The following is a 112,030-nucleotide window of genomic DNA, read 5'->3' as shown; positions in this document are numbered from 1 at the left end:
AAATGCTCCGCGCCCGTCCGCAGATCAATCTCAACCTGCAACATGCGTTGCTCACCGGGTTGAGTTGCGTGCACTACGGCGCGTTCGCCGACCTGCCGGAAGCGGCGGCGGTGCGGGCGCACATTCTGCGCGAAACACCGCACCTGGATGAAAACGGCATCCACCTGCTGATCAGCCCGACGCCTCACGACGAATTGATCATCGGTGACTCCCACCACTACGGCAGCGACCCTTCGCCGTTCAACGCCGAGCAGGTGGACACCTGGATGCTTGAACTGGCCGAGCAGACGCTGGGCTGCAAGGTGCAAGTGGTCGAACGCTGGCAGGGCGTCTATGGTTCCCGTGGGCCGGGACCGTTTTCGTTCCTGCGACCGATGCCGGGCGTGAGCGTGGCGCTGATGCACACCGGCGTCGGCATGAGCGTCGGGCCGGCGATGGCCGAACGCAACGTCGCCACTGTGTTGGGAGAAATCTGATGGACCGTAATGCGCAAGTGATCGACAAGGTGTTCGGTTTGTACGAACGCTTTGGCGACAGCGACTACATCGGCGAGCCGGTGTCGCAGATCGAGCACATGTCCCAGGCTGCCGAACTGGCCATGGCGGAAGGCTTCGATGACGAAGTGGTGTTGGCCGCGTTTTTTCACGACATCGGGCATATCTGCGCCGAGAGCGCCGAGAACATGGGCGGTTTCGGAGTGGTCAGCCACGAGCGGCTGGGTGCCGATTACTTGCGTCGTGCAGGGTTCAGCGAACGCCTGGCGCGGCTGGTGGAATACCACGTGCAAGCCAAGCGTTATCTGACACTCAAAGAGCCGGGGTACTACGAGCGCTTGAGCGAAGCCAGCCGCCGGACCCTGGACTATCAGGGCGGCGTGATGACCGCTGAAGAAGCCCGGGCCTTCGAGCAGGATCCGTTGTGCGCCGTCAGTTTGCGCATGCGCCAGTGGGATGAACTGGCCAAGGAAATGTCGGTGCCGGTGATTGACCTCGAGGTGTTGAAGCGCAAGGCGGCGAAGGTCTTGTCCGGCGTGGTGCGTTGAGTTGTCTCACAGGCAATAGGGAATCGGTGCATGGATGACCTCGCGGCGTTCCGCCAGGCTGCGCTTTTCCCGAGGAAGCGCACGGATGCGTTATTTGAAAGTGATTGCACAGGATCGAAGTGATCGGGGAGCGGCGGATACCGTTCATTTCGAGTTTTACCAGGATCACCAGTTGCAACGCAAAGCGACCGCTGCGGATAGACGGCGGCTCAACTCGTTCAGCAAAACCTATCTGAAATGCGCATGGTTCAACAGTGGGGAAGATGAAGAGCGGCACTTGCGCATCTTCTCGCTGAATCCCTCTGCTGACGGCACGCCTGAATCGGTGCGGCTGCATTTTCATGACGGGCAGGTGATCAGCTACAAAGCCGCCGTTCACGATCTTGATAATGATGGCGGGCTGGACGTGGTATTGAGCTCGGATGTGGACAACGACGGGCGGGCGGATCGGACGGACCGGAGTCGCATCACAGCATTGGTGAAGCATTTTTTGAAAGTTCGTTGGTAGCGATCTTGCTCGAGACCGAGTTGCGGCCTTCGTCGGAACGCCGCCCGGAGCAGGCTCGCTCCCACAGGGGAATGTGTACTCCTTGTGGGAGCGAGCCTGCTCGCGAAGGGGTCGGTGCAGACACCCCAAAAATCACAGCTGCTTCGCCAACACCTCAACCTGCTCCTGCCGCTCCGGCTGATTCAACTTCGGATGCGGATTCAGCGACGACCATTGCGGATGCGCCCGAGCCTTGTTCAACGCTTCGGGCAACTTGCCTTCGCGCCAGGTCTTGTCCTGAGGGGTGGAGACTTTGATGCTGTCCATCGCCGCGTGCCCCCGCGCATTCAGTGCCTGTAGCAACTGCCGCTGGCGCAACGCCAAAAGGCGCAACACGCTGTCATCCACCGTCAACTCTCGCTGACCCTTGATCTTGCCCAGTAACCGGCTGCCATAACTGCGGGCAGTTTGCAGGGCGCCGCCCGCAATGGCGCCGGCGAGTGCTGCCGCGCCGAGGGTCAGGCCGCCGACCAGCAAATCTACTCCGGCCCCGGCGGCCGCGCCGGCCGCGATACCGCCACCGACCCGCACGCCCAGTTGCTTGAGGGTTTCCGGGTTGAACAGGTCGTCGCCCCAACGGCCATCGAGCAGCGGCAGATCACTGGCCGCTGCATCTTGCGGGCGAAAGGCGTAAAGCGTGAGCAGGGCTTCGACGCAACGTTGCTCGCGTTGGCGGACCGCTTTGCGCAGTTCGCTGATGGCCTGCTGTTCTTGCTCGGCCTCGCTGACCACGCTACGCCGGCAAGCCGCGCAATCGATCAACAACTCGGCAATCAACCGCGCCGCACTTTGTTGGCGGGCCACACGCTGAGCCTGCTGATCAGCGATCAGGCGCTCCAGTTGCTCGCGGGCGTTTTCCAGTAGCAGCGCGAGGCTTTCGTACAGACGGCGCTCACCATCCTCGGGTGGTGCAACGCTGTCGAAACGCACCAGCGCATGCAGGCCCAGCCGCGCCAGCGCTTCACGCCAATCCGGTTCGCGGTGGTGGGCGCTGCTGACGAAATTCAGCACCGGCAGCAACGGTTTGCCGCAGCTGGCCAGCACTTCCAGTTCGTCGCGGTACTTGGCCAGCACCGGCTCGCGGGCGTCGATCACGTAGAGGCCGGCGTCGCAGGTGAGCAGTTGCCGCAGCACCTTGGCTTCCTGTTCGAAACGCTGCCGCGCCTCGCTGCCCTCAAGGAATCGCGCCAGTCGCGCCGGGCCGTCGAGGCGTTCGCCAGGGCGCTCCAGGCGTTCGAGATAGTCGAGCAGGGCGATGGCGTCTTCCAGCCCCGGCGTGTCGAACAGGTCGAGCAACGGCTCGCCGTCCACCGACAACCGCGCACCCTCGACGTGCCGGGTGGTGCTGGGGCGGTGGGAGACTTCACCGAACCCGACATCCCGCGTCAGTGTGCGCAGCAACGAGGTTTTGCCGACATTCGTGTGGCCGACCACGGCAAGCTTCAACGGCGGTTTCCACGGTTTAGTCATGGCCGGTCTCCAGCCAGTTCAGCGGCGCGCAATCAGCGAATGGCAGTTCAAGTTGTTGCAGCGCCACGTGCCAGTCGCCGAGGCGCTCGGCGTCCAGCGCTTCGCCGGGCGGCGCTTGCAGCAACCAGACGCGGGTGGCGCTGGCGTTGCGCGCCAGTTCGGCGATCAGCGCAAGGCTGCCGCGATCCGGCGAGCGTCGCGGATCGCAAGCGATGGCCAGACGCGCCGGGGGAAAACGGCTGAGCTGTTCGAGGAGTTTGTTGCGCGATTCGCGACTGTCGAGAATGCCGGCGTCGCTCACGGATGTCGGCAGTGGCGGCGGCCATGGGCGTTGATCGTCTAGCTCGATGGCCACCAGCAATGCGCCGTCGCTTTGCAGGTCACTGACGCTGCTTTCGACGCGATGCAGTTGCTCCGGCGCGGCATCGCTGATGCCCAGGCGTTCGCTGGTGGGCATCAGGCGTTCGCGCAGTTGCGCGTAGCCGGGCAGGTTCAGATCCAGACGCAGGGTGGCGCGGCCGCGGTTCCAGCGCCACAGGCAGAACAGCGCCAGGAGCAGGCGCGGCACAATCCCGTAAACCACCAGCACGCCGACCAGCCACGTCGCCCAGGCCTGACGGGCGCTTTCGATGTTCAGCGCGGCATCGCCACTGGCGCGGATCATCTCCACGGTGGGCACGTTGAATCCCAGCAAGGCGGGCAGGGCGCCCAGCGAGTGGGTCATGGCGACAAAGGTGTCGGCGCTGAGCAAGGTGGTTTCCCAGACGAAGCCGTAACGCCGGGTCGCCATCAGCATCAGCAGAATGACCAGCGCGCTGAGCATCGCCAGCAGCCACAAACCATTGACCAGCCCGCCGAGCGCCCAGCGATTGAGCTTCTTTCGTTGCAGCAACAACAGCAGGGCCGGCGCCAGTTGCGCGGCTTTGGCGTCGCGGGCGAGTTTTTCGCTGAGCCACAACCACAGGCGTCCCAATGTGGCGCCATGCTCGCCGGCAAACACCAGGCCCAGTGCCCAGCTCAGCAGCAGAATCAGGTTCAGCCCGAGCAGACTGCCCAGCGCCCAGAACACATTGACCGGGGTTTGTCCGTCGCCCATGGCGGCAAATGCCAGACCGGCGCCGCTGACCACGGCCAGCACTGCCATGACGAGCAGCGCCAGTCGCGCACCTTGCAGCCAATGCCCGAGGGCATCGCTCAAACCATCACGTTCGGCCAGCCACAAGGCGCGGCGTTGAATCCGTGTCGGCAGATCGCCGCCCGCCGTGCGGGCCAGTCGGTTGGCTTCCAGATCATCCAGAGGGCCGGCGTGTTCTTCACGCTGGCGAATGGTTTCCGTGAGCCAGAGGGTATTCAGTTCAGTCACGCGGCATCCCGTCGCTTAAATGAGCTGTGAGCATAACCGCTGTCGCGCTTGTCGGGGGGCTGCGTTGCGAGAAGCCGAGCCTCTGGTATCCTCGCCGGCATGACTAAATCACTCCCTCTCAGCCTGATCGCAGCCCTCGGTGAAAACCGTGTGATCGGCGTCGACAACAGCATGCCCTGGCACCTGCCGGGGGACTTCAAATACTTCAAGGCCACGACGCTCGGCAAGCCGATCATCATGGGGCGCAAGACCTGGGATTCTCTTGGTCGTCCGCTGCCGGGCCGGTTGAACATCGTGGTCAGCCGTCAGGCGGACCTGGTGCTCGAAGGTGCCGAGGTTTATTCATCGCTGGAGGCCGCCGTGGCTCGCGCCGAAGAATGGGCGAAGGCGCAGGGCGTCGATGAGCTGATGCTGATTGGCGGCGCGCAGTTGTATGCGCAAGGGTTGGCGCAGGCGGACCGGTTGTATTTGACCCGTGTGGCGTTGAGCCCGGAAGGGGATGCGTGGTTTCCGGCGTTTGATTTGGGGCAGTGGAAGTTGGTGTCTAACACCCCGAATCCGGCGGAAGGCGATAAACCGGCTTACAACTTTGAGGTTTGGGAGAAGGCTTAAAAGATCGCAGCCTGCGGCAGCTCCTACGGTCGGAGTACACCCTGTAGGAGCTGGCGAAGCCTGCGATCTTTTGATTTTCCGGGCCGCGAAAAGATCGCAGCCTGCGGCAGCTCCTACGCGTGAGCCAACGCCGAATGCTCATGCGCATCCAGCAAGTCTTTATCCGTCTGCTGCATGATCTGGCTGGTAATCGCGCCGGCCGTGATCGAACCGCTCACGTTCAACGCCGTGCGCCCCATATCAATCAGCGGTTCTACCGAAATCAGCAACGCCACCAGTGACACCGGCAACCCCATCGCCGGCAACACGATCAGCGCCGCGAACGTCGCGCCACCGCCAACGCCCGCCACACCGGCCGAGCTCAGGGTCACGATCGCCACCAGCGTCGCGATCCACAGCGGGTCCAGCGGGTTGATGCCCACGGTCGGCGCCACCATGACCGCCAACATCGCCGGGTACAAACCGGCACAGCCGTTCTGGCCAATGGTCGCGCCGAACGACGCGGCGAAGCTGGCGATGGATTGTGGAATACCCAGACGGCTGGTCTGCGCTTCGATGCTTAACGGAATCGTCGCTGCGCTGGAGCGGCTGGTGAACGCGAAGGTCAACACCGGCCAGATCTTGCGGAAGAAACGCAGCGGGTTGATCCCGGCGGCGGACACCAGCACGCCATGGACCACAAACATCAGCCCCAGGCCGATGTAGGAAACCACCACAAAACTACCGAGCTTGATGATGTCTTGCAGGTTGGAGCCGGCGACCACTTTGGTCATTAGCGCCAACACGCCGTAAGGGGTCAGCTTCATCACCAGACGCACCAGACGCATGACCCAGGCTTGCAGGGTGTCGATGGCGTTGATGACTTTCTGACCTTTTTCGACATCGTCTTTCAGCAGCTGCAACGCAGCGACGCCGAGAAACGCCGCGAAAATCACTACGCTGATGATCGACGTCGGCTTGGCCCGCGCAAGATCGGCGAACGGGTTCTGCGGGATGAACGACAGCAACAACTGCGGCACATTCAGGTCGGCGACCTTGCCCGCGTAGTCGTTCTGAATGGTTTGCAGGCGGGCCATTTCCTGCGTGCCGGCGACCAGGCCTTCAGCGGTCAGGCCGAACAGATTGGTCAAACCGATGCCGATCAACGCCGCGATGGCGGTGGTGAACAGCAGCGTGCCGATGGTCAGGAAGCTGATCTTGCCCAGCGACGAAGCGTTGTGCAGACGCGCCACGGCGCTGAGGATCGAGGCGAACACCAGCGGGATCACGATCATTTGCAGCAACTGCACGTAACCGTTGCCCACCAGATCGAACCAGCCGATCGAGGCTTTCAGCACCGGGTTGCCGGCGCCGTAAATCGTGTGCAACGCAACCCCGAACGCCACACCCAACGCCAACGCGAGCAGGACTTTTTTCGCCAGGCTCCACGTCGTGTGGCGGGTTTGCGCCAGACCGAAGAGCAGGGCGAGGAATACCAGCAAATTGAGAATCAGCGGTAGATTCATAGGAACTCCGAAAGTGACTTGTGCCAGCCACCTTCCGGGGCAGCTGCGAACCGGCAAGCCTAACAGCTTGATTTCCAATGAATTAATATCAAAAAAGTCTGATTACTGTCGTTTTTGGAATAAGAGGGTGTCGCTTACAGGGATGCAGCTGGCGCAATAGGTGCGTTGGCGGTCGCTGACAGACGATGACTGTCATACCGATTTGATAGCTTCGATATCTTTGATTCAGGGAGAAATATCAATGAAGCTCGCACCGAAATTTCTGATCGCCGCGCTCTGCCTGGGTCTGGCCGGCCAGGCCTTCGCTACGGATTTGAAGCACTGGCCAGCTGATCAGGCGAAGGCGCTGGACGCGATGATCGCGGCCAACGCCAATAAAGGTAACTACGCGGTGTTCGACATGGACAACACCAGTTACCGCTACGACCTTGAAGAGTCGTTGCTGCCCTTCATGGAAAACAAGGGCCTGATCACCCGCGAGAAACTCGACCCCTCCCTGAAACTGATTCCGTTCAAAGACACCGCCGATCACAAGGAAAGCCTGTTCAGCTACTACTACCGCCTTTGCGAACTCGACGACATGGTGTGCTACCCATGGGTCGCCCAGGTGTTTTCCGGCTTCACGCTCAAAGAACTCAAGGGTTACGTTGACGAGTTGATGACGTCGGGCAAACCGGTGCCGGCCACTTATTACGAAGGCGACGTGGTGAAGAACCTCGACGTCAACCCGCCGAAAATCTTTACCGGTCAGCAAGAGCTGTACAACAAACTGATGGAGAACGGCATCGAGGTCTACGTGATGACCGCCGCCTCTGAAGAACTGGTGCGCATGGTCGCTTCCGATCCGCAGTACGGCTACAACGTCAAACCGCAGAACGTCATCGGCGTGAGCCTGTTGCTCAAAGACACCACTACCGGCGAACTGACCACCGCGCGCAAGCAGATCACCGCCGGCAAGTATGACGAGAAGGCCAACCTCGACCTGCAGGTGACCCCGTACCTGTGGACCCCGGCAACCTGGATGGCCGGCAAGCAAGCGGCGATCCTGACTTACATCGATGAGTGGAAAAAACCGATTCTGGTCGCCGGCGATACACCGACCAGCGATGGTTTCATGCTGTTTCACGGCGTTGACGTGGCCAAGGGCGGCATTCACTTATGGGTCAACCGCAAAGACAAATACATGACCCAGATTAACGGCATGATGGCCAAGCATGCCGCAGCCCAGGCCAAGGAAGGGTTGCCGGTGACGGCGGACAAGAACTGGGTGGTCGTGACGCCGACAGAAATCCAGTAAGCCTGTAGGAGCTGCCGAAGGCTGCGATCTTTTGATCTGTCTTCGGCGCGACTGCTGAAGATCAAAAGATCGCAGCCTGCGGCAGCTCCTACAGGGACCGCCGCAAACAAAAATACCCCGCACATGGCGGGGTATTTTTTGTTCGACGCTTAAGCCTTACAGCCCGTCAAGCATCGCCTTGTTACGCACCGCACCCTTGTCGGCGCTGGTCGCCAGCAGGGCGTAAGCCTTCAGTGCGGTGGTGACCTTGCGTGGACGTTTTTCCACAGGCTTCCAGCCTTTCTGATCCTGCTCGGCACGCCGGCCGGCCATTTCTTCGTCGCTGATCAACAGGTTGATCGAGCGGTTTGGAATGTCGATCAGCACTTTGTCGCCGTCCTGCACCAGACCAATCGCGCCGCCCGCTGCCGCTTCCGGCGAAGCGTGACCGATCGACAGGCCCGACGTACCGCCGGAGAAACGGCCGTCGGTCAGCAGGGCGCAGTCTTTGCCCAGGCCTTTGGATTTCAGGTACGAGGTCGGGTACAGCATTTCCTGCATGCCCGGGCCGCCTTTCGGGCCTTCGTAACGGATGATCACGATGTCGCCGGCCTTCACTTCGTCGGCGAGGATGCCGCGCACGGCGCTGTCCTGGCTTTCGAAGATCTTCGCGTTGCCTTCGAACACGTGGATCGACTCGTCGACGCCGGCGGTTTTCACCACGCAGCCGTCGAGCGCGATGTTGCCGTACAGAACGGCGAGGCCACCTTCTTTCGAGTACGCATGTTCGACACTGCGGATGCAGCCGTTTTCACGGTCGTCGTCCAGGGTTTCCCAGCGGGTCGACTGGCTGAATGCGGTCTGCGTCGGGATGCCCGCAGGGCCGGCCTTGAAGAAGTGATGCACCGCTTCGTCGTCGGTCTGGGTGATGTCCCACTTGGCGATGCCTTCGGCCAGCGTCTTGCTGTGCACGGTCGGCAGGTCGGTGTGCAGCAGACCGCCACGGGCCAGCGAACCGAGGATGCTGAAGATCCCGCCGGCACGGTGCACGTCTTCCATGTGGTACTTCTGGATGTTCGGCGCGACTTTGCACAGTTGCGGCACGTGGCGCGAGAGACGGTCGATGTCGCGCAGGTCGAAATCGATCTCGGCTTCCTGGGCCGCGGCCAGCAAGTGCAGGATGGTGTTGGTGGAACCGCCCATGGCGATGTCCAGCGTCATGGCGTTTTCGAACGCCTTGAAGTTGGCAATGTTGCGCGGCAATACCGATTCGTCGTTGTCGGTGTAGTAACGCTTGCACAGCTCGACGATGGTGCGACCGGCCTGCAGGAACAGTTGCTCGCGGTCGCTGTGGGTCGCAAGGGTCGAACCGTTGCCCGGCAAGGCCAGGCCCAGGGCTTCAACCAGGCAGTTCATCGAGTTGGCGGTGAACATGCCGGAACACGAACCGCAGGTCGGGCAAGCGCTGCGCTCGTACTCGGCGACTTTCTCGTCAGAAGCGCTGGAGTCGGCGGCGATCACCATGGCGTCGACGAGGTCGAGACCGTGGCTGGCGAGTTTGGTCTTGCCGGCTTCCATCGGGCCACCGGACACGAAGATCACCGGGATGTTCAGGCGCAAAGACGCCATCAGCATGCCCGGGGTGATCTTGTCGCAGTTGGAGATGCAGACGATGGCATCGGCGCAGTGGGCGTTGACCATGTATTCGACGGAGTCGGCGATGATCTCGCGGCTCGGCAGCGAATACAGCATGCCGTCGTGGCCCATGGCGATGCCGTCATCGACGGCAATGGTGTTGAATTCTTTGGCAACGCCACCGGCGCGTTCGATTTCGCGAGCGACCAGTTGGCCCAGGTCCTTGAGGTGGACGTGGCCCGGGACGAACTGGGTGAACGAGTTGGCAATGGCGATGATCGGCTTTTTGAAGTCGTCATCTTTCATCCCCGTGGCGCGCCACAGTGCGCGGGCGCCGGCCATGTTGCGGCCGTGGGTGGATGTTTTCGAGCGGTAATCAGGCATGAAGCACTCCGGGCGGCTAATCAGGTATCAAAAGGGAAGTGAGCTTCTATTGACGTCTGGAACACTCAGAAATGGCCGTGTGTCCGGAAGTTGCTGATAACTTTGCGGGATCGCCGCGCGCTTCAGCTTGAGCTCATAAACCCGCCGGGGGATGACTGGCGATGAATGTCGCGATTCTACACGGCTGGCGGCGGGAGGGAATGCCTGTAGGAGCGAGCTTGCTCGCGAAAAACCCGAGAACGCCGCTGGGTGTCAGGCTTCCCGCGTTATCGTTGACGACCATCGCGAGCAAGCTCGCTCCTACAATGAATGGATTGTCACATCCAGATGGCATCCCACAGGGGGTAGTCAGCGATACGTGCGACTAACCCTGCTCGCAACGGGTTCGCAACGATATAGCGAGCCATTGCTTTTAAATCATCCTCGCGACGCAACGCCCTGTCGAAGTAGCCCTTTTGCCATACAGGCGCTGAAAAGCCTCGCTCCTGATTGATGAGTCGTGCACAGCGGGATTTGGTGACTTGCATCAGTTTCGGCAAATCACCGTTATGCAGCTCAACCAACCAGTGGAAGTGATCAGGCATTACAACCCAGGCCAAAGAAGTGGCATGACTATCTTCCTGCGCTTTTCTGAACTCGTTCACCACTAACCGACCCATGTGCCAATCCTTGAAGACCGGTTGTCGTTGATGAGTAACAGCGGTGAGTAGATAGATGCGGCCCGGTTCAGAGTGACGGCCTGTACGTAAGCGATGGGCATTCGGCGTTTTGGACATTCCGTTGTCTTCTTCTGATAGTTGAAGAGAAACGGTAGGTGCGGGACGGGCAGTTGTCGTTGCGACAGTAGTTCTGGAGATGTCATGGACATGTAGGAGCGAGCTCGCTCGCGAAAAACCTGAGAGCGACGCGGGGTGTCAGGCATCCAGCGTTATCGTTGGAGACCATCGCGAGCAAGCTCGCTCCTACAGTGTTGTGTTGTTAGCTGTTTGGCAGCAACCGGCAAGTAATGCTTTTGATGTAACGGGTTTCAGCAATCGCCGGGTGTACCGGGTGATCCGGGCCTTGACCGCCACGTTCCAGCAGCTGGATGTTGCGATCCAGGTGACGGGCACTGTTCAGCAGGATGTTCTGCAGATCGTCTTCCGGCAGGTGCATCGAGCACGAAGCGCTGACGAGGATGCCGTCCTTGCTGAGCAGGCGCATGGCTTGCTCGTTCAGGCGACGGTAGGCGCCTTCGCCGTTTTTCATGTCTTTCTTGCGTTTGATGAACGCCGGCGGGTCGGCCACGATCACGTCGAAGCGTTCTTCGCCGGCTTTCAACTCTTTCAGCGCTTCGAAGACGTCGCCTTCGAGGCAGGTTATTTTCTCGGCGACACCGTTCAGCGCGGCGTTGCGCTCGACGCCGTCGAGGGCGAAGGCCGAGGCATCGACGCAGAATACTTCACTGGCGCCGAAGGCGGCCGCTTGCACGCCCCAGCCGCCGATGTAGCTGTACAGGTCGAGTACGCGTTTGCCTTTGGCGTAAGGCGCCAGACGCGCACGGTTCATGCGGTGGTCGTAGAACCAGCCGGTTTTCTGGCCCTGAATAACCGGTGCTTCGAATTTCACGCCGTTCTCTTCCAGCGCTACCCACTCCGGCACGAGGCCGAACACGGTTTCGACGTAGCGGTTGAGGCCTTCGGCGTCACGGGCAGCGGAGTCGTTCTTGAACAGAATGCCGCTTGGCTTGAGTACTTGAGTCAGCGCCGCAATCACGTCTTCTTTATGGGCTTCCATGGTCGCCGAAGCGATCTGCACCACCAGAATGTCGCCGAAACGGTCGACCACCAGACCTGGCAGCAGGTCGGAATCGCCGTAGACCAGGCGATAGAACGGCTTGTCGAACAGGCGGTCACGCAGGGACAGGGCGACGTTCAAGCGGTGTACCAGCAGCGACTTGTCCAGCGGCAACTTGATGTCGCGCGACAGCAGGCGGGCGCAGATCAAGTTGTTGGGGCTCATGGCAACGATGCCTAGCAGCTTGCCACCGGCCGCTTCGAGGATCGCCTGATCGCCGGCCTTGAAGCCGTGCAACGGGGTGGCGGCCACGTCGATTTCGTTGCTGTAGACCCACAAGTGGCCGTTTCGCAGGCGACGGTCGGCGTTGGCTTTAAGGCGCAGGCTAGGCAGGGACATGACGTCGCTCCGGAAAAAAGAGCGGGAGTATAGCGTGTTGAGGGTGGTGGCGGGCCGGGTGGGCGATGAACGCAGGGGTTTTGTGGTGCAGCCGCAAAGATCGCAGCCTTCGGCAGCTCCTACGGGGTAACGCGGTCGGCGTAGGAGCTGCCGAAGGCTGCGATCTTTTCCAGGTTTGTGCAGACCGGTGTGTCGGATCCAACTTTATAAAGGTTAGAATCGCCGCCTGTCCCAGAGTGTGTACTTATGTCCCAAGAGCTGACCACCGAACAGATCCAACAGTCCCTGCAAGGCATCAGCGTACCGGCCCAGCCGCAGATCATGGTGGATCTGCAAATGGAACAGTACATGCCCGATCCGGATCTGGAGGTGATCGCCAGGCTCATTTCCCAGGACCCGGGCCTCTCGGGTTCCCTGCTGAAAATCGTCAATTCGCCGTATTACGGCTTGAGCAACAAAATTGCCTCGATCCAGCGCGCGGTGAACCTGTTGGGCAGCCGTTCGATCATCAACCTGATCAACGCGCAGTCGATCAAGGGCGAAATGAACGATGACACCATCGTCACCCTGAACCGTTTCTGGGACACCGCTCAAGACGTGGCGATGACCTGCCTGACCCTGGCCAAGCGCATCGGCGTCCAGCCGGGCGATGAAGCCTACGCGCTGGGCCTGTTTCACGATTGCGGCGTGCCACTGATGTTGCAACGCTTCCCCGACTACATGCAGACGCTCGAAAAAGCCTACGCAAACGCCAGTGCTGAATGCCGGGTGGTGGACACCGAGAATCAGGTGTTCAATACCAACCATGCGGTGGTCGGTTATTACACGGCCAAATCCTGGCGCCTGCCGGAGCATGTCAGCAACGCAATCGCCAATCACCACAACGCGCTGGCGATTTTCAGCGATGAGTCTTCGCGCAACAGCCAGCTGAAGAACCTGCTGGCGATCCTGAAAATGGCCGAGCACATTTGTGCGTCCTATCGGGTGCTGGGCAGCCAGAACGAAGACCACGAATGGAACAGCATTGCGCCGTTGGTGCTCGATTACGTCGGCCTGTCGGATTACGATTTCGAGACCCTCAAACAAACGATTCGCGACCTCGGCACGCACCGCTGAGTGTCGTGACAGCCTGATTCGAGAGCGCCATGCCTGAACTGCCGGAAGTCGAAACCACCCGCCGCGGGATCGCGCCTCACCTGGAAGGCCAGCGCGTCAGCCGGGTGATCGTGCGGGACCGGCGCCTGCGCTGGCCGATTCCCGAAGACCTCGATGTGCGCCTCTCCGGGCAGCGGATCGTGCTGGTTGAACGGCGCGCCAAGTACCTGTTGATTAATGCCGAAGTCGGCACCTTGATCAGCCATCTGGGCATGTCGGGCAATCTGCGTCTGGTGGAAATCGGCATGCCGGCTGCCAAGCATGAGCATGTGGATATTGAACTGGAGTCTGGCCTGGCCCTGCGCTATACGGATCCGCGACGGTTTGGCGCGATGCTCTGGAGCCTCGACCCGCTCAATCACGAACTGCTGATTCGCCTCGGGCCTGAACCCTTGACCGACCTGTTCGACGGCGACCGTTTGTTCCAGCAGTCCCGTGGGCGCTCGATGGCGGTCAAGCCGTTCATCATGGATAACGCAGTGGTGGTGGGCGTTGGCAATATCTACGCGACCGAAGCGCTGTTTGCGGCCGGTATCGACCCGCGCCGTGAGGCAAAAAGCATTTCCCGGGCGCGCTATCTGAAGCTGGCAATCGAGATCAAACGCATTCTGGCGGCGGCCATCGAGCGCGGTGGCACCACGTTGCGCGACTTTATCGGCGGTGACGGTCAGCCCGGCTATTTCCAGCAGGAATTGTTCGTGTATGGCCGCGGCTACGAGCCGTGCAAGGTTTGCGGGACGGAGCTGCGCGACGTCAAACTCGGGCAGCGCGCCAGTGTGTTTTGCCCGCGCTGTCAGAGCTGATGCACTGACGGTCTATAGTGTGTGTTCTGACTGCCTAGCCGAAGGACCGAGCCATGAACCTGTTCCGTACCCTTGCCGTCGCGTTGATGCTGAGCATCGGTACGCCTGCGCTGGCGGCCAGCACCGGTAGCGGCGACCCGCGTTACACCATCCAGAATCCGCCTGCCTACGCCATGATCGGCGACTTGCTGATCGCCCGCCCCTTGTTGATCGTGGCGACGGTGGTCGGTGCCGGTTTGTTTGTGGTGGCGTTGCCGTTTACCGCGTTCGGTGGCGGCATTGGCGATGTCGGCAAGGCGCTGGTGGTCGATCCGGGGAAAGCGGCGTTTGTGCGGTGTCTGGGGTGTATCGGGGAGGAGTTTGAGCAGCGGGAGTGAAGCGGGATCAAAGATCGCAGCCTTCGGCAGCTCCTACAGGTGCACGCCGAACAATGTAGGAGCTGCCGCAGGCTGCGATCTTTCAGGGGCTTCAAGCCTTACCGGTGATGATCCGATACTTCGCCATCAACTGCTCTTCAGTTTCCGGGTGTGCTTCATCCAGGGGAATGCAATCCACCGGGCAAACCTGTTGGCACTGAGGTTCGTCATAGTGGCCGACGCACTGCGTGCACAGGTTCGGGTCGATCACGTAGATCTCTTCGCCTTGGGAGATGGCGGCGTTCGGGCACTCGGGTTCGCAGACGTCGCAATTGATGCAATCGTCGGTGATGATCAGGGACATGCTAACTCCAGCCAGGGCGGAAGGCCCGGGCGCAATAAACCAATGCGCGTAATTGTGCCGCATTGGAGGGCGCAGTGCACGCGGGTGCGATCAAGGGCAGGTGGCTGCAAAAGATCGCAGCCTTCGCCAGCGCCTACTTTTTGAAGCGCTGGGTCAGGGCGTCCGCCACCGCAGGGTGAACGAACTTGGTGATATCGCCACCCAGCGCCGCGATTTCACGGACCAGCGTCGAGGAAATGAACGAATAGCGCTCGGACGGGGTAAGAAACAGGCTTTCTACGTCCGGCGCCAGCTGACGGTTCATGTTGGCCAGCTGAAATTCGTATTCGAAGTCCGACACCGCGCGCAAACCACGCAGGAATACGTTGGCGTTTTTCTCTTTGGCGAAGTGCGCCAACAGCGTCGAGAAACCGACGACTTCCACGTTCGGCAGATGTTTAGTGACCTCGCGGGCCAGCTCCACACGCTGTTCCAGGGGAAACAACGGGTTTTTCTTCGGGCTGGCAGCGACGGCGATGATCACGTGATCGAACAGGCGCGCGGCGCGTTCGACCAAGTCGCCATGGCCCTTGGTAATAGGGTCGAAGGTACCTGGGTACAACACTCGGTTCATCGCGTCGTCCTGGCGGGAGTCCGTTGGGGAGTCGGATGGTATCGCAGGCTTCCCGGTCGGCCAAGTCGCCTTTTACGTAACAAAGCACTATAGACGATGGGAATATTCGCTCTTTTCACGGGTTTTTCAAACGTTCGGCCAGCGCAGTCGCCAATTTCGCAGTCAGGCCGTAGACCGACAATTGCGGGTTTGCTCCAATGCTGGTGGGGAACAACGAGCCATCGTGGATCGACAGGTTGCCGATTTGATGATGGCGTCCGAGGCTGTCCGTCACGGCGTTTCTCGGGTCCTCGCCCATGGCGCAACCGCCCATCACATGCGCACTGCCCAGGCGTGTGCGGTACAGCTCAAGGCTCAGGCCGTCGATCAGCGTGCGCGCCTCGGCCAAGGTGTTCACATAACGCGCGTCGGCGTGCATCGGCATGACTGCGCGGGCGCCGCCGGCGAACTGGATCTCGGCCATGCTGTGAAACGCACGGCGCAAACCGTCCCAGGCGTACGGTGAAACCTGATAGTCGAGCACGGGCGTGTTATCGCCGCGCAATTCGACGCTGCCGCCGGGGCTGTCCGGGTGGAAACCGTCGCGCAGTAACGCCAGCATGGCGTGGGTGTGGGGCAGGTTTGCCATGTGTTGTGCGTTTTCCTTGCCGAAACCACCGAGCAAGGTGGCCGCCAGCGCCGGGTGCAGTGGCGGCACTTCAAGTTTGTAAGACATTTTGCCGGTGGTGCCGTCCAGCCACTGGAAATGGTCGGAATAAATCGATTGCGGCGCGCCGTAGAACGGGTTGATCACTTCGTCGAACAGTCCGGCGGACATGTTCACCACATGCAAGAAGGTCCGCTTGCCCAGTCGCTTGTGCGGATCAGGCGCGTCGGAGCGCAACAGCAGCGCGGGGCTGTTGATCCCGCCACCGGCCAGCACGTAATGCCGCGCCTTGATCGTGATTTTATGGCCCGTGGGGGCGACACAGCGCTCGTCCATCGCCACGCATTCCAGGCCCGTGACCTTGCCGTCCTTGATCATTAATCGTTCAGCGCGAGCCAGATAAAGCAGTTCGCCACCTTTTTCCAGGGTCGCCGGAATCGTCGTGACCATCATCGATTGCTTGGCGTTGGTCGGGCAGCCCATGCCGCAGTAACCGAGGTTCCAGCAGCCCCGCACGTTGCGCGGAATAACGTGCCAGGCGTAGCCGAGCTGATCGCAGCCTTTGCGGATCACGTCATTGTTGGCATTCGGCGGAACCAGCCAGGGGGCGACGCCAAGACGCTGTTCCATTTTCTCGAACCAAGGCGCCATGTCGGCCGGGCTGTGGCCTTGGACGGCGTGCTCCTTCGCCCAGTGTTCGAGTGTCGGGTTCGGGGTGCGAAAGCTTGAAGTCCAGTTGATCAACGTCGTGCCGCCCACCGCGCGTCCCTGCAGGATAGTGATCGCGCCGTCCTTGCTCATGCGGCCGATGCCTTCCTGATAGAGACTGGTGTAGGCCTGGTCTTCGAGCATCTTGAAGTCGCTGCTGGTCTTGAGCGGGCCTTCTTCGATCAGCAACACCTTGTAGCCGGCGGCGCTGAGGATTTCAGCGCTGGTGCCGCCGCCGGCACCGCTGCCGATGATCGCCACATCGGCTTCGAGGGTCAGGTCTTCGGTCAATTGCGCGCCGCTGCGGGTTTTCCAGCCACGGGCTATGCCTTCGCGGAACGGGTCGGGTACGGGCATATTCGGGGTCTCTTGTTTTTATAGTTGAGAGATATGTCGTTCTGCAGGCCGCCTTCGCGGGCAAGCCCGCTCCCACAGGGTTTTGAGCCGTACACAAAAGTGTGGTCAACCGCAAATCCTGTGGGAGCGAGCTTGGTCTGGGCGGCATTCCGACGATGGGGGCAACTCGGTTTCAAACCGAAGGCGGCCCCGGATACCCGCAATGCGCCCACGACTCCCGGCGGCTGTACCACGCCATCATCACCATCTGCTGCAACGAGCTATGCCCCATGCGCAACAGGCTCAGCGAACTGTTTTCCCAGCGATCGAGAAAACGGCGGATCTCATCACCACTGGCGTTTTCCCAACTGCCCCAAATTCCGGTCAGCGGCCCGCGAGTGACGGCCATTCCCAGCACATCGAACAATTGCCGGGTCAGCTTGAGCATTTCCGGCGACAGATGATCCAGCCCGTTATCCAGGGTTTTCAGCGTGTCATCGACGGCTGTCGGCATTTTTTCGACGGTCACGGCGCCTTCGAGCATCACCGGGAGCAGCGCGCGCAAAAACAGCAGATCGCCGCTGCGCAACATCGCGAAGCCGCTGGCGGAAGTGCTCGACGAACACCCGCTGAGGCTCGCGCCCAACCCGGCAGTGGCCAGGAACGCACTCGCACCGAGGCTGAATTTAAGCAAGCCGCGCCGTGACAGCGCGGGTGTATCGGACAGGTCTGGGCTCATTATTGTTATTACCCGACGGTAAAGATCGTTAGCGGATAAACAGCTTCTGGATCAGTTTCTGAATGGATTTGCCATACGGTGGGTAGATCAGTTTCGCCGCGTTGAAACGCTGTTTGATCAGCACCCCTTTGGCCTTGCTGAAGGTCAGAAAGCCTTCGTGGCCGTGGTAATGGCCCATGCCCGAGGCGCCGATGCCGCCGAAGGGCATGTCGTCCTGCGCGACGTGCAGCAAGGTGTCGTTCAGGCACGCGCCACCGGAATGGGTTTCGTGGAGGACGCGATTTTGCTCGCCCTTGTCGTAGCCGAAGTAGTACAGCGCCAGCGGACGAGGTCGTTGATTGATGTAGGCAAACGCGTCATTCAGATCCTTGTACGGCACGATCGGCAGCAGCGGCCCGAAGATCTCGTCCTGCATCACCATCATGTCGTCAGTGACGTTGAGCAGCAGGCTGTGGCTCATACGGCGCCCCTGGCCTTGATCGAACAGCGGAATGAGCAACGCGCCTTTACTGGTGGCATCGCTGAGGTAGCCGTTGAGCCGGGCCAGCTGTCGGTCATTGATGATTGCGGTGTAGTCCGGGTTGTCAGCGAGGGTCGGATAAAAACTGCGAACCGCCTGGCGATAGGCTTCGACAAAAGAGCCGACACGGTCTTCCGGCACCAGCACGTAATCCGGGGCAACACAGGTTTGCCCGGCGTTGAGCGTCTTGCCGAAAGCGATGCGTTCGGCGGCGTCCTTCAACGGCACATCCCGGGAAACAATGGCCGGGGACTTGCCGCCCAGTTCCAGTGTCACCGGTGTCAGGTTCTCGGCGGCAGCGCGCATCACGTGTTTACCGATGCTGGTGGCGCCGGTAAACAACAGGTGATCGAAACGCAGGCGGGAGAACGCCACGCCGATGTCGGCCTCGCCGAGCACCACGCACACCAGGTCTTCGGGAAAGATCCGGCCGAACAATTCCTTGAGCAGCAACCCGGTGGCCGGGGTCGATTCGCTGAGTTTGAGCATCACCCGATTGCCCGCCGACAGCGCACCTACCAGTGGCCCGACGGCCAGGTACAGCGGGTAGTTCCACGGCACGATCACCCCGACCACGCCCAGCGGTTGATACACGACTTTGGCGGACGCGGGTTGAAAGGCAACGCCGACCTTGCGCCGTGACGGCTTCATCCAGCCTTTGAGGTGCTGACTCGCATAGTGAATGCCGTGCAGGCTGGGCATCAATTCAGCGAGCAGGGTTTCATCGGCGCTGCGGTGGCTGAAGTCCTGGCTGATGGCGTCGATCAGCGCCTGGCGTTCATTGCTCAACAGATCGCGCAGGGCTTTCAACCATTGCTGGCGTTGCGCGGCGGGTGGCATCGGGTTGGCGGCATAGGCGGCGCGCTGCGCATCAAACAGGCTTTGGAGTTCCTCCAGCGGCTTCTGCAGGTCCTGCAGGTAGGCGATGTCAGCAGTCATTGTGGGCTCCGGATTTTATTGTAATGAGAGACTTTTTAGAGTCTATGCTCTATAAAGTCAAATCAGTTGATGGCGCAGCTTTGTTTTATCCACTGGCGGATAGGTCGTAAGATGCCCGTCATCGCACTCTGAATTAAAGCTCAAGCCATGGCCCCAAGAATAAAAACCAGCGAGCGCATCGTGCAGAACAGCCTTGAGCTGTTCAACCAGCAAGGTGAGCGCAGCATCAGCACCAACCACATTGCTGCCCACATGGAAATTTCCCCGGGCAACCTCTACTACCACTTCCCTAACAAGCAGGCGATCATCTCCGTGCTGTTCAGTGAGTACGAGAGCCTGGTGGACAGCTTCCTGCGCCCGCCGCAGGGCCGTGCCGCGACGGTGGAGGACAAGCGCTACTACCTCAAGGAGCTGCTGGCGGCGATGTGGCGCTACCGGTTTTTGCACCGTGACCTCGAACACCTGCTCGACAGTGATTCGGAACTGGCCGGCCGTTACCGGCGCTTTTCCCAGCGCTGCGTGATCCAGGGCGCGGCCATTTACGAAGGGTTCGTCGCGGCCGGCATCCTGAAGATGGACCGGGTGCAGATCGAATCCCTGACCCTCAACGCGTGGATCATCCTCACGTCCTGGGTGCGTTTTCTGTGCACCACGCGGGAAAATTCCAATCACCTGAGCGAACAGGCGATCAAGCGCGGCGTGTATCAAGTGCTGGTGCTTGAGGCCGGCTTCGTCACTGATGAGTCCCGCAGCGCGGTCAACGCGTTGTTCGAGGAGTTTTACGTGCCGTTGGCCCAGGCGTTGGAAGAAGTGCACTAGGATCCACCATCGCCTCATTACAGGAGTCTGTCATGCCCATTGCGCAACTGATCAGCCCGCAGGCCCTGGACCTGAAAAAGGACCAGCCGGGGCTGGTGATTCTCGATTGTCGGTTTGCCCTCGAAGACCCTGACTACGGCCAGCGCAGCTATGCCGAAGGGCACATTGCCGGGTCGAGCTTTGCCGATCTCGAACGTGACTTGAGCGGGACGGTGGTCAAGGGCGTGACCGGGCGTCATCCGTTGCCTGATCCTGAAGCCTTGATCGAACGCTTGCAGACCTGGGGCATCAACGCCGACAGCGAGGTGGTTTTGTACGACGACGGCCCCGGTGCCTACGCGGCGCGGGCCTGGTGGTTGCTGGCATGGCTGGGCAAGCGCGACGGCGTGTTCATCCTCGATGGCGGGCTCAAGGCCTGGCACGCAGCGGGTTTGCCGCTGAGCCTGGATGCGTGCGACATCGAGCCAGGCACCTTCAGCGGAACGCCAGACAACGCGCTGATCCTGAGTGCCGAACAGCTCCAGCAACGGCTCGGCCAGCCCGCGCTGACCTTGCTCGATGCCCGCGCTTTGCCGCGCTTCAAGGGCGAAGTGGAACCGATCGATCCGATTGCCGGGCACATCCCGGGTGCGCAATGCGCGGCGTTCACTGACAACCTGGGCAGCGACGGGCGTTTCCTGCCAGCTGATCAGCTCAAGCAACGCTTCGCGGCGAAACTGGGCGATCGCTCGCCGACCGAATTGGTAGCCTATTGCGGCTCCGGCGTGACGGCGTGCCACAACCTGTTTGCCTTGTGCCTCGCCGGTTATCCCTTGGGGTCGCTGTATGCGGGGTCGTGGAGCGAGTGGATCAATGATCCCGCGCACGGCATCGCTATCGGCGAGTGAAGATCAAAAGATCGCAGCCTTCGGCAGCTCCTACGGGTGTACACATTTCATCGTAGGCGCTGCGAAAGGCTGCGATCTTTTTGCTTCTCAAATAGCGCACTGCCTTTAATCGCGGCCTACAGCGGCGAGCCACTGCGGGATGCGCCGTTCCAGGTAGTAACCCGGCTGACGCAAGTACCCGCTGGGGTCGCTGTATGCGGGGTCGTGGAGCGAGTGGATCAATGATTCTGCGCACGGCATCGCTATCGGCGAGTGAAGATCAAAAGATCGCAGCCTTCGGCAGCTCCTACGGGTGTACACGATTTCATCGTAGGAGCTGCCGAAGGCTGCGATCTTTTTGCTTCTCAATAGCGCACTGCCTTTAATCGCGGCCTACAGCGGCGAGTCACTGCGGGATGCGCCGTTCCAGGTAGTAACCCGGCTGACGCAGGTACCCGCTGGGTTCGTTGTACGCCGGTTCGTGGAGCGAGTGGATCAATGATTCTGCGCACGGCATCGCTATCGGCGAGTGAAGATCAAAAGATCGCAGCCTTCGGCAGCTCCTACGGGTGTACACATTTCATCGTAGGAGCTGCCGAAGGCTGCGATCTTTTTGCTTCTCAATAGCGCACTGCCTTTAATGGCGGCCTACAGCGGCGAGCCACTGCGGGATGCGCCGTTCCAGGTAGTAACCCGGCTGACGCAGCGAGCCATCGACGAAGCCCACGTGCCCACCCTTGGCGTGCAACTCGATTTGTGTGCAAGCGGACAATTCCTGCGAGTGTGGCACGCTGTGAGGAAACACGAACGGGTCATCGGCCGCCTGAATGATCAGCGTCGGTGTACGGATCTCGCCAAGAAAATAGCGGCTCGACGCCCGGCGGTAGTAATCCTGGGCGTCGGTGTAGCCGTGCAGCGGTGCGGTGATCCGGCCGTCGAAATCCCAGAACGTGCGCATGTTTTCCAGCGAGCCCAGTGCCGCCAGCTGCGCTAGGCTGTCTTCGCGCCCGTCGTGCTGGAACTGCCGCTGCTTGTTCTTGATGTAGGCGACCATTTCGCGCATGAAATGCGCCTGATAAACCCTGGAAAACCCCTGGCCGATGCGGTCGGCGCACTGATCGAGCCGAAACGGCACCGACACTGCCACGGCGCCGAGCACGCCACTGTCGTCGCCGGTTTCGCCCAAATGCTTGAGCAAGACATTGCCACCCAGTGAGTAACCGACCGCGTACAACGGGGCCAGCGGCCGTTTTGCCCGCAGGTGCCTGATGGTTTCAGCGAGGTCTTCACTGGCGCCGGAATGGTAACTGCGCGGCAACAGGTTGGGCTCGCCCGAACAACCGCGCCAGTTCAGCGCGACGCTGGCCCAGCCTTGCGCGGCCAGCGCTTGTTGCACACCGGCCACGTAAGGCGAGTTGGAAGAGCCGGTCAGCCCGTGCAGCACCAGCACCAGAGGGGCATCGGCGCTGTGCGGGCCGTGCCAGTCCAGATCCAGAAAATCACCATCTTCAAGCCACAAACGCTCGCGCTCGCGCTCGATGTGCGTGGTCTTGCGCCATAGCGGGCCCCACAGGGTTTGCAGGTGGGGATTGCCGAGGCCGAAGGCTGGCGTGAACGGAAGGTGGGAGGCGAAGGGAGGCAAAAAGGCGCGCACGGCAAATCTCAGGAAAGTGATGCAGGAAGCGGCAGGCGCGAAGGTACGGCTGCCGCATTCCATGAAAACCTAACTTGCCACAAAGCTCGCGTCAGCGCGACACGTGTGCCGGGACGGATCGTCGGCGGGCGCATTGGCCGGATGCACCAGCGGCAGTTGCGCAGCCGTGGGCCCCACCGTGACCACTCGCCATTGATCGTCACTCAGGTGCTTGTTCAGTGCGGTCTTGATTTGCTCGAGCGTGAGTCGTTGCACCTGCTCTACGAAAAAGTCCAGATCGAGGGGTAAGTGATGGCGGTTGATTTCGACCAGCCGCTTGAGGATTTGCGCGTTACTGGCGCTGTCAAGAACGCTCCTGTTGGCCAACCGACGCTTGAGATGATCGAGCTCTGTCCGGGTAGGCCCGTCACGCAAGTAATTGCTGAACATCGACCTCACCAGCGCCACCGTGCCGTCAGAGAATTGCGGACTGATATCCAGAGAGATGGCCGTCAGTCCGCTCCCTGCCCAGTCTGTGGTCTGAATGCGCGCGTCGTACACCAAACCGCGCTTGTGCCGCAGTTCCGTCATCAGGTGAGAATTTCCCCCGCCGCCGAAGATCAACGTCGCTGCGTACAACGCCACGAAGTCTTCATGCTGGCGCGACAGGCTTGGCTGCCCGAGCAATACATGAACTTGCTCTTGAGGGCGCTCAACATGGCTGGTCATCTGCGCGCCAGCCGGTTTCAAAGGCTCGGCCGGGGACGTGCTGACAGTTGTGTCGGGCAGTGCGTTGGCGATTTGCAGGCTGATGGCCTGAGCCTGCTCCAATGACAAGTCGCCCACCACGGTGATTTGCGCCCGGCGTGCCGAGTAGGCCTGTCGGTGAAAATCCTGAACGGCTTGGCGGGTGATCGACGCCAGGCCGGCGTCAGTTCCATAGATCGAGCGCGCGTACACGGTTTCGGGGGCCAGAAGCTCATGAAGGCGCAACGAGGCAATCTCTGCCGGCTGTTGCTGCCGTGATTGAAGCAATCCGCCAAGCTCGCTTTTGACCCTGACCAACGCTTCATCGGACAGGGATGGCTGGCCAAGTATCTGTGCAAACAATTGCAGCGCCGGCGCGCTTTTCTCGGGGTCGCTGAGGCTGCGCAAGGAATAGGTGGCACGCTCTTGATCCAGCTTCATCTCCAGCTTTGCACCCAGGCCATCGAAGGTTTCGCTAATGGCGGCGTGGTCGGTTTTGCCGTCCACACCTTCATTCATCATGCCGAATGTCACGCCGGCGAGGCCGGGCTTATTGTTTTCAAGGGCGCTGCCAGCGGCGAAGCTGACATGAATATCGAATATCGGCAGTGCCGAGGAGCCGATGAACAGCGTTTTGGTGTCTGCTTTGGTTTTCCAGCCCTTGATGGTCAAAGGGCGTGGTTTTGATTGGGTAGTGTCGATTTCCAGCAGCGATTGCAGCACTGACGCAGGAAAACCGGCTGGCGCGGGTAGTGGGGCATCAGCAGCCATCAACCTGACAGGCAGGCAACCGGTCAGCACGAGGCAAAACAGGGCGGCCCGAGGGCCGCGGGCAGAATTATTCATGGGTTTTCTTCTCCACGAGGACATGGGCGGTGCTCAGGCGTTCACGGATCAAGTACGTCTCGGCGGCCCGGCGGATGTCATCGGGCGTCACTTTCTTTAAGTCGGCGACGTCCTGATCCATCAATTGCCAGGACAGTCCGGCGCTCTCCAGGGCGCCCAAGTGCTGCGCCGTGTTCTCGATGAAGTCCCGTGCATAAATTCGCCGGGCGATGAGTTGCGTGCGCGCGCGCTCCAGCTCATCGGTGGAGGGCGGTGTGGATCGCAGTTCGTCGAGTATTTGCCAAATGCGTGTCTGCGCCTCGTCGAGGCTGGCGGCATGCTTGCCGTTGAGCCGCGTCCGCAACACCAGAAGCGTGTCGCTGCGGTTGTAAAAGTCATAGGTGGAGCTGACATGAGAGAACAGCTGTTCCTGATGCGTCAGGCGCTTTTGCAGGCGTGCGCTTTGAGAGCCCGCCAGCAGCATCTCGATCAAGCGCAGGGCGTGTGCGGTCTGACGTACCTCTGCCGTCGCCAGGCCGGGCACATTGAACGCCATGATCAGCTCTGGCGTCGGAACCGCCTGATAAAGAGAGAGTTTGCGTTCGCCTGGTTCCGGCAGCTCCAGCAGCTTCAGAACAGGGGGAAAGGGGCGGCTGGCGAGAGCGCCGAAGTAGCGCTGTGCCAGAGGCTTGACCTGATCGAGCGTGACGTCACCGACGACCACCAGCGTGGCGTTGCCAGGTGCGTAACGTGACTCATACCAGGCGCGCAGATCGGCGGCGTTCAAGCGGTGCAGGTCGTTCATCCAGCCGATGACCGGAGTGCGGTAGCTGCTGGTGGGACTGGCCAGTGTCATGAGCCGTTCGAGCGCGGTCTCATCGGGGCTGTCGTCCACCAACTGGCGACGCTCTTCGCGAATCACCGCCAACTCCGGCGTCAGGTCTTCGGCCCGCAAGTGTGCGGTCGACATGAGATCGGCCATCAACTCGAACGCTACGCCGAGGTAGGGGGTGGCCAGCGTCTGGTAGTAAAAGGTCACATCTTTGCTGGTCACGGCGTTTTCCGCCGCGCCCAGTGATTCAAGAATTGCCGCCGCTTCTCCTGCGCACGTCTTGCTACTGCCTTTGTAGAGCATGTGTTCCAGAGCATGGGACAGGCCGGTCTGCCCCGGTGCCTCGTCGATGGACCCAACCTTGAACCAGAGCTGAGAGGTCACCACCGGGGCGCGGTGATCCTCTTGCACGATGACCTTCAGGCCATTGTCCAAAACGAATTCGTGTGTGGGTGACGGTGCGGCGAATGCCGCTAACGGGGCCAGGCATAGAACAAGCAGCATCCTGCTGCGGTAGGTGTCCATGGGGGAATTGTCCTCAGTGGTTTACGAAGATTACGTAAGCCACTGTGAGGATTTGTATGCGCCGTTGTGCGGTAGATAGTTAACGCACAGCGGGCATTCAGCTGGACAGATCGTACCGCGCGGCAGTTATTGGCTGCGTTGCCACAGCGCGTAGTAAACCCGCCCGGATTTCTGCTCGCGGTGCAGGCGCCAGTTAGCTGGCAATCCCAGCGTCGAGGGCGCATTTTCACTTTCGGTGTAGACCCAGGCGTCGTCCGCCAGCCATTGGCGCTCTTCGAGCAGGGTGCACACGGCGGGCAACAGGTTCTGGTTGAACGGCGGGTCGAGGAACACCAGGTCGTAAGCCACTGCGGGCTGGGTTTCCAGATAACGCAACGCGTCAGCGGTTTGCACCTGGCCGGTGGTGCAGCGCAGGGTGCCCAGGTGTTCCTTGATGCAGGACACCGCGATGTTGCTCGCGTCCAGCGCCTGGCCCATGGCCGCGCCACGGGACAAGGCTTCGAGAAACAGCGCGCCGCTGCCGGCGAACGGATCAAGCACCTTGGCGCCCGCAACATACGGTGCGAGCCAGTTGAACAGGGTCTCACGCACCCGGTCCGGGGTCGGACGCAGGCCCGGTGCATCAGGGAAGCTCAGCTTTCGGCTGCCCCATTCACCGCCAATGATGCGCAGTTGGTTCACGCCGTTGTGCACGTTGTGGACGGGTTTTTTTGGACGGGAAGTGGCCATTAATGCTCCGGAACCCCGAGCGGCTGCTCGGCAGGTTTATCAGATGGGGCCGGTAACGGCTTTTGCGGCACGGTAGGGCCAGCGGTGACGATGACCATTTTGTCCGTGCTCAAGTGTTTGTTCAGTGCGGCTTTGACTTGCTCGACGGTCAGGCTCTGGGACTGCTGCATGAAGTCTTCCAGGTAGCTCAACGGCAGGTTGTAGAAACCCATCGCGCCGAGTTGGCCGACGATGTCGGCGTTGCTGGCGGTGGACAGCGGGAAGCTGCCGGCCAGTTCACGCTTGGCGTCTTCGAGCTCTTTTTCGGTCGGGCCGGTTTTAAGGTAGTCGGCGAGCACATCCTGCACCAGTTTCAGCGTGCCTTCACTCATCTCGGCGCGGGTTTGCAGGTTGATCATGAACGGGCCGCGCGCCTGCATCGGGGTGAAGCCCGAATACACGCCGTAGGTCAGGCCGCGCTTCTCGCGCACTTCGCTCATCAGGCGGGTGCCGAAGCCACCGCCGCCGAGGATCTGGTTACCCATGGACAGGGCGGCGTAATCCGGATCGTCACGGTCGATGCCCAGTTGCGCGAGCATCAGGTTGGTCTGTTTCGAGGGAAACTCGATGTGGCCGATGCTGGCTTTCGGCTCGACCGGTTGCGCCAGTTTTGCCAGTGCAGGGCCCTTGGGCAGGGCGCTGGACACTTGCGCCGCAATCGCCTCGGCTTCAGCGCGAGACAGGTCGCCCACCAGCGCAATCACCACGTTGCCGGCGGCGTAGGCCTTCTCATGAAACGCTTTCAATTGCGCCAGCGTGATCGCCGGAACGGTTTTCGCCGTGCCATCGCTCGAATGCGCATACGGGTGATCGCCGTACAAGCGGTTCATCAGCTCCAGACTGGCCAGTTTGCCGGGGTTCTGTTTCTGGTATTCGAAGCCGGCGAGCATCTGGTTCTTGATGCGTGCAAACGAATCGGCCGGGAAGGTCGGCTTGCCGATGACTTCAGCGAACAACTGCAACGCAGGCTCGCGTTTGTCCGCGGCACTCAGGCTGCGCAACGAAGCCAGTGCCATGTCCTTGAACGCGCCGTTGCCGAAGTCGGCACCGAGGCCTTCGAAGCCCTGAGCGATGGCGCCGACATCTTTGCCGGCCACGCCTTCGTTGAGCATTGCGTTGGTCAGCACCGCCAGCCCCGGCGCGTCGCCGTCCTGGCTGCTGCCGGCGGCGAAGATCAGGCGCAGGTCGAACATCGGCAACTCGCGCGCTTCGACGAACAGCACCTTGGCGCCTTCGGCGGTGTTCCAGGTCTGCACGTCGAGGCTGCGGCGGCTCGGTGCCTTGCCGTCGAGTTCGGCCAGCGATTGCAGCTTCTGGCTGGATTTGGCCTTGTCGAGGGCTTCGCTGGCGTTGGACTCATCGGACTTCAGGAAATAGAAGGACGCAGAGCCGATCAGCGCAACGGCGATCAGGCCAATCAAGGCCAGGCGGGGTTTTTTACGCTCACTCATGAGTCGTCTCCAGTGGCAGGACATGGGCGACGCTGAGACGTTCGCGGGTGAAATACAGCTTGGCGGCGTTCTGGATGTCTTGCGGGGTGACGCTTTCCAGTTCGGCCAGTTCGGTGTCCATCAGTTTCCACGACAGGCCGACCGTTTCCAGTTGGCCGATGGCAGTTGCCTGACTGGTGATCGAATCACGCTCGTAGACCAGGCCGGCAATCACTTGAGCCCGCACGCGTTCCAGCTCTTCGGCGGACGGCGCGGTGCTTTTCAACTGATCGAGCAATTTCCACAGACCGGCTTCGGCCTGGGCCATGGTTTTGTTTTTCTGGGTGTTCGGCGTTGCCGACAGGGTAAACAGGCTATCGCCCCGGGTGTAGGCGTCGTAGCTCGACGAGCCGCCGGACACCAGCTCTTCGCCGCGCTCCAGTTGCGTCGGGATGCGCCCGCTGTAGCCGCCGTCAAGCAGGGCCGAAATCAGGCGCAAGGCGTTGACCGAGCGTTTGTCTTGGGCGGTGGCGACGCTCGGCACGTTAAAGCCCAGCATCAGGCTCGGCAATTGCGTCTGCACGTGCAAGGTGATCTGCCGTTCGCCGGGCTCGGCCAGTTCCAGCGGGATTTTCGCCGGCGGTACGTCGCGTTTCGGGATCGGACCGAAGTAGCGCTGGGCCAGGGTTTTGACCTCGTCCGGGGTCACGTCGCCGACCACCACCAGCGTGGCGTTGTTCGGTACGTACCAGGATTGGTACCAGTGGCGCAGCTCTTCAACCTTCATCCGGTCGAGGTCAGCCATCCAGCCGATGGTCGGCGTGTGGTAACCGCTGGCCGGGTACGCCATCGCCTTGTAGCGTTCGTAGGCCTTGGACATCGGCTTGTCGTCCGTGCGCAGGCGACGCTCTTCCTTGATGACTTCGATTTCGCGGGTGAACTCGTCGGCCGGCAGGCGCAGGTTGGCCATTCGGTCGGCTTCCAGCTCGAAGGCCACACCCAGACGGTCGCGGGCCAGCACCTGGTAATAAGCGGTGAAGTCGTCGCTGGTGAAAGCATTTTCTTCGGCGCCGAGGTCGCGCAAGATCAGCGACGCTTCACCGGGGCCGACTTTGTCGCTGCCCTTGAACATCATGTGTTCCAGGGCGTGGGACAGACCGGTCTGGCCCGGCGTCTCGTAGCTGGAGCCGACCTTGTACCAGACTTGGGAAACCACCACCGGCGCCCGATGGTCTTCGCGCACGACGACCTTCAGGCCGTTGTCGAGGGTAAATTCATGGGTAGGTTGCGGGTCGGCAGCGAAGGCTGAAAATGGCAGACAAACTGTGCTGAACAGCAGGCCTGCAGCGCGGCGGGCTAGAGCATTCATTCGTTTTTTAAACCTGTTGGGCTGCCCGCTTGGTCTTAGCGTCAGCGGGCGAGAGGGTGCTAGGATACTGATCCGTTTTACTGGCGGCCACGCCTATCAGGCCTTTGCGTCTGATCAGGTTGAATGGGTTTGCGGCAGAAGGCTGTGGTTTATCGACTAAACTCTGCTTTTTCGCCGATTTTGCCGCTTCAGTCCTTCGTGAAATCGTTTTTGTAAGGTGCCATTTGCACCTCCAGAAAATGTTGCGCGTGAACAAGCTGAGTCAATCGCAGTCTGTTCTGCATCGAATATTTATCCACCGAGGCGCCCTTTGGCGCGTCGCTACCGTGAGATAGCCGTCCTCCATGTTTGGTTCCAACGACGACAAGAAAGCCCCAGCTGCGGCTGGCGAGAAGAAAGGCCTGTTCGGATGGCTGCGCAAAAAGCCGCAGGAAACCGTCGTCGAACAGCCACAGCCACTCCCTGAGCCAGCACCGGCGCCGGTAATCGAAGAAGAGCCCGCGCCGATTGTCTTGCCGATTGCCGAGCCGGTGCTGCAACCGGTGGTTGAGGCGGAGCCTGAAGTTGTAGTTGAACAGCCGCTGACACCGGTCGCCGAGCCGTGGCTGACTTTGCCGGTGGCAGAAGAGCCGGTGGCCTTGGTTGAAGATGAACTGGCGCCACATGTAACGCCGCCGATTCCGGCGCCGAGTGCCTTCGCGCCTGAGCCTGTTCAAGCACCGGTAATTGAGCCGGTCGTTGCGCCGGTGGTCGTGGCCGAGCCTGAGCCGGTTGCTCCGGAACCAGTGATTCCTGCGCTCGTCGCTCCAGTGGTTGAAGCGTCTGTGCCGGCTCCCGCGGTTGCCCCGGTCGTCGCCGCGCCCGTTGTTCCCGTCGAAGTCCTGGCCGAGCCGCCGCGCACCGAGGAATCCAAAGCCGGTTTCTTCGCCCGCCTCAAGCAAGGCCTGTCCAAGACCAGCGCCAGCATTGGCGAAGGCATGGCCAGCCTGTTCCTCGGCAAGAAGATCATCGATGACGAGCTGCTCGAAGACATCGAAACCCGTCTGCTGACCGCAGACGTGGGCGTCGAGGCGACGTCGGTGATCATCCAGCACCTGACCCAGAAAGTCGCGCGCAAAGAGCTGGCGGACGCCGACGCACTGTACAAATCGCTGCAAGCTGAACTGGCGGCGATGCTCAAGCCGGTCGAACAGCCGCTGAAAATCACCTCGCAGAACAAGCCGTTTGTGATTCTGGTGGTGGGCGTCAACGGCGCCGGCAAGACCACCACCATCGGCAAACTGGCGAAGAAGCTGCAGCTGGAAGGCAAGAAAGTCATGCTCGCGGCCGGTGATACCTTCCGCGCGGCGGCCGTCGAGCAACTGCAAGTCTGGGGCGAGCGCAACAAGATTCCGGTCATCGCCCAGCACACCGGCGCCGACTCGGCTTCGGTTATCTTCGACGCCGTGCAAGCCGCCAAGGCTCGCGGCATCGACGTGTTGATCGCCGACACCGCCGGTCGTCTGCACACCAAAGACAATTTGATGGAAGAGTTGAAGAAGGTTCGCCGGGTGATCGGCAAGCTCGACGCCGACGCGCCGCACGAGGTGCTGCTGGTGCTCGACGCCGGCACCGGACAGAACGCCATCAACCAGGCCAAGCAATTCAACCAGACCGTCGAACTGACCGGCCTGGCGCTGACCAAGCTCGACGGCACTGCCAAGGGCGGGGTGATTTTCGCCCTGGCCAAGCAGTTTGGCCTGCCGATTCGCTACATCGGCGTCGGTGAAGGCATCGATGATTTGCGTACTTTTGAAGCAGAACCCTTTGTCCAGGCACTGTTTGCCGAGCGGGAGCGTTCATGATTCGTTTCGAGCAGGTCGGTAAACGCTACCCGAACGGTCACGTCGGCTTGCATGAGCTGAGCTTTCGGGTCCGTCGCGGCGAGTTCCTGTTTGTTACCGGCCACTCCGGCGCCGGTAAAAGCACCTTGCTGCGCCTGCTGCTGGCGATGGAGCGACCGACCACCGGCAAATTGCTGCTGGCCGGCCAGGACCTTGCCACCATCAGCAACGCGCAGATTCCTTACCTGCGGCGGCAGATCGGGGTGGTGTTCCAGAATCACCAGTTGCTGTTCGATCGCACCGTGTTCAACAACATTGCGCTGCCGTTGCAGATTCTCGGTTTGTCCAAAGCCGAAATCGTCAAACGCGTGGATTCGGCGCTGGAGCGCGTGGCGCTGTCGGACAAGACCGATCTGTACCCCGGCGACCTGTCCACCGGTCAGCAACAGCGCGTCGGCATCGCCCGCGCCATCGTTCACCGCCCGGCCTTGCTGCTGGCGGATGAACCGACCGGTAACCTGGACCCGCGTCTGGCCGCAGAAATCATGGGCGTGTTCGAAGACATCAACCGTCTGGGCACCAGCGTGCTGATTGCCAGTCACGACCTGGCGCTGATCGCCCGCATGCGTCACCGCATGCTGACCCTGCAACGCGGCCGATTGATCGGCGACGGGGAGGCGGGCGTATGAGTGCGACACGCAGCCCCAAGGTTTCCGAGCGCGTCGCGCCGAAAGCCGCCGACCCGCAGCAGCAGAAGAAAAAACGCGACGATGACGACGGCCCGGACTTCGCCACGCTGTTCCGCGCCTGGATCGAAAGCCATCGCGCCAGTTTGCTGGACAGTCTGCGTCGCCTGGGCAAGCAGCCCATCGGCAGTTTCTTCACCTGCATGGTGATGGCAGTTGCCCTGAGTTTGCCGATGGGGCTGTCACTTCTGCTAAGTAACGTCGAGCGCCTCGGCGGCTCCTGGCAGCGTGCGGCGCAGATTTCCCTGTACTTGCAACTTGATGCCAGCCCTGCGGAAGGCGAGTCGTTGCGCGAGCAGATCAAAGGCATTCCCGGTGTAGCCGATGCCGAATATGTCGGACGCGATCAGGCGCTGGAAGAGTTTCAGCAGCAGTCGGGCCTGGGTGAGGCGCTGAAGGAATTGCCGGAAAACCCGCTGCCGGGCGTAGTCCTGGTCACGCCGAACGAGGTCGACAAGCCCGCGCTTGAAGCATTACGACAAAAACTTTCCGAATTGCCCAAGGTACAACAGGCGCAACTTGATCTAGTCTGGGTCGAGCGTCTGGCAGCCATCCTCAAGCTGGGCGACCGATTTGTCTTCGGTCTGACCGTGCTTCTGGTTTCTGCATTACTTTTGGTGATAGGCAATACCATTCGTCTTCATATTGAAAACCGCCGCACAGAGATAGAAGTGATTAAACTCGTCGGCGGCACTGACAGCTATGTGCGCAGACCTTTTCTATATATGGGTGCGTTGTATGGCTTCGGTGCGGGGATACTTTCCTGGGGTGTATTGGCGTTCGGCCTTGACTGGCTGAATGACGCGGTGGTCGGGCTGGCCGGTTTGTATGGCAGTGATTTTGCCCTGGCTGGTGTGCCGGTTGCCGACGGTCTGTCGCTCTTGCTTGGCGCGGTGCTGTTGGGGTATATCGGTGCATGGATTGCAGTCGCACGCCACCTGAGGGAGCTTGCGCCTAAGTAGTATCACTTTGCTCGTATTGACCTTTCAGCGTTTATGGGAACTTGTCCTACGGTTTCCGGTCAATTTTCGCAGTGCTGAACTGCACGAGTTTGTAAGTCGGAGGTTTTTTCGTATGACCAATTCTTTGCAACCTGCATATGCTCTGGTCCCGGGTGCGAACCTGGAAGCCTATGTGCACACCGTGAACAGCATTCCTTTGCTGACGCCGGAGCAGGAGCGTGAACTGGCCGAGAGTCTCTATTATGAGCAGGATTTGGGGGCGGCTCGGCAGATGGTGCTCGCCCACCTGCGTTTTGTCGTACATATCGCCCGTAGCTATTCCGGCTACGGTCTGGCTCAGGCTGACCTGATCCAGGAAGGCAACGTCGGCCTCATGAAGGCTGTGAAACGCTTTAACCCGGAAATGGGTGTGCGTCTGGTTTCGTTCGCGGTGCACTGGATCAAGGCGGAAATTCACGAGTTCATCCTGCGCAACTGGCGCATTGTGAAAGTCGCGACCACCAAGGCCCAGCGCAAGCTGTTCTTCAACCTGCGCAGCCAGAAGAAGCGTCTGGCGTGGCTGAACAACGAGGAAGTTCACCGTGTGGCCGAAAGCCTCGGTGTAGAGCCTCGGGAAGTGCGTGAAATGGAAAGTCGCCTGACCGGCCATGACATGGCCTTCGACCCGGCCGCAGAAGCGGACGACGACAGCGCTTTCCAGTCGCCGGCCAACTATCTGGAGGACCACCGGTACGACCCGGCCCGTCAACTGGAAGATGCCGACTGGAGCGACAACTCCAATCACAACCTGCACGAAGCGCTGGAAGTGCTGGACGACCGCAGCCGTGACATCCTCTATCAGCGCTGGCTGGCTGAAGAGAAAGCCACGCTGCACGACCTGGCGCAGAAGTACAACGTGTCGGCCGAGCGTATTCGTCAGCTTGAGAAGAGCGCGATGAACAAGCTCAAGTTGTCGATCGCCGCGTAACGTGCGCAACCGGCAATAAAAAACGCCCCGATCAGTGATGATCGGGGCGTTTTGTTTTCAAGATCAAAAGATCGCAGCCTTCGGCAGCTCCTACAGTGAACACATTTCCTGTAGGAGCTGCCGAAGACTGCGATCTTTTGACTTCAGGTTCACGGAGCCCAAGGCACCCGGCGCGAATCATTGAGCCCTAGCAAATAGCTGTCACCCCCCAGCTGACTCATCTGCTGGCGAATCCACCCCGCCCGACGCGCAACATAGTTGGTTGGATGGCTGGCGCTCCATACCCGCGGGTTAGGCAGCACCGCCGCCAGCAAACTCGATTGCTGGCGCGACAGGGAGCGAGCACCGACCCCAAAGTGATGCCGGGCCGCTGCTTCCGCGCCAAACACGCCGTCATCCCACTCAACGCTGTTCAGGTAAACCTCGAGGATCCGCTGTTTGGGCCAGAACACTTCGATCAACCCTGTGAACCAGGCTTCCAGCCCTTTGCGCAGCCAGCTGCGGCCGGACCATAAAAACAGGTTTTTCGAGACTTGCTGGCTCAGGGTGCTGGCCCCGCGAACCGAACCGCCCAGTTCGTTGTGAGCCAGTGCCGCGCGGATCGCGCCCAGGTCAAAACCCCAATGCTCGGGGAATTTCTGATCTTCGCCGGCAATCACGGCGACTTTCAGGTCGTCAGAAATCTCATCCCAGGGTTTCCAGGTGCGTTGCAGGTCAATCGGCTCGCCGTCGATCCACGATTCGATCTTGCGCTCGACCATCAGCGCCGTTCCCGGCGGCGGCACCACGCGAAAAATCAGCACCAGCAATATGCTGCCACCCGCGAACCAGAGCAGGGCCTTCGTGAATCGTCGCAGAAATAAACGCAGCATAGAGATGGCTTGGCCGAACCCGTTGAGCGGGCCATTATACAGACCCTGTTGATCGAGTCTGACTGGAGTTCTTCATGTTGCGTGGCTTTCTGATGCTGGCCGCTTTCTTCGGCTTCACCGGCGTTGCCCTCGGCGCATTCGCCGCCCATGGCTTGAAAAACCGTCTGACGCCTGAATACCTGGCGATCTTCCACACCGGCGTCACCTATCAGTTGGTGCACACCCTAGCCTTGTTCGGCGTCGCGCTGCTGGCCACGCAGATTCCGGGACGCCTTGTTACATGGGCCGGCGCGTCGTTCGCCATCGGCATTTTGCTGTTCTCCGGCAGCCTGTATCTGCTGACCCTCACCGGTGTCAGCAAGCTCGGAATCGTCACACCCTTCGGCGGCCTGGCATTCCTGGTCGGCTGGGTCTGCCTGGGCCTTGCCGCCTGGCGCTTGAACTGACCCTGAACCGACCTTGATGTGACCTTGTAGGAGCTGCCGAAGGCTGCGATCTTTTGATGTTGCTCTTTTAAGATCAAAAGATCGCAGCCTTCGGCAGCTCCTACAGGATCAGTAGACACCGTGTGCGCGATCGTGTTTCAAGACGAATGGCTTGGGTCGCCAAGACTGATCGGGCTAGAATGCCAGCCCCTAAAAATGATGGCGGCATTCGGCATGCGCATTCAGTTGAACGGCGAATCCCTTGAACTGCCCGACGGTGAAACCGTTGCGGCCCTGCTGACCCGTCTGGAATTGACCGGGCGCCGGGTGGCGGTCGAACTCAATCTGGATATCGTCCCGCGCAGCCAGCATGCCGATACCACGCTCAATGACGGCGACAACGTCGAAGTCGTGCACGCCATCGGTGGCGGCTAGTCGCCCGGCCCGCAAGGGCACAGAATTCTGCAAGAACCTCACCCCTACAGAGGATTTCCCATGAGCATCGTTCGTAGCGACAAGCCCTTCGTCCTGGCCGGTCGTACCTACCAGTCGCGTTTGCTGGTTGGCACCGGCAAGTACCGGGACATGGAAGAAACCCGCCTGGCCATCGAAGCGTCGGGTGCCGAGATCGTCACCTTCGCCGTGCGCCGCACCAACCTCGGCCAGAACCCGGGCGAACCGAACCTGCTCGAAGTCCTGTCGCCGGATCGCTACACCTTCCTGCCGAACACTGCCGGTTGCTTCGACGCTACCGAGGCGGTGCGCACCTGTCGCCTGGCCCGTGAGCTGCTCGGCGGCCACAACCTGGTGAAGCTGGAAGTGCTGGCGGACCAGAAAACCCTTTTCCCTAACGTGATCGAAACCCTCAAGGCCGCCGAAGTGCTGGTCAAGGAAGGTTTTGACGTGATGGTTTACACCAGCGATGACCCGATCATTGCCCGTCAACTGGCGGAAATTGGTGTTATCGCGGTCATGCCGCTGGCCGGTCTGATCGGCACGGGCCTGGGGATCTGCAATCCGTACAACCTGCAGATCATCCTCGAAGAAGCCAAGATTCCTGTGCTGGTGGACGCCGGTGTCGGTACCGCGTCCGACGCGACCATCGCCATGGAACTGGGTTGCGAAGCGGTGCTGATGAACTCGGCCATCGCCCATGCCCAGCAGCCAATCATGATGGCCGAAGCCATGAAACACGCGATCGTCGCGGGCCGCCTGGCCTACCTCGCCGGTCGCATGCCGAAAAAACTCTATGCCAGCGCCTCTTCGCCGCTGGATGGTCTGATCAAGTAAGAGCCATTGATGACTGAATCAAACGACACGCCAATCCAGACGGAAGAAGGCGACGAGCGCCAACACCGCCGCATCAAGAGTTTTGTGATGCGCGCCGGGCGCATGACCGAAGGTCAGCAGAAAGGCCTGGAGCAAGGCACGCCGCTGTTCGTGCTACCGCTGGCCGACGCGCCGGTCGACTTCGACCAGGTGTTCGGTCGCTCGGCGCCGCGTTCGCTGGAAATCGGTTTCGGCATGGGCCATTCGCTGCTGGAAATGGCCGCCGCCTCGCCGGAACAGGATTTCATTGGCGTCGAAGTGCACCGCCCGGGTGTCGGTGCGCTGCTCAATGGCGTGCTGACTCAGGGCCTGACCAACCTGCGGGTCTACGATTGCGACGCGATCGAAGTGCTCAACCGTTGCGTGGCCGACAACAGCCTCGATCGCCTGATGCTGTTTTTCCCGGACCCGTGGCACAAGAGCCGTCACCACAAGCGCCGTATCGTTCAGGCCTCGTTCGCTGAACTGGTGCGCAGCAAGTTGAAAGTAGGCGGTGTGTTGCACATGGCCACTGACTGGGAACCGTATGCCGAGTACATGCTGGAAGTGATGAACGTCGCGCCGGGCTATCGCAACCTCGCCGAAGACGGCAAATGCGTGCCACGCCCGACCGAACGCCCGATCACCAAGTTCGAACGCCGCGGCGAACGGCTTGGGCATGGGGTGTGGGATTTGAAGTTCGAAAAACTGGCGTAAAACCTGTGGGAGCGAGCTTGCTCGCGATGGCGGCCTGACAGTCAACAGAGATGTTGGATGTTATGGCCTCATCGCGAGCAAGCTCGCTCCCACAGTTGTTTTGGGGTGTTTTTGGGATCAGCGGCGGTCGGCCACTACGCCAATCAACACCAGCACCACCAACAACACCGGCGCCAGGCTGTAGTTGTTGAACTGGCTCAAGCCACGAACAATCCACGGCGTAGCGTAGATCAGCGCGGCGCCGCTGCCGATCATGCACACCAGCGCAAGCAACGGGACGCGCAAAGCGCCGGCGATGCTGCCCAGACGCTGATCGATCCAGCCTTTGATGTCTGCGCCGAACAGCACCAGCAGGCAGCCTACCAGCGCCAGAGAGATTTCCGACAGGTTGCTGCGGCTCCAGCGGGAGGCGGTGGCGAGCAGGTCGAATATCAAATCCATTGGTTTTCCCTTAAGGCTGAAATCAGCTCAGAAATTTTTGCAGCAAGTCGTTGAGGAACAATTGCCCGCGCTCGGTGGCCGCCAGGCGTGACGGTTCGACCTGCAACAGGCCACTTTGTTCGGCGTCCAGGCGGCCTTCGGCGAGGCTTTCCAGGCTCAGCCCGGTGCGCTGCGGATACAGTTGCGATTCGACACCCTCGGTCAGGCGCAAGGCATTCATCAGGAAATCGAACGGCAGTTCTTCGTTGGTCAGCGCTTTTTCGCCGGCCTTGAAGCTTTTCGCCGGGTTCAGATAGTCCTTCGGCAGCCGCGTCTTCCAGGTGCGCACGATGCGCCCGTCCGGGTGACTGAGCTTGCCATGGGCACCGGCACCAATGCCGATGAAGTCGCCGAAGCTCCAGTAATTGAGGTTGTGCCGCGCCGCACGGCCAGGCTGGGCATACGCCGACACTTCGTACTGCGCGTAACCGTGTTCGGCAAGCAGCGCCTGGCCGGCTTCCTGAATATCCCACAGCGTGTCGTCTTCCGGAAGCAGAGGCGGCTGGTTCCAGAACACCGTGTTGGGTTCCAGCGTCAGTTGATACCAGGACAGGTGCGTCGGCTTCAGGGCGATGGCTTGGCGCAGGTCGCTCAACGCATCGTCCAGCGACTGATCGGGCAAACCGTGCATCAGGTCCATATTGAAGTTATCAAACCCGGCCTGACGCGCCATTCCCGCGGCTCGCACCGCTTCATCGCCGTTGTGAATCCGCCCCAATGCCTTGAGCTTCTCTTCCTGAAAACTCTGGATGCCGATCGACAGTCGATTGATCCCCAGCGCCCGGTAGGCGACGAACTTCTCTTGTTCGAACGTGCCCGGATTGGCTTCCAGGGTGATTTCGATGTCGCTGGCAAACCGAATGCGCTGCTCGACGCCTTTGAGCAAACGACCCAAGGCTTCAGCGCTGAACAGGCTCGGCGTACCACCACCAAAGAAGATCGAACTCAGCTCACGGCCGTAGACGGCATGCAAATCCTGATCGAGGTCGGCCAGCAAGGCGTCGACGTATTCTTCTTCCGGCAACACTGGGCTGGCCGTGTGGGAATTGAAGTCGCAATAAGGGCATTTGCGCACACACCACGGGATGTGGATGTACAGCGCCAGGGGTGGAAGCGTTGGAAGTGCGGCCCGGGGCGATTGCGCGGCACCGCCGAAAATCAGCGGCGACGCGGATGAGTCGTGGGTCATTTCAGGCCCAGACGCTGGCGCAGCAGATCCATTGCACGGGCGCGGTGGCTGATCAGATTCTTGTCGCTCGGGCTGAGTTCGGCGCTCGAGCAATCGCGCTCCGGCACCCAGAACAGTGGATCGTAGCCGAAACCGTGCTCACCGCTGGCCGCTCGCAGGATGCGTCCGTGCCACAGGCCTTCACACAGAATCGGCAATGGATCGTCGGCATGCCGCACCAGCGCCAGTACGCACACGAATTGCGCGCCGCGTTCGTTTTCCGGCACATCCTTCAGCGCATCCAGCAGTTTGGCGTTGTTCGCCGCATCACCTTTGCCGTCAGCGTAACGCGCCGAGTAGATCCCGGGCGCACCGCCGAGGAAATCCACCGCCAGCCCCGAATCGTCGGCCAGTGCCGGCAGGCCGGAAATGCGCGCGGCGTTGCGGGCCTTGAGGATGGCGTTCTCGACGAACGACAGGCCGGTTTCTTCAGGCTCGACACTGCTGAACTCGCCGATCGAGCGCAGTTGCACCGAGTCGCCGAGCATGGCCTGGAGTTCCTTGAGTTTGCCGGCGTTGTGGCTGGCCAGTACGAGTTGCGTCAAGTTGATCATTCGCCGGGGAAAAGCTCTTGGTTGAAATTGATGGTGTTGATTTTGTCGCCGTTCTGCACCTTGATCTGAAAGGTGCGGGTTTCCTGCTGGTCCACCGGAAATTGGGCAATGTAATAGATCGCGCCCTGTTCGGTGATCTGCCGGAAATTCAGATTCACACTTTGGCTGGTCAGGTCTTTGACCGTGCCGCTGACCTGGGCCATCTGCGGCTGGCCATCCTTGATTACCGAAACGTTGATCACGCCTTGATTCTTGCTGCGGGTGAGCTCCGCGGCTTTGGCGATGTCCGGTGTCAGGAAAGTAGAGTTGAAGGTGTTGTAATGCACCGTCACGTCGCCAAATTTTTCCTGGCGGTCACCTTTGATGACATCGGCCGCCATGGCGGTGACGCTCAGGCAGGCAGTAAGTAAAAACAACGCTAGACGACCCATGATCGTTCTCCTTGAAATGTCGTGGTTCAGACCGCGATCCGGTGATCCTGCAGCCCTGGGCTGCTGACGCGGTAAATACCGATCTCACCTAACAGATTAGGCCAAAGCTTACTGGCCCACCCGTGCCGATGCTGTTGATCCACGGCCAGCCGATCAATGACCTTGGCGTCACGTTCGCGACATAACGCTTCAAAGTCTTCGAAGGTGCAGAAGTGAATGTTCGGCGTGTTGTACCAAGTGTACGGCAGGAAGTCGGACACCGGCATCCGGCCCTTGCTCGCCAGGTACCAGCGGCAGCGCCAGTGACCGAAATTGGGGAAGGTGATGATGCATTGGCGACCGACGCGCAGCATTTCGTCGAGAATCTTGTCCGGGTAATGCACGGCTTGCAGCGCCTGGGTCATGACCACGATGTCGAAGCTGTTGCTGGCAAAGTTGCCCAGGCCTTTGTCCAGGTCCTGCTCGATCACGTTGATGCCTTTGGCCACGCACTCGGCGATGTTGTCCGGGTCGTTTTCCAGGCCGTAGCCGGTGACCTGCTTGTGGTCGCGCAGCCACGTCAGCAGCTCGCCGTCACCGCAACCGAGGTCGAGCACGCGGCTGCCGGCGGGGATCCATTCCTGGATGATTTCCAGATCAGCTCTCATGGCTTTCTCATAACGTTATGCGGTTCATGTAATTGCTGAACGCCTGCAGGTAGCGCGGGATCGGAATCAGGAAGGCGTCGTGGCCTTGCGGAGCGTCGATCTCGAGGTAGCACACGTCTTTGCGGGCCGCCATCAGCGCGTCCACCAGTTCCCGCGAGCGGGCAGGGGAGAAGCGCCAGTCGGTGGTGAAGGACATCACGCAGAATTTGGCGCTGGCCCCGGCGAAGGTTTTCGCCAGGTCATCGTCGAAATTGGCCGCCGGGTCGAAGTAATCCAGCGCCTTGGTCATCAGCAGGTACGTGTTGGCGTCGAAACGCCCGGAGAACTCCTCGCCCTGATAACGCAGGTAGCTTTCAACCTGGAACTCGACGCTGTGGAAGTCGTAGTTGAGCTTTTCGCTCTTGAGCCCACGGCCAAATTTCTCGCCCATCGAGTCGTCGGACAGGTAGGTGATGTGCCCGACCATCCGCGCCAGCATCAAGCCGCGCTTGGGGATCACGCCGGCTTCCTGGAACGAGCCGCCGTGGAACTCGGGGTCGGTGAGGATTGCCTGACGCGCCACTTCGTTGAACGCGATGTTCTGCGCCGAGAGCTTGGGCGCCGAGGCGATGGCCAGGCAGTGACGAATGCGATCAGGGTAGGTGATGCTCCACTGCATCGCTTGCATGCCCCCGAGGCTGCCGCCAATCACGGCAGCCCATTGGCTGATGCCGATCCGGTCGGCCAGACGCGCCTGGCTGTGCACCCAGTCTTCCACGGTCAGCACCGGGAAGTCGGCGCCGAACGGTTTGCCGGTTTCCGGGTTGACGCTGCTCGGGCCGGTGGAGCCGTTGCAGCCGCCGAGGTTGTTCAGGCTGACGACGAAGAATTTGCGGGTGTCGATGGGTTTGCCGGGGCCGATGCAGCTGTCCCACCAACCGGGTTTGCGGTCGTCGTGGCTGTGGAAACCGGCGGCGTGATGGTGACCGGACAAGGCGTGGCAGATCAGCACGGCGTTGCTCGCCGTGGCGTTCAGGGTGCCGTAGGTTTCGTAAATCAGGTCATACGCTGGGAGCGAACGGCCGCAGGCCAGGGCCAGGGGTTCGCTGAAGTGCGCCACTTGCGGCGTCACCAGACCAACAGAATCGGCGGGAAAGGCAGTTGGCATCGACCCTGCTCTCGTTGAAATGAGGCGTAAGTCTAAAGACCGGTGGGGTTAGCGGCAAGCAAAGGGCGGGGGTGATTTCATTCAGTCAGACCGAGGTGCGGCATTCGCGAGCAGGCTCGCTCCCACAGGGTTTGCATTCCAATGTGGGAGCGAGCCGGCTCCGGGCGGCGTTCCGACGATGAACGATGACGCGGTATCAGATCAAGCCAAGCAACCCCTGCGGCATCAGCGCAAAGTAGGCCAGGCGCGGGATCAGCCAGCTTTGCAGCAACTGGATCACGATAAACGCGAAGATCGGCGAGATGTCGAGGCCACCCAGGTTCGGAATGATCCGGCGAAACGGGGCGAGTACCGGTTCAGTAATCTGCGCGACCAGTTCTGCGCCCGGGTTGTGGCTGCCCGGGGCGACCCAGGACAGGATCACGCTGATGATCATCGCGTAGAACAGGATGTTCAAAAACAGCGAGAACAGTGCGATCAGCGACCAAGGCACCAGCAACAGCCAGTCAACCATGAAGCCTTTGAGCGCCAGAATCACCGCGATCAACACCATCTGCACGATCAGCGCGAGCACCAGCGACGACATGTCCAGGCCGAACATGCTCGGGATCACCCGGCGCAGCGGCTTGAGCAGCGGCTGGGTGGCTTTGACGATGAACTGGCAGAGCGGGTTGTAGAAGTTCGCCCGAACCAGTTGCAGGATGAAACGCAACAGCACGATCAGCAGGTACAGGCTGCCCAGGGTTTTGATGATGAAAATGGCAGCGTCATTGAGTCCAAGCATTATTGATTCCTTTATAAGAGCTGATTAGCGTCCGAGTTGCTCTGCCATCTCGGCCGAGCGGTGCGCAGCGGCGCCGAGTGCTTTTTCCACCAGCGCTTCGAAACCGCCAGCCTGGAAGGATTTTATTGCAGCTTCTGTAGTGCCCGCCGGCGACGTCACGCGGCGGCGCAGTTCGGCGGCGTCGACATCGCTGGCAACTGCCATGTGCGCGGCGCCCAGAGCGGTTTGCAGGGTCAACTGTGCGGCGATGTCTGCCGGCAGACCGAGCTTCACGCCCGCAGCAGTCATCGCCTCGATCAGCAGGAAGAAGTAGGCCGGGCCCGAGCCGGAAACAGCGGTGACTGCGTCCAGTTGCTGTTCTTCGTTCAGCCACAGCGCGATGCCGACAGCCGACAGTAACTCCTCGGCCTGTTGGCGTTGTTCTGCGCTGACTTCAGCGGTGGCGAACAAGCCACTCACGCCCTGACGCAACAACGCCGGGGTGTTGGGCATGCAACGTACGATCGGCTGCGCGCCAAGCCAGTGAGTCATGCTGGCGCAGGTGATGCCGGCGGCAATCGACACCACCAGTTGATTCGGCTTGAGGCTCGGGCGAATCGCTTCGCACACGGCTTTCATCGCCTGGGGTTTGACCGCCAGCACCACCACGTCGGCGTCTTTGATGGCGTCAGCGTTGTCGGCGAACACCTCGATGCCGTGCTCGGCATTCACTTTGGCGCGGGTTTCAGCGCCTGGATCGCTGGCGCGAATCTGCGCGGCGTCCAGACCTTTGGCGCGCAGGCCGCCGATCAGGCTGGCGGCCATGTTGCCGGCACCGATAAAGGCAATACGAGTCTTGCTCATGTCAGGTCCTTATAAATAGAGGAGTCAGCCATTGTTCACGGCTGACCGTAGTCGCGGGCGCCAAACAGGGCCGTACCAATACGCACGCAAGTGGCGCCTTGGGCGATGGCGGACTCAAGGTCATGGCTCATGCCCATGGAAAGTGTGTCGAGCGGCAGGTTCAGGCTGGCTTGCAGGCTTTTCACGGTAGCGAAAGCGGCGTCCTGTTCGGCGCGATCTTCGGTCGGCTCGGGAATCGCCATCAGCCCGCGCAATGCAATGCGCGGCAGTTCGCTGATGGCCTTGGCCAAGGCCGGCAGGTCGGCCGGGGTGCAGCCGGATTTACTGGCTTCACCGCTGACGTTGACCTGGATGCAGATGTTCAGCGGCGGCAGATCGGCAGGGCGTTGTTCGGACAGGCGTTGTGCGATTTTCAGACGATCCACGGAATGCACCCAAGCGAAGTGCTCGGCGATAGCGCGAGTCTTGTTCGATTGAATGGGGCCGATGAAGTGCCAGATCAAGGGCAGGTCGGCCAATTCGACCTGTTTGCCCAAGGCTTCCTGCAGGTAGTTCTCGCCAAAGTCGCGAAGCCCTGCGGCGTAGGCCTCACGCAAGGCCTCGGCGGGCTTGGTCTTGCTCACGGCCAGTAGCTGGACGCTGTGTTCGTCACGTTGAGCGGCAAGGGCCGCAGCCCGAATGCGCGAGCTTACCAGGGCGATGTTGTCTGCTATCGTGGACATTCAAGAGGCGCCAGCGGGTCTGAGGTTGGCGGCATTCTACTGGAATTGAGGAGTGCTATGGATATCACTGAGCTGCTGGCCTTCAGCGCCAAACAGGGCGCGTCCGACTTGCACCTGTCTGCCGGCCTGCCACCGATGATTCGCGTCGACGGCGATGTGCGGCGGATCAACCTGCCGGCCCTGGACCACAAGGAGGTTCAGGAGCTGATCTACGACATCATGAACGACACCCAGCGGGTCGACTTCGAAAAGCATCTGGAAACCGACTTCTCCTTTGAAGTGCCCGGAGTGGCGCGCTTTCGGGTCAATGCGTTCAATCAGAACCGCGGTGCCGGCGCAGTGTTTCGGACCATTCCGTCCAGGGTCCTGACCATGGACGACCTGGGCATGGGGGACGTGTTTCGCAAGATTACCGAATCCCCCCGGGGTCTGGTGTTGGTGACCGGCCCGACCGGTTCCGGCAAGTCCACCACCCTGGCGGCGATGATCGATTACCTGAACAACCACCGGCATCATCACATTCTCACCATTGAGGACCCGATCGAGTTCGTCCACGAGTCGCGCAAATGCCTGATCAATCAGCGCGAAGTGCACCGCGATACCCGCAGTTTCGCCACGGCACTGCGCTCAGCGCTGCGCGAAGACCCGGACGTGATTCTGGTGGGGGAGATGCGTGATCTGGAGACCATTCGCCTGGCGTTGACAGCCGCCGAGACCGGCCACCTGGTGTTTGGCACGCTGCACACCACGTCAGCGGCGAAAACCGTCGACCGGATCGTGGATGTGTTTCCGGGGGATGAAAAATCGATGGTGCGTTCGATGCTGTCCGAGTCGTTGCTGGCGGTGGTGTCGCAGACGCTGGTCAAGAAGATCGGCGGCGGGCGTATAGCGGCGCATGAAATAATGTTGGGGACATCGGCGATTCGCAACCTGATTCGTGAAGACAAGGTGGCGCAGATGTACTCGTCGATTCAGACCGGCGGGAATCTGGGAATGCAGACGCTGGATATGTGCTTGAAGGATTTGGTGAGCAAGGGCTTGATCAGCCGCGAGCATGCGCGGGAGAAGGCGCGGTCGCCGGATAACTTCTGAGTGCTTTAAAACAAAAGATCGCAGCCTTCGGCAGCTCCTACACGGGGATTCGCTATTCCCTGTAGGAGCTGCCGAAGGCTGCGATCTTTTGATCTTGCTTCAAATCAGCGCTGAACAACCTGCAAGGTGTTCTGCTCTTTTGGCAGAACCCGCTTGGCAACCACGTAGTGGCTTTCCCAGTATGGTTTCTTCAGAGTGTCGATGGTCACCGACTTGCCACGGCGTGGTGCGTGGATGAAGCGGTCGTTGCCCAGGTAGATGGCAACGTGATTGACCCGGCGGCTTTTGATGTTGAAGAAAATCAGGTCGCCCGGCTTCAGATCCTTGCGATCGACTTTCTCGCCATGACCACTGGCCATGGCGTTCGAGGTGCGAGGCAGGTCAAACGTGGCGTCGTTGAACGCGTATTTCACCAGGCCACTGCAATCGAAACCTTTACTTGGACTGCTGCCGCCCCAACGGTAGGGTGTACCGAGGACGTTGACAGCGCGGCTGAGCACGTTGCTGCTTTCCTTGGTCGCCATCGGCGGAACCAGGCTGCTTTTGCTGGTCAGCTGCGGGGCGCGTTTTACGGCTTGTTTGTTTTTGCTCGAAGGAGCAGAAACATGGGATTTGGGGGTGTAACCATTAACGTTCGGAAGACGTTGCTCACGATTGGTGGCGTGGGCGGCCAGTGGCATCAAAAGGCAAATGGTTAGCCATGTCTTGAAAAATGGACGCATTAGGCAAGGCTCATAGAGGTTAGCGCGAAACTTTATAACAGCTTTTTTTGTCATTCCCAGGCCGTTGGTCGATTCGATCAGGCGGCCAACGGAACCAAATGCGCGGCAAATGGACGCAATTGTCGGACAGAAGTCAGGTGCTATAAGGGTTTGACGGGTGACAAGGTAACATTTGCCGTACGTCGGCCACCCGTAAAAAAGTCACAAAGAATTCAACAATATTTATCTATCGTGTGATTCGAGGTCATTCATGAACACCTATCAACACCCCGTTCCACATCAGGACACCCACAGCAAAGTGATCGGTTACCTGCTGTGGATTTTGGGTTTCACCGGCGCCCACCGCTTTTATTACGGCAAGCCGGTGACCGGGACGATCTGGTTCTTCACGCTTGGTTTGCTGGGCATCGGCTGGCTGATCGACCTGTTTCTGATCCCGGCCATGGACCGTGAAGCGGACCTGCGTTTTACCGCGGGGCCTATCGAATACAACGTTGCCTGGATTCTGCTGACGTTTCTGGGGGTGTTCGGCGTACACCGGATGTACCAGGGGAAGTGGATCAGCGGCTTGCTGTACCTGGTGACGGGCGGGTTGTTTTTTCTGGGGGTTTTGTATGACTTCTGGACGTTGAATGACCAGGTGTCCGTGCGTAACGCGCAGAACCGCTAAAAGAAAAGATCAAAAGATCGCAGCCTGCGTCAGCTCCTACACGGGAATATGCGTTTCCCTGTAGGAGCTGCCGCAGGCTGCGATCTTTTTGTTTTTACGCCTGGTGACTGATGCGCCCATCCACCAATGTGTAACGCACCACACCCGGCAAACTGTGCCCAATGAACGGGCAGTTCTCGCCCTTGGACAACCAGGTTTCACCGGCCACGGTCGAAGCCGTTGGGTCGAACAGTACGATGTCCGCCGGTCCGCCCACGGCTAACTTGCCCGCCGGCAGGCGCAACGCCTCGGCCGGCCCGGCACTCAAGCGTGCCAGCAACGTCGGCAGATCCAGCAACCCATCCTCCACCAGCGTCATGGCCAGCGGCAGCAACAACTCAACACTGCTGATCCCCGGTTCTGTTGCCCCGAACGGCGCCAGTTTGGCATCGCGCTCGTGCGGTTGGTGGTGGCTGGAGATGGCTGAAACCACGCCGGACTTCACCGCCTCGCGCAGGCCATCGCGGTCGGCGCGGGTGCGCAGCGGCGGCTGGACGTGATAGAGGCTGCTGAAATCGATCAGCGCTTCGTCGGTCAGGATCAGCTGATACAGCGCGACATCGGCCGTCACCGGCAACCCCCGCGCCTGCGCCTGCGCGATCAGTGCCACGCCGCGCGCGCTGGTGAGTTGGCTGAAGTGTGCGCGCACGCCACTTTGCTCGACCAGCAGCAGGTCCCGGGCCAGCGCCACGGTTTCCGCCGTTTCCGGAATCCCCGGCAAACCGAGGAAACTCGCGGTCGGGCCTTCATGGGCCAGGCCGCCTTCAGCCAGATCGTGGTCCTGAGAGTTGAAGATCACCGTCAGGTCGAAGGTCGCCGCGTATTCCAGTGCCCGGCACAGGGTGCGGGTGTTGCGGAAACTGTCCAGGCCATTGCCGAACGCCACACAACCGGCGTCGCGCAGGGCAACCAGTTCGGCCAGTTGCTCACCGTCCAGGCCTTTGCTCAAGGCACCGATCGGGAAGACTTTGGTGTTGCCGGCCTCGCGGGCGCGGTCGAGGATCAGTTCGGCCACGGCCGAGGTGTCCAGCACCGGTTTGGTCTTCGGCGGGCAGCACAGGCTGGTGACGCCACCGGCTGCGGCGGCGCGGGTTTCGCTGACGATTGAACCTTTGCGGCTGTAACCCGGTTCGCGTAGGGCGACGTTCAGGTCGACCAGGCCAGGTGCAGCCACCAGGCCTTGGGCATCAATGGTATCGACGGCGACGAAACCGGCCGGCGCGGCACCAAGGGCGACGATTTTGCAGGCTTCGATGTGGATATCGGTTACTTGATCCAGCCCGCTGACGGGATCGATTACGCGGGCACCGAGAATGCTGAGCTTCACTGGGCGTTCTCCTGCTCGAATTGGCGCTGGGCAGTCTGCCCGCTCATGGCCATGGACAGCACGGCCATACGAATGGCGATGCCGTAGGTCACCTGATTGAGAATCACCGAGTGCGGACCGTCGGCCACCGCCGACTCAATCTCCACGCCACGGTTGATCGGGCCCGGGTGCATGACGATGCAATCCGGTTTGGCGCCGGCGAGGCGCGCGGTGGTCAGGCCGAACAGGCGGTAGAATTCGCCTTCGCTCGGCAGCAGGCCGCCAGTCATGCGTTCACGCTGCAGGCGCAGCATGATCACCACGTCGACGTCTTTGAGGCCCTCGGTCATGTCGGTGTAGACCTTCACGCCGTATTGCTCGACGCCGATCGGCAGCAGGGTTTTCGGCGCGATCACGCGGATGTCCGGGCAACCCAGGGTTTTCAGCGCCAGCATGTTCGAGCGCGCGACCCGCGAGTGCAGGATGTCGCCGACGATGGCCACCGAGAGGTTTTCGAAGCCGCCCTTGTGCCGACGGATCGTCAGCATGTCGAGCATGCCCTGGGTCGGGTGCGCGTGACGGCCGTCGCCGCCGTTGATGATCGCCACTTGCGGGCACACGTGTTCGGCGATGAAGTGCGCGGCGCCGGAATCGCCGTGGCGCACGACGAACATGTCGGCGGCCATCGCTTCCAGGTTGCGCAGGGTATCGAGCAGGGTTTCGCCCTTGCTCGCCGACGAGGTAGACACGTTTAAGGTGATCACGTCCGCCGACAGCCGCTGGGCCGCGAGTTCAAAGGTGGTACGGGTGCGAGTGGAGTTCTCGAAGAACACGTTGCACACGGTCTTGCCGCGCAACAGCGGGACTTTTTTCACCGCCCGGGCGCCGACTTCGAGGAACGAATCGGCGGTGTCGAGGATTTCCGTCAGCAACTCGCGGCGCAAACCGTCGAGCGAGAGGAAGTGGCGCAGCTGGCCCTGATCATTGAGCTGCAGCGGGCGCTTGGTGTCTAGAGGCGTCATCGCGAGGGGGACTCTCAATAGGGCGGATTAAAGGGCGAGGTCTTGCAGTTCGAGCTTGAGTTCCGGGCCGGACAATTTCACCCGTTCGTGCGCCGCCAGCGACAGGGTCGCGCCCACCACATTCGGGCGGATCGGCAGCTCGCCGGCGTCCAGGTCGAGCAGGCACACCAGCGTCACGCTGGCCGGGCGGCCGTAGTCGAACAGTTCATTCATGGCGGCGCGGATGGTGCGACCGCTCATCAGCACGTCGTCGATCAGCACCAGGTCCTGGCCTTCGATTTCGAACGGCAGGGCGGACGGACGCACTTGCGGGTGCAGGCCGTTCTGGCTGAAATCGTCGCGGTAGAAAGATACGTCCAGGGTGCCGAGCGGCGCATCGCTGCCCAGTTCCTCAAGCAACGCCTGGGCGACCCAGACGCCACCGGTGCGAATGCCGATGTAGCGCGGTTCGCTGATGCTGCGTTTGGCGAGATAGGCGTCGAGACGGGTCGCCATCTGGCTGATCAGTTCGGCGGGATTGGGCAGGCTCATGGTTGCTCCTTCTTGGGCCCGAGCCGGTGCTGCTGGAGGGTGGCTCGGGTTGTAGCTAATAGAGACGTGGTGACGGCTCTTCAGGATTCGAACAGTGCGCTGTTTTCGTCGAGCCAGCCTTGCAGCAGCAGGGCGGCGGCGATGGCGTCGACCGGGTTGTCGCGGTAACTGCCTTTTTGTCCGCCACGGTCACGCCGTTCACCCTTGGCTTCGAAGGTGGTCAGGCGTTCATCGTGGGTATAGAAGGGCAGGTTGTAGCGGCCATTGAGGCGGCGGGCGAATTTTTCCGCGCGCAGGCACATGTCGCTGGGCGTGCCGTCCATATTCAGCGGCAGGCCGACCACCACGGCATCGGGTTTCCATTCTTTTATCAGGGCTTCGACCTGATTCCAGTCGGGGACACCGTTTTGCGCCTTCAAGGTGCACAGCTCGCGGGCCTGGCCGGTAATCACCTGGCCGACTGCCACGCCGATCTGCTTGGTGCCGTAGTCGAACCCCAGAATGAGGCGCAGGGCCATCAGGCGTGCCCCGCCTGACTGGTCAGCAGGCTGAGATTGACGCCCAGATGCTTGGCCGCCGCGTCGAGGCGCAGCTCGCTGCTGGTGTTGAACAGGATGTCGGCGTCGAACGGGCAGGTCAGCCAGGCGTTTTGCGCGAGTTCGGCCTCAAGTTGCCCGGCTTCCCAGCCGGCATACCCCAGGGTGATCACACTCTTTTCCGGCCCGACTCCGTCGGCGATGGCGAACAACACGTCCTGGGACGTGGACAAGGACAGGTCGCCTTCCAGATCAACGGTTGCCTGAAACTTCTTGCCCGAGGGGTGCAGGACAAAACCGCGGTCGGTCTGCACCGGGCCACCAATGAAAATCGGCACATGCTGGCAGAGCAGCGGCGGTTCGATATCGGGGCGCAGTTGCTCGAGAATATCGGCCAGGTTCAGGTCTTGCGGACGGTTGACCACCAGCCCCATGGCACCATTGGCCGTGTGCTCGACGATGTAGGTCAAGGTGTGCGCAAAGTTCGGGTCGGCCATGTGAGGCATGGCGATCAGGAATTGATGCTTGAGGTAGCTGGGGCTGACGTTTTTCATGAGCGCTAGTGTGGCGTTGCGGGGGCGAGCTGACAAGCCGAGGCGGGTCAAAAGATCGCAGCCTTCGGCAGCTCCTACAGAGGAATGTGTACACCCGTAGGAGCTGCCGAAGGCTGCGATCTTTAATTACTGGACAGCCGGTCCCCGCGCGCAAACTTCCACGTGCGGATGATTTCAAGCCGGTCAATGTCCGACAGATCACCGGTAAACGGTGAAAACGGCGCCGCCAGCCTGACGATTCGCTGCGCCGCCTGATCCAGCAATGGTTGCCCGGACGACTCCAGCACCAGCACCTCATACAACGAGCCGTCGCGGTTGATCGAGACCATCAGCCGCAAATTGCCGTAGATCTGTTGGCGTCGCGCTTCATCGGGGTAGTTGAGGTTGCCGATGCGCTCGACCTTCTTGCGCCATTCGTCCTTATACCAGGCTCCTTTGTCGCGCATGGTCGAGGCGGCGCTCAGGCGGTGGATGCGCGGGCGCTTGGCGTACAGCTGTTGTTCCTGGGCCAGTTCCGCTTCGAGGCTGGCGATGTCGCTGGACAACTGTTCAGCGTCAAATGTCGGCGCGGCAACAGCGGGTTTGGTGACGGGTTTGGGTTCTTCGGTTTTTGCCGGAGCTTTTTTCGGCTTGGGCGCGACGGTGGTCACCGCAGCCTTGGGCGCTGCTTCCTGCACTTGAGGCTTGGCAGCCGGCGGTGGCGTGACTTTCTGCACCTTGTTGTCCTGGAACGGCGCGACCTCGGTGGTTTTGGGAATCGCCTTTTTATCCAGGGTACCGCTGCCTTGCTGATTTTCCTGGGCGAGGAAATCGGCTTTCTCAGGCTTCTTTTCTGCTTTGAACGTGGCGAGGGTGATTTCCAGGGTTTTGCTGATCTGCTGGGGTTCAACCACCGCAAAGCCGACACCCAACAGCAAGGCCAGGTGAATCAGCGCCGCGAGAAACAGGGTAAATCCGAGGCGATCGGCCGGGCGCACACCACGGTGGGCGAGTTCGGCGGGCAGATCGGACGGGAGAGTCATGACAAGAAAACCAACATCGCGTTTTTCACAGGCCGCGCATGATAACGCAATGTCGGATTGATCTTGGCTGTTCTATATCAACGAGCCTTGAGCTTCTGATCGATGGCATCCATCAGCAGGCCACCAATGTCGGTGCCGAACGCATTATCAATCTCGCGAATGCAGGTCGGGCTGGTGACGTTGATTTCCGTGAGGTGCTCGCCGATCACGTCCAGGCCCACGAACAGCAGGCCTTTCTCGCGCAGGGTCGGGCCGACTTGTGCGGCGATCCAGCGATCCTTGTCGCTCAACGGACGGGCTTCGCCACGACCGCCGGCCGCAAGGTTGCCACGGGTTTCGCCAGCAGCGGGGATGCGTGCCAGGCAGTAATCCACCGGTTCGCCGTCGATCATCAGGATGCGTTTGTCGCCGTCCTTGATCGCTGGCAGGTAAGCCTGGCCCATGATCTGCTGGGTGCCGAGCGCAGTCAGGGTCTCGAGGATCACCGACAGGTTCGGATCGCCCGCGCGGTGACGGAAGATCGAGGTGCCGCCCATGCCATCCAGCGGTTTGAGGATCACGTCGCCATGTTTGGCCGCGAATTCACGCAACACATCGGCGCGGCGGCTGACCACGGTCGGCGGCGTGCACTGCGGGAACAGCGTGGCGAACAGTTTTTCGTTGCAGTCGCGCAGGCTCTGCGGCTTGTTGACCACCAGCACACCCGCACGCTCGGCTTGTTCAAGCAGATACGTGGCGTAGACGAATTCCATGTCGAACGGCGGATCCTTGCGCATCAGGATCACGTCCAGATCGCTCAGCAACGCGTCGGTCTCGGCTTCCAGTTCGAACCATTTTTCCGGGTTGGCGAACACTTTCAGCGGCCGCATCCGCGCCCGCGCTTCACCTTCGCCCTGGTACAAATCCCGCTGTTCCATATAGAACAGCTCCCAACCGCGCTTTTGCGCGGCCAGCAGCATGGCCAGCGAGCTATCCTTTTTATAGGAGATGCTGGCAATAGGATCCATGACAATCCCGACGCGAACGCTCATGGGTGATTCCTCGAATTAGGGGGCAATGCCGATCCCTGTAGGAGCAAGCTCGCTCCTGCAAAGAGCCGTAAAAAAGTGGCGTCAGAGTGGCGCTGAGTGTGTTCCCGGTCAAGGAAAAACCACTGCGCAGGTCGGCCGATAGATTGGATTTGGAGACTGTGCTAAAAAGGCTGCCATGTCGTGCTGGCCCTTGAGCATCAAGGGTTTCGAGCCACCGAAGATCCATAAACGGACAAATTGATTCGCAAAGGCGACGGTAGAGCATTTATGGAACAGCATTCCAGCGCCTTGAAGGTCATGGTGATCGATGATTCGAAGACGATCCGTCGCACCGCCGAAACGCTGTTGAAGAACGTGGGCTGTGAAGTCATCACCGCCATCGATGGTTTCGACGCGCTGGCGAAGATTGCCGATCATCATCCGGGCATCATTTTTGTCGACATCATGATGCCGCGTCTGGATGGCTATCAGACCTGCGCCCTGATCAAGAACAACAGTGCGTTCAAGTCCACGCCGGTGATCATGTTGTCGTCCAAGGACGGGCTGTTCGACAAGGCCAAGGGGCGCATCGTCGGTTCCGACCAGTTTTTGACCAAGCCTTTCAGCAAGGAAGAATTGCTCAACGCGATCCAGGCCCATGTACCGGGCTTTGCCGCTGTTTTGCCGCAGTAGGACACGCACAGTGACGCTCGGCCAGCGGGCCCGGCGCCGACAAGAAGAATGGGGAAAACCATGGCACGTATTCTGATCGTCGATGATTCGCCGACCGAAATGTACAAACTGACCGGCATGCTGGAAAAGCACGGCCATGAAGTGTTGAAAGCCGAGAACGGCGCCGACGGCGTGGCCCTGGCCCGTCAGGAAAAACCCGACGCGGTCCTGATGGATATCGTCATGCCCGGCCTCAACGGTTTCCAGGCGACGCGCCAGCTGACCAAGGATCCGGACACCGGGCACATCCCGGTGATCATCATCACCACCAAGGATCAGGAAACCGACAAGGTCTGGGGCACACGTCAGGGCGCCAAGGATTACCTGACCAAACCGGTCGACGAAGAAACCCTGATCAAGACCCTGAACAACGTGCTGGCCGGTTGATCTCCCGGCCATGACCGAGTCGCTGACGGCTTTCGAACTGCTGTTGCAGATCGACCAGCGCTGTCGTGTGCTGGCGGCGGATTTGCCGTCCCAGCCCACTCGACAGGACAGCTGGAGCGGCATTGGTTTTCGCCTGGGTGAGCACTGGTACGTCGCGCCCATGGGTGAAGTCAGCGAGGTCCTGCACGAACCACGGTTCACCCAACTGCCGGGGGTCAAATCCTGGGTCAAAGGCGTAGCTAACCTGCGCGGGCGTTTGCTGCCGATGATGGATTTGGGTGGCTTCCTGGGCCACGAGTTGTCGGCCTCGCGCAAGCAGCGGCGGGTGTTGGTGGTGGAGCATAACGATGTGTTTGCCGGGTTGATGGTCGATGAAGTCTTCGGCTTGAAGCACTTTGCGCAAGACAGTCTGGAGCCGGTAGAAGCGTTGAGCGGGCCGATGGCACCCTTCATCAAAGGCCGGTTTGCGCGTGAGCAGAATTGGCAGGTGTTCAGCCCGTTTGCGTTGGCGCAGTCGCAAAGCTTCATGCACGTAGCGTTGTAAACACCGACCCTGTGGGAGCGGGCTTGCCCGCGATGCCGACGCCTCGGTCTCACTTGCAACCGAGGTGATGCCATCGCAGGCAAGCCAGCTCCCACAGGGTTTTCGGCAAGGTTCACAGGTGTGGGTTAACAGGCGAGGACCGATGATAAAAGCAAAAACAGGCAGGCCAGAAGGGTCGCGCAGCCGGTCGCAGATCGTCGCGCTGTTCATCGCGCTGATTGTCTTCATCATGCTGCTGTTCGCCAACTTCGCTTACCTCAACACCCAGTCCACGTACGACAAACAGTACATCGGCCACGCCGGTGAACTGCGCGTGCTGTCGCAGCGTATCGCCAAAAACGCCACCGAAGCCGCTGCCGGCAAGGCTGCCGCGTTCAAGCTGCTCAGCGATGCGCGCAACGATTTCGCCCAGCGCTGGGGTTATCTGAAGAAAGGCGATCCGTCCACCGGCCTACCGCCCGCGCCGGCCACCGTGCGCCCGGAAATGCGCGCCGTGCAGCTGGATTGGGAGCGCCTGCTGAAAAACACCGACGCCATTCTTTCCAGCGAGCAAACGGTTTTGTCGCTGCATCAAGTCGCCGCCACCCTGGCGGAAACCGTGCCGCAATTGCAGGTCGAGTACGAAAAAGTCGTCGAGACCCTGCTGCAACGTGGCGCGCCGGCCGCCCAAGTGGCGATGGCCCAGCGTCAGTCGTTGTTGGCCGAACGGATCCTCGGCGCGGTGAACACCGTGCTGTCCGGCGACGAAAATTCGCAACAGGCCGCCGACGCTTTTGGTCGCGACGCCTTGCGGTTTGGCAAAGTGCTCAACGGCATGCTTCAGGGCGATGCGGCGTTGAAGGTCAGCCAGGTCGAGGACCGTGACGCCCGCGCCCGGCTGCTCGAGATTTCCGAGTTGTTTGAATTCGTCTCGGGGTCGGTGGATGAAATCCTCGAAACGTCGCCAGAGCTGTTCAAGGTGCGCGAATCGGCGACCAACATTTTCAGCCTGTCGCAAACCCTGCTCGACGAAGCCTCGCACTTGGCCACCGGGTTCGAAAACCTCGCCAGCGGGCGTAACGCCGACACCATTGGCGGCTACGTGCTGGGCCTGCTGGCGCTGATGTCGATCATCCTCATCGGCCTGGTGATGGTGCGCGAAACCAACCGTCAGCTGCGCGAGACCGCCGAGAAAAACGAGCGTAACCAGAACGCGATCATGCGCCTGCTCGACGAGATCGAAGACCTCGCCGATGGCGATCTCACCGTCACCGCCTCGGTGACCGAAGACTTCACCGGGACCATCGCCGATTCGATCAATTATTCAGTCGACCAACTGCGCGATCTGGTGGCAACGATCAACCTCACCGCCGGCCAGGTCGCCGCCGCCGTGCAGGAAACCCAGGCCACTGCCATGCACCTGGCCCAGGCTTCGGAGCATCAGGCGCAACAGATCAGCGAAGCCTCCACCGCAATCAACGACATGGCGCAGTCCATCGACCAGGTGTCGGCCAACGCCGCCGAGTCTTCGGCGGTGGCTGAGCGCTCGGTGGAAATTGCCAACAAGGGCAACGAGGTGGTGCACAACACCATCCATGGCATGGACAACATTCGCGAGCAGATTCAGGACACCGCCAAGCGCATCAAACGCCTGGGCGAGTCGTCTCAGGAAATCGGCGACATTGTCAGCCTGATCGATGACATCGCCGACCAGACCAACATACTTGCGCTCAACGCAGCCATCCAGGCGTCCATGGCCGGTGACGCCGGGCGCGGTTTTGCGGTGGTGGCTGACGAAGTCCAACGACTGGCCGAACGCTCATCCGCCGCGACCCGGCAGATCGAAACCCTGGTGCGGGCGATTCAGGCCGACACCAACGAAGCGGTGATTTCCATGGAGCAGACCACCACCGAAGTAGTCCGCGGCGCGCGTCTGGCGCAAGATGCCGGGGTGGCCCTGGAAGAAATCGAAGGCGTGTCGAAGGTCCTCGCGGCGCTGATCCAGAGCATCTCCAACGCGGCGCAACAACAGACGTCTTCGGCCGGGCAGATTTCCCTGACAATGAACGTGATCCAGCAAATCACCTCGCAGACGTCGTCCGGTTCCACCGCCACCGCCGAGAGCATCGGCAACCTGGCGAAGATGGCCAGCCAGTTGCGTCGTTCGGTGTCCGGTTTCACCTTGCCGGCCGCCAAGGCGCAGACTGTGGATAAAGTGTGAAACGTCCGTTGGCGTCTGAATTATGAACGGAGCAGTTATGGGTGATCGGCACGACTATGTGGCCCTCGAGTGGGTCAAGGGCGAGATTGCCGAAACGCTGAAAGTGGCCCATCAAGCGATTGAAACGTTGCTCGATGATCCGCAGGCGACGCACGTCCTCAGCGATTGCCTGGCGTGCATCCATCAAGTGCATGGCAGTTTGCAGATGGTCGAGTTCTACGGCGCGGCGCTGCTCGCCGAAGAAATGGAACAGCTGGCCAGCGCCTTGCTGCACGACCGCGTCAGCCATCGCGATGAGGCCATTCACCTGTTGACGCAGGCCCTCGGGCAGTTGCCGATTTACCTCGACCGGGTACAAAGCGCACGGCGCGATCTGCCGCTGGTGGTGCTGCCGCTGATCAACGATCTGCGCAGTGCCCGTGGCGAAAGCCTGTTGTCGGAAACCAGTCTGTTCACACCGCAATTGCCGGACCTGCCGCCGCTCAGTACCGAATCACTGGCGCTGCTGGAACCGGCGGACCTGCCGAATGTGCTGCGCAAATTGCGCCAGATGTTGCAAATGGCGTTGGTCGGGTTGCTGCGCGAGCAGGATGACGAGACCCACCTCGGTTACCTGAGCACGGTTTTTTCACGCCTCGAAGGGCTGTGTGGTCAGGCGCCGCTGAGCCCGTTGTGGCAAGTCGCTTCGGCACTGGTCGAAGGCATGCGCGGCGGCTCGATTGCCAACAGTCCGGCGCTGCGCAGCCTGCTCAAGGATGCCGACAAGGAACTCAAGCGCCTGCTCGAACAGGGCATGCCCGGGGTCAATCAACCGGCGCCGCCGGAGTTGCTCAAGAGTCTACTGTTCTATATTGCCAAGGCCGACCACCCCACCGGGCAGATGCTGACCATGAAAGATCGCTACGGACTGGACGATGCATTGCCTGACAGCGCGCTGGTCGATGAAGAACGGGCGCGGCTGGCCGGCCCCGACCGCGATGCCATGCGCTCGGTATTGGCAGCGCTGTGCGAAGAATTGGTGCGAGTCAAAGAACGTCTCGATCTGTTCGTGCGCAGCGACCGCCAGCACGCCTCGGACCTCGAAAGCCTGCTGGCGCCCTTGCGGCAGATCGCCGACACCCTGGCGGTGCTCGGCTTCGGCCAGCCGCGCAAGGTCATCATCGATCAACTCGCGATGGTGCTCAGCCTCGCCCAGGGCCAGCGCGAACCCAACGATGCGATCCTGATGGACGTCGCCGGTGCCCTGCTTTACGTCGAGGCGACGCTGGCCGGCATGGTTGGCACCGTCGAACCGGAAAGTCAGGAAGACAGCCGCCTGCCGACCACCGACCTGACGCAGATACACCAGATCGTGATCAGGGAAGCGCGCATTTGCCTGCAACAGGCCAAGGACATGGTCGTCGACTACATCGACGCCGATTGGGATCGCCAGCATTTGCAACCCTTGCCGGCCTTGCTCACCCAGGTGCGCGGCGCGCTGGCGATGATTCCGCTGAGCCGGGCGGCGAGCCTGATCGAAACCTGCAATCACTTTATCCGCGAGCATTTACTGCAGGACCCGGACCAGCCCGGCTGGGAAGAGCTGGACAGTCTGGCCGACGTCATTACCAGCATCGAGTATTACCTGGAGCGCCTCAGCGACGACCCCGAGGCGTGCGGCGAACACCTGCTCGACGTCGCCGAAAACAGCCTCGCCTCCCTCGGCTTTTACCCCAGTGAACGCAATGTGCCGGTGCTTGAGGATGTGCTTAGCCCGAGCGAAGCGCAGGTCATGCAAGACCAGCAGGAGCTGGACGATCCCGCCGTCGTCCAGACCCTGGCCGATGTCCTGGCCAGCCCGGTGTCGGCGGTTAATCCGCCGGCGCTCAATACACCCGGCAGTCTGTTGCCGCCGCCACCCGGTGAAGAGCCGGTGGATGATGAGCTGCGCGAAGTCTTTCTCGAAGAAACCGACGAAGTCCTGGAAATTCTTTGTGAATACCTGCCGCGCTGGGTGGCTGATCCCCAGAGCGAATCGGCGCTGGGCGAATTACGCCGGGCCTTCCATACCCTCAAAGGCAGTGGCCGCATGGTGCGCGCGCTGGTGTTGGGCGAGTTGGCGTGGGCCGTGGAAAACCTGCTTAACCGCGTGCTGGAGCACAGTGTCGAACCGGGGCCGGCGGTGCAGCAACTGATCAGCGCCGTGCTGAACCTGCTGCCGGAACTGGTGGCTGAGTATGCCGACAATGCCCAGCGTCAGCGCAACGACGTCGACCAGTTGGCCGTCCGCGCCCATGCCCTCGCCAAGGGTGATGAAGCGGCCGACGAGGACGTGCAGGATGTCGCCGCCCTTGATCCGTTGTTGCTGGAGATATTCCGCAAAGAAGCTGAAACCCATTTGGCCAGCCTCAATCGCTTCCTTGATCAGGCCGCCGAACACGTGCCGTTGCAGGCCAGTGACGAGTTGCAGCGCGCTTTGCATACGCTCAAGGGCAGCGCCTCAATGGCCGGTGTGTTGCCGATCGCCGAGCTGGCGACGCCGCTGGATCAACTGGCCCGCGAGTACAAGGCGCACCTGATCGCTTTGGACCTGGACGAAGTCGAGTTGCTGCTGGAAGCCGAAGGTGTGTTCCGGGTCGCACTGCGTCAGCTCAAGGTCGATCCGCTGGCGGAGATTCCTGGCGCCCGTGCCCTGATCGAAAGAACCCGCACACTGCTGGCCGAGCGTCTGGAAGCGCTCTCGAGTGCGCCGAGCACTGCGCAGCGCACCAAGCGCGACCCGCAGCTGATCAACAACTTCCTGGCGCAGGGCATGGACATTCTGCTGGACGCCGAAAGCCTGTTGCAGCGCTGGCAGCAGCACCCCGGCGAGCGTCAGGAACTCAGTGCGCTGCTGGATGAATTGACCACCCTCGGCGAAGGCGCGCACCTGGCTGATCTACACCCGGTGGACGAACTCTGCGAGGCCTTGCTGGATCTCTACGGCGCAGTGGAAGAAGCCAGCCTGGCGGTCAGCGAGCGGTTTTTTCAGGAAGCGCAAAGCGCTCATGAAGCGCTGATCAACATGCTCGATGAACTCGCCGCCGGCCAGGAAGTCAGCCCGCAACCTGAACGTATCGGCGCCTTGCGCAGCTTGCTCGACGAGAGTCTCGACCCCTCCGCCATGGGCCTGATTCGCAGTGACGGCAGCCGAGCCCTGAGCATTCGCGAACTGAGCAGCGCCACCGCCGAATTGTCCCAGACGACACCACCCCCTGTAGGAGCCGGCTTGCTGGCGATGGACTCGCAGACACCGTATTTATCCAATGAGAACCCACCACCGTTAGCGTCCATCGCCAGCAAGCCGGCTCCTACAATGGATCGTGCAGTTGAGCTGGACGACGAGATCGTGTCGATCTTCCTCGAAGAAGCCGTGGATATTCTGGAGAGCGCAGGCCAGGCTTTGCAGCGCTGGCTGACGGACCCGGACAACGCTGCGCCACTGCTGTCGTTGCAGCGTGACTTGCACACGCTCAAGGGCGGTGCGCGGATGGCCGAGGTCGAACCTGTCGGTGACCTTGCCCATGAACTGGAAAGCCTTTACGAAGGTCTGGTCGATCGACGCTACCTCCACAGCGACGCGTTGGCGCAGCTGCTGCAACAGAGCCACGACCGATTGGCGCACCAGCTTGAACAGTTGCAGAGCCACAGGCCATTGAGTGATCCGGGCCCACTGATCGAGGCTATTCGCGCATTCCGCCAAGGCAATCTCAGCGCACCTGAACCCGTCGAGCTGCCGCCCGCCGAGGACTCGGCGGGGCATGATCCGGAGCTGTTGGAGATCTTCCTCGAAGAAGGTTTCGACATCATCGAAAACTCCGGCGCGGCATTGCTGCGCTGGCAGGCCGAGCCGTCCAGTCGTCAGGAAATGGAAACCCTGCTGCGCGACTTGCACACCCTCAAGGGTGGCGCGCGGATGGTGGAAATTGCACCGATTGGCGACCTCGCCCATGAGCTGGAATTTATCTACGAAGGCTTGTCCGCCGGTGCCCTGAAACCAACCCCGGCGCTGTTCGCGCTTTTGCAAAGCTGCCATGACCGACTGGCGCAAATGCTCGACGCGACCCGCGCCGGTCAACCTCTGCCGCCGGATGAGCCGTTGATTGACGCCATCCGCAATTTCAGCCATCCGCAGGTGATTGAAGCACCGGTCGCATTGCCGGTTGCACCCAAGGTCGAGACGCCCTCGCCACAGCCCGACGCCGGCGCCGGCGCCGACATGGTCAAGGTCTCGGCAGAACTGCTGGACGATCTGGTCAACCTGGCCGGGGAAACCTCGATTTTCCGAGGCCGCATCGAACAGCAGGTCAACGATGCGCGGGTAGCGCTGCACGAGATGGAAACCACCATCGAGCGCATGCGCGATCAATTGCGTCGCCTCGACACCGAAACCCAGGGGCGGATTCTCAGCCGTCAGCAGATCGACGCCGAACGCTCGGGCTACGAAGACTTCGACCCGCTGGAAATGGACCGCCATTCACAGTTGCAGCAACTGTCCCGGGCGCTGTTCGAATCGGCGTCCGACTTGCTCGACCTCAAGGAAACCCTCGACCGGCGCAACCAGGACGCGGACAACCTGCTGCAACAGCAAGGCCGTATCAACACCGAATTGCAGGAAGGCCTGATGCGCACGCGCATGGTGCCGTTCGAGCGGATGCTGCCGCGCTTGAAACGCATCGTTCGCCAGGTCTCCAGCGAACTGGGCAAAGATGTCGAGTTCGTGGTCGGCAACGCCGAAGGCGAGATGGACCGCAACGTGCTGGAACGCATGGCCGCGCCGCTGGAGCACATGCTGCGCAACGCTGTCGACCATGGCCTGGAATCCGCGCAAGCGCGCGTCGCGGCCGGAAAACCTGCGCGGGGTCGGATCACCCTCGACCTGTCCCGCGAGGGCGGCGACATCATTTTCGACATCCGCGACGACGGCGCCGGCGTACCGCTGGACGCGGTGCGACGCAAGGCAATCAAGCGCGGGCTGCTCGCCCCGGACAGCGACATCAGCGACCGCGACGTGCTGCAATTCATCCTGCAACCGGGGTTTTCCACCGCCGAAAAAATCACCCAGATTTCCGGGCGTGGCGTTGGCATGGACGTGGTCCACGAAGAGGTTCGGCAGTTGGGCGGCAGCATGAGCATCGACTCGGTGCCGGGGCAGGGCGTGCATTTTCGCATTCGCCTGCCGTTCACGGTGTCGGTGAACCGGGCGCTGATGGTGCAGTGCTTTGATGATCAATATGCGATCCCGCTGAACACCATCGATGGCATCGTGCGCGTGCTGCCCAACGAACTCGAAGGGCATTACCGGCTCGATCCACCGACCTACAAATACGCCGGGCAGGACTATGAACTGTGCTACCTCGGCGAACTGCTGAAAACCAGCACACGCCCGAAATTGCTCGGCCAGAGCTTGCCGCTGCCGGTATTGCTGGTGCAATGCAACGAGCGGCACATCGCGGTGCAGGTCGACGCCATGGCCGGCACCCGCGAGATTGTGGTGAAAAGCCTCGGTGCGCAATTCGCGGCGGTGCAGGGGTTGTCCGGCGCAACGATCCTCGGCGATGGCCGCGTGGTGCTGATTCTCGACCTGTTGGCGCCGATCCGTGCGATGCAGGCACAGGTGCCGCAACGACCGTTGCTGCAAGACCCGGAACCCGAGCCGCACAAACCGTTGCTGGTGATGGTGGTCGACGATTCGGTTACCGTGCGCAAGGTCACCAGCCGCTTGCTCGAACGCCACGGCATGAACGTGCTGACGGCCAAGGACGGGGTCGACGCCATGCTCCTGCTCGAAGAACACACGCCCGACCTGATGCTGCTGGACATCGAAATGCCGCGCATGGACGGCTTCGAAGTCGCCACTCAGGTGCGCGCCGACGAGCGACTGCAACACCTGCCCATCATCATGATCACTTCACGCACCGGCCAGAAACACCGCGACCGCGCCATGGCCATCGGCGTCAACGACTACCTCGGCAAGCCATACCAGGAATCGGTGCTGCTCGACAGCATCGCCCTGTGGAGCAAAACCCATGCTTGAGCACCGCACCAGCAACCTCACCGGGCTGCTGTTGCCCTTGGCCGATCGCCACCTGATCGTGCCAAACGTAGCGGTTGCCGAACTGATCGACTATCAGTCGGGAGCGTTCGATCTGGATACACCGCCCTGGTACCTGGGGCGAGTGAGCTGGCGCGAGCGGCAGATTCCGTTGCTGAGTTTCGAGTCGGCGTGTGGCCAGAAAATCGTCATCGGCGAGCGCGCGCGGATTGTGATTCTCAATGCATTAGGTGGACGACCGGAACTGAAGTTTATTGCGCTGCTGGTGCAGGGGATTCCCCGGTCGTACAAACTCGATAGTCAGTTGAGTTATGTGGATGTGCCGTTGTGTACGCTGGAACAGGCAGCGGTGCAGGTGGGGGATCAGGTCGCCAAGGTGCCGGATCTGTTGGCGCTGGAGGAGTTGTTGGTGAGTGCTGGGCAAATCTGAAGACATTCAAAAGTTGAAGATTCCCTAAAAGGGACCTATCGTTCCTTTTTTGGGACTTGTTGGTCATTGCTGTGAATACCCTGTCACTGAGCGAAGCCTTGTTCACCACTACCCAGCAAAAGGTGCTGGGCCTGATGTTTGGTAAACCGGACCGAAGTTTTTACGCCAACGAAATCGCCCGCTGGGCTCAAGTGGGTAAAGGCAGCCTCATGCGCGAGCTGGACCGGTTGCAGCGGGCAGGCGTGCTGACCCTGAGCCGACAGGGCAATCAGACCCACTATCAAGCCAATCCTGAATGCCCCATCTATGCCGAATTGTTGGGCATCGCCCGTAAAACCTTTGGTATTGCGGAGCCTCTGCGCCAGGCGCTCCAACCCTTTGCCGAACAGATCACTTGGGCATTTGTGTACGGTTCTATCGCCAAGGATCAGGCGAACGCATCCAGTGACATTGATCTCATGCTGATCGGCGAAGGCCTGCACTACAGTGAGGTGATGGAACTGCTTATGCCTCTGGAGGACCAGTTGGGCCGCGTCCTCAACCCAACGCTCTATAAACCTGACGACTGGGCAGCAAAGCTGGAGGCTGAGAACAGCTTCGTCGTGCGGGTGGCGCAGCAGGAAAAGATCAATCTGATGGGGGGAAACCCTTTGGAGTCCAAGGATGGGCGGCAGCGAGAATCTGCCAAATCTGTTACGTAGCGGCGGGCTGAAAATTGAACCGCCGGATCGCAAGGAGTGCGAAGGGTTGTTGCGTTCGGCGATGGATCGCTTGAAGGATGCACGAGCCACTTCACTTTCGTTTGCGAGCCGGTTCGACCTGGCCTACAACGCTGCTCATGCCCTCGCACTGACGGCACTTCGTTTGTGTGGCTACCGTTCAGATAAGCGATATCTGGTGTTCCAGTGCCTGGTGCATACCGCCGATTCCAGCAGAGTACAGGTTCGTTTGTTCGCCCTCAGCCATGAACGGCGAAATTTGGCGGAGTACGAAGGTTATATGGATGAAGATGAGGCATTACTCGCGCAGTTGCTGGAAAACACCGCGCAGCTTCTGACTCACGTACATGCGCAGATGGCCAGACTGTAACTCTATGTAGGAGCGAGCTTGCTCGCGATGGTCGATAACGATAACGCGCATTTCCTGATTAAACGCATCGGCCCGAGGTTCTTCGCGAGCAGGCTCGCTCCCACAGGTTTTGTGGACGCCGCAAATCCAATGTGGGAGCGAGCCTGCTCGCGATGGGGCCATTTAGGGTCAACCATTACCCTGACCGTAACGATCCGTCTCTGTGCTTGATTGATGCTCTGCCCCCACCCTCCTACTGTGACCCCCACGACAGCGAACCCGTGGAGTGGTCATGACAACAACAATATCCCCCGACTCGCGATGGACGCGGCGGCGCAGCGAAAAGCAGCGGCGTCTCGAGCTGGTGCGGGGTCTGGCCGACGGTGTGGTCTTGCCCACCGACAACATCGTTGCAGCGCTCGAAGCCCTGATCCTGCCCGGCGATCGCGTGGTGCTGGAAGGCAATAACCAGAAGCAGGCGGATTTCCTCTCGCGTTCCCTGGCCAAGGCTGATCCGGCCAAGCTGCACGATCTGCATATGATCATGCCCAGCGTCGGTCGCTCCGAGCATCTGGACCTGTTTGAACGCGGCATTGCGCGCAAGCTCGATTTCTCTTTCGCCGGCACCCAAAGCCTGCGCATCAGCCAGTTGCTGGAAGACGGCTTGCTGGAAATCGGCGCGATCCACACCTACATCGAGCTCTACGCACGATTGGTGGTCGACCTGATTCCCAACGTCGTGCTCTCGGCCGGTTTCATGGCCGACCGCGCCGGCAATATCTACACCGGGCCCAGCACCGAAGACACGCCGGCATTGATCGAGCCGGCGGCGTTCAGCGACGGCATCGTCATCGTTCAAGTCAATCAATTGGTCGACGATGTCACTGACCTGCCGCGGGTCGATATTCCGGCGTCCTGGGTCGATTTCGTGGTGGTGGCCGACAAGCCGTTCTACATCGAACCGCTGTTCACCCGCGACCCTCGGCACATCAAGCCGGTGCACGTATTGATGGCGATGATGGCGATCCGCGGGATCTACGAAAAACACAACGTGCAGTCGCTCAATCACGGCATCGGTTTCAACACCGCCGCCATCGAATTGATCCTGCCGACCTACGGCGAATCCCTCGGCCTCAAAGGCAAGATCTGCCGCAACTGGACGCTCAATCCGCACCCGACTTTGATCCCGGCCATCGAAAGTGGCTGGGTTGAAAGCGTGCACTGCTTCGGCACTGAACTGGGCATGGAAAACTACATCGCCGCCAGGCCCGACGTGTTTTTCACCGGGCGTGACGGTTCGCTGCGCTCCAACCGAATGTTCAGCCAACTCGCCGGGCAGTACGCGGTGGATCTGTTTATCGGCGCCACCCTGCAAGTGGACGGCGACGGTCATTCCTCGACGGTAACGCGCGGCCGGCTCGCCGGTTTCGGTGGTGCGCCGAACATGGGCCACGATCCGCGTGGTCGTCGCCACGGCACGCCGGCCTGGCTCGACATGCGCCACGGCGATGGGCCGGAACCGTTGCTCGAACGCGGCAAAAAACTTGTGGTGCAAATGGTCGAGACGTTCCAGGAGGGCGGCAAACCGACCTTCGTCGAAACCCTCGACGCGGTAGAAGTGGCAAAAAAAAGCGGCATGCCGCTGGCGCCGATCATGATCTACGGCGACGACGTTACGCACTTGCTGACCGAAGAAGGCATCGCCTATCTGTACAAGGCGCGCTCGCTGGAAGAGCGTCAGGCGATGATCGCCGCCGTCGCCGGTGTGACCGTCATCGGCCTGCGCCACAACCCGAAAGACACCGCGCGCATGCGCCGCGAAGGCTTGATCGCCTTGCCCGAAGACCTCGGCATTCGCCGCACCGACGCCACCCGTGAATTGCTTGCCGCGAAAAGCGTGGCGGATCTGGTCGAGTGGTCCGGTGGCCTGTACAACCCGCCCGCCAAATTCAGGAGCTGGTAATGCACGCATTCAACCTGCAAACCAAACCTTCGCTGGCCGAACGGCTGGCGGACCTGGCGGTGGACGCGTTGATCGATGAAGCGGACCTGTCGCCGAAACCGGCGCTGGTCGATCGGCGTGGCAATGGCGCGCATACCGATCTGCACCTCGGGCTGATGCACGCTTCGGCGTTGTCGCTGTGGCCGGCGTTCAAGGAAATGGCGGAAGCGGCCATCGAGTTGCGTGCCATCGATTTACCGCTGCGCGAAGCCGTTGGGCGAATCGGTAGGGAAGGGGAGCGAGCGATGCTCGTCACCACCGATGGCGTGAACACCCATCGCGGTGCGATCTGGGCCTTGGGTCTGTTGGTCACCGCTGCGGCATTGCAGCCGCAGTCCACGGAGGCCAGTGCGGTCACTATGCGCGCTGCACGCCTCGCCCTGATCGACGACCGTTACGCCCCACGCCCTCTGAGCCACGGAGCGCAAGTGGCCCAACGCTACGGCGCCCGCGGTGCCCGTGAAGAAGCGCAGCTGGGCTTTCCGTCGGTAATTGACCGCGCCTTGCCGCAACTGCGGCGCAGCCGTGCCGCCGGTCATGGCGAGCAGAACGCTCGCCTCGACGCCTTGCTGGCGATCATGACGAATCTTGCCGACACCTGCGTGCTGTATCGCGCCGGGGAACACGGCCTGCACACCATGCAACTCGGCGCTCAAGCCGTGCTTGATGCAGGTGGCAGCGCCAGCCTCGCCGGGCGCCGTCGTTTGCATGAACTGGACGAACAATTAATCGCGTTGAATGCCTCGCCCGGCGGTGCTGCGGATTTACTCGCCGCCTGCCTGTTCATCGACCGCATCGAGTCGGCTGACGACCTCGATCAGGGAGCGTTTTGATGGAAACCTTATCGTTTGAATTCCCCGCCGGGCAACCGCCACGTGGCCGCACGCTGGTGGGCTGTGTCGGCTCGGGCGATCTCGAAGTGCTGATCGAACCGGGTCAGGCCGGCAAGTTGACCATTCAGGTGCAGACCTCGGTCAACGGCAGTGAACAGCGCTGGCAGCATCTGTTTGCGCGGATGTTTGACGGTCAGACGCCGCCGGCGATGGCCATCGACATCCACGATTTCGGCGCGACCCCCGGCGTGGTGCGCTTGCGTCTGGAACAAGGCTTTGAGGAGATCGGTCATGACTGACAGCGCAGAACTTCTCCACAAGCATTCCTTCGTCGAACTCGGCGCTCGGCAACGGGCGAAAGCCTTGCTCGATGCCGGTACGTTTCGCGAATTGCTCGACCCGTTTCAGCGCGTCATGTCGCCGTGGCTGTCGCGCCAGGGCGTGGTGCCGCAAGCCGATGACGGCGTGGTAATCGCCAAAGGCAGCATCGGCGGTTTGCCGGTGGTGATCGCCGCCATCGAAGGCGCGTTTCAGGGCGGCAGCCTTGGTGAGGTCGGCGGCGCCAAAATGGCCGGCGCACTGGAACTGGCCGCCGAAGACAACCGCAACGGCGTCCCGACTCGCGCTGTCCTGCTGCTGGAAACTGGCGGCGTGCGCTTGCAGGAAGCCAACCTCGGGCTGGCAGCTATTGCCGACATTCATGCTGCGATTGTCGATTTGCGTCAGTACCAGCCAGTCGTGGGCGTGGTTGCCGGCAGCGTCGGGTGCTTTGGCGGGATGTCGATTGCCGCCGGGTTGTGCAGCTATTTGCTGGTCACCCGGGAAGCGCGGCTTGGCTTGAACGGGCCGCAAGTGATCGAACAGGAAGCCGGCCTGGAGGAATACGACTCCCGCGACCGCCCCTTCATCTGGAGCCTGACCGGTGGCGAGCAACGCTTTGCCAGTGGTTTGGTGGATCGCTATGTCGCCGACGATGTGGCGCAGATTCAGCAACAGGTCAGTGAATTGCTTGCGCAGGGCTTGCCGAAACAGCAACGCAGCCGTCAGGCCGAACTGTACCTGCAACGGCTGGCCCGTCTGGACGCCGCGCCGCAAATCGAGCCGGCGACGGTTCGCGATCTGTATCAAGGAGAGCGCTCATGAATTCGTATTCCCTGAGAGGTTTGCACTGGTTCGACGCCCTGAGTGCCGGCGCGAATCCGGTCGATGGTTTACCGGCTTCGTTGAAGGTCGCCGACGGTGTGTTGGGTGATCAGCCGGTTCGCTTCATCGCGGTGGTGGCGGATCCCGATAACCGTTTTGTCCGCGCTCGGAACGGTGAAGTGGGTTTGCTGGAAGGTTGGGGTTTGGCCAAGGCGGTGGACGACGTTATCGCAGCGGACGCTGATCAATCGCGCAAGCGCGCCTTGATTGCCATCGTCGATGTGCCGAGCCAGGCCTACGGTCGGCGTGAAGAAGCGCTGGGCATTCATCAGGCCTTGGCCGGCGCGGCGGACAGTTATGCCCGCGCCCGACTGGCCGGGCATGCGGTGATCGGTTTGCTGGTGGGCAAGGCGATGTCCGGGGCGTTCCTGGCTCACGGGTATCAAGCCAATCGCTTGATCGCCCTGCGCGATCCGGGGGTGATGGTGCATGCGATGGGCAAGGCTTCGGCCGCGCGGGTCACCCTGCGCAGTGTCGAGGAGCTTGAGGCGCTGGCCGCCAGCGTGCCGCCGATGGCGTATGACATCGACAGTTACGCGAGTCTGGGTTTGCTTTGGGAAACCCTGTCTGTGGAGCAAATCGAGCAACCGACCGCAGCGGATCTGGCGCGAGTGACTGAATGCCTCGGTCAGGCGATTGGCGATGTTGCCGCCAGCGGTCGTGATTTGAGTAGTCGCTTGGGGGCGAGCAATCGCGCGGCATCGAGCACGGTTCGCCAACTGCTGAGAGCGCAGTGGTGAATGCCTTTCTCGCTCACGATTTGCTCTGGGGAATGACCCCGGAGCAGTTGCCCGCGGATGTGCCGGCGTGGGTGATCGAAGCGCTGAGCGACGGCCAGCCGGTGGTGGTTCGGCGTGCGTTGAGCGCACCGGGTCTCATCGCGGTCGGCGTGCGAGGACGGTTGCGCGAGCAGCGCTATGCAACGGTGATGGCGGTGGATGCGGTTCAACGTCGGGTCAAACCGGAAGACCTGTGTCATGTCTCGATTGGCCGGGATTTGCCTGCCGTGCGCGGCCTTGATCAACTTCGGCGAATGCTCGATGGCTGCGGTTGGGTCTGGGGTGTCAGCGGTAGCGCGGGGTTCGAGTTGGCCAGTGGCTGTGTGGCTTTGCACGAAGGCAGCGATCTCGATTTGATCCTGCGCGCACCGCAGACGCTGGAGCGTGCTCAGGCGCAGGAACTGGTGAGGATTTTTGATACGGCCGCGTGCCGGGTAGACCTGCAATTGCAGACACCTTTCGGTGCCGTTGCCCTGCGCGAATGGGCCAGCCCTGCACGTCGCGTACTGCTGAAAAATGCCAGCCAGGCTTGTCTGGTGGCTGATCCGTGGAACCCGCAGGAGCAAGCAGCGTGAGCAGTCTGCTGGTGTTCCCCGGCCAGGGCGCGCAGCAACCGGGCATGCTCCATCGGTTGCCTCGGGACACGGTGGTCGAGGCCAGCGAAGTGCTCGGTGAAGACGCGTTTCTGCTCGATTCTGCCGAGGCGTTGAAATCGACGCGGGCCGTTCAGCTGTGCCTGCTGATCGCCGGTGTGGCGGCCTCGCGCCAGTTATCGATAGCGCCGGATTACGTGGCGGGATTGTCCATCGGTGCCTATCCAGCGGCGGTGGTCGCAGGAGCCTTGAGCTTCAGCGACGCGCTGCATCTGGTCAGCCTGCGTGGTGAGCTGATGCAACAGGCGTATCCACAGGGCTATGGCATGACGGCGATCATCGGCCTGGATCTGGCCGCGGTGGACAGTTTGCTCGCGCAGGTTCACAGCGCTGCAACACCGGTTTATCTGGCCAACATCAACGCCGATAACCAAGTGGTGATTGCCGGCAGCGATGAGGCAATGGCCGCGGTCGCCGGGTTAGCCAAAAGTCAGGGCGCAGGTTTGGCGAAACGGCTGGCGGTCAGCGTGCCTTCGCACTGCCCGCTACTGGACGCGCCGGCGAAAAAACTCGCCGAAGCCTTTACCAACGTGCCGCTGAAAACGCCGACGTCGGGTTACCTCAGCGGCAGTCGCGCCCGGCCGATCATCAACACCGACGCGCTGCGCGATGACCTGGCCTTCAACATGTGCCGCGTCGTAGATTGGCGCGGCACCGTGCAAAGCGCCTACGAGCGCGGCGTACGTCTACAGATCGAACTGCCGCCCGGTGCGGTGCTGACCGGGCTGGCGCGCCGGGTGTTCGAGCAGGGCACTGTGATTGCCTTTGACGGTGCGCGTCTCGACACTTTGCAGGCGCTATTGCGTGAGGAGGGAAGCCGCCAACCCTAAAGCACCGACTCAGGCCTTCGAACAACAAAAACAACATTCGACGATGCACTTTGAGGACTACAACAATGATTATTTACGGTGTGGCTTTTCTCGCCTTTTGTACCCTGGCGGGGATTTTTATTGGCGAACTGCTCGGCAAGCTGATTGGCGTGCCGGCCAACGTGGGCGGCGTCGGTATTGCGATGCTGCTGTTGATCGGGCTGGGCAGCTACCTCAACAAAAGCGGCTGGTTCAAGGGCAAGACCGAGCAAGGCGTGGAGTTCTGGAGCGCGATCTACATTCCGATCGTGGTCGCGATGGCCGCGCAGCAAAACGTGTATGGCGCGCTCAAGGGTGGGCCGATGGCGATCCTGGCCGGTACGGTGGCCGTGGTCATAGCCTTCGCGATGGTGCCGGTGCTGGTGCGCATCGGGAACAAGGCGCCTGAAGCCATCACTCCACCAAACACAATCGGGTGATCGCCATGTACGAATCGATGATGAAGGTGATTACCGGTTACGGACTGATCAGTGGCTTTGCCATTGTTGGCGTCACCATGTGGGTGTCCTACTGGATTTCCAACACATTCACCAAAGGCCGCCTGCATGGCTCGGCCATCGCCATTCTGCTGGGCCTGTTGCTTTCCTACATCGGTGGTGCGCTGACCGGTGGCCAGAAAGGGGTGGTCGACATCCCTCTGCTCTCCGGTATCGGCCTGCTCGGCGGTGCCATGTTGCGTGACTTCGCCATCGTCGCCACGGCATTCGGGGTGAGTGTCGATGAGCTCAAGCGCGCCGGCTTCGTCGGCGTGCTGGCGCTGTTCGTGGGCGTCGGGACGTCGTTCGTCGCGGGTGTCTCGGTTGCCATGGCGTTTGGTTATACCGATGCGGTGAGCCTGACCACGATCGGCGCGGGGGCGGTGACCTATATCGTCGGACCGGTGACAGGCGCGGCGATTGGTGCCAGTTCGGAAGTCATGGCGCTGTCGATTGCGGCAGGGTTGATCAAGGCGATTCTGGTCATGGTGATGACGCCATTCGTGGCGCCGATGATCGGTTTGAACAATCCACGCAGTGCGGTGATTTTCGGTGGGTTGATGGGCACTTCCAGCGGCGTGGCGGGCGGATTGGCCGCGACTGATCCGAAGCTGGTGCCCTATGGTTGCCTGACGGCGGCGTTCTACACCGCACTGGGCTGCCTGCTCGGACCTTCGCTGTTGTACCTGATCATGCGCGGGTTGATTGGTTAAGTTTTTCGACAGGACGGTGGCCTTCGCGAGCAGGCTCGCTCCCACAGGATCTATAGAAACCCTGTGGGAGCGAGCCTGCTCGCGAAGGGCGCAACACGGTCTTAGACCTGGCGATTGGCATACATCCGGCACTCCGCCAACAGCGCCAGCAAGTTCGGATCGCGCTCCTTGGCCTTCAAAAACACAACGCCAATGTGCTGCTGCAACCGGTACTTGTGCTGCAACGGAATCAACTTCACCCGGTTCTCATACACCGCCGCAATCCTCCCCGGCAGCAACGCATAACCCACCCCCGAGCTGACCATGCTCAGCAGGGTGAAGATGTCGTTGACCTGCATCGCCACCTTTGGCTCAAACCCCGCCTGCTTGAATACGCGATTGCCGTCCTGGTGCGTGGCGAAGCCCTGGGTCAGGGTGATGAAGGTTTCATCGCGTACTTCAGCCAGATCCACTTCGGCGCGTTGGGCGAACTTCGAATCGGCAGGTGTCGCGAGGAAGATGTCGTCGGAGAACAATGGAATGTGCGCGCAATCCGGGTCGTTGACGCTGTCGTCCAGCGACACCAGGATGGCATCGACTTCCATGTTCTTGAGTTTGTACAGCAGGTCGAAATTGGAGCCGAGGATCAGGTCGATGTTGAGTTCGCTGCGGCGGATTTTGAGGCCCATGATCAGCTGCGGCACCGTCTTTACGGTCAGCGAATACAGCGAACCCAACTTGAAGCGTTCAGCGAAGAACCCGGCGGCTTCACGGGTCAGGCGCACGGTCTCGACCACATCCTGGATCAGCTTCTGCGCGCGTTCTTCCAGCACATACGCACTTTCCAGCGGCGTCAGGTTGCGCCCTTCGTGCTTGAACAGCGGGCAGCGCAGGGCGCTTTCCAGGGAATGAATCGCCCGGTGCACGCTGACGTTACTGGTCTGCAACTCGGCCGCGGCCCGGGCCAGATTACCCGTGCGCATGAAGGCGAGGAACACCTCGAGTTTTTTCAGGGTCAACTCTTCGTCGATCAACATGGGCGTGGCTCTTATTTGAATGACTCGATTGTGCACGTATGTGGGTTCTTGTAGGAGCTGTGTAGGAGCTGTCGAGTGAAACGAGGCTGCGATCTTTTGATCTTCGGCATTATCAAGGGCGCCGCAAATCAGGATCAAAAGATCGCAGCCTCGTTTCTCTCGGCAGCTCCTACGCAGCTCTAGGGGAGTTTGTGTTTTCAGACATTGCGCTTTTACGCTTGAGGCCTGAGCCTTGCGTGATGTTGGATTGGATTGCGGGGTGAGCAACACATGTATCACGGGGAAAGATTGAACGCCTGGACGCATCTGGTCGGGGCGGTGGCGGCGACGGTCGGGGTGGTGTGGATGCTGGTGATCGCCAGCCAGGACGGCAGCCCGTGGAAGATTGTCAGCGTCGCGATTTATGGTTTCACCCTGATGGTGCTCTACAGCGCATCGACCGTTTACCACAGCGTGCGCGGGCGCAGAAAAGCGATCATGCAAAAGGTCGATCACTTTTCGATCTACCTGTTGATTGCCGGCAGTTACACGCCGTTTTGTCTGGTGACCCTGCGCGGGCCGTGGGGCTGGACGCTGTTCGGGATCGTCTGGGGGCTGGCGTTGATCGGCATCCTGCAGGAGATCAAGCCGCGCTCGGAAGCGCGGATTCTGTCGATCGTGATTTATGCGGTGATGGGCTGGATCGTGCTGGTGGCGGTCAAGCCATTGCTGGCGGCGTTGGGTACGACCGGGTTTGCGTGGCTGGCATCGGGCGGGGTTTTGTACACCGTCGGGATTATCTTTTTTGCGCTGGATCATCGGCTGCGGCATGCGCACGGGATCTGGCATTTGTTCGTGATTGCCGGAAGCCTGCTGCACTTTGTCGCGATCTTGTTTTACGTCCTTTAATCGCGATGTCGCTCAACCTGTGGGAGCGAGCCTGCTCGCGAATGCGGTCTGCCATCCAGTATTGATGTGGCATGACATGACGCCTTCGCGAGCAGGCTCGCTCCCACAAGGAATCGGCGTCAGCCCAGAATATGTGCACGACCAAACCAGCGAGACCCCCATCAAACTTTGGTCAGATTCAGGTGATCGAGTTGTACCTGGGCCCTACGGCTGAATATCTGCAACAGGTCGTTCAGGGTGTGGGGCGGCGGTTCAGCGACGCGGGTCAACGCGTACAGGATGATCGGCAACGGTGGTGCCAGGGGTCGGATGGTCGTCGTCGCGGGGGATGCACCGAGTGCGGTGAACGGGTCGATCACCGCCAGACCGGCACCGGATTCCACCATCGCCCTGGCCAGTGAATAGGTTTGCACGGCAATGCGCACCCGGGGCGCAGGTTCCACCGCTTCGAGGTAGCTGTCGAGCCGGGCGGCCAACGGGTCGGTACTGGACAGGCCAATCAAAGGCGCATCGGCCAGGGCCATCAACGGCAGCGGTTGGCCAACGTCCTCGTCCGGCCAATAGCCCTTTGGCGCTAATGCCACCAGCACCCCTGAAGCCAGGGCCTGCGCCTTCAAGGCGGGGTGGTCCGGTGGTTGCAGGGTCAGGGCGACGTCTATTTCGCGCATCAACAGGTTCTGCACCAGTTCGCGGCTATGGGCGCTGGACAGTTCGCAAGCGATGTCCGGGTAGCGCCCGGTCCATTCGTGAATCGCCGGTGGCAGCAATGACAGCGCCAACGCCGGGGTGGCGCCGATGCGCAGGCTGTGGCCGGGCTCGCGGCGCAGGCTCTGGGCCAGGCGTCGCACGCCTTGCAGGCTTTCGCTGACCTTGTCGACCTCACGCTCCAGCTCCAGCGCTTCCGGCGTTGCGTGCAACTTGCCGCGTATGCGCAAGAACAACGGGAAACCCAATTGCTGCTCGGCATGTTGCAGCACCTTGGACACCGCCGGTTGCGAGACGTGGAGCAATTGCGCGGCCGCGCTGATCGAACCGGTCTGGCGGATGGCCTGGAAAATTTCAATGTGACGAAGACGCATGGCAAGTCCATAACCTTTGTTTATGGGTGAGCCATCTTTATTCATTGTCCGCCGGCTGTCACCTGGCTCTAACCTCGGCCTGGTCTTCACAACGGTTTTAAGGACGGACATGGCTCAGCGTGTGTGCATCATCGGCGGCGGCGTCATTGGCTTGGCAACAGCCTATGCGCTGGTCCGTGACGGCTTCGAGGTGACGGTGGTCGAAGCGCGGGACTCGCTGGGCAGCGAAACCAGTTTCGCCAATGGCGGGCAGTTGTCCTATCGCTACGTCGCGCCGCTGGCCGATGCCGGCGTGCCGTTGCAGGCCATCGGCTGGATGCTGCGCGGCGATTCGCCCTTGAAGTTGCGCCCGCGTCTGGACCCGGTGCAGTGGCGCTGGATGGCCTCATTCCTCGCGGCCTGCCGCAGCTCGGTGAACCGAGAGAATGCTGCGCACCTGTTGCGTCTGGCGCTGTTCAGCCAGGACACATTGAAGCACTGGCGTGAGGACGATGGCTTGGCCGGTTTCAACTGGCGGCGCAACGGCAAACTGGTGACCTTCCGCAATGCCGGCAGCTTCGAACATGCGCGCAAAAGCCTGGCCGATCCGCAACAGCAGCAGGTGCTGTCGGCAGTCGAGTGCGCGGACCTGGAACCGGCGCTGGCCGATGGGCCTTTTGTCGGGGCGATTTATACGCCGGATGAAGAGGTCGGCGATTGCCACGGTTTTTGTCAACTGCTGACGGCGCGATTGAAAGCGTCCGGCCGTTGCGAATTTCGCCTCGGTCAGGCGGTGACCGCCATTCGCCATGGCGGCGGTGGGGTCAGCGCCATTGAACTGGGTGAGGAGGTGCTCCCGGTCGAACACCTGGTGATCGCCGCAGGCCACCGTAGTTCGTTGTTGGCGTTGCCCGGCCTGCGCCTGCCACTTTATCCGCTGAAGGGCTACAGTCTGACCGTGCCGATTGGCGCTGGAAACCGGGCGCCGGACGTGAGCATCACCGACTACGATCGCAAGATTGTCTACGCCCGCATCGGTGAACAGTTGCGGGTGGCGGCGATGGTCGACATCGTCGGCTTCGACCCCGCTGTCGATCCCGAACGTCTGGCCCTGATCAAGCGCCAGGCCCGCGACACCTTCCCTGAGGCTGGCGACTACGAGGCCGCCGTGGAGTGGGCCGGCATGCGTCCGGCAACACCCAGCGGAGTGCCGTTGTTGGGCGCCACGGCGTATCGCAATCTGTGGCTCAACCTCGGCCATGGCGCGTTGGGTTTCACCCTGGCGTGCGGCAGCGGGCGCTTGCTCAGCGAGCTGATCGGCCAGCGCCAGCCTTCCATTGACCTGCACGGTTTCAATCACCGGGCCGCGTGAATTTCATTTTGAAGAGGACACCGCAATGACCATTACCCGACTGCACAACAATCCGCGCCTGTCTGGCGTCGTCACCTTCGGCGACCTGGTGTTTCTTTCCGGCCAGGTGCCCGGCGATGCCTCGGATGCCAGCGGCCAGACCCGCGAGGTGCTGGCGAAAATCGACGCCTTGCTGGCCGAGGCTGGCAGTGACAAGGATCATCTGCTCAGCGCGACCATTTACCTGAAAAACATCAGCGAGGATTTTGCCGCGATGAACGAGGTCTGGTCGGCCTGGCTATCGCCGGGCCAGGCGCCGAGCCGCACCACGGTTCAGGCTGAACTGGCGCGGCCGCAGGTGTTGGTGGAAATCACCGTCACCGCCGCACGAATCTGAAAAACACCCCCACAACGGAGAATAAAAATGCAAAAAATCACGTTGCTCGGCTGCACGCTCGGTCTGCTGCTTGGCAGTCAGGTCCAGGCCAATGAAGCGCCTCTGACCGGCGCCCTGAGTAAAATCGCCAGTGCGAAGTCCATCACCCTGGGCTATCGCGATGCGTCGGTGCCGTTCTCTTATGTGGGGGATCACACGGGTAAACCGATGGGGTACTCGGTGGATCTGGCGGGCAAGATTGTCGAGCGCATCCAGCAGCAACTGGCACTGCCGGACCTCAAGGTGAAGTACAACCTGGTGACCTCGCAAACCCGCTTTCCGCTGGTGCAGAACGGCACCGTGGATCTGGAATGTGGCTCCACCGGCGTGACCGCGGAGCGGCAGAAGCAGGTGGCGTTCTCCTACGGTTTTATCTACGTCAAAGGCCAGTTGCTCACCGCCAAGGACAGTGGCATCAAAAGTTTCGCGGACCTGCGCGGCAAGAATGTGGTGACGACTGCCGGCACCACCAACGAGCGCTTTCTGAAAAGCTACAACGTCGACAACAAGATCGATATGTTCGTGATCAGCGCCAAGGATCACGGCGAAGCTTTCCAGATGCTGCAATCAGGTCGCGCCGCGGCGTTTTACATGGATGACGCACTGCTCTACGGCGAGCGCGCCAAGGCTCATGACCCGCATAAGTGGGTAGTGGTGGGGGAGGAGCAGTCCCGGGAAATCTACAGCTGCATGGTGCGCAAGGATGATCCGCAATTCCTCGCGCTGGTGAACAGCGTGTTGGGCGATCTGTATAGCTCGGGCGAGATCAACGGGATCTACAATCGTTGGTTCGAACAGCCGATTCCGCCAAAAGGCTTGAACCTTGAATTCCCGATGACCAGCGAACTCAAGGCGATCATTGCCAAGCCGGTGAGTGATCCGGTGCAGTAAATCAAAAGATCGTCCGAACGCGGGCCGAATCGTCGGCAGCTTCTACAGGTTGTACGCCATTCCAATGTAGGAGCTGCCGCAGGCTGCGATCTTTCAAGCTCTAAAAATCACCCCAAAGTTGCTGGGCCACCGCCAGCGCCACTACCGGCGCAGTCTCTGTGCGCAGCACCCTCGGACCGAGGCGAGCCGCGTGAAAACCACTGGCCTTGGCCAGATCCACTTCAGCCTCCGACAACCCACCCTCAGGCCCGATCAAAAACGCCAGTGTCCCAGGCTTCGCATGACTCACCAACGGCTCAGCCACTGGATGCAGCACCAGTTTCAAATCCGCTTCGGTCTGCTTCAACCAGTCCGCTAACAATGCCGGCGGATGGATCACCGGCACCCGTGACCGCCCACATTGCTCGCACGCGCTGATCGCCACCTGGCGCCAGTGCAACAGGCGTTTGTCGGCGCGTTCGTCCTTCAGGCGGACTTCGCAGCGGTCGCTGAAAATCGGGGTGATTTCAGTCACGCCCAGTTCAGTGGCTTTCTGAATCGCCCAATCCATTCGCTCGCCACGGGACAGGCCTTGGCCGAGGTGAATCTGCAACGGCGATTCGACCTGACCGGCGAAGCTTTCATCGATCTGCACCACGACGCGTTTCTTGCCGACCTCGCGCAGCGTGGCGCGAAACTCCTGGCCTGAGCCGTCGAACAATTGCAAGGCATCGCCCTCGGCCATGCGCAGCACGCGGCTGATGTAATGGGCCTGGGCCTCGGGCAGTTCGTGCTCGCCGGTGCTCAGGGGGGCGTCGATGAAGAAGCGGGACAGTCTCATTCTGGGTCTCTGCTGAATCAGTAAGTTGGATCAAGTCGCAAGTGTGGCGGGCTCTTGTGGCGAGGGAGCTTGCTCCCGCTGGACTGCGCAGCAGGCCCTTTTTTTGGGGCCTCTTCGCGGCCCAGCGGGAGCAAGCTCCCTCGCCACAGGGTTCACAGGCCACAGGTGTTGTCGGTGGCTGTCAGCCCGGATCACGGAAACCGGGATGGAAGTCTTTCGGCACCGACACGCTGACGCTGTCGCGGGTCGCAATATCAATCCCTTCACTGGCAACCTCCGCCAGAAAATCAATCTGCTCCGGCGTAATCACATACGGCGGCAGGAAATACACCACGCTGCCCAACGGCCGAAGTAAAGCACCCCGCTCCAGCGCATGCTGGAACACCTTCAAACCGCGACGTTCCTGCCACGGGTAGGCCTCTTTCGTCGCCTTGTCCTTGACCATCTCGATGGCCAGCACCATACCGGTCTGGCGCACTTCCGACACGTTCGGGTGATCGGCCAGGTGGGCAGTGGAGGAGGCCATGCGTTGAGCCAGGGCCTTGTTGTTTTCGATCACATTGTCTTCTTCGAAGATATCCAGCGTCGCCAACGCCGCTGCACACGCCAGCGGATTGCCGGTGTAGCTGTGCGAATGCAGGAACGCACGCAGGGTCGGATAGTCATCGTAAAACGCGCTGTAGACGTCTTCGGTGGTGACGCACGCCGCCAGCGGCAGGTAACCGCCAGTCAGGGCCTTGGACAGGCACAGAAAGTCCGGGCGGATGCCGGCCTGTTCGCAGGCGAACATCGTCCCGGTGCGGCCGAAGCCGACGGCGATTTCGTCGTGAATCAGGTGCACGCCGTAGCGGTCGCAGGCGTCACGCAGCAGTTTCAGGTACACCGGGTGATACATGCGCATGCCACCCGCGCCTTGAATCAAAGGCTCCACGATCACCGCAGCGACCGTGTCGTGATTGTCGGCGAGGGTGTGTTCCATCGTCGCGAACATGTTCCGCGAATGCTCCTCCCAGCTCATGCCGTCGGGCCGCAGGTAGCAATCGGGGCTCGGCACCTTGATGGTGTCCAGCAACAGCGCCTTGTAGGTTTCGGTAAACAGCGGCACGTCGCCCACCGACATCGCCGCCATCGTCTCGCCGTGGTAACTGTTGGTCAGGGTGACGAAGCGCTTCTTGTTTGGTTGGCCGCGGTTGAGCCAGTAGTGAAAGCTCATTTTCAGCGCAACTTCGATACAGGACGAACCGTTATCCGCGTAGAAGCACCGCGTCAGGCCTTCCGGCGTCATCTTCACCAGGCGTTCGGACAACTCGATCACCGGCTGATGGCTGAAACCGGCGAGGATCACATGTTCCAGTTGATCAACCTGATCCTTGATGCGCTGGTTGATGCGCGGGTTGGCATGGCCAAACACGTTGACCCACCAGGAACTGACGGCATCGAGGTAGCGTTTGCCTTCGAAGTCTTCCAGCCACACGCCTTCGCCGCGCTTGATCGGGATCAGCGGCAACTGCTCGTGGTCTTTCATCTGGGTGCAGGGGTGCCACAACACCGCGAGATCGCGTTGCATCCACTGATTATTCAGGCCCATGGTCAGTCTCCTCGAGGCGGTCCGTGACGCGCGCGGACATACAATCGCGCAAGCCTATGCAATGCATCGCGCGGGGACAACCCATTGTGGCGATTGAGCTACTTTGTATAGGGCGATAGACGTTGCTGGCGGCCTATTGATGGCTGACGTATTCTTCGCGGTTCTTGAGTCGTCTGACTCGCAAAGCATTTTTTCCTACCTGATTTCCGGAGTTCGCTGAATGTCTGCTGGTTGGCTGCGCGCCTGTGCGCTGGTGATGTTGGGGCTGTTCAGCGTGTCTGCGCTGGCCAAGGATAAAACGGCGATTGTGATCGGCGGCGGGCTCTCGGGCCTGACGGCGGCATATGAACTGCAAAATAAAGGCTGGCAGGTCACTTTGCTGGAAGCCAAGCCGAACCTGGGCGGCCGTTCCGGCATGGCCAGCAGTGAGTGGATCGGCAACGACAAGACCCAGCCGGTCCTCAACAAGTACGTCTCGACATTCAAGCTGAGCACCACGCCGGCCCCGGAATTCGTGCGCACCCCGAGCTACCTGATCGACGGCGTGTATTACACCGCTGCAGATCTGGCCACCAAAGAGCCAGCGACGGCCGAAGCGCTCAAGCGCTACGAAAAAACCCTGGATGACCTGGCGCGCTCGATCGAAGATCCGCAGAACCCGTCCGCCAACAGCACGCTGCACACGCTGGATCAGATCAACGTATCGAACTGGCTCGATCGGCTGTCGCTGCCAGCCACGGCCCGTCAATTGATCAACCAACAGATTCGTACCCGTTATGACGAACCTTCGCGCCTGTCGTTGTTGTACTTCGCACAACAGAGCCGGGTTTACCGTGGTGTGTCCGACCGTGACCTGCGCGCCTCGCGCTTGCTCGGTGGCAGCCCGGTGCTGGCTCAGGCCTTCGTCAAACAACTGAAAACGATCAAGACCAGCTCCCCGGTCTCGTCCATTACTCAAGACAAGGACGGTGTGACCGTCAAAGTCGGCAGCGTGGGTTATCAGGCTGACTACGTGGTGGTGGCGGTGCCGTTGCGCGCACTGAACAAAATCTCGATGATTCCGGCACTGGATGCCCAGCACCTGGCCGCGATCAAAGGCACCAACTACGGTTGGCGCGACCAGATCATGTTGAAGTTCAAGACGCCGGTGTGGGAAAGCAAGGCGCGGATGTCCGGCGAGATCTACAGCAACACCGGCCTGGGCATGTTGTGGGTCGAGCCGGCGCTGAAGGGCGGCGCCAACGTGGTGATCAACCTGTCCGGCGACAATGCGCGCGTCATGCAGGCTTTCGGCGACAAGCAGATGGTCGATCAGGTGCTGATTCGTCTGCACGCGTTTTACCCACAGGCGCGCGGCTCGTTCACCGGTTATGAAATTCGTCGCTACAGCACCGACCCGTCGATGGGCGGCGCTTACCTGGCCTTCGGCCCGGGCCAGATCAGCAAATACTGGCGCCTGTGGGAACGTCCGCTGCAACGCGTAGCCTTCGCTGGCGAACACACCGACACGCTGTACCCGGGCACTCTGGAAGGCGCATTGCGCACCGGTCAGCGTGCGGCCAGTCAGGTTGAAGACCTGGCGGCGGGCAAGTCGTTTGAACCGGCGAAGGTGGTGCCGGCAGCCGCAGCGGCGGCTGGCGCGGTGGCGGCGAAGAAAGGCAACTTCTTCAGCAACCTGTTTGGTGGCTCGGATGACGCCAAGAAGCCAGAGCCCGTCAAAGCACCGGAGCCGGTCACTCCACCCGCCCCGGCGCCTGCTCCAGTACCCACCCCGGCGCCTGCGCCAGTGGAAGCGGCGAAACCAGCGGCACCGGTGAAAGCCGAGCCTGCCAAGAAAGCCGCGACCAAACCTGCGGTCAAGAAGCCGGCGGCCAAAACCGAGGCGAAAAAAGCCCCGGCCAAGGCACCCGTGAAAAAGGCTGAACCGGCGAAGAAACCTGCGGCCGCCACTGAGGCCAAGGCGCAGTAACGTTAAGGCGTAATAAAAGCGCGGCTCAAGGGCCGCGCTTTTTTTTGTCCGCCAAATCGCTTTCGCGAGCAGGCTCGCTCCCACAGGGTTTGGTGGTGGCCGCCGATCCTGTTTCCAACGCCGGCCCACAGTGGGAGCGAGCCTGCTCGCGAAGCCTCTCAGTCATCAAACTTTTTCCCGGCTGACCCTAACATCCCGCCACAAATTCGCCTTTAATCTTCCCTTAACGCCCCGATTTCAGACTCTTGATCGTATTTCTCGATATTTCAAAGCGAAAATTTCCGCTTTAATTCGATAGATAACTCGATAGTCTTGTTCGCAGTTCTCACAGGATTTGAGCAATGCAGCTACGTAATTCCTCTTCTCGCTACGGCTGGGTCAGTGTCTTCATGCATTGGGCTGTGGCGCTCGTTGTCTTCGGTCTGTTTGCGTTGGGCTTGTGGATGGTCGGTCTCGACTACTACAGCACCTGGCGCAAAGACGCGCCGGACCTGCACAAGAGCATTGGCCTGGTGTTGTTGGCCGTGATGGTTCTGCGGGTGCTGTGGCGCTTTATCAGCCCGCCGCCGCCCACACTGCAAAGCTATAGCCGCATGACGCGCCTGGGTGCGAAGTTCGGCCATTCGTTCCTGTACCTCGCTTTGTTTGCTGTGATGATTACCGGTTACCTGATTTCCACCGCAGACGGTGTCGGGATTCCGGTGTTTGGCCTGTTTGAAGTTCCTGCACTGGTTTCCGGGCTACCGGATCAGGCAGACACCGCCGGTGTGATTCATTTCTACCTGGCATGGGCGCTGGTCATTTTTTCCGGTCTCCATGCGTTGGCAGCATTGAAACACCACTTTATCGATCGTGATGCGACCCTGACGCGAATGCTGGGACGCAAAGCCTGATGTTCAACCTCGACTCCAAAGGAATAGAAAGCATGTTGAAAAAGACTCTCGCCGCTCTGGCAATCGGTTCAGCCCTGCTGTCCGCTAACGTGATGGCTGCTGACTACGTGGTCGACAAAGAAGGCCAGCACGCCTTCGTTGACTTCAAGATCAGCCACCTGGGCTACAGCTTCATCACCGGTACCTTCAAGGACATCGACGGCAAGTTCAGCTTTGACGCCGCCAAGCCTGAAGACAGCAAGATCGAGTTCAACGTCAACACCGCCAGCGTGTTCACCAACCATGCCGAGCGCGACAAGCACATCGCCAGCGGTGATTTCCTGAACGCGAGCAAATTCGCCAAGGCCACCTTTGTTTCCACCAGCGTCAAATCCACCGGCAAAGACGCCGCGGGTAAAGACACTGCTGACGTGAGCGGCAATCTGACCCTGGCCGGTGTGACCAAGCCGATCGTGGTCAAGGCCACTTTCCTGGGTGAAGGCAAGGATCCATGGGGCGGCTACCGTGCCGGCTTCGAGGGCACTACCAGCATCAAGCGTTCCGACTTCGGCAAGCAGAAAGACCTGGGTCCACAGTCTGACGCGGTCGAGCTGTACGTTTCGTTTGAAGGTGTGAAAGCGAAGTAACATTCGCGCCTGACACAAAAACGCCCCCGTTCTTGCGAGCGGGGGCGTTTTTTATTGCCTGCCGCAATCTGCGGGATCAAGCCGGTCCATTGTAGGAGCGAGCTCGCTCGCGAAAAACGTGATGGCAACGCGTTTATCCAGGCAGCGCTCGTAATCGTTAACGTCCATCGCGAGCGAGCTCGCTCCTACAGGGTTTAGTGGCGGCAAAAAAAATGCCCCGGTTCGTGAGATCCGGGGCATTTTTCATGGCGGGTGAAAACTCAGCGATTGCGGGTCAGCAAGGCTGGTTTTTCGCCGCGTGGACGGCCTGGCAGTTGATCAAGTTGTTCAGGCGTCGGGAAACGATCGGTTTTCGACTCCTTGTGAATGATCTTCGGTGCCGGACCGCGCGGGTTCTGCACGGCCGGTTCCGAGCGCGGCTGGTCGTCGGTACGAGCAGGGCGACGGTTGCGGGACTCTTCGCGACGGGCCTGGCCGTCACGCGGAGCACCGTTGCGTGGACCGCTGCGCTTGGCTGGCGGTGTGCCGGTGGTGGCGCCGTCGCTGCTGCGTGGGCCGCTTTGACGACCCTGAGGCTTGCCGCCGGTGCGAGGAGCACCCGCGCCCGCTGCCGCACCTTGTGCCGGAGCACCCGGACGGCGACCACGGCCCTGAGCCGGTTTGGCTTGAGGCACGTAGTCGACGCGGTTACCGAAGTTATCAACGTCGTCGTCGAGGAACTCATCCGGAGCACGGTCAGCGGCAGCGCGTGGCGCCGGACGCTGTTGCTCGCGGGCCGGTGTGCCTTCGCGTGGCTTCTGCTCACGTGCCGGACGCTCGCCACGGCCAGTGGCTGCAGGTTTTTCCTTGCCGCCCTTGTCCTTGCCTTTGTCTTTACGACCGCCGCCACCGCCGCTGCCGTTCGGGCCATCGCCGCGCGGGCCACGTGGGTTGCGCGGGTTACGCACATCCGGACGCTCGCGCACTTCCGGTTTTTCGGCTTCTACAGCGCTGGAATCGAAGCCCATCAGGTCGCCGTCGGCGATTTTCTGGCGGGTCATGCGTTCAATGCTTTTCAGCAGCTTTTCTTCGTCCGGAGCGACCAGCGAGATCGCCTCGCCCGAACGACCGGCACGGCCAGTACGGCCGATGCGGTGCACGTAATCTTCGTCGACGTTCGGCAGTTCGAAGTTGACCACGTGTGGCAACTGATCGATGTCGAGGCCGCGCGCAGCGATGTCGGTCGCCACAAGGATGCGCACTTCACCGGCCTTGAAGTCGGCCAGGGCTTTGGTGCGCGCGTTCTGGCTCTTGTTGCCGTGGATCGCGACGGCGCTGAGGCCGTGTTTGTCCAGGTACTCGGCCAGACGGTTGGCGCCGTGCTTGGTGCGGGTGAACACCAGCACCTGTTCCCAGGCGCCCGCCGTGATCAAGTGGGCCAGCAACGAACGCTTGTGGCTCGCGGCCAGACGGAATACGCGCTGTTCGATACGCTCGACCGTGGTGTTCGGCGGCGTGACTTCGATGCGTTCCGGGTTGTGCAGCAGCTTGCCGGCGAGGTCGGTGATGTCCTTGGAGAACGTCGCCGAAAACAGCAGGTTCTGGCGTTTGCTCGGCAGACGAGCCAGGACCTTTTTCACGTCATGGACGAAGCCCATGTCGAGCATGCGGTCGGCTTCGTCCAGCACGAGGATTTCCACGTGTGACAAGTCGACGCTGCCTTGGCCGGCGAGGTCGAGCAAGCGACCCGGGCAGGCCACCAGCACGTCAACACCGCGGGACATGGCCTGAACCTGCGGGTTCATGCCGACGCCGCCGAAGATGCAGGCGCTGACGAACTTCAGGTCACGGGCATACACCTTGAAGCTCTCGTGTACCTGGGCTGCGAGTTCGCGGGTCGGGGTCAGGACCAGTACGCGCGGTTGGCGCGGACCGTGACGCTGGGATTTGTCCGGGTGACCGTTAGGGAACAGCCGCTCCAGGATCGGAAGGGCGAAGCCACCGGTTTTACCGGTACCTGTCTGCGCCGCAACCATGAGGTCGCGACCTTGCAACACGGCGGGAATGGCCCGCTGTTGCACCGGAGTAGGCTCGGTATAGCCCGCTGCCTCGATGGCGCGGACTAAAGCCTCGGAGAGACCGAGGGAAGCAAAGGACATGAGTAATCCTGTTTTAGTTAGGGCTTGGCCCAATGGGAGTCTTGCCTGGCGCGAATGGCGTTTAAGAAGAACGCAATCCCGTCCGGTCCTGCTGGGGCTTGAAAGCTCGTCTGGAGCGCTCGCGCGGGCTGAAAAGCTGCGCTGTAGCGGGATCGAGATGCCTTGAACAAGTCCGAGCGTCCGGGCGTGAGCCTGGCGGGAAGGCCGGAGTATAACAGAGCAATCACTGCGCGCCGCTTTCCTGCTGCTCAACGGTTTTTCCCCGGGCGGCGGTGGTGCTGGCCGCTTTCACACCGGCTGCCGGATCGGCGCCATAACGGGCGCTCAGTTCGGCATAGGCGGGTTCGCGTTTAAAGCGTTTGAGTTCGGCACCGAAGCGCTGGACCAGCAAATCCATGCCGGCGTTACGCCGCACCGCCAGGAACTGGCTCTGCTGGCTGATCACGGTCGGGTTTTCGCTGATCTGATTGCGGATGTCCAGTTCGTCGAGCAAGTGCTGGCCCACCCGGCGGTCGGTGATCAGCAGATCGATCCGGCCGCGCACCAGCTTGCCGAAGTTGGCTTCATGGGTGGGCGCCGGTTCACGTGTGAACAGGGTCGACTCGCGAAAGTCCGGGCTGTACAGATAGCCTGGCGAGGTGCCAATCGTCAGGCCTTTCAGATCATCCAGCGTGCGAAACGGATGGGGGCGCTCATTGGCGTAGAACATCACGAACTCGACTTCCGAGAGCGGTTCGCTGGGATAGAGCAGGGTGGCGTCACGCTCTTCGCTGTGAAAAATGTCCAGCACGCCATCGGCCTGACCGGTTTCAAGCATCGACAGACAGCGTTTCCACGGCAGGAACTGCCACTCGACTTCGATCCCCAGGCGTTTGAAGACAATGGCGGTGGTTTCGTAATCCAGCCCCAGGGATTTGCCGTTTTCTTCGTAGACGTAAGGTGCCCAGGGTTCAGTGACAATGCGCAATTTCTCGCCCCGAGCGGCAAAGCTCAGGCAAGTGAAAAGAACCACGGTCAGTAACTGGCTGATTAAAGGCATGGGCTGAGATTACGACGAGAAACGCGAAAGAGCCAGAAACTGCCTGCAGATGCTCTAAGTCCGTGTATTGCTGCACAATAATTGTGCACGGAAAGCAAAAAATCGCAGCCTGCGGCAGCTCCTACATTGGAATGTGTAAACCCTGTAGGAGCTGCCGCAGGCTGCGATCTTTTGATCTTGCTTGTGACAAATATTAGCGCGGCAACTTCAGGTTGTTCCACACCGCCAGGCTCGCTTCAGCCTGATTGAGTGTGTAGAAGTGCAGCCCTGGCGCCCCGCCTTGCAGCAGGCGTTCGCACATCTCGGTGATGACTTGCTCACCAAAGCCTTGAATGCTCTGGGTGTCGTCGCCGTAGGCTTCCAGTTGCTTGCGGATCCAGCGCGGGATTTCCGCACCGCAGGCGTCGGAAAAGCGTGCCAGTTTGCTGTAGTTGGTGATTGGCATGATCCCCGGAACGATCGGGATGTTCACGCCCATCGCCCGCACACGCTCGACGAAGTAGAAGTAGCTGTCGGCGTTGAAGAAGTACTGGGTGATCGCACTGTCGGCGCCGGCGTTGGCCTTGCGCACGAAGTTGTTCAAGTCGTCTTCGAAATTGCGCGCCTGCGGATGCATTTCCGGGTAGGCGGCGACTTCGATGTGGAAATGATCGCCGGTCTCTTCACGAATGAATTCGACCAGGTCATTGGCGTGGCGCATTTCACCGCTGGCCATGCCCATGCCCGACGGCAGGTCACCGCGCAGGGCAACGATACGCTTGATGCCGGCGGTCTTGTATTGAGCCAGCAAGCCGCGCAAATCGGCCTTGCTGTCGCCGACGCACGACAGGTGCGGGGCGGCGGGAACTTTGACTTCACTTTCGAGCTGCAGCACGGTGTTGAGCGTGCGATCACGGGTCGAACCGCCAGCGCCGTAGGTGCAGGAGAAAAAGTCGGGGTTGTACGTGGCCAGCTGGCGAGCAGTGGCGAGCAGCTTTTCATGCCCAGCGTCGGTCTTCGTAGGGAAGAACTCGAAGCTGTAGCGACGGTCTTGGGACATGGTCATATCCTTGGAAACACGTAAAGCGGACGCAAACTCCTGTAGGAGCTGCCGCAGGCTGCGATCTTTCAAGATCAAAAGATCGCAGGCTTCGCCAGCTCCTACAAAGAGCGACTAAGCAATGCCGATCAGTAACGGTAAGCGTGCGGCTTGAACGGACCTTCGACGGTCACGCCGATGTAGTCGGCCTGGGTCTTGGTCAGTTGAGTCACGACGCCGCCGAAACCGCGGACCATTTCCAGGGCCACTTCTTCGTCGAGTTTCTTCGGCAGTACTTCAACGGTCAGGCGCTCGGCTTTCTGGGCTGGCGACAGGTCGGCGTACTTCTGGCCGAACAGGAAGATCTGCGCCAGCACCTGGTTGGCGAACGAACCGTCCATGATGCGGCTTGGGTGGCCAGTGGCGTTGCCCAGGTTAACCAGACGGCCTTCGGCCAGCAGGATCAGGTAGTCGTCGTTCTGGGCATCGAATGCGCCAGCGCCGGTACGGTGGATCTTGTGAACCTGTGGCTTCACTTCTTCCCATGCCCAGTTCTTGCGCATGAAAGCAGTGTCGATTTCGTTGTCGAAGTGGCCGATGTTGCAGACAACAGCGCGCTTCTTCAGGGCTTTGAGCATGTTCGCGTCGCAAACATTGACGTTACCGGTGGTGGTCACGATCAGGTCGATCTTGCCCAGCAGTGCCTTGTCGATGCTCGCTTCGGTGCCGTTGTTGATGCCGTCGATGAACGGCGAAACCAACTCGTAGCCGTCCATGCAGGCTTGCATGGCGCAGATCGGGTCGACTTCGGAGACTTTGACGATCATGCCTTCCTGACGCAGGGACTGAGCGGAGCCCTTGCCCACGTCACCGTAACCGATGACCAGCGCTTGCTTGCCGGACAGCAGGTGGTCGGTGCCACGCTTGATCGCGTCGTTCAGACTGTGACGGCAGCCGTACTTGTTGTCGTTCTTGCTCTTGGTCACCGAGTCGTTGACGTTGATGGCCGGGATTTTCAGCTCGCCCTTGGCCAGCATGTCCAGCAGGCGGTGAACGCCGGTGGTGGTTTCTTCGGTCACGCCATGGACGCGGTCGAGGATCTGCGGGTACTTCTTGTGCAGCAGCTCGGTCAGGTCGCCGCCGTCGTCGAGGATCATGTTGGCATCCCAAGGCGCGCCATCCTTGAGGATGGTTTGCTCCAGGCACCACTCGTACTCTTCTTCGGTTTCGCCTTTCCAGGCGTAAACCGCGATGCCGGCCGCAGCAATAGCAGCAGCGGCCTGATCCTGAGTCGAGAAAATGTTGCAGGACGACCAGCGAACTTCGGCACCCAGGGCAACCAGGGTTTCGATCAGCACGGCAGTCTGAATGGTCATGTGGATGCAGCCGAGAATCTTCGCGCCCTTGAGCGGCTGCTCACCGGCGTACTTGCGGCGCAGACCCATCAGGGCAGGCATTTCGGACTCGGCGATGATGGTTTCGCGACGGCCCCAGGCAGCCAGGGACATGTCGGCAACTTTGTAATCGTTAAAATCTGCAGGCGTGATAACAGCGCTCATGATGAGCCTCCATTCGTAATGTATGCGAATGGGCGCCGTTGTGCGTTTAGTGTCTGGCCGTGGCCAGGCAACGCCCCATCCGAGCCTGACAGGTCTAGCCTGCTGCAGCGCCCCTCGGACAGGTGGCGGGAAAACGGTATCAATTGGAGATGACCGTTTTGAAACGGTGGCGATTATAGCGGGCTATGCTGATCTTCCAAAGCCTTTCTGTTGGTCAATGTCCGAACGGTAATCGAGGCCATAGGCGATCGCGCATAGAGCTCTAGTCCGGGCTCTGCCATGATGGTCGGCATCAATCGGCAAGACGGTCAGGAGTGAATATGAATTTCCACACCCGCAAATGGGTAAAACCCGAAGACCTCAACCCCAACGGCACGCTGTTCGGCGGCAGCCTGTTGCGCTGGATCGACGAAGAAGCGGCGATCTATGCGATCGTTCAGTTGGGCAACCAGCGTGTGGTCACCAAGTACATTTCCGAAATCAATTTCGTCAGCGCGTCGCGTCAGGGCGACATCATCGAACTGGGCATTACCGCCACCGAGTTCGGTCGCACGTCGATCACCCTGACCTGCGAAGTACGCAACAAGATCACCCGTAAAAGTATCCTGACGGTGGAGAAGATGGTCTTCGTCAACCTCGGCGAGGACGGCCTGCCCGCGCCGCACGGCCGGACCGAGATCAAGTACGTCAAAGACCAGTTTCAGGATGATGGTATCAGCGAGTAATACGAGCCCGTAGGAGCTGCCGAAGGCTGCGATCTCTTGATCTAGACTCTCCGCGTGGAATCAAGATCAAAAGATCGCAGCCTTCGGCAGCTCCTACAGAACGCTCGAGAGCCACGCGTGTCGTACTTACATCCCACGCCACCGGTTCCGCAACACTATGGATACTCCAAAAGACGGCAAGACCCCAAACCTCTCGGCGCAAGAGAAGCATGAGGTCGACAAGAACCAGCCACCGCGCGCCGCGGTGCTGCACGAAATCATCCGCACCCAGGGCGATCAGGAACTGGAGCGCAGCGTTGCTGCCCTATGGTGGTCGGCGCTCGCCGCAGGCTTGACCATGGGCCTGTCGCTGATGGCCATGGGGTTGCTCAACTCCCGTTTGCCCGATGGCGAACACTTCAAAGTGATTGCCAGTTTCGGCTATTGCGCCGGTTTTCTCGCGGTCATCCTCGCCCGTCAGCAATTGTTCACCGAGAACACCCTGACGGCGGTGCTGCCGGTGATGACCAAACCCACACTGAACAATTTCGGGCGCTTGCTGCGGCTGTGGTCGGTCGTGCTCGTAGGCAACCTCTGCGGCACTTTGCTGGTGGCGTACGTGATGTTGCACCTGCCGATTTTCGATACCAAGACCGACCTGGCCTTCCTCGACATCGGGCGCAAAGTCATGGAGAACGACGCCGGCAAAATGTTCGCCAAAGGCATCGTCTCGGGCTGGATGATCGCCACCATGGTCTGGATGATCCCGTCCATGGAGAGCGCCAAGATGTGGATCATCATCCTCATCACCTACCTGATGGCGCTCGGGGATTTCACCCACATCGTCGTCGGTTCGGCCGAGGTCTCGTACCTGGTGTTTGCCGGCGAATTGCCGTGGAAGGATTTCTGGACGGTGTTCGCCGGGCCGACGCTGGCAGGGAACATCATCGGCGGCAGCTTCATCTTTGCGCTGTTGAGTCATGCGCAGATTCGCAGCGAAAGCGGGCCGCCGAAGCAGTCTGCGGATCAAGGCGAAGAAGCCGATCCGCAGCAGGTCAAGAAGTAATCATTGAAACTCGGTCTGTGGCGCTGGCGCTGGCGCTGCCGCACCGCGACGTTTGAGTGCGGGGTGGTCGCTTGCAGTATAAACAGCTGCTGACATATGGCGAATCAATCCTCCCCCCCCCCGGATTTGCGTAGGAGCTGCCGCAGGCTGCGATCTTTTGATGTTGATTTTTAAAGTCAAAAGATCGCAGCCTGCGGCAGCTCCTACAGGGGGAGTGATCAATAGAAGGAGTGTGCCGTGCTTGCGACGGCGTTGGTGTTAGTGGCGGCGCTGTTGCACGCGGCGTGGAATACCCTGATTAAATTCAGTGCGGAACGATTGTTGGTCGTGGCCTGCATGGACAGCGTGGCAATGTTGTTTGTTGCCGTAATGCTGCCGTTCGTGGCGTTGCCGCCGATTGAAATCTGGCCGTGGATCCTGGCGTCAGCCGCGTTTGAATTGCTCTATCGCTATCTGCTGATTCAGGCCTATCGGGTGGGCGACCTGGGGTTGGTCTATCCCCTGATGCGTGGCCTGTCGCCCTTGGTGGTGCTGGCGCTGACGCTGATCTTTGCCGGGGAAGTGCTGACCCACCAGCAGATCTTCGGAATTCTACTCATCCCGTTCGGCATGTTGTGCCTGCTGTGGCAGGGCGGTGGTGGCGCGCGTTTGCCGTGGTCGATGCTGCCGGTGGTGGCGCTGATCGGCCTGTGCATCGGCTGCTACACCTTTATCGATGGCCAGGCACTGCGGCGCTGGTCGCATCCGCTGGATTACCTGGTGTGGGTGACGCTGATCAGTGCCTGGCCTTTTCCGTTGCTGGCGCTGGTGCGCAAGCGGCCGGCGTTCATGCTGTTCTGGCGTGAGCAGTGGCGATTGGGCCTGGCGGTCGGGTTCTGCGTGTTGTTCAGCTACGCTCTGGTGCTGTGGGCGATGCAGCTGGGTTCGATTGCCGAAGCGGCGGCACTGCGCGAAATCAGCGTGATTCTGGTGGTGCTGTTCGGCATGCGTTACTTGAAAGAACCTTTCGGCCGGCCGCGGCTCTTAGCCTGTGGGCTGGTGTTGATCGGCATATTGGTGATGAAGTTTTGACGGGAACCCGACTCTTGAATCTTGAAAAAAGGACTGCGTTATGACGGTTGCTCTGTGGTGCATTTTGATCGCGATTTTTCTGCCGTATGTCTGTGTGGGCATCGCCAAGGTCAGTGGCGGCTTTAACCTCAAAGACAACCATGACCCACGGGATTTTCTCGAGTCGCTGAATGGTCTGGGCCGGCGTGCGCATGCGGCGCAGTTGAACAGTTTTGAGGTGACCCCGGCGTTTGCAGCGGCGGTGATCGTGGCGCACCTGGCGGGTAATGCCGAACTGGTGACGATCAACGTGCTGGCGGTTCTGTTTATCACCAGCCGGTTGCTGTACATCATTTGCTACTTGGCCGACTGGGCGATTTTGCGGTCGTTGGTGTGGTTTGTAGGGATGGGGTTGATTGTCAGTTTCTTTGTGGTTTCTGTTTAACGGCAAGATCAAAAGATCGCAGGCTGCGCCAGCTCCTACAAAGACCCGGTCAACGTAGGAGCTGCCGAAAGCTGCGATCTTTTGACTTTAGAGCTTGTCAGCCACCTGCGGCACTTGTGGCAACGTCGCGCCTTTGGGCCACAGCATCCAGATCTGCCCCTGCTGTTTCATATCGCCGGCTATTTGTCCGGCGGCCTCTCCGGTGCCCCAGAACAGGTCCGCTCGCACTTCGCCGGCAATCGCGCCGCCAGTGTCCTGAGCAGCCACCGGGCGAACCAGTGCCGTGCCGTCCGGTCGCGTGGTGGATAACCACAGCAAACTGCCCAGCGGAATCACCTTGCGGTCCACTGCAACGCTGTAGCCCGCAGTCAGCGGCACGTTCAGCGAGCCGCGGGGCCCTTCGTTGCTGTCCGGATTGCGGGTGAAGAACACATAGCTCGGATTGCTGGCGAGCAACTCCGGAATGCGTGCTGGATTGGCTTTTGCCCAGTCGCTGATCGCGCCCATGGTCACTTCTTCTTTTTTCAGCTCGCCTTGCTCCACCAGCCAGCGGCCGATCGGGCGGTACGGATGGCCGTTCTGGTCCGCATAAGCGATTCGCAACTGACGGCCATCGTCGAGCTGAATGCGACCCGAACCCTGGATTTGCAGGAACTGCAGATTCATCGGATCGGTCAGCCATGCCACCACGGGCGCCTTCACCCCTTTGTTTTCAATGGTTGCGGCATCATCGTAGGGTTTGAGTACCCGGCCTTCGAGGCGTCCACGCAGGCGTTTACCCTTGAGCTCCGGGTAAATGCTGTCCAGCGAGACAATGATCATGTCCTCGGGCACGCCATACACCGGGATGTTTGCCACGGTGGTCTGGGTCAGGCTGCCGGGGTAGACGGGCTCGTAGTAGCCGGTGATCAATCCGTCGGGATTGTCGTTGGCGGCGCGCAGGCCGTAGACGTCGAGGTTCTGTTTGAGGAAGCCGCGAATGTCGTTGGCGGCCAGCGGCACATTGGCAGCGGCGGCGCACGTCGAACCCCAGACCGGGTCGGACTTGAGTCGGGTACAGGCGCTGCGCCACGAACCGAACCCGGCCACCAGGTCGTTATCGGACACGGTGGGCAGTGCGTCCCATGTGGCGCTGGCATAAGTCGCCAGCGCATGGGTTTTCGGTGTGTTGTTGTCACCGCCGGTGCAGCCTGCAAGCGCGGCTACCAATGGGAGCGTCCACACGAGAGGGTGACGCCATGCCTTGAAACGGCTGTTCATGGAGTAATTCCTTTGCCGATTGCCTGAGTGCTCCATGCGCTCAAACAACCCGTATTAATAATAGGGCTATTGGTGTTTGCCAATGACGCGAGGATACTGGCCGCCGTTTCCCGTGACCTGAAGCCTCTATGACTCTTAAAAGACTTTCCGTTGTATTGCTGGCCTGCCTGACCTTGTCCGCGTGTGGCGGTGTCGACCCGAATTCGCCACTGGGTCAACGCAAGGCGATCTTCAAGCAAATGCTCAAGACCGGCGAAGACCTGGGCGGCATGTTGCGCGGCCGTATCCCGTTTGACGGTCCGACATTCGCCGATGGCGCGGTAAAACTCGATGCGTTGTCCCGTGAGCCGTGGAAACACTTCCCGCAGGTGCGCGAGGAAGATCACACCAGCGCCAAGGACGATGTCTGGCAGAAGCAGGCACGCTTTCAGGAACTGGCCCGCACCCTGGAAACCGCCACCGGTGAGCTGGTGATTGCGAGCAAGGTTCAGCCTTACAAGGTGAGTAACCTGGGGCCTGCGGTGCAGAAAGTCGAAGATGCTTGCAGTGCGTGCCATAAAGAATTTCGCGATCATTGAATTCTTTAAAAGATCGCAGCCTGCGGCAGCTCCTACATGTCATGCGTACACACTGTAGGAGCTGCCGCAGGCTGCGATCTTTTGATTGGACACTCAACGCTTATTTATCCAGCTCATCCAGTGCGTCCTGCAATTCCTTGCGGGATTCGGCCAGTTTGTCTTTGCGCTTGTTGATCCTCTCGGGGTCGCCTTTTTTCATGGCTTTGTCGAGGTCGGCCTGGCGTTCGCTGACTTCATGCTTGGCATCAAGCACCTTGTTTTCCCGCTCCTTCTTCAGTGAGGCGTCGGTGCAATGCGCGGTGACTTCGCTCAGGGCTGTCTCGAGACCGGCCTGCTGTTCGGCGTTGCCGTGGGACTTGGCCAGTTCGATCTGAGTGATGATGCCTTGCTTTTTGGCGGCGCAACCGGTCAGGCCCGGAGCCTCTTCGGCGGCCATCAGCGGAGCGGCCATCACGCCGCAAAGGGTCAACAGGGCGAGCGGTGAAAGTAATTTCATAAAGGCTCCATGTACAAAGTGCAATCGGGTCGATAAGGCGATGGGCGTTTGAGCCTATCGTCATCTTTGGGTTCCCAGGTGGGCGGGCACCTGCGGTCGCTAAAAACCGTTGATCCCCGCCGCACGCAATGTCTGGCTCAGCACCAGAACCTGCGGATCGCGGAAAAATGCGCTCAATTGCGCTGCGCGTCCCGGTCCGATGCCGGCTTCTGCCTGCCATTGTTCAGTGTTTTGTTGTGCCAGCGCCTGCCATGAATCGCCCAGTTGCGCCTGGCCAGTCGGCGGTAAACCCAGGGCTTTGAGCCAGCGAACAAAAGACCGTTGGCGGGCGCTGTTGAAGCTGTTTAAAAGACGAGCACTGCTGCGCTCGCCGAAGCCGTTAATGTTAGCAAGCTCTTGAGCATCGAGGGTCATCCAATCCAGCAGGCCATTCAGACGGCCTGTTTCCAAAAGTTTCTCCCACGTTCCGGGGCCGACATGCGCCAAGGCCAGCCCCTGCTTGCTGCTGAGCCAGGTCAGTCGGGCGAGAAACTGGCTCTCGCAGCCCGGGGTCGGTTGCCAACAACTCAAATGATCAAAGTCGGCTGCCAACGGCACGTCTAAATCCGGCCGCTCGGCAGCACGCAGGACGACCCCCTCGAGCCTGGGAATGGTCAAGCCTGCCAGACTGATGGAGACCTGATCACCGGGGCGAATGTCGAGCATCTCCCAACGTCCGAGGGAGCTGACGCTGACACGTTTGATTTGCCGGTCATCCAGCGTCACCGGTTTGAGTTCCAGCACCGGGGTAATCCGCCCGGTGCGACCCACCTTGAATTCGACTTTTCTCACCTCGGCCAGTGCTTGGGCAAAGGGGTATTTCCAGGCGACGGCCCAGTGCGGTGCTTTCGCCTGCCAGCGCTCGGCCGAGGGGCGCTGGCTCTGGCGCAGGACGACGCCGTCGCTGGCAAACGGCAGGGGCGAGCGATACCAGTGATTGCGCCAGTGTTCGGCATCGGCGAGTGACTGGATCGGCTGACTGTAGGGCACGGTGCTCGGCAAACCCAATTCATCCAGAGCCGCGATGCGCTCGGGCAAGCCGGGCGGACCTTGTGGCCAGTCCCAGACGAACAGCCCGATGCCGGCGGCCTGCTCAGGGTCGAGGTCCTTGCGGGCCATCAGCCCCGCCACGGTGGAGCGGGCATTGAGGCTGCCGGCAGTGGCTTGTACATGATCGGTGAGGCGCCAATAGAGTTCGCCTTGCAGCAGCATGTCTAGCGGTCGTGCCAGTTGTTGAGGGATGGCGGGAATCAGCTGCGCCGAAACCGTCCAGTCCTGCCCGGTCGCGCCATCACCGCGACTGATCGCCTGGCGCAGCACGCCCTTGCGGTAGATCAGGGTCACGGCCACGCCGTCCACTTTGGGTTGTATCCAGAGGTCTTGGCGAGTGTGCAGCCAACTGGCGACCGAGGCAGCGTCCCGCAGTTTGTCCAGACCTGTGTGGGCGATGGGGTGGGCGATTTTGCCGCCGGCCGTGCGCAGTGGCTCGGGCGCCAGGCCCAGGTCGAAGCACTCGCGCCATGTGGTCAGCTGTTGACGGGATTGATCGTAGAGTTCGTCGCTGACCAGTGCGCGTGCGCCGCGATGATAGTTTTCGTCCCAGATGTCGATTTGTTTTTGCAGTGCGGTGACTTCGCTCAAGGCTCGAGCGGGTGGCCAGTCGGGGCAGTCGGCAGCGTTTGAGTTCAGGCAAAATACGGACAGTAAAATAGCGGTGCACATTCGCAGCAGCATCGTGAGCGTCCTTGCTCGATCGGGATGTTCTGAAGGCTAGCCAATATTTTCTGGCGGGGAGGGTGGGTGTTTTGCCTGGTGTTTCTGATGGTGCCTTGGCTGGCCCCATCGCGAGCAAGCTCGCTCCCACATTGAAATGCATTCCCCTGTGGGAGCGAGCTTGCTCGCGATGGGGGCCACCCGGTAAAAAGCGAACGCCAATAAAAAGCCCCGCACGGCGAACCGTGCAGGGCTTTGGGTACCGCCGAAAAGTCTTACAGGCCGGCAGCCAGACGCAGATCGTCAGCGCGATCGGTTTTTTCCCAAGTGAACGTGGTGAAGGTGTCTTCGCCCACGGTCTTGGTCGTCGGGGTGCGACCGAAGTGGCCGTACGCGGCAGTCTCCTGGTACATCGGGTGCAGCAGGTCGAGCATGGTGGTGATGGCGTATGGACGCAGGTCGAACACTTCACGCACCAGTTTGACGATTTTGTCGTCGCTGATTTTGCCGGTACCGAAGGTGTTCAACGAGATCGAAGTTGGCTGAGCCACGCCGATCGCGTAGGAAACCTGGATCTCGCAACGCTCGGCCAGGCCGGCCGCAACGATGTTCTTCGCTACGTAACGACCCGCGTAGGCAGCCGAACGGTCAACCTTCGAAGGATCCTTGCCGGAGAACGCGCCACCGCCGTGACGGGCCATGCCGCCGTAGCTGTCGACGATGATTTTGCGACCGGTCAGACCGCAGTCTCCCACCGGGCCGCCAATGATGAACTGGCCGGTCGGGTTGATGTGGAACTGGGTGTCTTTGCTCAGCAGTTCGGCAGGCAATACGTGCTTGACGATCAGCTCCATCACGCCTTCGCGCAGGTCTTTATAGGACACTTCAGGGTTGTGCTGGGTCGACAGAACAACAGCGTCGATACCGACGACCTTGCCGCCTTCGTAACGGCAAGTCACTTGCGACTTGGCGTCCGGGCGCAGCCAAGGCAGCAGGCCGGATTTACGGGCTTCGGCCTGACGTTGTACAAGCTGGTGCGAGAAGGTGATCGGTGCTGGCATCAGCACGTCGGTTTCATTGCTGGCGTAGCCGAACATCAGGCCCTGGTCGCCGGCGCCCTGATCTTCAGGCTTGGCACGGTCGACACCCTGGTTGATGTCAGGGGACTGCTTGCCGATGATGTTCATCACGCCGCACGTCGCGCCGTCGAAACCGACGTCGGAGCTGTTGTAGCCGATGCCCAGGATGACGTCACGAACGATCTGTTCCAGATCGACCCAGGCCGACGTGGTGACTTCACCTGCAATGATTGCCACGCCGGTTTTCACCAAAGTCTCGCACGCCACGCGGGCGAACTTGTCTTCAGCAATGATGGCGTCCAGCACCGCATCGGAAATCTGGTCGGCGATTTTGTCCGGATGCCCTTCGGACACGGACTCGGAGGTGAAGAGGGAGTATTCGCTCATCTCGATTTTTTCCTGAATTTACCGATGGTGAGTGTCGCCAGCCGGTCGCTGAAAATGGCGGACCTGAATCTGGAAACCATTACGTAAGCCTACATAGAGGCTTTCCCCGGGAACGAGTCCCGCAGCGGTGGCCCAACGGGCCAAATCGTCCTGTTCAAACCCCAACCAGAGATCACCGCAGGCCTCCCTGGCCCAACTCTGGTTGTGGCTACATAACTCTGTCACGAGCAGGCTACCGCCCGGTTGCAGCAAATCGGCCATGTGCTTGAGCGCATCGGCCGGCGCGGCGAAATGGTGCAGCACCATATTCAGTACCACGCAGTCAGCCTTGAGGCTCACACCATTCAATGCATCGGCCAGTTGCAGGCTGACGTTAGCCAGCGATTCACGTTCGCAGACCTGGCGCGCCAGTTCGAGCATCGCCTGGCTGTTGTCCAGCGCCGTGACGTGGGTGAAGCGCCGCGCCAGTTCCGGCAGAAAAGCGCCGTCGCCCGGGCCCACTTCAATGGCTGTTGCGCTGTCGCCAAAGCTCAGTTTGTCGAGCAAGGCCACCACGCTTTCGCGGTACTGCGGCAGGCCGGCAATCAGGTCTTGCTGGGCGCGAAACTTCTCCGCAACCCGTGAGAAAAAGTCCTGGCTGGCCGCCGCCCGTTGCCCATGGACCTGACCGATCCGCGATTGCACATCGGCAGGCAGGGTCAGGTTGTCCACTTCTTCGAGCAGTGCGGCGTGCAGCTTGCCGCCCAGCAGGTCGGTGTGGGGCAGGGCGCGACGATAGAAAATCGCATTGCCTTCACGGCGTGTCGCCACCAGGTCGGCCTGGGCCAGCACTTTGAGGTGGTGACTCATGCCGGACTGGCCGATGCCGAAAATCTGCGCCAGTTCCAGAACGCCAAACGAATCGTTGGCCAGCGCGCGCAGTACATTCAGTCGCAGAGGATCGCCGCCGGCCTTGCACAGGGCCGCCAGCTCGTCGCAATCGTCATGTTGAATGGAAGGCACGCGTAAATTCATAGGGCCAGCAGTCTAGTGACGCTCCGAAAGCACCGCAAGAGCAATATCAAAAAGTTTTGATATTGCTCGATAGATGGCACTTCTCGGGGAATGGGTCACTCTACAAATCGTCAGCGGAAAGGTTTCACCAGGCGAATGCGAATCTATCCACCGGAAAAACGCCTTCAGATGACTATCTGTCATTGCCCCGGGCGGGTCGGTGAGGGAAAATGCTCGCCTTTTTTCCGATTCGTTTTATTCACTCTTTATTCAAAACCCTCAGGAGAACAGCGATGCCCAGCCGTCGTGAGCGTGCCAACGCCATTCGTGCCCTCAGCATGGATGCCGTGCAAAAAGCCAACAGCGGCCATCCCGGTGCCCCGATGGGTATGGCGGATATCGCCGAAGTACTGTGGCGTGACTACCTGAAGCACAACCCGAGTAACCCGTCGTTCGCCGACCGTGACCGCTTCGTGCTGTCCAACGGCCACGGCTCGATGCTGATCTACTCGCTGCTGCACCTGACCGGCTACGACCTGTCGATCGATGACCTGAAAAACTTCCGTCAGCTGCACAGCCGCACCCCGGGTCACCCGGAATTCGGCTATACCCCGGGCGTTGAAACCACCACCGGTCCACTGGGCCAAGGCCTGGCCAACGCCGTGGGTTTCGCCCTGGCCGAAAAAGTTCTGGCAGCGCAGTTCAACCGTCCTGGTCACAATATTGTCGATCACCACACCTACGTGTTCCTCGGTGATGGCTGCATGATGGAAGGCATCTCCCACGAAGTCGGCTCCCTGGCCGGTACTTTGGGTCTGGGCAAGCTGATCGCTTTCTACGATGACAACGGCATCTCCATCGACGGTGAAGTCGAAGGCTGGTTCACCGACGACACCCCGAAGCGTTTCGAAGCCTACAACTGGCAAGTGATCCGTAATGTTGACGGCCACGATCCGGAAGAGATCAAGACCGCCATCGAGACCGCACGCAAAAGCACGCAGCCAACGCTGATCTGCTGCAAGACCACCATCGGTTTCGGTTCGCCGAACAAGCAGGGTAAAGAAGACTGCCACGGCGCCCCGCTGGGTGACGCGGAAATCGCGCTGACCCGCGCTGCGTTGAAATGGAACCACGGTCCGTTCGAAATTCCGGTTGATATCTATGCCGAGTGGGACGCCAAGGAAGCCGGCCGCGCGGTTGAAGCCGAGTGGGATCAGCGTTTCGCTGCTTACTCCGCGGCATTCCCGACCGAAGCCAACGAACTGGTCCGTCGCCTGAGCGGCGAACTGCCAGCGGACTTCGCTGAAAAAGCCTCTGCTTATATCGCTGAAGTCGCGGCCAAGGGCGAAACCATCGCCAGCCGTAAAGCCAGCCAGAACGCCCTGAATGCCTTCGGCCCGTTGTTGCCGGAATTCCTCGGCGGCTCGGCTGACCTGGCCGGTTCCAACCTGACCCTGTGGAAAGGTTGCAAGGGCGTCACCGCCGAAGACGCCAGCGGCAACTACATGTACTACGGCGTTCGCGAATTCGGCATGAGCGCAATCATGAACGGCGTCGCTCTGCACGGCGGCCTGGTGCCTTACGGCGCGACCTTCCTGATGTTCATGGAGTACGCGCGCAATGCCGTGCGCATGGCTGCGCTGATGAAGAAGCGCGTGCTGTTCGTTTACACTCACGACTCCATCGGCCTGGGCGAAGACGGCCCGACTCACCAGCCGATCGAGCAACTGACCAGCCTGCGCAGCACGCCGAACCTCGACACCTGGCGTCCGGCCGATGCCGTTGAATCGGCCGTTTGCTGGAAACAGGCGATCGAACGCAAGGACGGCCCTTCGGCGCTGATCTTCTCGCGTCAGAATTTGCAGCATCAGGAGCGCAGTGCGCTGCAGATCGCTGACATCGCCCGTGGCGGTTACGTGCTGAAGGACTGCGCAGGCGAGCCTGAGCTGATCCTGATCTCGACCGGTTCGGAAGTGGGCCTGGCGGTTCAGGCTTACGACAAGCTGACCGAGCAAGGCCGCAAGGTGCGTGTGGTTTCGATGCCTTGCACCAGCGTGTTCGATGCCCAGGACGCCGGCTACAAGCAAGCGGTTCTGCCGTTGCAGGTCAGCGCCCGTATCGCCATCGAAGCCGCCCATGCGGACTACTGGTACAAATACGTGGGCCTGGAAGGCCGCGTCATCGGCATGACCACCTTCGGCGAGTCGGCGCCTGCGCCTGCCTTGTTCGAAGAGTTCGGCTTCACCCTGGAAAACATCCTGGGTCAGGCTGAAGAGCTGCTGGAAGACTAAGCACGGTGCGGTGGCTCTGGCCGCCGCGATCCCGTAGGAGCTGCCGAGAGAAACGAGGCTGCGATCTTTTGATCTTGATCCGAAAAAACAAGATCAAAAGATCGCAGCCTCGTTTCTCTCGGCAGCTCCTACGGGGATTTGTGTTGTTTACGAGAGCTTATCGAGAACCCCATGCCTCAACCGCGTCCTTACAAAGTTGCACTCAACGGCTATGGCCGGATTGGTCGTTGCGTCTTGCGTGCGTTGTTTGAGCGAGGCTCGGCGGCCGGGTTTGAAATTGTCGCTATCAACGATCTGGCGGACATGGCCAGCATCGAATACCTGACACGCTTCGACTCCACCCACGGGCGTTTTCCCGGTGAAGTGAAGATCGATGGCGATTGTCTGCATATTAATGGCGACTGCGTGAAGGTCCTGCGCAGTGCCACCCCCGAAGGCATCGATTGGGCGTCGCTGGGCGTCGATCTGGTGCTGGAATGCTCCGGCGCTTACCACACGCGTGAAGACGGCCAGCGTTTCCTCGACGCCGGCGCGCCGCGCGTGTTGTTTTCCCAGCCGATGGCCAGCGAGGCGGATGTCGACGCCACCATCGTCTACGGCGTGAACCAGGATTGCCTGACCGGCGACGAGCTGCTGGTGTCCAACGCGTCCTGCACCACCAACTGCGGCGTGCCGCTGTTGCGCCTGCTGGATCAGGCCATTGGTCTGGAATACGTGTCGATCACCACCATCCACTCGGCGATGAACGATCAGCCGGTGATCGACGCCTATCATCACGAAGACCTGCGCCGCACCCGTTCGGCGTTTCAGTCGGTGATTCCGGTGTCCACTGGTCTGGCGCGGGGCATCGAACGCCTGCTGCCGGAACTTGCCGGGCGAATTCAAGCCAAAGCCGTGCGGGTGCCGACCGTGAACGTGTCCTGCCTTGACATTACGATGCAGACCGTCAGTGACACCGACGCCACCGAGGTCAACCGGATATTGCGCGAGGCCGCCACCAGCGGCCCGCTCAAAGGCCTGCTGGCTTACACCGAGTTGCCTCACGCAAGCTGTGATTTCAACCATGACCCTCATTCGGCGATCGTCGATGCCAGTCAGACTCGAGTTTCCGGCCCACGGCTGGTGAACATCCTGGCCTGGTTCGACAACGAATGGGGGTTTGCCAACCGAATGCTGGATGTTGCGGAACACTATCTGCAAACAGCGACTTCAAAAAAACCGTAGGAAGTGCGACCCATGACCGTGTTGAAGATGACCGACCTCGATCTGCAAGGTAAGCGCGTACTGATTCGCGAAGACCTCAACGTCCCTGTCAAGGACGGTGTAGTCACCAGCGATGCGCGAATCCTGGCTTCGCTGCCGACCATCAAGCTGGCCCTGGAAAAAGGCGCGGCCGTGATGGTCTGCTCGCACCTTGGCCGCCCGACCGAAGGCGAGTTCTCGGCCGAGAACAGCCTCAAGCCTGTCGCTGATTACCTGAGCAAGGCCCTCGGTCGTGAAGTGCCGCTGGTGGCTGATTACCTGGGCGGCGTTGACGTGAAGGCGGGCGACATCGTCTTGTTCGAAAACGTGCGCTTCAACAAGGGTGAAAAAAAGAACGCTGACGAACTGGCCCAACAATACGCCGCCCTGTGCGACGTGTTCGTGATGGACGCCTTCGGCACCGCTCACCGCGCCGAGGGTTCGACCCACGGCGTGGCCAAGTTTGCCAAAGTCGCGGCGGCGGGCCCGTTGCTGGCGGCCGAACTCGACGCACTGGGCAAAGCCCTGGGCGCGCCGGCCCAGCCAATGGCGGCCATCGTGGCCGGCTCCAAGGTCTCGACCAAGCTCGACGTCCTGAACAGCCTGAGCCAGATCTGCAACCAGCTCATCGTCGGTGGCGGCATTGCCAACACCTTCCTTGCCGCAGCCGGTCACCCGGTCGGCAAATCCCTGTACGAGCCGGACCTGCTGGACACCGCTCGCGAAATCGCCGCCAAAGTCAGCGTGCCGCTGCCAGTGGACGTCGTGGTTGCCAAGGAATTCGCTGAAAGCGCCACCGCGACCGTCAAGCTGATCGCCGACGTAGCGGCAGACGACATGATCCTCGACATCGGCCCACAGACCGCGGCGAATTTCGCCGAGCTGCTGAAGTCCTCCAGGACCATTCTGTGGAACGGCCCGGTCGGCGTGTTCGAATTCGACCAGTTCGGTAACGGCACCAAAGTGTTGGCCCAGGCCATCGCAGAAAGCTCGGCGTTTTCCATCGCGGGCGGCGGCGACACCCTGGCGGCCATCGACAAATATGGCGTGGCGGATCAGATCTCCTACATTTCTACCGGTGGCGGCGCGTTCCTTGAGTTTGTCGAAGGCAAAGTACTGCCCGCCGTAGAAGTACTGGAAAGTCGGGCCAAGGCCTGAGGTCGCGGATTTGGCCAGGCAAGGGAGCGTTTACATGGTCAAGGTGCTAGCGCTGTTGATCGTTGCGGGTTCGCTGGCGGCGTGTGGGAGTAACCCCAAAGCCAAGCCGGAACCTGCACCGCAAGCGGTGGACAAAGGCTGCTACCAGGCTGACTGGCAAGCGGAAACCAACCCGGTGATCAACAAGCGTTCCGGGCCTGATGGCCTGGACAAATACGAAACACTCACACCCGCCAAGGAACATGGTTGCCCTTGACGGGTCTGACTCCTTACTCAGGACTGGCGGTGTGCGCCGTCAGTCGAGGAACACGGATGAAAGGTTTTATCGCCATTACGGCGCTGGCACTGCTGGCAGGTTGTTCGAATTTCAACCTGTTCAAGCCGGCCGAATCGACGGACAGCTGGACCACCTGGACGTGCGACAGCCAGGCCAAAGTGGTGTGGCGCTTCACCGACGACAGCCGCGAGGCCGTCGATGTGCGCCTCGGCGGGGCCGATCAGGTTTACCGCTTGAAGCACGAACCCGGCGCGTCGGGTTCGCTGTACAGCAACGACATGCTGGCGTTTCACCTGAAAGGTGAGGAAGGCCTGGTTTACTGGGTCGCCACCAATGATTTGATTGGCCGCGGGTGTAAAGCGCAGTAAGAGATCGCAGGACTTCTGTGGCGAGGGAGCTTGCTCCCGCTGGAGTGCGAAGCGCTCCCAAAGCCAGTCGACCTGGTGTTTGATAAAGACCGGGTCGAACGGTTTACGACTGCTTCGCAGCCGAACGCGAGCAAGCTCGCTCGCCACGGGTGCTTCGTCACATTCAGTATTTATGTTGTACCGAATTCGCAGCCCGGGATTAACCCCCGATCTGCAAAAACTTGAATAGCCGCCGCCGCTCCGGCAGGCTGGCACGATTAACGACCCAAACCGGGAGAGACACACACAATGGCACTTATCAGCATGCGCCAGATGCTGGACCACGCAGCCGAGTTCGGCTACGGCGTTCCAGCCTTCAACGTCAACAACCTTGAGCAGATGCGCGCCATCATGGAAGCCGCTGACAAGACTGACTCCCCGGTGATCGTCCAGGCTTCGGCCGGTGCTCGCAAATACGCCGGCGCGCCGTTCCTGCGTCACCTGATCCTCGCCGCCATCGAAGAATTCCCGCATATCCCGGTGTGCATGCACCAGGATCACGGCACCAGCCCTGACGTCTGCCAGCGCTCCATTCAACTGGGCTTCAGCTCGGTGATGATGGACGGTTCCCTGGGCGAAGACGGCAAGACCCCGACCGACTACGACTACAACATCCGTGTCACCCAACAAACCGTGGCCCTGGCTCACGCCTGCGGCGTTTCGGTAGAAGGCGAGCTGGGCTGCCTGGGTTCGCTGGAAACCGGCATGGCCGGTGAAGAAGACGGTATCGGCGCAGAAGGCGTGCTCGATCACAGCCAGATGCTGACTGACCCGGAAGAAGCCGCTGACTTCGTCAAACGCACTCAGGTCGACGCCCTGGCCATCGCCATCGGCACCAGCCACGGCGCGTACAAGTTCACCAAGCCGCCTACCGGCGACGTGCTGGCAATCGACCGCATCAAAGAAATCCACAAACGCATCCCGAATACCCACCTGGTGATGCACGGTTCCTCTTCGGTGCCACAAGACTGGCTGGCGATCATCAACCAGTACGGCGGCGACATCAAAGAAACCTACGGCGTGCCGGTTGAAGAAATCGTCGAAGGCATCAAGCACGGCGTGCGCAAGGTCAACATCGACACCGACCTGCGTTTGGCGTCCACTGGTGCGATGCGTCGCCTGATGGCCACCAACCCGAGCGAATTCGACCCACGTAAATTCTTTGGCGCCACCGTGACTGCCATGCGTGACGTTTGCATCGCGCGCTACGAAGCGTTTGGCACGGCTGGCAACGCTTCGAAGATCAAGCCGATCTCGCTGGAAGCGATGTATCAGCGTTATCTGAAAGGTGAGTTGAACGCCAAGGTCAACTAAGCCTTCAGCGTTTGAGCCCCACAAAAAACCCGCAGAAATGCGGGTTTTTTGTGGGTGCAGGATCAAGTTCAAAAGATCGCAGCCTTCGGCAGCTCCTACAGGACGTACATCTGACCAATGTAGGAGCTGCCGAAGGCTGCGATCTTTTGCCGTTACTTATCGTGATCAATATCCAGCTTGCTGAACGTCACTTTCCCGCCCTCGCTGGTGTACCCGGTGTTGTCCTGCACATACACCCCGGCCTTGAAGTACAACGGTTTGACCCGCCATTTCGCGCTGATGTCGGTGTCCCACTGATAACCTGCCGCACTGATGCCCAATGCGCCGCCGGGGCTTAGGTGAATGAGGTAGGAAAACTGCTGATCAAGCTTCACGCCCGTGGCGATGGTGATTACCCGGCCTTCGCCGTCGTCGGGGTGCATGCGCACCTTGGCTACGATGTTGCCGGCCTTGGGGCCGGTCTTGTATTGATACTCGACCTTTACCATGGGCTTCTGGCTTTCGTAGGCATGGATCTGGCCGATCACGATTTTACCCGAGCTCGGCACCTGATTCACCGTCAACGTGGCGCGCAGAGAGTTGTCGGCATCCGGGTAGTACCAGTTTCGCAGGGTGCCGTTGCTGTAGGTTTCCCGCAGTTCGGTGCGGGGATATTTCGCGTTTGCGGTACGGGTGCCGGTCACCGGTGACCAGAAAAACAGCGTGCCGGTGTTGGAATGGAAGTATTGATCCTTGAACCCTTTCGTCAATTTGGCTGTTTCAACGGTGTATGGCGGGTTGCCGACAGGAACACTGAGGTTCCAGGTTGCGAGATCGATCATAGAAAAAAGCTTCCACAGATTTTGCAGCACGGACGTACCAGATGCTCTAGCACGCGCCTTGGAGGGCGGTCTTTATAAGCGTAGAAGGGGCGTTTGTTAACGTCTGACTGACAGATGGATGACGTCAAAATCCTGTTAAAAGGCCATCTTTCCCGGTTTCAGGGGCCTGTAGAGGTGACCGTTAGTCGGCAAATGAACTTATTAGTTAAATGATGGCCTATTGATACCTTCTGCTTTCGCGGATCCCGGTCTAGAGTGAAGGCTTAGCATGTGTCCGGTTTTCACAAGAAACCGGCCTGACGCCCAGATAAGAGAAGCAGCATGGAATGCGCGCAACCCACGCCAGCCGACGGCACCTCAACCCTGTTAATCGTCGATGATTACCCTGAAAACCTGATCAGTATGCGCGCGTTGCTCCAGCGCCAGGACTGGCAGGTCATTACCGCTGCCTCGGGTTTCGAAGCCCTCAGTCTGCTACTCGAACACGATATCGACCTGGTGCTGCTGGACGTGCAGATGCCCGGCATGGATGGGTTTGAAGTGGCGCGCCTGATGCGCGGCAGCCAGCGCACCCGCCTGACCCCGATTATTTTCCTCACCGCCAACGAAAAGTCCCAGGACGCCGTGCTCAAGGGCTATGCCAGTGGCGCGGTGGATTACCTGTTCAAACCCTTCGACCCGCAGATTCTCAAGCCCAAGGTTCAGGCGTTGCTAGAGCATCAGCGCAATCGCCGGGCATTGCAGCGCCTGAGCCACGATCTGGAGGTCGCACGCGCCTTCAATGCGTCGGTGCTGGACAACGCCGCCGAAGGCATTCTGGTGGTCGGCGAGGACGGCCTGATTCGCTTTGCCAACCCGGCGATGTCGCGCTTGCTCAATGCCACGCTGCAGGATTTGCAGGGCAAGGCGTTTCTCGATTTCCTGCAAAAGCCGCATATACCGATCTGGACCGATTCCGAACTGCTGGCCGGTTATAAACGCGGGGAAACCTTGCGCCTGCATGACGCATTGCTGCGCACAGCCCCCGGCCAACAGGTACCCGTAGCGCTGTCGTGCGCGCCGTTACCGAGCGAGCAACAGGCCATGGTGGTGACGGTGCTGGACATGTCGGTGGTGCGCCACCTGCATCAGCAACTGGAATTCCAGGCCGTTACCGATCCGCTGACCGGGCTGCTCAATCGTCGCGGCTTTTATCAGACGGTAGAAAACCTGCTGCTGCGCGGCGAACGTACCGACCGCGCCTGGGTGCTGCTGTACCTCGACCTCGACGGTTTCAAGCGGGTCAACGACTCCCTAGGCCACGATGCCGGCGACCGGGTGTTGCGCTGGGTTTCCGAACAATTGAAGGCGTGCTTGCGGCCATTCGACATCTTGGCGCGCATGGGCGGCGATGAGTTCACGGCGCTGCTGGACCTGGAGTTTCCCGAGCAAGCGGCGAAGATTGCCGAGAAGCTGATCGAGCGGGTGTCGATCTGTCAGCAGATCGATGGGCTGGATATCGCCCTGGGCGCCAGCATTGGCATCGCCACGTACCCGGATTGTGGGGCCAGTCTCGATGGTTTGCTGCGTGCGTCCGACATTGCCATGTATGAAGCCAAGCGCGCCGGCCGTCAGCAATATCGTTTTTATGATCATGACATGAACGGCCGGGCGCGCTCGCGGCTGATGCTCGAAGAAAGTGTGCGTAGCGCCATCGAAAACCGTGATTTCAATCTGGTGTATCAGCCTCAGGTGGCCATCGACAGCGGGCAGATTCGCGGCTTCGAAGCGTTGCTGCGCTGGCAGCATCCGAGTGTCGGCGACGTGCCGCCGGGGCTGTTTCTACCCTTGCTGGAAGAGGCGCGGTTGATCAGTCGGCTGGGTAGCTGGATCTATCAACGCAGCGCCGGGCAACGCAAAGCCTGGGAATCCCTGTTTGCCGATGACCTGGTACTGGGCGTGAGCCTGAGCAGCACGCAGTTCGGCATGCCCAACCTGGTCACGGAGTTGCGTCTGGCGCTGGAGCGTAATGGCTTGCAGGCGCGGCATCTGGAGGTGGAGGTCACCGAAGAGGCCTTGATGCTCAACCCTGATGAAACCCGAAAACAGCTGCGCCTGCTGCATCACCTGGGCGTGCGGGTGGCGCTGGATGACTTTGGCTCGGGGCCGTGCTCGCTGGCGCATTTGCGTGATCTGGAACTGGACACACTCAAGCTCGACCGGCATGTCATCGCCCGGTTGCCGGAATCCTCGCGGGACGCGGCGCTGGTGCGCAATGTGATCGACCTGTGCAAACAATATGGAATGCTGGTGATTGCCGAAGGGGTGGAAACCCTCGCGCAGTACGAGTGGCTGCGCGCCAATGGTTGCCAGTACGTGCAAGGCTTCCTGGTCGCGTCCCCGAGAGAGGCCGAGGACGTCGGCGACTTTGTCCGGCCGTTCAACTGGAAAGCGCTGACGGGCTGAATTCGCTACACTGGCGGCCTTTTCGTCACTGATGTTGCCGCCCCGATGACCGCGTTGAAATTCCTCCAGGCCTATCCCGCTGCATTGCAGGACCAGGTGCGCCGGCTGATCACCGAAGGTCGGCTGGGCGACTATCTGGGCCAGCGTTATCCACAAAAGCATGACGTGCAGAGCGATAAGGCGCTGTACGCCTATGCGCTGGATCTCAAGCAGGAATACCTGCGCAATGCCCCGGCCATCGACAAGGTGCTGTTCGACAACCGCCTGGACCTGACCCACCGCGCCCTCGGCCTGCACACCACAATTTCCCGGGTGCAGGGCGGCAAACTCAAGGCCAAGAAAGAAATCCGCGTGGCCTCATTGTTCAAGGAAGCGCCCGCCGAATTCCTGAAAATGATCGTGGTGCATGAGCTGGCGCATTTCAAGGAATCGGATCACAACAAAGCGTTCTACAAACTGTGCGAACACATGTTGCCGGGGTATCACCAGATCGAATTCGATTTGCGGGTGTACCTGACGTGGCGGGACATGCAATAAAAGATCGCAGCCTTCGGCAGCTCCTACAGCGTCTTTCGGCGTAGGAGCTGCCGAAGGCTGCGATCTTTTGATCTTCCAATGACAAGGAACGGGACGTGAGCAAAACCAAGAGCAGCTTCTATCGCCGGTTGTACGTGGCGTATCTGATCGACAGCGGGTTGGCCAGCAGTGTCCCGGCGTTGACCGAAACCACTGGCATGCCCCGGCGCACAGCTCAGGACACGATCGCGGCGTTGGCGGATCTGGACATTGTTTGCGAGTTCGAGCAGGAAGAGGGTGCGCGTAATCACGCCGGCCGCTATCGGATTCGCGAGTGGGGGGCGATTGATCGGGGATGGATCGAGCGCCATTTGCCGCAGATCAAACAGGTGTTGGAATATCCCTAGATTCTGCGGTGTTTGGTCGGACGCTTCGCGAGCAGGCTCGCTCCCACAGTTGATCCCTGGTGCTCACAAAAGTGAGTTCACAGGAGATCCAGTGTGGGAGCGAGCCTGCTCGCGAAGAGGCCCTCAAGACCGACGCATCCCAATGTGTGGAATACCATCCTCGACATATTCCTCACCCGCCACCACAAATCCATACCGCCCGTAATAGCCCTGCAAATGCGCCTGCGCCGACAGATAAACAGGCACGTCCGGCCAGCGCTTCTCCGCCTGCTTCAACGCCTGGGCGATCAGCTCGTGACCCAACCCTTTCCCGCGATAATCCGCTGCGGTAATCACCCGACCGATCACCACGTCGCCACCCTGTAACTCAGGATCGAGCAACCGCAGGTACGCGACCAGTCGATCCCCGTCCCACGCCATCAAATGGCAGGTGTCACCTTCCAGATCCTGGCCGTCCACGTCCTGATAGACGCATTTCTGTTCCACGACGAACACTTCCACGCGCAACTGCAAAACAGCGTACAGCTGCTCTTTGCCCAGATCGCTATGGTGTTTGCAGACCCAATCGATTGTCATCTTCACATTCCTTGATCCAGTGGCTCCGATACTAAGCGCCCCGACCGCAGAAGTCTTTATGGCGGAGAAATCTGTGATAAAGGCCAAAATGCCATCATTCATTTCGTGCGGTGTTGTCTTCTTTGTGTAATCTGGGATGCAGCGCTGTGCAGTGGCGTCGATGAGCTAGTGTTAGTGCCTGGGTTGTGCCGGTACGGGGCCTTGGAGTTTTGGCTGAAGACACGTCGGGCCGCCCGCCCGCTAAGGATTTTCGAGCATGCTGCGATTGCATCGAGCGTTGGCCTTGATCGGATTGCTGTTGCTGACTCAGAGCGCGGCAGCGGAAAAGTTGCGATTGGTCGCCGATTTATGGCCGCCCTTTACCGACGCCACGCTGGTCAATGGTGGGTTGGCCACTGACATCGTCAGCACGGCGCTGGCCCGGGCCGGCTATGCCAGCGATTTTGAACAGGTGCCTTGGGCACGCGCCCTGCTCGGTATAGGCGAGGGCCGCTACGATGTGCTGGTTAACGCCTGGTACACCGAAGACCGCACAAGGCTTGGCCAGTTTTCCGGCGAATACTTGGTCAACCGCGTGCGCTTCCTCAAGCGCAAGGACGCGCCGATTGAATTCAACAATCTGCAGCAATTGCACATGTACCCGATTGCGGTGGTGCGCGGTTACGCCTACTCGCCGGTGTTTGATGAGGATGCTTCGCTACAGAAAGTCCCGGTGCATAGCTTCTCCATGGCCGTGCGCATGGTTGCCGCCGACCGGGTCAAGCTGACGCTGGAGGATGAATACGTCGCGCGGTACTACCTGGCCCGTGAATCCGCCAAGGTGCGCAATGCCGTTGAGTTCCTGCCCAAACCGTTGAGCGAGAACAGCCTGCACATTCTGGTGAGCCTGAAAAATCCGCAGCATGAACAGATCGTCGCCGGTTTTGATCGGGAGATTGCCGAGATGAAGGCGGATGGGAGTTATGCGCGGTTATTGAAGCAGCATGGGATGTGAGTTTCTGTGTTGAGGCTGATGGCCCTTCGCGAGCAGGCTCGCTCCCACATTTGAAGTGCATTCCAGTGTGGGAGCGAGCCTGCTCGCGATGAGGCACCCCAGCTACTACACATCTCAGACCTCGCGGGTGTCCTTGATGAGATGCGCCGCCAGCGTGCGCAACGGTCCCAACTGCCGGCAGATCAACGCTAACTGCGTCTGCACCAATCGCTGACCTTCATCGATCTCGTCCGGCATCTGTTCCAGCTCGTTGGCCAGCGCTTCTTCCTCATCGCTTTGAATTGCAATCGGCAGCTTGCTCGCCAGCCCTTGGGCGATCTCATCGATACTGGCCGCCAACTTCACCCCGGCGCCCTCGATCAGGTGTTCACGCACGTCCGCCGGCAGCTGGGTTTCGCGGTGCGCGCCCAGGCCTGACAGATAGCTGAGCAAGGTGTGCGACAGCACCAGGAAGCGGAAGCCGACATCCGCCTCTTTGCGGAAATGCCCGGGCTCCATCAGCATGTTGGCCAGCGTGGTCGACAGCGCCGCATCGGCGTTGTGCGCGTTGCGGCGGGCCAGGCGATAAGCCAGGTCATCGCTTTTGCCGGCGGCGTATTGCTGCATGATCTGGCGCAGGTAAATGCTGTTGCAAGTGAGGGTATTGGCCAGCACTTTGTTCAGGCGACGGCCCTGCCAGTCCGGCAGGAACAGGAACACCGCGAGCCCGGCAATCAGGCTGCCAAGCAGGGTATCGAACAGCCGCGGCAGGAATAGCCCGTAACCGTCGCCGACCTGATTGAAGCAGAACAGCACCATCAAGGTGATCGCGGCCGTGGCCAGGGTGTAGCGGGTGGTGCGGTTGATAAAGAACACCACCCCGGCGGCGATGGCGAAACACGACTGCACCAGCGGATTGGGAAACAGATCGAACAACGCCCAGGCGACGGTCAGGCCGATGGCGGTGCCGATGATCCGCTGACCGAGTTTGCGCCGCGTCGCGCCGTAGTTCGGCTGACACACAAACAGCGTGGTGAGGATGATCCAGTAACCTTGCGACGGGTGAATCAAATGCACCATGCCGTAGCCGATGCTCAACGCCAGGGGCAAACGCAGGGCATGACGGAACAGCAGCGAAGTGGGTGTCAGCTGCGTGCGCAAGCGAATCCACACATCCTTGAAGCTGCGCGGTGAGCGGTCGAGCAGGCTGCTGTCGGTGGCGTCGGCGAGGGCGTCGGGGTTGCTCGCGTCGCTGAGCAAACGGTCCAGCGTGCCCAGGTTGGCGGCCAGTGCGCGCAATGACCGCAGCAGTCCGCGCCAGGCCGGGTTGCTTTGCACGCGCAGGTGTTCGAGGGACGCGTGCAGATCGCTCAGGGCTT

Annotated in this window: 110 protein-coding genes and 1 riboswitch (2 of these 111 cut by a window edge); of the genes, 59 read left to right on the top strand and 51 right to left on the bottom strand. The window is 60.6% G+C overall.

Going from position 1 to position 112,030, the window contains the following annotated elements:
• The 3 genes from F8N62_RS13215 to F8N62_RS13205 form a co-directional block, all read left to right on the top strand.
• Positions 1-476, top strand: the 3' portion of a protein-coding gene (locus tag F8N62_RS13215; RefSeq protein ID WP_150711330.1) for a TIGR03364 family FAD-dependent oxidoreductase. 658 nt of this gene lie to the left of the window's left edge; only the last 476 of its 1,134 coding nucleotides appear in the window; its start codon lies beyond the left edge, outside the window; its stop codon occupies positions 474-476.
• Positions 476-1,042 (top strand): phosphonate degradation HD-domain oxygenase, encoded by a 567-nt coding sequence (locus F8N62_RS13210; protein WP_150711329.1) that lies wholly within the window; start codon positions 476-478, stop codon positions 1,040-1,042. The genes F8N62_RS13215 and F8N62_RS13210 overlap by 1 nt, the downstream gene beginning before the upstream one ends.
• 85 nt (positions 1,043-1,127) lie before the next feature.
• Positions 1,128-1,550 carry a hypothetical protein gene (locus F8N62_RS13205; RefSeq protein ID WP_150711328.1) on the top strand — a complete coding sequence of 141 codons (423 nt, stop codon included), beginning with the start codon at positions 1,128-1,130 and terminating at the stop codon, positions 1,548-1,550.
• A gap of 132 nt (positions 1,551-1,682) precedes the next feature.
• On the opposite strand, the gene F8N62_RS13200 is transcribed toward F8N62_RS13205, so the two are convergent.
• Positions 1,683-3,059, bottom strand: a complete 1,377-nt coding sequence (locus F8N62_RS13200) for a GTPase/DUF3482 domain-containing protein (protein ID WP_150711327.1) — start codon at positions 3,057-3,059, stop codon at positions 1,683-1,685.
• Positions 3,052-4,422, bottom strand: a complete 1,371-nt coding sequence (locus tag F8N62_RS13195) for a DUF2868 domain-containing protein (protein WP_150711326.1) — start codon at positions 4,420-4,422, stop codon at positions 3,052-3,054. The genes F8N62_RS13200 and F8N62_RS13195 overlap by 8 nt, the downstream gene beginning before the upstream one ends.
• A gap of 99 nt (positions 4,423-4,521) precedes the next feature.
• Between F8N62_RS13195 and F8N62_RS13190 the strand changes: the two genes are divergently transcribed.
• Entirely contained in the window at positions 4,522-5,034 is a 513-nt protein-coding gene (locus F8N62_RS13190; protein ID WP_150711325.1) for a dihydrofolate reductase, read from the top strand.
• Positions 5,035-5,147: 113 nt separating this feature from the next.
• Here the strand turns inward: F8N62_RS13190 and F8N62_RS13185 are convergent, their stop codons facing one another.
• Complete coding sequence (locus F8N62_RS13185) at positions 5,148-6,539, bottom strand: L-cystine transporter (RefSeq protein ID WP_150711324.1); 1,392 nt, start codon at positions 6,537-6,539, stop codon at positions 5,148-5,150.
• A gap of 241 nt (positions 6,540-6,780) precedes the next feature.
• On the opposite strand from F8N62_RS13185, the gene F8N62_RS13180 reads away from it, so the two are divergent.
• Positions 6,781-7,836: a haloacid dehalogenase-like hydrolase gene (locus F8N62_RS13180; RefSeq protein WP_150711323.1), complete on the top strand. Its 1,056-nt coding sequence runs from the start codon at positions 6,781-6,783 to the stop codon at positions 7,834-7,836.
• Positions 7,837-7,992: 156 nt separating this feature from the next.
• Here F8N62_RS13180 and ilvD read toward each other — a convergent pair whose 3' ends face one another.
• From ilvD to F8N62_RS13160, 3 genes are all read right to left on the bottom strand, one after another.
• Positions 7,993-9,834, bottom strand: a complete 1,842-nt coding sequence (gene ilvD / locus F8N62_RS13175) for a dihydroxy-acid dehydratase (RefSeq protein ID WP_150711322.1) — start codon at positions 9,832-9,834, stop codon at positions 7,993-7,995.
• A 317-nt stretch (positions 9,835-10,151) separates the two neighbouring features.
• A complete protein-coding gene (locus F8N62_RS13165) occupies positions 10,152-10,610 on the bottom strand; it encodes an REP-associated tyrosine transposase (protein ID WP_150711320.1) in 459 nt (152 codons plus the stop codon).
• A 202-nt stretch (positions 10,611-10,812) separates the two neighbouring features.
• A complete protein-coding gene (locus F8N62_RS13160) occupies positions 10,813-12,009 on the bottom strand; it encodes a class I SAM-dependent rRNA methyltransferase (protein ID WP_150711319.1) in 1,197 nt (398 codons plus the stop codon).
• A gap of 246 nt (positions 12,010-12,255) precedes the next feature.
• Here F8N62_RS13160 and F8N62_RS13155 point away from each other — a divergent pair, with 246 nt between their 5' ends.
• From F8N62_RS13155 to F8N62_RS13145, 3 genes are read left to right on the top strand one after another with little or no spacing between them, the layout of a single operon-like run.
• On the top strand, positions 12,256-13,125 hold the full coding sequence (locus tag F8N62_RS13155; protein ID WP_150711318.1) for an HDOD domain-containing protein: 870 nt from the start codon (positions 12,256-12,258) through the stop codon (positions 13,123-13,125).
• A gap of 29 nt (positions 13,126-13,154) precedes the next feature.
• Positions 13,155-13,967 (top strand): bifunctional DNA-formamidopyrimidine glycosylase/DNA-(apurinic or apyrimidinic site) lyase, encoded by an 813-nt coding sequence (gene mutM, locus F8N62_RS13150; RefSeq protein ID WP_150711317.1) that lies wholly within the window; start codon positions 13,155-13,157, stop codon positions 13,965-13,967.
• A gap of 53 nt (positions 13,968-14,020) precedes the next feature.
• Complete coding sequence (locus F8N62_RS13145) at positions 14,021-14,344, top strand: multidrug transporter (RefSeq protein ID WP_150711316.1); 324 nt, start codon at positions 14,021-14,023, stop codon at positions 14,342-14,344.
• Positions 14,345-14,435: 91 nt separating this feature from the next.
• Here F8N62_RS13145 and F8N62_RS13140 read toward each other — a convergent pair whose 3' ends face one another.
• The 5 genes from F8N62_RS13140 to F8N62_RS13120 all read right to left on the bottom strand — a co-directional run bounded on the left by F8N62_RS13140 (position 14,436) and on the right by F8N62_RS13120 (position 19,188).
• Positions 14,436-14,687, bottom strand: a complete 252-nt coding sequence (locus tag F8N62_RS13140; RefSeq protein ID WP_010466792.1) for a YfhL family 4Fe-4S dicluster ferredoxin — start codon at positions 14,685-14,687, stop codon at positions 14,436-14,438.
• 133 nt (positions 14,688-14,820) lie between these two features.
• Positions 14,821-15,300, bottom strand: a complete 480-nt coding sequence (gene coaD, locus F8N62_RS13135) for a pantetheine-phosphate adenylyltransferase (protein WP_123509806.1) — start codon at positions 15,298-15,300, stop codon at positions 14,821-14,823.
• Between the two features lie 115 nt (positions 15,301-15,415).
• A complete protein-coding gene (locus F8N62_RS13130; protein WP_150711315.1) occupies positions 15,416-17,011 on the bottom strand; it encodes a GMC family oxidoreductase in 1,596 nt (531 codons plus the stop codon).
• A gap of 172 nt (positions 17,012-17,183) precedes the next feature.
• Complete coding sequence (locus F8N62_RS13125; RefSeq protein WP_150711314.1) at positions 17,184-17,729, bottom strand: twin-arginine translocation pathway signal protein; 546 nt, start codon at positions 17,727-17,729, stop codon at positions 17,184-17,186.
• Positions 17,730-17,757: 28 nt separating this feature from the next.
• Positions 17,758-19,188: a coniferyl aldehyde dehydrogenase gene (locus F8N62_RS13120; RefSeq protein WP_150711313.1), complete on the bottom strand. Its 1,431-nt coding sequence runs from the start codon at positions 19,186-19,188 to the stop codon at positions 17,758-17,760.
• A 147-nt stretch (positions 19,189-19,335) separates the two neighbouring features.
• Between F8N62_RS13120 and F8N62_RS13115 the strand changes: the two genes are divergently transcribed.
• Positions 19,336-20,007, top strand: a complete 672-nt coding sequence (locus F8N62_RS13115; protein WP_150711312.1) for a TetR/AcrR family transcriptional regulator — start codon at positions 19,336-19,338, stop codon at positions 20,005-20,007.
• Positions 20,008-20,039: 32 nt separating this feature from the next.
• On the top strand, positions 20,040-20,894 hold the full coding sequence (locus tag F8N62_RS13110; protein ID WP_150711311.1) for a sulfurtransferase: 855 nt from the start codon (positions 20,040-20,042) through the stop codon (positions 20,892-20,894).
• Positions 20,895-21,510: 616 nt separating this feature from the next.
• Here F8N62_RS13110 and F8N62_RS13105 read toward each other — a convergent pair.
• The 6 genes from F8N62_RS13105 to F8N62_RS13080 form a co-directional block, all read right to left on the bottom strand.
• A complete protein-coding gene (locus F8N62_RS13105; protein WP_150711352.1) occupies positions 21,511-22,515 on the bottom strand; it encodes a hydrolase in 1,005 nt (334 codons plus the stop codon).
• An 81-nt stretch (positions 22,516-22,596) separates the two neighbouring features.
• Positions 22,597-24,099: a M16 family metallopeptidase gene (locus tag F8N62_RS13100; protein WP_191632380.1), complete on the bottom strand. Its 1,503-nt coding sequence runs from the start codon at positions 24,097-24,099 to the stop codon at positions 22,597-22,599.
• The gene (locus F8N62_RS13095; RefSeq protein WP_150711309.1) at positions 24,092-25,435 is read right to left on the bottom strand and encodes a M16 family metallopeptidase; all 1,344 of its coding nucleotides are present in this window, start codon (positions 25,433-25,435) and stop codon (positions 24,092-24,094) included. Before F8N62_RS13095 ends, F8N62_RS13100 begins: the two co-directional genes overlap by 8 nt.
• 126 nt (positions 25,436-25,561) lie before the next feature.
• Positions 25,562-26,164: a 16S rRNA (guanine(966)-N(2))-methyltransferase RsmD gene (gene rsmD / locus F8N62_RS13090; RefSeq protein WP_150711308.1), complete on the bottom strand. Its 603-nt coding sequence runs from the start codon at positions 26,162-26,164 to the stop codon at positions 25,562-25,564.
• Positions 26,164-27,654 carry a M16 family metallopeptidase gene (locus F8N62_RS13085; RefSeq protein ID WP_150711307.1) on the bottom strand — a complete coding sequence of 497 codons (1,491 nt, stop codon included), beginning with the start codon at positions 27,652-27,654 and terminating at the stop codon, positions 26,164-26,166. Before F8N62_RS13085 ends, rsmD begins: the two co-directional genes overlap by 1 nt.
• Entirely contained in the window at positions 27,647-29,002 is a 1,356-nt protein-coding gene (locus F8N62_RS13080; RefSeq protein WP_150711306.1) for a M16 family metallopeptidase, read from the bottom strand. The genes F8N62_RS13085 and F8N62_RS13080 overlap by 8 nt, the downstream gene beginning before the upstream one ends.
• 344 nt (positions 29,003-29,346) lie before the next feature.
• Here F8N62_RS13080 and ftsY point away from each other — a divergent pair, with 344 nt between their 5' ends.
• From ftsY to rpoH, 4 genes are all read left to right on the top strand, one after another.
• The gene (gene ftsY / locus F8N62_RS13075; protein ID WP_150711305.1) at positions 29,347-30,846 is read left to right on the top strand and encodes a signal recognition particle-docking protein FtsY; all 1,500 of its coding nucleotides are present in this window, start codon (positions 29,347-29,349) and stop codon (positions 30,844-30,846) included.
• Positions 30,843-31,514 (top strand): cell division ATP-binding protein FtsE, encoded by a 672-nt coding sequence (gene ftsE / locus F8N62_RS13070; protein WP_131061112.1) that lies wholly within the window; start codon positions 30,843-30,845, stop codon positions 31,512-31,514. The genes ftsY and ftsE overlap by 4 nt, the downstream gene beginning before the upstream one ends.
• Positions 31,511-32,533: a permease-like cell division protein FtsX gene (gene ftsX, locus F8N62_RS13065; RefSeq protein ID WP_150711304.1), complete on the top strand. Its 1,023-nt coding sequence runs from the start codon at positions 31,511-31,513 to the stop codon at positions 32,531-32,533. The genes ftsE and ftsX overlap by 4 nt, the downstream gene beginning before the upstream one ends.
• 112 nt (positions 32,534-32,645) lie before the next feature.
• Entirely contained in the window at positions 32,646-33,500 is an 855-nt protein-coding gene (gene rpoH, locus F8N62_RS13060; RefSeq protein WP_007897890.1) for an RNA polymerase sigma factor RpoH, read from the top strand.
• A 149-nt stretch (positions 33,501-33,649) separates the two neighbouring features.
• On the opposite strand, the gene mtgA is transcribed toward rpoH, so the two are convergent.
• Positions 33,650-34,372 carry a monofunctional biosynthetic peptidoglycan transglycosylase gene (mtgA, locus tag F8N62_RS13055; protein WP_150711303.1) on the bottom strand — a complete coding sequence of 241 codons (723 nt, stop codon included), beginning with the start codon at positions 34,370-34,372 and terminating at the stop codon, positions 33,650-33,652.
• A 74-nt stretch (positions 34,373-34,446) separates the two neighbouring features.
• Between mtgA and F8N62_RS13050 the strand changes: the two genes are divergently transcribed.
• The 4 genes from F8N62_RS13050 to trmB all read left to right on the top strand — a co-directional run bounded on the left by F8N62_RS13050 (position 34,447) and on the right by trmB (position 36,822).
• Positions 34,447-34,818, top strand: coding sequence for a DUF423 domain-containing protein (locus F8N62_RS13050; RefSeq protein WP_150711302.1), 372 nt, complete (start codon positions 34,447-34,449; stop codon positions 34,816-34,818).
• Positions 34,819-35,031: 213 nt separating this feature from the next.
• Positions 35,032-35,232, top strand: a complete 201-nt coding sequence (thiS, locus tag F8N62_RS13045; protein ID WP_165557463.1) for a sulfur carrier protein ThiS — start codon at positions 35,032-35,034, stop codon at positions 35,230-35,232.
• Positions 35,233-35,292: 60 nt separating this feature from the next.
• On the top strand, positions 35,293-36,087 hold the full coding sequence (locus tag F8N62_RS13040; protein WP_008068101.1) for a thiazole synthase: 795 nt from the start codon (positions 35,293-35,295) through the stop codon (positions 36,085-36,087).
• Positions 36,088-36,096: 9 nt separating this feature from the next.
• On the top strand, positions 36,097-36,822 hold the full coding sequence (gene trmB / locus F8N62_RS13035; RefSeq protein WP_150711301.1) for a tRNA (guanosine(46)-N7)-methyltransferase TrmB: 726 nt from the start codon (positions 36,097-36,099) through the stop codon (positions 36,820-36,822).
• Between the two features lie 117 nt (positions 36,823-36,939).
• On the opposite strand, the gene F8N62_RS13025 is transcribed toward trmB, so the two are convergent.
• From F8N62_RS13025 to F8N62_RS12985, 9 genes are all read right to left on the bottom strand, one after another.
• Positions 36,940-37,263: a DUF3392 domain-containing protein gene (locus F8N62_RS13025; protein ID WP_150711300.1), complete on the bottom strand. Its 324-nt coding sequence runs from the start codon at positions 37,261-37,263 to the stop codon at positions 36,940-36,942.
• A 22-nt stretch (positions 37,264-37,285) separates the two neighbouring features.
• Entirely contained in the window at positions 37,286-38,491 is a 1,206-nt protein-coding gene (gene hemW, locus F8N62_RS13020) for a radical SAM family heme chaperone HemW (protein WP_150711299.1), read from the bottom strand.
• Positions 38,488-39,084: an RdgB/HAM1 family non-canonical purine NTP pyrophosphatase gene (rdgB, locus tag F8N62_RS13015; RefSeq protein ID WP_150711298.1), complete on the bottom strand. Its 597-nt coding sequence runs from the start codon at positions 39,082-39,084 to the stop codon at positions 38,488-38,490. The genes hemW and rdgB overlap by 4 nt, the downstream gene beginning before the upstream one ends.
• Entirely contained in the window at positions 39,081-39,515 is a 435-nt protein-coding gene (locus tag F8N62_RS13010) for a DUF4426 domain-containing protein (RefSeq protein ID WP_150711297.1), read from the bottom strand. The genes rdgB and F8N62_RS13010 overlap by 4 nt, the downstream gene beginning before the upstream one ends.
• Positions 39,516-39,541: 26 nt before the next feature.
• Positions 39,542-40,162, bottom strand: a complete 621-nt coding sequence (metW, locus tag F8N62_RS13005; protein WP_150711296.1) for a methionine biosynthesis protein MetW — start codon at positions 40,160-40,162, stop codon at positions 39,542-39,544.
• Positions 40,163-40,169: 7 nt separating this feature from the next.
• Positions 40,170-41,309, bottom strand: a complete 1,140-nt coding sequence (metX, locus tag F8N62_RS13000; RefSeq protein ID WP_150711295.1) for a homoserine O-succinyltransferase MetX — start codon at positions 41,307-41,309, stop codon at positions 40,170-40,172.
• 196 nt (positions 41,310-41,505) lie between these two features.
• Positions 41,506-42,093, bottom strand: a complete 588-nt coding sequence (locus tag F8N62_RS12995) for a YggT family protein (RefSeq protein ID WP_150711294.1) — start codon at positions 42,091-42,093, stop codon at positions 41,506-41,508.
• A 24-nt stretch (positions 42,094-42,117) separates the two neighbouring features.
• Positions 42,118-42,936, bottom strand: coding sequence for a pyrroline-5-carboxylate reductase (gene proC / locus F8N62_RS12990; RefSeq protein ID WP_150711293.1), 819 nt, complete (start codon positions 42,934-42,936; stop codon positions 42,118-42,120).
• 35 nt (positions 42,937-42,971) lie between these two features.
• Positions 42,972-43,658, bottom strand: coding sequence for a YggS family pyridoxal phosphate-dependent enzyme (locus tag F8N62_RS12985; protein WP_150711292.1), 687 nt, complete (start codon positions 43,656-43,658; stop codon positions 42,972-42,974).
• A gap of 57 nt (positions 43,659-43,715) precedes the next feature.
• On the opposite strand from F8N62_RS12985, the gene F8N62_RS12980 reads away from it, so the two are divergent.
• On the top strand, positions 43,716-44,750 hold the full coding sequence (locus F8N62_RS12980) for a type IV pilus twitching motility protein PilT (RefSeq protein WP_150711291.1): 1,035 nt from the start codon (positions 43,716-43,718) through the stop codon (positions 44,748-44,750).
• A 104-nt stretch (positions 44,751-44,854) separates the two neighbouring features.
• Here the strand turns inward: F8N62_RS12980 and F8N62_RS12975 are convergent, their stop codons facing one another.
• Positions 44,855-45,472: a C40 family peptidase gene (locus tag F8N62_RS12975; RefSeq protein ID WP_150711290.1), complete on the bottom strand. Its 618-nt coding sequence runs from the start codon at positions 45,470-45,472 to the stop codon at positions 44,855-44,857.
• Between the two features lie 250 nt (positions 45,473-45,722).
• Here F8N62_RS12975 and F8N62_RS12970 point away from each other — a divergent pair, with 250 nt between their 5' ends.
• Positions 45,723-46,142 (top strand): NINE protein, encoded by a 420-nt coding sequence (locus F8N62_RS12970; protein WP_150711289.1) that lies wholly within the window; start codon positions 45,723-45,725, stop codon positions 46,140-46,142.
• 94 nt (positions 46,143-46,236) lie between these two features.
• On the opposite strand, the gene F8N62_RS12965 is transcribed toward F8N62_RS12970, so the two are convergent.
• The 7 genes from F8N62_RS12965 to gshB form a co-directional block, all read right to left on the bottom strand.
• The gene (locus F8N62_RS12965) at positions 46,237-47,508 is read right to left on the bottom strand and encodes a dihydroorotase (RefSeq protein WP_150711288.1); all 1,272 of its coding nucleotides are present in this window, start codon (positions 47,506-47,508) and stop codon (positions 46,237-46,239) included.
• On the bottom strand, positions 47,505-48,509 hold the full coding sequence (locus F8N62_RS12960; protein WP_150711287.1) for an aspartate carbamoyltransferase catalytic subunit: 1,005 nt from the start codon (positions 48,507-48,509) through the stop codon (positions 47,505-47,507). Before F8N62_RS12960 ends, F8N62_RS12965 begins: the two co-directional genes overlap by 4 nt.
• A 27-nt stretch (positions 48,510-48,536) precedes the next feature.
• Positions 48,537-49,040: a bifunctional pyr operon transcriptional regulator/uracil phosphoribosyltransferase PyrR gene (gene pyrR, locus F8N62_RS12955; protein WP_150711286.1), complete on the bottom strand. Its 504-nt coding sequence runs from the start codon at positions 49,038-49,040 to the stop codon at positions 48,537-48,539.
• Between the two features lie 80 nt (positions 49,041-49,120).
• Positions 49,121-49,558 (bottom strand): Holliday junction resolvase RuvX, encoded by a 438-nt coding sequence (ruvX, locus tag F8N62_RS12950; RefSeq protein WP_007945492.1) that lies wholly within the window; start codon positions 49,556-49,558, stop codon positions 49,121-49,123.
• Positions 49,558-50,130, bottom strand: a complete 573-nt coding sequence (locus tag F8N62_RS12945) for a YqgE/AlgH family protein (RefSeq protein WP_150711285.1) — start codon at positions 50,128-50,130, stop codon at positions 49,558-49,560. The genes ruvX and F8N62_RS12945 overlap by 1 nt, the downstream gene beginning before the upstream one ends.
• Positions 50,131-50,252: 122 nt before the next feature.
• Complete coding sequence (locus F8N62_RS12940; protein WP_150711284.1) at positions 50,253-51,152, bottom strand: energy transducer TonB; 900 nt, start codon at positions 51,150-51,152, stop codon at positions 50,253-50,255.
• A gap of 77 nt (positions 51,153-51,229) precedes the next feature.
• Complete coding sequence (gene gshB / locus F8N62_RS12935) at positions 51,230-52,183, bottom strand: glutathione synthase (RefSeq protein ID WP_150711283.1); 954 nt, start codon at positions 52,181-52,183, stop codon at positions 51,230-51,232.
• Positions 52,184-52,450: 267 nt separating this feature from the next.
• Here gshB and pilG point away from each other — a divergent pair, with 267 nt between their 5' ends.
• From pilG to madM, 17 genes are all read left to right on the top strand, one after another.
• Complete coding sequence (gene pilG, locus F8N62_RS12930; protein ID WP_150711282.1) at positions 52,451-52,855, top strand: twitching motility response regulator PilG; 405 nt, start codon at positions 52,451-52,453, stop codon at positions 52,853-52,855.
• Between the two features lie 60 nt (positions 52,856-52,915).
• Positions 52,916-53,281, top strand: coding sequence for a twitching motility response regulator PilH (gene pilH / locus F8N62_RS12925; RefSeq protein ID WP_027926574.1), 366 nt, complete (start codon positions 52,916-52,918; stop codon positions 53,279-53,281).
• A 10-nt stretch (positions 53,282-53,291) separates the two neighbouring features.
• Entirely contained in the window at positions 53,292-53,825 is a 534-nt protein-coding gene (locus tag F8N62_RS12920) for a chemotaxis protein CheW (RefSeq protein ID WP_150711281.1), read from the top strand.
• A 142-nt stretch (positions 53,826-53,967) separates the two neighbouring features.
• Complete coding sequence (locus F8N62_RS12915; protein ID WP_150711280.1) at positions 53,968-56,025, top strand: methyl-accepting chemotaxis protein; 2,058 nt, start codon at positions 53,968-53,970, stop codon at positions 56,023-56,025.
• Between the two features lie 37 nt (positions 56,026-56,062).
• Positions 56,063-62,080, top strand: coding sequence for an Hpt domain-containing protein (locus F8N62_RS12910; RefSeq protein ID WP_150711279.1), 6,018 nt, complete (start codon positions 56,063-56,065; stop codon positions 62,078-62,080).
• A complete protein-coding gene (locus F8N62_RS12905; protein WP_150711278.1) occupies positions 62,073-62,528 on the top strand; it encodes a chemotaxis protein CheW in 456 nt (151 codons plus the stop codon). Before F8N62_RS12910 ends, F8N62_RS12905 begins: the two co-directional genes overlap by 8 nt.
• A 71-nt stretch (positions 62,529-62,599) precedes the next feature.
• Complete coding sequence (locus F8N62_RS12900; protein ID WP_150711277.1) at positions 62,600-63,229, top strand: transcriptional regulator; 630 nt, start codon at positions 62,600-62,602, stop codon at positions 63,227-63,229.
• On the top strand, positions 63,192-63,617 hold the full coding sequence (locus F8N62_RS12895) for a hypothetical protein (protein WP_150711276.1): 426 nt from the start codon (positions 63,192-63,194) through the stop codon (positions 63,615-63,617). The genes F8N62_RS12900 and F8N62_RS12895 overlap by 38 nt, the downstream gene beginning before the upstream one ends.
• A 271-nt stretch (positions 63,618-63,888) precedes the next feature.
• On the top strand, positions 63,889-65,559 hold the full coding sequence (mdcA, locus tag F8N62_RS12885; protein ID WP_150711274.1) for a malonate decarboxylase subunit alpha: 1,671 nt from the start codon (positions 63,889-63,891) through the stop codon (positions 65,557-65,559).
• Positions 65,559-66,431, top strand: coding sequence for a triphosphoribosyl-dephospho-CoA synthase (locus tag F8N62_RS12880; protein ID WP_150711273.1), 873 nt, complete (start codon positions 65,559-65,561; stop codon positions 66,429-66,431). Before mdcA ends, F8N62_RS12880 begins: the two co-directional genes overlap by 1 nt.
• The gene (locus F8N62_RS12875; protein ID WP_150711272.1) at positions 66,431-66,730 is read left to right on the top strand and encodes a malonate decarboxylase subunit delta; all 300 of its coding nucleotides are present in this window, start codon (positions 66,431-66,433) and stop codon (positions 66,728-66,730) included. The genes F8N62_RS12880 and F8N62_RS12875 overlap by 1 nt, the downstream gene beginning before the upstream one ends.
• Positions 66,723-67,574: a biotin-independent malonate decarboxylase subunit beta gene (locus tag F8N62_RS12870; protein WP_150711271.1), complete on the top strand. Its 852-nt coding sequence runs from the start codon at positions 66,723-66,725 to the stop codon at positions 67,572-67,574. Before F8N62_RS12875 ends, F8N62_RS12870 begins: the two co-directional genes overlap by 8 nt.
• The gene (mdcE, locus tag F8N62_RS12865) at positions 67,571-68,374 is read left to right on the top strand and encodes a biotin-independent malonate decarboxylase subunit gamma (protein ID WP_150711270.1); all 804 of its coding nucleotides are present in this window, start codon (positions 67,571-67,573) and stop codon (positions 68,372-68,374) included. Before F8N62_RS12870 ends, mdcE begins: the two co-directional genes overlap by 4 nt.
• Positions 68,368-68,988, top strand: coding sequence for a malonate decarboxylase holo-ACP synthase (locus tag F8N62_RS12860; RefSeq protein WP_150711269.1), 621 nt, complete (start codon positions 68,368-68,370; stop codon positions 68,986-68,988). Before mdcE ends, F8N62_RS12860 begins: the two co-directional genes overlap by 7 nt.
• Positions 68,985-69,896, top strand: a complete 912-nt coding sequence (gene mdcH, locus F8N62_RS12855; protein WP_150711268.1) for a malonate decarboxylase subunit epsilon — start codon at positions 68,985-68,987, stop codon at positions 69,894-69,896. The genes F8N62_RS12860 and mdcH overlap by 4 nt, the downstream gene beginning before the upstream one ends.
• Before the next feature lie 65 nt (positions 69,897-69,961).
• Positions 69,962-70,354: a malonate transporter subunit MadL gene (gene madL / locus F8N62_RS12850; RefSeq protein ID WP_150711267.1), complete on the top strand. Its 393-nt coding sequence runs from the start codon at positions 69,962-69,964 to the stop codon at positions 70,352-70,354.
• Between the two features lie 5 nt (positions 70,355-70,359).
• Positions 70,360-71,124: a malonate transporter subunit MadM gene (gene madM, locus F8N62_RS12845; protein ID WP_150711266.1), complete on the top strand. Its 765-nt coding sequence runs from the start codon at positions 70,360-70,362 to the stop codon at positions 71,122-71,124.
• A gap of 101 nt (positions 71,125-71,225) precedes the next feature.
• Here the strand turns inward: madM and F8N62_RS12840 are convergent, their stop codons facing one another.
• Entirely contained in the window at positions 71,226-72,140 is a 915-nt protein-coding gene (locus tag F8N62_RS12840) for a LysR substrate-binding domain-containing protein (RefSeq protein WP_150711265.1), read from the bottom strand.
• A 270-nt stretch (positions 72,141-72,410) separates the two neighbouring features.
• On the opposite strand from F8N62_RS12840, the gene trhA reads away from it, so the two are divergent.
• Positions 72,411-73,028, top strand: a complete 618-nt coding sequence (trhA, locus tag F8N62_RS12835; RefSeq protein WP_150711264.1) for a PAQR family membrane homeostasis protein TrhA — start codon at positions 72,411-72,413, stop codon at positions 73,026-73,028.
• Positions 73,029-73,189: 161 nt separating this feature from the next.
• Here the strand turns inward: trhA and F8N62_RS12830 are convergent, their stop codons facing one another.
• Positions 73,190-74,107 carry a LysR family transcriptional regulator gene (locus F8N62_RS12830; RefSeq protein ID WP_150711263.1) on the bottom strand — a complete coding sequence of 306 codons (918 nt, stop codon included), beginning with the start codon at positions 74,105-74,107 and terminating at the stop codon, positions 73,190-73,192.
• 109 nt (positions 74,108-74,216) lie between these two features.
• On the opposite strand from F8N62_RS12830, the gene F8N62_RS12825 reads away from it, so the two are divergent.
• The 3 genes from F8N62_RS12825 to F8N62_RS12815 are packed head-to-tail and all read left to right on the top strand — an operon-like array spanning position 74,217 to position 76,764.
• Positions 74,217-75,458 (top strand): D-amino acid dehydrogenase, encoded by a 1,242-nt coding sequence (locus tag F8N62_RS12825; protein WP_150711262.1) that lies wholly within the window; start codon positions 74,217-74,219, stop codon positions 75,456-75,458.
• A gap of 25 nt (positions 75,459-75,483) precedes the next feature.
• Entirely contained in the window at positions 75,484-75,834 is a 351-nt protein-coding gene (locus F8N62_RS12820) for a RidA family protein (RefSeq protein WP_150711261.1), read from the top strand.
• A 27-nt stretch (positions 75,835-75,861) separates the two neighbouring features.
• Positions 75,862-76,764, top strand: coding sequence for a transporter substrate-binding domain-containing protein (locus F8N62_RS12815; protein ID WP_150711260.1), 903 nt, complete (start codon positions 75,862-75,864; stop codon positions 76,762-76,764).
• A 100-nt stretch (positions 76,765-76,864) separates the two neighbouring features.
• Here the strand turns inward: F8N62_RS12815 and F8N62_RS12810 are convergent, their stop codons facing one another.
• Positions 76,865-77,584, bottom strand: coding sequence for a 16S rRNA (uracil(1498)-N(3))-methyltransferase (locus F8N62_RS12810; RefSeq protein ID WP_150711259.1), 720 nt, complete (start codon positions 77,582-77,584; stop codon positions 76,865-76,867).
• A 181-nt stretch (positions 77,585-77,765) separates the two neighbouring features.
• On the bottom strand, positions 77,766-79,172 hold the full coding sequence (locus tag F8N62_RS12800) for an adenosylmethionine--8-amino-7-oxononanoate transaminase (RefSeq protein ID WP_150711258.1): 1,407 nt from the start codon (positions 79,170-79,172) through the stop codon (positions 77,766-77,768).
• Positions 79,173-79,392: 220 nt separating this feature from the next.
• Between F8N62_RS12800 and F8N62_RS12795 the strand changes: the two genes are divergently transcribed.
• From F8N62_RS12795 to F8N62_RS12785, 3 genes are all read left to right on the top strand, one after another.
• Positions 79,393-81,141 (top strand): flavin monoamine oxidase family protein, encoded by a 1,749-nt coding sequence (locus F8N62_RS12795; RefSeq protein WP_150711257.1) that lies wholly within the window; start codon positions 79,393-79,395, stop codon positions 81,139-81,141.
• 341 nt (positions 81,142-81,482) lie between these two features.
• Positions 81,483-82,034 (top strand): cytochrome b, encoded by a 552-nt coding sequence (locus F8N62_RS12790; protein WP_150711256.1) that lies wholly within the window; start codon positions 81,483-81,485, stop codon positions 82,032-82,034.
• Positions 82,035-82,066: 32 nt separating this feature from the next.
• Positions 82,067-82,660 carry a YceI family protein gene (locus tag F8N62_RS12785; protein ID WP_150711255.1) on the top strand — a complete coding sequence of 198 codons (594 nt, stop codon included), beginning with the start codon at positions 82,067-82,069 and terminating at the stop codon, positions 82,658-82,660.
• Positions 82,661-82,920: 260 nt separating this feature from the next.
• Here F8N62_RS12785 and F8N62_RS12780 read toward each other — a convergent pair whose 3' ends face one another.
• The 4 genes from F8N62_RS12780 to ahcY all read right to left on the bottom strand — a co-directional run bounded on the left by F8N62_RS12780 (position 82,921) and on the right by ahcY (position 88,414).
• Positions 82,921-84,798 carry a DEAD/DEAH box helicase gene (locus F8N62_RS12780; protein ID WP_150711254.1) on the bottom strand — a complete coding sequence of 626 codons (1,878 nt, stop codon included), beginning with the start codon at positions 84,796-84,798 and terminating at the stop codon, positions 82,921-82,923.
• A gap of 223 nt (positions 84,799-85,021) precedes the next feature.
• A complete protein-coding gene (locus F8N62_RS12775; RefSeq protein WP_150711253.1) occupies positions 85,022-85,837 on the bottom strand; it encodes a substrate-binding periplasmic protein in 816 nt (271 codons plus the stop codon).
• A 193-nt stretch (positions 85,838-86,030) separates the two neighbouring features.
• Positions 86,031-86,876 carry a methylenetetrahydrofolate reductase [NAD(P)H] gene (gene metF, locus F8N62_RS12770; protein WP_150711252.1) on the bottom strand — a complete coding sequence of 282 codons (846 nt, stop codon included), beginning with the start codon at positions 86,874-86,876 and terminating at the stop codon, positions 86,031-86,033.
• A 128-nt stretch (positions 86,877-87,004) separates the two neighbouring features.
• Positions 87,005-88,414 (bottom strand): adenosylhomocysteinase, encoded by a 1,410-nt coding sequence (gene ahcY / locus F8N62_RS12765; RefSeq protein WP_150711251.1) that lies wholly within the window; start codon positions 88,412-88,414, stop codon positions 87,005-87,007.
• A 23-nt stretch (positions 88,415-88,437) separates the two neighbouring features.
• Positions 88,438-88,536: riboswitch (S-adenosyl-L-homocysteine riboswitch) on the bottom strand.
• Positions 88,537-88,734: 198 nt separating this feature from the next.
• Here ahcY and F8N62_RS12760 point away from each other — a divergent pair.
• From F8N62_RS12760 to F8N62_RS12740, 4 genes are all read left to right on the top strand, one after another.
• Entirely contained in the window at positions 88,735-89,139 is a 405-nt protein-coding gene (locus F8N62_RS12760; protein ID WP_027606051.1) for an acyl-CoA thioesterase, read from the top strand.
• Between the two features lie 157 nt (positions 89,140-89,296).
• Positions 89,297-90,184 carry a formate/nitrite transporter family protein gene (locus tag F8N62_RS12755; RefSeq protein WP_150711250.1) on the top strand — a complete coding sequence of 296 codons (888 nt, stop codon included), beginning with the start codon at positions 89,297-89,299 and terminating at the stop codon, positions 90,182-90,184.
• A 237-nt stretch (positions 90,185-90,421) separates the two neighbouring features.
• Positions 90,422-91,255, top strand: a complete 834-nt coding sequence (locus F8N62_RS12745; RefSeq protein ID WP_150711249.1) for an EamA family transporter — start codon at positions 90,422-90,424, stop codon at positions 91,253-91,255.
• A 40-nt stretch (positions 91,256-91,295) separates the two neighbouring features.
• On the top strand, positions 91,296-91,679 hold the full coding sequence (locus tag F8N62_RS12740; protein WP_150711248.1) for an MAPEG family protein: 384 nt from the start codon (positions 91,296-91,298) through the stop codon (positions 91,677-91,679).
• Positions 91,680-91,766: 87 nt separating this feature from the next.
• On the opposite strand, the gene F8N62_RS12735 is transcribed toward F8N62_RS12740, so the two are convergent.
• On the bottom strand, positions 91,767-92,939 hold the full coding sequence (locus F8N62_RS12735) for a murein transglycosylase A (protein ID WP_150711247.1): 1,173 nt from the start codon (positions 92,937-92,939) through the stop codon (positions 91,767-91,769).
• Positions 92,940-93,067: 128 nt separating this feature from the next.
• Here F8N62_RS12735 and F8N62_RS12730 point away from each other — a divergent pair, with 128 nt between their 5' ends.
• Positions 93,068-93,517, top strand: coding sequence for a c-type cytochrome (locus F8N62_RS12730; protein WP_150711246.1), 450 nt, complete (start codon positions 93,068-93,070; stop codon positions 93,515-93,517).
• Positions 93,518-93,617: 100 nt separating this feature from the next.
• On the opposite strand, the gene F8N62_RS12725 is transcribed toward F8N62_RS12730, so the two are convergent.
• The 4 genes from F8N62_RS12725 to F8N62_RS12710 form a co-directional block, all read right to left on the bottom strand.
• A complete protein-coding gene (locus F8N62_RS12725; RefSeq protein ID WP_150711245.1) occupies positions 93,618-94,013 on the bottom strand; it encodes a DUF1090 domain-containing protein in 396 nt (131 codons plus the stop codon).
• A gap of 99 nt (positions 94,014-94,112) precedes the next feature.
• Positions 94,113-95,786 (bottom strand): NAD-dependent DNA ligase LigB, encoded by a 1,674-nt coding sequence (ligB, locus tag F8N62_RS12720; RefSeq protein ID WP_150711244.1) that lies wholly within the window; start codon positions 95,784-95,786, stop codon positions 94,113-94,115.
• A 254-nt stretch (positions 95,787-96,040) separates the two neighbouring features.
• Positions 96,041-97,231: a methionine adenosyltransferase gene (gene metK, locus F8N62_RS12715; RefSeq protein WP_150711243.1), complete on the bottom strand. Its 1,191-nt coding sequence runs from the start codon at positions 97,229-97,231 to the stop codon at positions 96,041-96,043.
• Between the two features lie 18 nt (positions 97,232-97,249).
• The gene (locus F8N62_RS12710) at positions 97,250-98,245 is read right to left on the bottom strand and encodes an ArsR/SmtB family transcription factor (protein WP_150711242.1); all 996 of its coding nucleotides are present in this window, start codon (positions 98,243-98,245) and stop codon (positions 97,250-97,252) included.
• 272 nt (positions 98,246-98,517) lie between these two features.
• Between F8N62_RS12710 and tkt the strand changes: the two genes are divergently transcribed.
• The 6 genes from tkt (at position 98,518) to fba (ending at position 104,913) form a co-directional block, all read left to right on the top strand.
• A complete protein-coding gene (gene tkt, locus F8N62_RS12705; RefSeq protein ID WP_150711241.1) occupies positions 98,518-100,515 on the top strand; it encodes a transketolase in 1,998 nt (665 codons plus the stop codon).
• A 171-nt stretch (positions 100,516-100,686) separates the two neighbouring features.
• On the top strand, positions 100,687-101,739 hold the full coding sequence (gene epd / locus F8N62_RS12700) for an erythrose-4-phosphate dehydrogenase (protein WP_150711240.1): 1,053 nt from the start codon (positions 100,687-100,689) through the stop codon (positions 101,737-101,739).
• Between the two features lie 12 nt (positions 101,740-101,751).
• Positions 101,752-102,915, top strand: a complete 1,164-nt coding sequence (locus tag F8N62_RS12695) for a phosphoglycerate kinase (protein ID WP_150711239.1) — start codon at positions 101,752-101,754, stop codon at positions 102,913-102,915.
• A gap of 34 nt (positions 102,916-102,949) precedes the next feature.
• Positions 102,950-103,171: a hypothetical protein gene (locus F8N62_RS12690; protein WP_150711238.1), complete on the top strand. Its 222-nt coding sequence runs from the start codon at positions 102,950-102,952 to the stop codon at positions 103,169-103,171.
• Positions 103,172-103,227: 56 nt separating this feature from the next.
• Positions 103,228-103,560 carry an MliC family protein gene (locus tag F8N62_RS12685; RefSeq protein ID WP_150711237.1) on the top strand — a complete coding sequence of 111 codons (333 nt, stop codon included), beginning with the start codon at positions 103,228-103,230 and terminating at the stop codon, positions 103,558-103,560.
• A gap of 288 nt (positions 103,561-103,848) precedes the next feature.
• Complete coding sequence (gene fba / locus F8N62_RS12680) at positions 103,849-104,913, top strand: class II fructose-bisphosphate aldolase (protein WP_046045276.1); 1,065 nt, start codon at positions 103,849-103,851, stop codon at positions 104,911-104,913.
• 152 nt (positions 104,914-105,065) lie between these two features.
• Here the strand turns inward: fba and F8N62_RS12675 are convergent, their stop codons facing one another.
• A complete protein-coding gene (locus F8N62_RS12675) occupies positions 105,066-105,734 on the bottom strand; it encodes a polysaccharide lyase family 7 protein (RefSeq protein WP_150711236.1) in 669 nt (222 codons plus the stop codon).
• 321 nt (positions 105,735-106,055) lie between these two features.
• Here F8N62_RS12675 and F8N62_RS12670 point away from each other — a divergent pair, with 321 nt between their 5' ends.
• From F8N62_RS12670 to F8N62_RS12660, 3 genes are all read left to right on the top strand, one after another.
• Complete coding sequence (locus tag F8N62_RS12670; protein WP_150711235.1) at positions 106,056-108,179, top strand: putative bifunctional diguanylate cyclase/phosphodiesterase; 2,124 nt, start codon at positions 106,056-106,058, stop codon at positions 108,177-108,179.
• Between the two features lie 45 nt (positions 108,180-108,224).
• Positions 108,225-108,716 (top strand): M48 family metallopeptidase, encoded by a 492-nt coding sequence (locus F8N62_RS12665; protein ID WP_150711234.1) that lies wholly within the window; start codon positions 108,225-108,227, stop codon positions 108,714-108,716.
• Between the two features lie 95 nt (positions 108,717-108,811).
• Positions 108,812-109,102 (top strand): winged helix-turn-helix domain-containing protein, encoded by a 291-nt coding sequence (locus F8N62_RS12660; RefSeq protein ID WP_150711233.1) that lies wholly within the window; start codon positions 108,812-108,814, stop codon positions 109,100-109,102.
• A gap of 123 nt (positions 109,103-109,225) precedes the next feature.
• On the opposite strand, the gene F8N62_RS12655 is transcribed toward F8N62_RS12660, so the two are convergent.
• Positions 109,226-109,678 (bottom strand): GNAT family N-acetyltransferase, encoded by a 453-nt coding sequence (locus F8N62_RS12655; RefSeq protein ID WP_150711232.1) that lies wholly within the window; start codon positions 109,676-109,678, stop codon positions 109,226-109,228.
• Positions 109,679-109,934: 256 nt separating this feature from the next.
• Between F8N62_RS12655 and F8N62_RS12650 the strand changes: the two genes are divergently transcribed.
• On the top strand, positions 109,935-110,672 hold the full coding sequence (locus F8N62_RS12650; RefSeq protein ID WP_150711231.1) for a substrate-binding periplasmic protein: 738 nt from the start codon (positions 109,935-109,937) through the stop codon (positions 110,670-110,672).
• A 114-nt stretch (positions 110,673-110,786) separates the two neighbouring features.
• Here the strand turns inward: F8N62_RS12650 and yccS are convergent, their stop codons facing one another.
• Positions 110,787-112,030, bottom strand: the 3' portion of a protein-coding gene (gene yccS, locus F8N62_RS12645; RefSeq protein ID WP_150711230.1) for a YccS family putative transporter. The gene runs 940 nt beyond the window's last position; 1,244 of the gene's 2,184 nt are visible here — the last part of the coding sequence; its start codon lies beyond the right edge, outside the window — the gene reads right to left on this strand; the stop codon is at positions 110,787-110,789.

The sequence above is a fragment of the Pseudomonas fluorescens genome, from assembly GCF_902497785.1.
Lineage (GTDB): Bacteria > Pseudomonadota > Gammaproteobacteria > Pseudomonadales > Pseudomonadaceae > Aquipseudomonas > Aquipseudomonas fluorescens_BO.
This window is presented reverse-complemented; position numbering and strand designations above follow the sequence as displayed.

What these genes read in the sequence shown, in the direction of transcription:
- F8N62_RS13210 (WP_150711329.1), top strand. Translation starts at nt 476, where the DNA reads ATGGACCGTAATGCGCAAGTGATCGACAAGGTGTTCGGTTTGTACGAA.
- F8N62_RS13205 (WP_150711328.1), top strand. Translation starts at nt 1,128, where the DNA reads ATGCGTTATTTGAAAGTGATTGCACAGGATCGAAGTGATCGGGGAGCG.
- F8N62_RS13200 (WP_150711327.1), bottom strand. Translation starts at nt 3,059, where the DNA reads ATGACTAAACCGTGGAAACCGCCGTTGAAGCTTGCCGTGGTCGGCCAC.
- F8N62_RS13190 (WP_150711325.1), top strand. Translation starts at nt 4,522, where the DNA reads ATGACTAAATCACTCCCTCTCAGCCTGATCGCAGCCCTCGGTGAAAAC.
- F8N62_RS13185 (WP_150711324.1), bottom strand. Translation starts at nt 6,539, where the DNA reads ATGAATCTACCGCTGATTCTCAATTTGCTGGTATTCCTCGCCCTGCTC.
- F8N62_RS13180 (WP_150711323.1), top strand. Translation starts at nt 6,781, where the DNA reads ATGAAGCTCGCACCGAAATTTCTGATCGCCGCGCTCTGCCTGGGTCTG.
- ilvD (WP_150711322.1), bottom strand. Translation starts at nt 9,834, where the DNA reads ATGCCTGATTACCGCTCGAAAACATCCACCCACGGCCGCAACATGGCC.
- F8N62_RS13165 (WP_150711320.1), bottom strand. Translation starts at nt 10,610, where the DNA reads ATGTCCAAAACGCCGAATGCCCATCGCTTACGTACAGGCCGTCACTCT.
- F8N62_RS13160 (WP_150711319.1), bottom strand. Translation starts at nt 12,009, where the DNA reads ATGTCCCTGCCTAGCCTGCGCCTTAAAGCCAACGCCGACCGTCGCCTG.
- F8N62_RS13155 (WP_150711318.1), top strand. Translation starts at nt 12,256, where the DNA reads ATGTCCCAAGAGCTGACCACCGAACAGATCCAACAGTCCCTGCAAGGC.
- mutM (WP_150711317.1), top strand. Translation starts at nt 13,155, where the DNA reads ATGCCTGAACTGCCGGAAGTCGAAACCACCCGCCGCGGGATCGCGCCT.
- F8N62_RS13145 (WP_150711316.1), top strand. Translation starts at nt 14,021, where the DNA reads ATGAACCTGTTCCGTACCCTTGCCGTCGCGTTGATGCTGAGCATCGGT.
- F8N62_RS13140 (WP_010466792.1), bottom strand. Translation starts at nt 14,687, where the DNA reads ATGTCCCTGATCATCACCGACGATTGCATCAATTGCGACGTCTGCGAA.
- coaD (WP_123509806.1), bottom strand. Translation starts at nt 15,300, where the DNA reads ATGAACCGAGTGTTGTACCCAGGTACCTTCGACCCTATTACCAAGGGC.
- F8N62_RS13130 (WP_150711315.1), bottom strand. Translation starts at nt 17,011, where the DNA reads ATGCCCGTACCCGACCCGTTCCGCGAAGGCATAGCCCGTGGCTGGAAA.
- F8N62_RS13125 (WP_150711314.1), bottom strand. Translation starts at nt 17,729, where the DNA reads ATGAGCCCAGACCTGTCCGATACACCCGCGCTGTCACGGCGCGGCTTG.
- F8N62_RS13120 (WP_150711313.1), bottom strand. Translation starts at nt 19,188, where the DNA reads ATGACTGCTGACATCGCCTACCTGCAGGACCTGCAGAAGCCGCTGGAG.
- F8N62_RS13115 (WP_150711312.1), top strand. Translation starts at nt 19,336, where the DNA reads ATGGCCCCAAGAATAAAAACCAGCGAGCGCATCGTGCAGAACAGCCTT.
- F8N62_RS13110 (WP_150711311.1), top strand. Translation starts at nt 20,040, where the DNA reads ATGCCCATTGCGCAACTGATCAGCCCGCAGGCCCTGGACCTGAAAAAG.
- F8N62_RS13100 (WP_191632380.1), bottom strand. Translation starts at nt 24,099, where the DNA reads ATGAATAATTCTGCCCGCGGCCCTCGGGCCGCCCTGTTTTGCCTCGTG.
- F8N62_RS13095 (WP_150711309.1), bottom strand. Translation starts at nt 25,435, where the DNA reads ATGGACACCTACCGCAGCAGGATGCTGCTTGTTCTATGCCTGGCCCCG.
- rsmD (WP_150711308.1), bottom strand. Translation starts at nt 26,164, where the DNA reads ATGGCCACTTCCCGTCCAAAAAAACCCGTCCACAACGTGCACAACGGC.
- F8N62_RS13085 (WP_150711307.1), bottom strand. Translation starts at nt 27,654, where the DNA reads ATGAGTGAGCGTAAAAAACCCCGCCTGGCCTTGATTGGCCTGATCGCC.
- F8N62_RS13080 (WP_150711306.1), bottom strand. Translation starts at nt 29,002, where the DNA reads ATGAATGCTCTAGCCCGCCGCGCTGCAGGCCTGCTGTTCAGCACAGTT.
- ftsY (WP_150711305.1), top strand. Translation starts at nt 29,347, where the DNA reads ATGTTTGGTTCCAACGACGACAAGAAAGCCCCAGCTGCGGCTGGCGAG.
- ftsE (WP_131061112.1), top strand. Translation starts at nt 30,843, where the DNA reads ATGATTCGTTTCGAGCAGGTCGGTAAACGCTACCCGAACGGTCACGTC.
- ftsX (WP_150711304.1), top strand. Translation starts at nt 31,511, where the DNA reads ATGAGTGCGACACGCAGCCCCAAGGTTTCCGAGCGCGTCGCGCCGAAA.
- rpoH (WP_007897890.1), top strand. Translation starts at nt 32,646, where the DNA reads ATGACCAATTCTTTGCAACCTGCATATGCTCTGGTCCCGGGTGCGAAC.
- mtgA (WP_150711303.1), bottom strand. Translation starts at nt 34,372, where the DNA reads ATGCTGCGTTTATTTCTGCGACGATTCACGAAGGCCCTGCTCTGGTTC.
- F8N62_RS13050 (WP_150711302.1), top strand. Translation starts at nt 34,447, where the DNA reads ATGTTGCGTGGCTTTCTGATGCTGGCCGCTTTCTTCGGCTTCACCGGC.
- thiS (WP_165557463.1), top strand. Translation starts at nt 35,032, where the DNA reads ATGCGCATTCAGTTGAACGGCGAATCCCTTGAACTGCCCGACGGTGAA.
- F8N62_RS13040 (WP_008068101.1), top strand. Translation starts at nt 35,293, where the DNA reads ATGAGCATCGTTCGTAGCGACAAGCCCTTCGTCCTGGCCGGTCGTACC.
- trmB (WP_150711301.1), top strand. Translation starts at nt 36,097, where the DNA reads ATGACTGAATCAAACGACACGCCAATCCAGACGGAAGAAGGCGACGAG.
- F8N62_RS13025 (WP_150711300.1), bottom strand. Translation starts at nt 37,263, where the DNA reads ATGGATTTGATATTCGACCTGCTCGCCACCGCCTCCCGCTGGAGCCGC.
- hemW (WP_150711299.1), bottom strand. Translation starts at nt 38,491, where the DNA reads ATGACCCACGACTCATCCGCGTCGCCGCTGATTTTCGGCGGTGCCGCG.
- rdgB (WP_150711298.1), bottom strand. Translation starts at nt 39,084, where the DNA reads ATGATCAACTTGACGCAACTCGTACTGGCCAGCCACAACGCCGGCAAA.
- F8N62_RS13010 (WP_150711297.1), bottom strand. Translation starts at nt 39,515, where the DNA reads ATGGGTCGTCTAGCGTTGTTTTTACTTACTGCCTGCCTGAGCGTCACC.
- metW (WP_150711296.1), bottom strand. Translation starts at nt 40,162, where the DNA reads ATGAGAGCTGATCTGGAAATCATCCAGGAATGGATCCCCGCCGGCAGC.
- metX (WP_150711295.1), bottom strand. Translation starts at nt 41,309, where the DNA reads ATGCCAACTGCCTTTCCCGCCGATTCTGTTGGTCTGGTGACGCCGCAA.
- F8N62_RS12995 (WP_150711294.1), bottom strand. Translation starts at nt 42,093, where the DNA reads ATGCTTGGACTCAATGACGCTGCCATTTTCATCATCAAAACCCTGGGC.
- proC (WP_150711293.1), bottom strand. Translation starts at nt 42,936, where the DNA reads ATGAGCAAGACTCGTATTGCCTTTATCGGTGCCGGCAACATGGCCGCC.
- F8N62_RS12985 (WP_150711292.1), bottom strand. Translation starts at nt 43,658, where the DNA reads ATGTCCACGATAGCAGACAACATCGCCCTGGTAAGCTCGCGCATTCGG.
- F8N62_RS12980 (WP_150711291.1), top strand. Translation starts at nt 43,716, where the DNA reads ATGGATATCACTGAGCTGCTGGCCTTCAGCGCCAAACAGGGCGCGTCC.
- F8N62_RS12975 (WP_150711290.1), bottom strand. Translation starts at nt 45,472, where the DNA reads ATGCGTCCATTTTTCAAGACATGGCTAACCATTTGCCTTTTGATGCCA.
- F8N62_RS12970 (WP_150711289.1), top strand. Translation starts at nt 45,723, where the DNA reads ATGAACACCTATCAACACCCCGTTCCACATCAGGACACCCACAGCAAA.
- F8N62_RS12960 (WP_150711287.1), bottom strand. Translation starts at nt 48,509, where the DNA reads ATGACGCCTCTAGACACCAAGCGCCCGCTGCAGCTCAATGATCAGGGC.
- pyrR (WP_150711286.1), bottom strand. Translation starts at nt 49,040, where the DNA reads ATGAGCCTGCCCAATCCCGCCGAACTGATCAGCCAGATGGCGACCCGT.
- ruvX (WP_007945492.1), bottom strand. Translation starts at nt 49,558, where the DNA reads ATGGCCCTGCGCCTCATTCTGGGGTTCGACTACGGCACCAAGCAGATC.
- F8N62_RS12945 (WP_150711285.1), bottom strand. Translation starts at nt 50,130, where the DNA reads ATGAAAAACGTCAGCCCCAGCTACCTCAAGCATCAATTCCTGATCGCC.
- F8N62_RS12940 (WP_150711284.1), bottom strand. Translation starts at nt 51,152, where the DNA reads ATGACTCTCCCGTCCGATCTGCCCGCCGAACTCGCCCACCGTGGTGTG.
- gshB (WP_150711283.1), bottom strand. Translation starts at nt 52,183, where the DNA reads ATGAGCGTTCGCGTCGGGATTGTCATGGATCCTATTGCCAGCATCTCC.
- pilG (WP_150711282.1), top strand. Translation starts at nt 52,451, where the DNA reads ATGGAACAGCATTCCAGCGCCTTGAAGGTCATGGTGATCGATGATTCG.
- pilH (WP_027926574.1), top strand. Translation starts at nt 52,916, where the DNA reads ATGGCACGTATTCTGATCGTCGATGATTCGCCGACCGAAATGTACAAA.
- F8N62_RS12920 (WP_150711281.1), top strand. Translation starts at nt 53,292, where the DNA reads ATGACCGAGTCGCTGACGGCTTTCGAACTGCTGTTGCAGATCGACCAG.
- F8N62_RS12915 (WP_150711280.1), top strand. Translation starts at nt 53,968, where the DNA reads ATGATAAAAGCAAAAACAGGCAGGCCAGAAGGGTCGCGCAGCCGGTCG.
- F8N62_RS12910 (WP_150711279.1), top strand. Translation starts at nt 56,063, where the DNA reads ATGGGTGATCGGCACGACTATGTGGCCCTCGAGTGGGTCAAGGGCGAG.
- F8N62_RS12905 (WP_150711278.1), top strand. Translation starts at nt 62,073, where the DNA reads ATGCTTGAGCACCGCACCAGCAACCTCACCGGGCTGCTGTTGCCCTTG.
- F8N62_RS12895 (WP_150711276.1), top strand. Translation starts at nt 63,192, where the DNA reads ATGGGCGGCAGCGAGAATCTGCCAAATCTGTTACGTAGCGGCGGGCTG.
- mdcA (WP_150711274.1), top strand. Translation starts at nt 63,889, where the DNA reads ATGACAACAACAATATCCCCCGACTCGCGATGGACGCGGCGGCGCAGC.
- F8N62_RS12880 (WP_150711273.1), top strand. Translation starts at nt 65,559, where the DNA reads ATGCACGCATTCAACCTGCAAACCAAACCTTCGCTGGCCGAACGGCTG.
- F8N62_RS12875 (WP_150711272.1), top strand. Translation starts at nt 66,431, where the DNA reads ATGGAAACCTTATCGTTTGAATTCCCCGCCGGGCAACCGCCACGTGGC.
- F8N62_RS12870 (WP_150711271.1), top strand. Translation starts at nt 66,723, where the DNA reads ATGACTGACAGCGCAGAACTTCTCCACAAGCATTCCTTCGTCGAACTC.
- mdcE (WP_150711270.1), top strand. Translation starts at nt 67,571, where the DNA reads ATGAATTCGTATTCCCTGAGAGGTTTGCACTGGTTCGACGCCCTGAGT.
- madL (WP_150711267.1), top strand. Translation starts at nt 69,962, where the DNA reads ATGATTATTTACGGTGTGGCTTTTCTCGCCTTTTGTACCCTGGCGGGG.
- madM (WP_150711266.1), top strand. Translation starts at nt 70,360, where the DNA reads ATGTACGAATCGATGATGAAGGTGATTACCGGTTACGGACTGATCAGT.
- F8N62_RS12840 (WP_150711265.1), bottom strand. Translation starts at nt 72,140, where the DNA reads ATGTTGATCGACGAAGAGTTGACCCTGAAAAAACTCGAGGTGTTCCTC.
- trhA (WP_150711264.1), top strand. Translation starts at nt 72,411, where the DNA reads ATGTATCACGGGGAAAGATTGAACGCCTGGACGCATCTGGTCGGGGCG.
- F8N62_RS12830 (WP_150711263.1), bottom strand. Translation starts at nt 74,107, where the DNA reads ATGCGTCTTCGTCACATTGAAATTTTCCAGGCCATCCGCCAGACCGGT.
- F8N62_RS12825 (WP_150711262.1), top strand. Translation starts at nt 74,217, where the DNA reads ATGGCTCAGCGTGTGTGCATCATCGGCGGCGGCGTCATTGGCTTGGCA.
- F8N62_RS12820 (WP_150711261.1), top strand. Translation starts at nt 75,484, where the DNA reads ATGACCATTACCCGACTGCACAACAATCCGCGCCTGTCTGGCGTCGTC.
- F8N62_RS12815 (WP_150711260.1), top strand. Translation starts at nt 75,862, where the DNA reads ATGCAAAAAATCACGTTGCTCGGCTGCACGCTCGGTCTGCTGCTTGGC.
- F8N62_RS12810 (WP_150711259.1), bottom strand. Translation starts at nt 77,584, where the DNA reads ATGAGACTGTCCCGCTTCTTCATCGACGCCCCCCTGAGCACCGGCGAG.
- F8N62_RS12800 (WP_150711258.1), bottom strand. Translation starts at nt 79,172, where the DNA reads ATGGGCCTGAATAATCAGTGGATGCAACGCGATCTCGCGGTGTTGTGG.
- F8N62_RS12795 (WP_150711257.1), top strand. Translation starts at nt 79,393, where the DNA reads ATGTCTGCTGGTTGGCTGCGCGCCTGTGCGCTGGTGATGTTGGGGCTG.
- F8N62_RS12790 (WP_150711256.1), top strand. Translation starts at nt 81,483, where the DNA reads ATGCAGCTACGTAATTCCTCTTCTCGCTACGGCTGGGTCAGTGTCTTC.
- F8N62_RS12785 (WP_150711255.1), top strand. Translation starts at nt 82,067, where the DNA reads ATGTTGAAAAAGACTCTCGCCGCTCTGGCAATCGGTTCAGCCCTGCTG.
- F8N62_RS12780 (WP_150711254.1), bottom strand. Translation starts at nt 84,798, where the DNA reads ATGTCCTTTGCTTCCCTCGGTCTCTCCGAGGCTTTAGTCCGCGCCATC.
- F8N62_RS12775 (WP_150711253.1), bottom strand. Translation starts at nt 85,837, where the DNA reads ATGCCTTTAATCAGCCAGTTACTGACCGTGGTTCTTTTCACTTGCCTG.
- metF (WP_150711252.1), bottom strand. Translation starts at nt 86,876, where the DNA reads ATGTCCCAAGACCGTCGCTACAGCTTCGAGTTCTTCCCTACGAAGACC.
- ahcY (WP_150711251.1), bottom strand. Translation starts at nt 88,414, where the DNA reads ATGAGCGCTGTTATCACGCCTGCAGATTTTAACGATTACAAAGTTGCC.
- F8N62_RS12760 (WP_027606051.1), top strand. Translation starts at nt 88,735, where the DNA reads ATGAATTTCCACACCCGCAAATGGGTAAAACCCGAAGACCTCAACCCC.
- F8N62_RS12755 (WP_150711250.1), top strand. Translation starts at nt 89,297, where the DNA reads ATGGATACTCCAAAAGACGGCAAGACCCCAAACCTCTCGGCGCAAGAG.
- F8N62_RS12740 (WP_150711248.1), top strand. Translation starts at nt 91,296, where the DNA reads ATGACGGTTGCTCTGTGGTGCATTTTGATCGCGATTTTTCTGCCGTAT.
- F8N62_RS12735 (WP_150711247.1), bottom strand. Translation starts at nt 92,939, where the DNA reads ATGAACAGCCGTTTCAAGGCATGGCGTCACCCTCTCGTGTGGACGCTC.
- F8N62_RS12730 (WP_150711246.1), top strand. Translation starts at nt 93,068, where the DNA reads ATGACTCTTAAAAGACTTTCCGTTGTATTGCTGGCCTGCCTGACCTTG.
- F8N62_RS12725 (WP_150711245.1), bottom strand. Translation starts at nt 94,013, where the DNA reads ATGAAATTACTTTCACCGCTCGCCCTGTTGACCCTTTGCGGCGTGATG.
- ligB (WP_150711244.1), bottom strand. Translation starts at nt 95,786, where the DNA reads ATGCTGCTGCGAATGTGCACCGCTATTTTACTGTCCGTATTTTGCCTG.
- metK (WP_150711243.1), bottom strand. Translation starts at nt 97,231, where the DNA reads ATGAGCGAATACTCCCTCTTCACCTCCGAGTCCGTGTCCGAAGGGCAT.
- F8N62_RS12710 (WP_150711242.1), bottom strand. Translation starts at nt 98,245, where the DNA reads ATGAATTTACGCGTGCCTTCCATTCAACATGACGATTGCGACGAGCTG.
- tkt (WP_150711241.1), top strand. Translation starts at nt 98,518, where the DNA reads ATGCCCAGCCGTCGTGAGCGTGCCAACGCCATTCGTGCCCTCAGCATG.
- epd (WP_150711240.1), top strand. Translation starts at nt 100,687, where the DNA reads ATGCCTCAACCGCGTCCTTACAAAGTTGCACTCAACGGCTATGGCCGG.
- F8N62_RS12695 (WP_150711239.1), top strand. Translation starts at nt 101,752, where the DNA reads ATGACCGTGTTGAAGATGACCGACCTCGATCTGCAAGGTAAGCGCGTA.
- F8N62_RS12690 (WP_150711238.1), top strand. Translation starts at nt 102,950, where the DNA reads ATGGTCAAGGTGCTAGCGCTGTTGATCGTTGCGGGTTCGCTGGCGGCG.
- F8N62_RS12685 (WP_150711237.1), top strand. Translation starts at nt 103,228, where the DNA reads ATGAAAGGTTTTATCGCCATTACGGCGCTGGCACTGCTGGCAGGTTGT.
- fba (WP_046045276.1), top strand. Translation starts at nt 103,849, where the DNA reads ATGGCACTTATCAGCATGCGCCAGATGCTGGACCACGCAGCCGAGTTC.
- F8N62_RS12675 (WP_150711236.1), bottom strand. Translation starts at nt 105,734, where the DNA reads ATGATCGATCTCGCAACCTGGAACCTCAGTGTTCCTGTCGGCAACCCG.
- F8N62_RS12670 (WP_150711235.1), top strand. Translation starts at nt 106,056, where the DNA reads ATGGAATGCGCGCAACCCACGCCAGCCGACGGCACCTCAACCCTGTTA.
- F8N62_RS12665 (WP_150711234.1), top strand. Translation starts at nt 108,225, where the DNA reads ATGACCGCGTTGAAATTCCTCCAGGCCTATCCCGCTGCATTGCAGGAC.
- F8N62_RS12655 (WP_150711232.1), bottom strand. Translation starts at nt 109,678, where the DNA reads ATGACAATCGATTGGGTCTGCAAACACCATAGCGATCTGGGCAAAGAG.
- F8N62_RS12650 (WP_150711231.1), top strand. Translation starts at nt 109,935, where the DNA reads ATGCTGCGATTGCATCGAGCGTTGGCCTTGATCGGATTGCTGTTGCTG.